This window comes from Streptomyces sp. Tu 3180, assembly GCF_009852415.1.
In the GTDB taxonomy this organism is placed as follows: Bacteria; Actinomycetota; Actinomycetes; order Streptomycetales; family Streptomycetaceae; genus Streptomyces.
Genome location: NZ_WOXS01000002.1, coordinates 4362284 through 4477626, shown reverse-complemented (window position 1 = coordinate 4477626; position 115343 = coordinate 4362284). Strand labels below are relative to the sequence as shown.

Here is a 115343-nt window from a genome sequence, read left to right as displayed (position 1 = left end):
ACGTGGAAGGCGATCCGCTGCGCGCTCTTGGGACCGACGCCGGGCAGCCGCCCGAGCTCGTCGATGAGGTCCTGGACCACGCCTTCGTACAACGGACTGCCGTCCTTCCTGGTGTTCCTTCAGTACGTACGGTAGAGGGCCGGGGCCCGTCTTAGAAAGGCAGGCCGGGGATACCGCCGCCGCCCAGTCCCTGGGCGAGCGGGCCGAGCTTCTGCTGCTGGAGGGTCTGGGCGTTCTCGTTGGCCGCCTGGACCGCCGCGACGATCAGGTCCGCGAGGGTCTCGGTGTCCTCCGGGTCCACCGCCTTCGGGTCGATCTTCAGGGCCCGCAGTTCGCCGGACCCGGTCACGGTGGCCCTCACCAGACCGCCGCCCGCCTGGCCGTCGACCTCCGTGCGGGCCAGTTCCTCCTGGGCCTTGGCCAGGTCCTGCTGCATCTTCTGGGCCTGCTGGAGCAGCTGCTGCATGTTGGGCTGGCCACCACCGGGGATCACGATTCAGCTCCTTGGTCGGTCGATCCGTCGGTCCGCCGGTCCATCGGTCCGCGGCCCGCCGGTCCGGGTTTTTGCCGTTCGGCACGAGCCTACGTGGTCGGGGCGGCCGACGCCCCGACACTCTTTCGAGTGAGGGCCCCGCGCGCCCTATACCTGATCAAGACCTTCTTCCGGGCGGCAAAAGGCGCGAACCCCCGGCGTCGCCACCCATTGGGCGGTAGGAAGGGTCCGGCGCGCGGACACGCGCCGTCACGGTTCATTCACACCATGTGGCCGACCGGGGGCCGGCCGGGGATCAGTCGGGGTCAGCAGGGGTCAGTAGGGAGTACCGGGTGGGTCAGCCGGAGATGCAGCCCGAGGGTCGGCCTCAGGACGGGCGGGGCGAGGGGGCGGCCGGGCTGCGGCCGGGCGAGCCGGGCGGGCGGGTGTTCCCGCTCGGGGACTGGGGGGAGCCGGCGGCCCGGCTGGACGAGCTGTACCGGTGGGTGGAGCGCGGGGCCCTGGACACGGCCGCCTGGTACCTCGCGGACCGGGTGTGGAAGCGGCGGTGCGCACGGGCCCTGCGCACCGGGGCGGCGGTGGGGGCGGTGACCGGGGCCGCCCTGCCGCTGCTCGATCTGACCGGGGCGGCGGAGGGGTCCGCGCCCTGGGGGTACGTGGCGCTGCTGCTCGGGGTGGCCTGTGTGGCCGGGGACCGGTTCTTCGGGATGACGTCCGGCTGGATGCGGGACGTGGCGACGGCCCAGGCCGTGCAACGGCGCCTGCAGGCCCTCCAGTTCGACTGGGCCTCGGAGTGCGTCCGCGAGGTGCTGGGTCCGACGGAGGGCACGGCGAGCGAGGCGGCCGAGCGGTGCCTGTCGGTGCTGCGGCGGTTCTCGGAGGACGTGGCGGAGCTGGTGCGGGTCGAGACGGCCGACTGGATGGTGGAGTTCCGCACCGGGGGCGCGCCGCTGGGCGTCCAGGCGGCGGTGGCGGGTGCGGGGCGTCCGGAGGGGGCTCTCCCGCACGGCCGCCTCCCCTCCCCTCCGGGACCGGCCCGCCCGAACATGCCGCGGCAGCGTCCGCCCGAGCCGAGGTGAGGCGCCCGCCGGGTCAGGGGGCGGTCCTCGCGCACAGCTCCAGGCCCTTCGGGCTCCAGCACGGCAGGTGGCCGTGGGTGCGGACCACGTCCTGGCCGCTGCCGCGGGTCAGATACGTCAGGAAGCTCGACACCAGTGAGTCCGCCGGGGGCCGCCCGTAGGTGTAGGCGTACTCGATCTCCCGGTACGGGTAGGCGCTCGTCCCGTCCTCGATGGCGTCGACGGACGCGGTCTCGCCGTCGAGGTCCAGCAGGCGCACCCCCTTCGCGCGGGTGGCACGGCTGTGCTCGGTGTAGCCGATCGCGCCGGGGACGTCGGCGACGGTGTCCAGCACCAGTTCCGTCGAGTTCAGTTCGCAGCGGATGACGGGCGCCGTCGGGTCGTCCTTGTGCACGCAGTCGACCGAGGAGTGGGCGATCTCGCCGCGGCCCAGCACCCGGCGCTGGAGCACCTGTCTGGTCCCCGAGTTGGCGTCCCGGCTGACGAGGCGGACCGGCAGGTCCGCGCCGCCGAGCTCGCTCCAGTTCGTGATCTCGCCGCGGTACAGCCGCCGCACGTCCGCCGTCGACAGGTCCCGCACCCCCGCCTTCTCGTTCACCACGAGCGCGAACACCGACACCGCCACCCGGTTCTCGCGCAGCTCGGGCAGTCCGCCCGGCTTCGGGCCGTCCGACAGGGCCACCACCGGCGGCGAACCCCGCTCCGCCCCCGCCCCCGCCGTCACCAGGGTGCGGACGCCCGCCGTCGATCCGTGCGTCCGCACCTCGATGTCGACCTCGTCGTCCGCGCACTCCCGCTCGTACTTGTCCGCCACCTCGTGCAGGACGGGTTCGAAGGCGGTGGAGCCGGTGAGCGTGAGGGTGCCCCCCTCGCAGCCCATGGGGGCGGGGTCCTCGTCCTGGGCCACGACGACCACCGCCAGGGCGACCACGCACAGCGTGAGCGTGATGGTGATCAGCCGGGCGGCCCGGCTGAACAGCGGGGCCTTCTCGTCCGGGGTGGCGCTGCGGTTGCGGTGGACGTCGCCGTCCTTCAGGTCTCCGCCGACCTGGATGTCGTCGCCCACCCGGCCGCCGGAGAGCAGCACCAGCAGTTTGTAGTAGGCGCCCCGGTTCAGCGGGACGCGGGGGATGCTCAGGGTGCTGCCCTGGTAGCCGAAGCCGAGCCGCTCGGTGAAGTTGTCGAGGATGTGGCTCGTCTCCGCGGGCTGGGTGACCGCGACCCCGAGGACGGTGCGCCGGCCGAACTCCACGGTCAGCCCGTGGATCCCCGGACTCTCGTAGTCGTCGCGGGCGATGCTCTGCGAGCCGTCGTTCTCGATGCGCAGCAGCACCATGCTGGCGTGGTTCATCCCCGTCTCCGTGGTGAACCAGCCCACCCGGCGGTTCGTGCGGGGCGACCGCCCGTCGTCGCCGATCGGCGTGTCCAGCTGCACGCGGTAGCCGATGCGCTTGCGGCGCGGCACCCTGCGCTCGTACCAGACCATCACCGCCGAGGCGACGATACCGAGGATCGCCGTCGCCACGGCCACCAGGTTCTCCGCGCTCAGCAACTCCATCGCGCCGCCCCCGCCGCTGTCCGCCCGCTGTCCGCCCGTTCGGCCGGGTGGCCACCGTACGGGCGTGCGAAGGGGTGCGCGGCGTTCGTCCGCCGAAGTTCACCGGCGTTCGCCGAACGTTCAACCGCCTTGGCGGGAGGGCGACTTGGCGCGCGGGTCAGTCCCGCGTGTAGGTGAGCTGTTCGCCGCTGCCGGTGGTCACGCGTCGCAGGGAGCCGTCGGGGAGCAGGATGATCTCGGTGGCGGCGCCCGGGGTGCAGGCGCTGCGCGGCCGGCCGACCGTCACGGAGGACGGACCGATCTCCAGCCGGTCGCCGGGGACGGCGGAGAGCCTGGCCTCGAAGACGCAGTGGTAGGTGCCGTTCCCGGTGGGGCCGTCGGCGACGAGGGACATGACCGTGTCGCCCACCTCGCCCTGCTGGACGGTCAGCCGGCGGCTGTGCTCCCCGCTCGCGTTGTCGATGGTGGTGGACCAGCTGCCCAGGTACGCCGTCGGGACCGCCCCGCCGGCCGGCGGCGGGGTGCTCGACTGCTCCGTGCCGGTCGGCTGCCCCGTGTCGGGGGTGGCGGGGCCGGTGGTCGGGGGCGCGCTGCCGGTCGGCGCCGGCGTGGTGGGGCCGCCGTCGGCGCGGTCGCCGGCGGCGCCGCCGCTCATCAGGGCGTACACCGTGCCGCCCGCGGCGAGCGCGACGACCAGCGCGATCACCACGAGCAGCGCGGTGGAACGGCCGTCCCGCCGCGGTTCGGGCGCCGGTCCGTACGGCGGGACCGGGCCGAAGGGCGGCGGCCCGTACGGCGGGGTGTGACCGGCGCCGTGACCGTTGTGGGGGTAGCCGTACGCGGGGGGCTGGGGATGCTGCTGGGGGTGCCCGTACCCGGCCGGGGTGCCCGGGGCCGGGCTCGGGGGCGGGGCGGGGGTGTTCTGCCCGGCCACCAGGGTGGGGAGGCGGTCGAGCGGGGGGCTGCCGCCCGGTGTGCCCGGCGGGGGCGGGGCGGGGGCTCCGGGGGGTGCCGCGGCGGGCGGCGGGGCGGAGTCGTCGGCGGCGGGGGCGTGTTCGGGGGTGGCGGCGGGGGCGGGACCGGCCGGTTCGGACGGCGCCGGCAGCGCGGGGAGGACGGCGGGGGCGGCCGGGGTCTGCCGCGCCGCCCCGTCGGGCGCGGGCCGCGGCAGGGTCTCCGGGTCCTCCGCGTCCAGCAGCCGCACCGCGTGCCGGCCGAGTTGGGCGACCAGGGCGCCCGGCAGCCAGGGGTCGCGGGAGCGGCCGTCGGCGACGGTGTCCTGCGCGCCGGTGCGCTGCAGCACCTGGTCGAGCGTGGGCCGCGCGGCGGGGTCCTTCTTCAGGCAGTCGCGCACCAGTCCGGCGAGGCCCTCGGGGACGCGCTCCAGGTCGGGTTCCTCCTGGGCGATGCGGAACATCAGCGCGTGCACCCCGCTGTCGGCGGTGCCGAAGGGCAGCGCGCCGGTGGCGGCGTAGGCGAGCACCGAGCCGAGGCAGAAGACGTCGCAGGCGGAGGTGACGCGGTCACCGCGGACCTGCTCGGGCGCCATGAAGCCGGGCGAGCCGACGAGCGCGCCGGTGCGGGTGAGCCCGCCGTCGGTCACGGTCTGCAGCGCCCGCGCGATCCCGAAGTCGATGACGCGGGGCCCGTCGATGGTGACCAGCACATTGGACGGCTTGAGGTCGCGGTGGACGATGCCGGCCGCGTGGATGTCCTTCAGGGCGTGCGCGAGACCGGCGGCGAGGACGCGGACCGAGCGCTCGGGCAGCGCGCCGTGGTCGCGCCCGACCACCTGCTGGAGACTGGGCCCGGCCACGTACCCGGTGGCGACCCAGGGCACGGGCGCCTCGGTGTCCGCGTCCAGCACCGGCGCCGTCCAGTCGCCTCCGACCTGCCGGGCGGCCCGCACCTCCTGGCGGAAGCGCGCCCGGAACTCCTCCTGCCGGGCCAGTTCCTCGCGCACCAGCTTCACGGCGACGGTGCGTCCCCGGTCGGAACGGGCGAGGTAGACGTGTCCCATGCCGCCGGACCCGAGCCGCGCGAGCAGCCGGTACGCGCCGATGCGCTGGGGATCCCCCGGCCCGAGCTTCTCCATCGTTGCGCCGCCTTCCCCCCACAGTGAGCAACGGATCGAGGATAGTGCGGGGCGGCCACGCGGTGACCTGGGCTTCGTCTACGGTTCCGTAACAGGCGGGCCGAGTTCGTCGAGCACCCGGGAGAGGCGCTCCAGCGCCTGGACCGCCCGGGCGAGTTCGGCCTCCCCGTACGCCCGGGCCAGCCGCTCGGCGAAGGCGGCGTGGCCGGGGTCGATGCGGCTGATCGCCGCGCGGCCCTCCTCGGTCGGCGCGAGGAGCTTGGCGCGGCGGTGGGCCGGGTTGGGCCGGTACTCGGCGAGGCCGCGCTCCACCAGCAGGTCGGCGATGCGCTGCACGCTCTGCCGGGTGATGCCCATGGTCCGCGCGATGCCGGAGACGGGCAGGGGCCCGGGCAGGACCGCGCCGAGCACCTGCCACCGGGCGGCGGTGAGCCCGGCGGGCCGGGCCAGTTCCTCGGCGGCCGCGAGGAACTGGCCGTTGAGCCGGAAGACCCCGAGCGCGCCGCGGCTGAGCAGGTCCTGCCGCTCCCGGCTCACCGGGCCAGGGCCTTCTCGAGCTCGGCGTACGCCTCCGCGTCCGAGTCGTGGAACAGCCGGTACCAGGCGTCGACGACGCCCTCGTCGTAGGCGCCGAGCAGCCGGAAGACCTCGCGGGCGAAGGCGACGGGCTCGGTCGGCCCGGCGGTGACGAGGCGGCCGTCGGTGACGGCGTCGGCCTCGGCGTACCGCCCGGCGCCCGCGTATCCGGTCGCGGCGAGGTAGGGCGCGGCGGCGCCGGTGTGCGCCCGCTCGTCGAGCAGCCCCTCGCGGGCGAGGCCGGCGACGGCCCCGCAGATCGCGGCGACGGGCACCCCGGAGTCGAGGAAGGCCCGGGCGGCGCGGGCGAAGGGCGCGAGCGCGTCCCCCGCGTCCCAGAGGTCGGCCCCGGGGAGGATCAGCAGCGCGCTGTCCTCGGGCCGCAGCCCGTCGAGCGCGAGGTCGGGCAGGACGCGCAGTCCGCCGATGCTGGTCACGGGCTCCCCGGTGGGGGCGACGGTGCGGACCTCGTACCCGGCGCGCGCGAGGTGTGCGGTGGCGTGACCGGTCTCCCAGTCGGCGAAGGTGTCGTAGACGGCGAGATGGACGGGCTTGCGGGTGCTGCGGGTCATGACCGCTCCCTGGATCGCACACCAACAGATGACAGCATGCTGACATGAATGCAGCATGCTGTCAATGGATCGGGGCCCGCCCCTGTCGACAATCTGTCGCGGAAAGCGGCCGGCCGCAGACAGGCCGCCGATGTCGCGCGCCCGCCGCCGGGACCTACCCTCGGGCGCATGACCCCTCAGCCGAACCCCGAGGTCGGGGCCGCCGTGAAGGCCGCCGACCGTGCGCACGTCTTCCACTCCTGGTCCGCGCAGGAGCTCATCGACCCGCTCGCCGTCGCCGGGGCGCAGGGGTCGTACTTCTGGGACTACGACGGCCGGCGCTACCTCGACTTCACCAGCGGCCTCGTCTACACGAACATCGGCTACCAGCACCCGAAGGTCGTCGCCGCGATCCAGGAGCAGGCGGCGCGGATGACGACGTTCGCGCCCGCGTTCGCCGTCGAGGCGCGCTCGGAGGCGGCCCGGCTGATCGCCGAGCGGACGCCGGGCGACCTGGACAAGATCTTCTTCACCAACGGCGGCGCCGACGCCGTGGAGCACGCCGTGCGCATGGCCCGGCTGCACACCGGGCGGCCCAAGGTGCTCTCCGCCTACCGCTCCTACCACGGCGGCACCCAGCAGGCCGTGAACCTCACCGGCGACCCGCGCCGCTGGGCCTCCGACAGCGGCACCGCGGGCGTCGTCCACTTCTGGGCGCCCTTCCTGTACCGCTCCCGCTTCTACGCCGAGACCGAGGAGCAGGAGTGCGCGCGGGCGCTCGAGCACCTGGAGACGACGATCGCCTTCGAGGGACCGTCGACGGTCGCCGCGGTCATCCTGGAGACCATCCCGGGCACCGCGGGCATCATGACGCCGCCGGCCGGTTACCTGGCGGGCGTGCGGGAGCTGTGCGACAAGTACGGGATCGTCTTCGTGCTCGACGAGGTCATGGCCGGGTTCGGGCGGACCGGAGAGTGGTTCGCGGCGGACCTGTACGACGTGGTGCCCGACCTGATGACCTTCGCCAAGGGCGTGAACTCCGGGTACGTGCCGCTGGGCGGCGTGGCCATCTCGGGTGCGATCGCCGAGACCTTCGCCCGGCGGCCGTACCCCGGCGGACTGACCTACTCCGGGCACCCGCTGGCCTGCGCCGCCGCCGTCGCGACGATCGGCGTGATGGACCAGGAGGGCGTCGTCGAGAACGCGGCGCGGCTCGGCGCGTCCGTCGTCGGCCCCGGGCTGCGGGAGCTGGCCGAGCGGCACCCCTGCGTCGGGGACGTGCGCGGGGTCGGCATGTTCTGGGCGCTGGAGCTGGTGCGCGACCGGGAGACCCGGGAGCCGCTGGTGCCGTACAACGCGACCGGCGAGGCGAACGCCCCGATGGCCGCGTTCGCCGCCGCCGCGAAGGAGGGCGGGGTGTGGCCCTTCGTGAACATGAACCGGACGCACGTGGTGCCGCCGTGCAACGCGAGCGAGGCCGAGCTGAAGGAGGGGCTGGCGGTGCTGGACGCGGCGCTGTCGGTGGCGGACGGTTACGTGGAGTGACCGACCGGGAGCCGGTGTGAGGGGCGGCCGGGGCGGGCGCGGGACGGCGTCCGCCCCGGCCGCCCGCTCGAACACGCCGTGTCCCACCCGACCGCGTAAGGTGGCGTGCTCGTAAGACGTGTGCGCAAGACGTACGCGCATGCGTGCACGCCGTTCGAACGCGACGAGGGAGACGCCCGACCATGCCCGGCAGCAGCGGCAGTGGGGCCGTGACCCGCAGCACCCTGCGGCAGCAGATCGCCGACGCGCTCCGTGACGAGGTGCTGGCCGGGCGGCTCCAGCCGGGGCAGGAGTTCACCGTCAAGGAGATCGCCGAGCAGTACGGGGTGTCCGCGACCCCGGTCCGGGAGGCGCTGGTCGACCTGTCTGCGCAGGGGCTGCTCGACGCGGACCAGCATCGCGGCTTCCGGGTGCACGAGCACTCCGTCGAGGACTTCCGCGGGATGATCGAGGCCCGCAGCCTGGTGACCGACGCGATGTTCCACGCGCTGGTCGACGGCCGGCCGGCGCACCTCCGGCCGGACGACCCCGGGACCGCCGCCGTCCTCGCCGGGGTCCGGCGGCGCGGCGAGGAGGCGCAGCGTGCGGCCCTCGCCGGGGACCTGACCGTCCTGATCGGCTACGACCTGCGCTTCTGGCGCGAACTCGGGTCCGTCTTCGGCAACCCGTACCTCACCGACTTCCTCCACCGGCTCCGCGTCCAGACGTGGGTGTGCATGGTGCAGCGGCTGCGGCGGCTGCCCGACCTGCGGGGCCGGCTGTGGGCCGGGCACACCGCTCTGGTCGACGCCCTGTCGCGCCGCGACACCGATTCCGCCCGCGCGATCGTCGAGTCGTACAACGCGCACGGGCTCGCGCTCATCGAGCGCACGAGCGCCGAGTGAGCCGGCCGGGGACCCGGGACCGGCGTCGTCCGTGCCGGTATGGGTAAGGGACCTGCACGGGGGGAGCCACCCTCGCGCCGCGTCGATACGCTTCCCTGACCACCGTGCTGTGTGAGGAGCCCTCTTTGGCCTGTGACCTGTGGCTGGTACCGCTCGTCGACGTGTTGTGCCACACGCCCGACAATCCCTTCGCCGAGGAACTCGCGCAGTACAACACGGTGCTCGCCGAGGCGGGGCTGCCGCCGGTGCCGGTGTACCAGTACATGCCCGGACTGTCCGGAGAGGTCGCCCCGGTCGCGGGTTTCGACTACGACGCGCTGCACTTCCTGCGGCGCGCGTACCTGCTCCAGGTGTGCGGGCTGCCGGTCACGCCGGTGGACGAACTCGGCGGTGACTACGAGCAGTTGCTGGAGATGTTCGAGTCGACGGCCCAGCAGTCCCACCTGGTGTGGCACTACGACCACGCGGGCGCCTACGTCCCCGTCGACTTCCCGCACCCCCTCTCCAACGACGCCCTCCTCGAGGGCGGCGGCCCGCTCGGCTCCTCCCACGCCCTGCTGCGGGAGCTGGAGTTCGTCGCCCCGTCCATCGGCATCGACCCGGCGAACCCCCCGGCGGCCCCCGAACCCCCGCTCGGGCCGACCGAGCTGGAGGAGCCGGCCGTCCCCGCCCCGTACGATCCCAGTCCCTTCGCCCGCGAGCGCCACGTCTGGCTGGGCCTGCACGCGGCGGCGACGAGGAGCCTGGCGCAGGGGTCGATGATCGTGTTCAGCTGACGGCGGGGGCCGGCCCGGCCGGGAGAGTCCCTTCCGCAGGCCCTCCGTGTTCATGACGGGGCCCATCCCGGCCTCGGCGTTCCTGTGGGCGAGGAACGGCTCACCCACCGGGGCACCTCCGAGCCGTCCCGCACGGGGAGGACCGGCGGCACCGCCCGCCGGCCGCCCGGCGGACCGAAGCAGGCCGCCTCCGGCCGCAGCCGGTCGGGGATCCCCTCGAGAGGGCGCCGGGGGACGCGCACGGAGCGGAACGGCCGCTCCACGGGGCGGAGCCGGCCCGCGGCCGTCCCCGTCCCCCGTGCCGGCCCCGTGACGCCCCGCCGGCGTCGGCTCACCGCCGCACCGCGGGGTCCCCGGCGGCGGCGAGGAGGGCCCGCGCCTCCTCGCGGGCGCGGCCGACGGGGTCCGCGAAGACGTTCAGGCCGTACGCGACGAGCGCCCCTTCGTGCAGCAGCATCAGCGCCCGGCCCAGCCGGTGGGCCCCGTCCGGGGCGACGTCCCCGGCGAGGCGGGTGAACAGGGCGAGCATCCACTGCTTCTGCCCGGCGATGACCGGGCGGGCCGGATGGGACGGATCGCCGATCTCGGCGTGGGCGTTGATCATGCCGCACCCCTTGGAGCCGTTCTCCTGCGCCCACGCGCGCGAGGCGTCGAAGACGGCCAGGACGCGCGCCGCCCCCGGCCGCGCGGCGTCGAGGTACGGGGCGAGGAAGGCCCGCCAGCGTTCGTCGCGGGCCGCGAGGTACTCCACGACGATCTGCTCCTTGGAGCCGAACCGGTCGTAGAGGGTCTTCTTCGTCACCCCGGCCTCGGCGGCGATCAGGTCCACCCCCACGGCGTGGATGCCGCGCTCGTAGAACAGCCTCCCGGCGGCCTCCAGGACGCGCCGTGCGGCAGGCGTCAGCGTGATCCGTCGGGGTTCCTCGGCAGTGCCCATGCCCCCAAGGTATACCGATCTGTATAGCGGGTACTGGGTAAACCGACCTGTTTACTCGGGGGACGACCGGAGGGGACGGCATGAACCTCCTGCTCTCGACCGCCTTCGTGCTCTGCTGGAGCTCCGGGTTCATCGGGGCCAAGCTCGGCGCGGACAGCGCGTCCGCGGTCACGGTCCTGATGTGGCGGTTCCTGCCCCTGGCCGTCGTCCTGGTGGCCGTCGCCGCCTTCTCCCGGGCGTCGTGGCGGGGCCTCGGGGCCCGGGACGTGGCCCGGCAGGCCGTGATCGGCGCGCTGTCGCAGAGCGGCTACCTGCTCACCGTCTACCACGCGATCCAGCTCGGGGTCTCCAGCGGCACCACGGCCCTGATCGACGGCGTCCAGCCGCTCGTCGCCGGAGCCCTCGCCGGACCGCTGCTGCGCCAGTACGTCTCGCGCCGGCAGTGGCTCGGCCTGTGCCTGGGGGTGAGCGGCGTCGCCCTCGTCACCCTGGCCGACGCCGCGGCCGGCACCGGTGCGGCCTGGTGGGCCTACCTCGTCCCCTTCCTCGGCATGCTCTCCCTGGTGGCGGCCACGTTCCTGGAGGGCCGCTCCCGCGTGCGGGTCGCGCCCGTGGTGTCGCTGACCGTCCACTGCGCCACCAGCGCCGTCGTCTTCACGGCGCTCGCGGTGGGCACCGGAGCCGCCGAGCCGCCCGCCGGACCCTCCTTCTGGGTCGCGATCACCTGGCTCGTGGTCCTGCCGACCTTCGGCGGGTACGGGCTGTACTGGCTCATCCTGCGGCGTTCCGGAGTCACCGAGGTCAACACGCTCATGTTCCTCATGGCCCCGGTCACGGCGGTCTGGGGAGCCCTCATGTTCGGCGAGCCGTTCGGTCCGCAGACCGCCCTCGGCCTGGCCGTCGGCCTCGCGGCGGTCGTCGTCGTCCACCGCGGGGGCGCCCGTCGCGCGCCGCGGGGCGCCTCGCGCTGAGGGGAGGGCCGGGGGAAGCCGGGGGAAGCCGGGGAAAAGGGGGACGGCCGGGCGGATCCACCGCGCCGGCCGTCCCCCTTCCGCTCTCCGGGCCTACGGGCCTACGGGCCTACGGGCCTACGGGAAGGCTCGCTCAGAGGAACGAGTTGATCTCGATCGTCTCGTCCCGGCCCGGGCCCACGCCGATCGCGGAGATCGGGGCGCCGGACATCTCCTCCAGGGCCTTGACGTACGCCTGGGCGTTCTTCGGCAGGTCGGAGAAGGACTTCGCCTTGCTGATGTCCTCGGACCAGCCCGGCAGCATCTCGTAGACCGGCTTCGCGTGGTGGAAGTCCGTCTGCGAGTACGGCAGCTCCTCGACGCGCTTGCCGTCGATCTCGTACGCCACGCAGACCGGGATCTGCTCCCAGCCCGTGAGCACGTCGAGCTTGGTGAGGAAGAAGTCGGTCAGGCCGTTCACCCGGGTCGCGTAGCGGGCGATGACCGCGTCGAACCAGCCGCAGCGGCGGTCACGGCCGGTGGTGACGCCGCGCTCGCCGCCGATGCGGCGCAGCGCCTCGCCGTCCTCGTCGAAGAGCTCCGTCGGGAACGGACCGGCGCCCACGCGGGTCGTGTACGCCTTCAGGATGCCGATGACGCGGCTGATCTTCGTCGGGCCCACGCCGGCGCCCGTGCAGGCGCCGCCCGCGGTCGGGTTCGACGAGGTCACGAAGGGGTACGTGCCGTGGTCGATGTCCAGCAGCGTGCCCTGGCCGCCCTCGAAGAGGACCACCTTGTCCTGCTCCAGCGCCTGGTTCAGGACCAGCACGGTGTCGGCGACGTACGGGGCGAGCTTGTCCGCGTAGCCCAGCAGCTCCTCGACCACCTGCTCCACGGCGATCGCGCGCCGGTTGTAGAGCTTGGTCAGGATCTGGTTCTTGACGTCGAGGGCCGCCTCGACCTTCTGGGTCAGGATCGACTCGTCGTACAGGTCCTGGACGCGGATGCCGACGCGGTTGATCTTGTCGGCGTAGGTCGGGCCGATGCCCCGGCCCGTGGTCCCGATCTTGCGCTTGCCGAGGAAGCGCTCGGTCACCTTGTCCACCGTCACGTTGTACGGCGTGATGATGTGCGCGTTGCCGCTGATCAGGAGCTTGGACGTGTCGACGCCGCGCTCGTTGAGCCCGCTCAGCTCGGAGAGCAGGACCGAGGGGTCGACGACGACGCCGTTGCCGATGACCGGCGTGCAGCCGGGGGACAGGATTCCGGAAGGGAGCAGGTGGAGGGCGTACTTCTGGTCGCCCACGACTACCGTGTGGCCGGCGTTGTTGCCGCCCTGGTAGCGCACCACATAGTCGACGGAACCACCGAGCAGGTCCGTCGCCTTTCCCTTGCCTTCGTCACCCCACTGAGCACCGAGCAGCACAAGTGCGGGCACGCGCGTACACCCCTTCCGGGCGGGGCATGTCCAAGGTCAGGGGCGTACGCGGAGGATCACCGCCGCGTGCACCGCGACCACCGTTGGCCGCCAACCGTCGGACCGGATGCCCCGGAATAGACGAAGCCCCTGGCGCAATAGCGCAAGGGGCTCTTGCACAAAGATGCTACCCGAGGAAGCGAGGCATGGCCGAGGTGGCGACTTCCGCGACGTCCGATCAGCTCCTGGTGGTCATCGATCCGGTCGCCCGTCGCAGGGACGGCGAGTCCGTGCGCATCGCGAAGGACGTGCTCAGCGCGGGTGCGCCGACGAAGCTGTGCCTGCCGGACGGGCCGGAGGAGTTCGCCCGGGCACTGGCCCGGCGCGGGTCGCGGCGGCCGGTGGTGATCGGGGACGACCGCGCCCTGGTGCGGGCGGTCGCGCTGCTGCACCGCCGGCGGGAACTGGCCGATTGTGTCCTGTCGCTCGTGCCGGTCGGGGGCGCGCTGAACCTCGCCCGGTCGCTGGGGGTGCCGATGGGGGCGGTGGCCGCGGCGCGGGCCGTGCTGGACGGGGCCGAGCGGCGGATGGACCTGCTGGTGGACGACAGCGACGGCGTGGTGCTCGGCGCGGTGCGGATCCCGCCCCTCGGCACGGCCCCGGTGCGGGAGACCGTGGCGGGGCGTCCCTGGCTGCGCACGTGCCGCTCCCTCGTGCGGACCCTGGTGCCGCCCCGGCCGTCCGGGGCCGTCTCCGCTCCCGAGTCGGGGCCCGCGCGGCTGCGGGTGGAGGTCGACGGGAAGACGCTCGTCGACCTGCACCAGCCGGTGCGGGCCGTGTCGGTCGTCCCCGGTGCCTTCGGGGCGGCCCGGGTCGAGGTGCGGCCGGCGTCGGTGGGCGCGGAGGCGTCCCCCCTGGTGGCCGAGGGCCGCGCGGTGACCGTGTCGGGCGCGCACTTCCGGTACCGGGCGGACGCGGTGGTGTCGGGGCCGGTGCGGACGCGGACGTGGACGGTGCAGGAGGCGGCGCTGGGGCTGGTGCTGCCGGACCGGTGAGCGGGGAGGCCGGAGACGCCAAAGACACCGGAGACGCCGGGGCGGGCGGCCCGGTCGCCCCGCGAGGCCGGGGACCGAGCGGGAGGGGCGGGCCGGACGAGACGGACGGACCGGGCCGGGCGGTCCGCGCCGGCCGGCGGCCCGCGGCGCCCCGTGGCCGCCCGACGGCGTCAGTCCCGCCCGAACCGCTCCGCCCGGTACGCCCGCCAGCGCTCCATCATCGCCTCGACCTCCTTCTCGACGAACTCGAAGAAGGCCAGCGTCTCCGCCAGCCGGCGGCCCGCCGGGGTGTCCGCGCCCAGGTTGGTGACGCCCTCGCGCAGGGCGTCCTCCCAGCGCCGGATGACGGCCTCGCGGTTGGTGAGGGCCTCGTACCACTGGTCGCCGTGCACCCGGTACCGCTCCCGGCGCGAGCCGGGCTCCCGCTCGCGCGAGACCATGTGCTGCTGCGCCAGGTAGCGCACCGCACCGGAGACCGCGGCCGGTGAGACCTTGAGCTGTTCGCCCAGCTCGGCGGAGGTCAGCACGCCCGTGTCGGACGCGAGCAGGGCGCCGAAGACGCGCGCGGGCATCCGCGGCAGCCCGGCCTCCACCAGTTGCGCCGCGAAGTGCTCCACGAACCGCGAGACCGCCTCCGGGTCCCGGACCGCCCCGGCCGGTTCCGCCATCGCCCGATCATCTCCCCTGCTCAGACAGCTCCCGTCAGTCTAGCCACCGATTCATACGCTTCCTTAACTTCACAAATTTCTGAAAGAAGCGTACGTTCCAAAACATGACCAAGGCCATCAGCGTCTCCGGACTCCACAAGTCGTTCGGCCGCACGCACGCGCTCGCCGGTCTCGACCTGAGCGTCGAGTCCGGCGAGGTCCACGGCTTCCTCGGACCCAACGGTTCCGGGAAGTCCACCACCCTGCGCGTCCTGCTCGGCCTGCTGCGCGCCGACTCCGGAGCAGCCCGGGTGCTCGGCCGGGACCCGTGGACGGACGCGGTGGAGATCCACCGGCGCATCGCCTACGTCCCCGGCGACGTGACCCTGTGGCGCAACCTCTCCGGGGGCGAGGTCATCGACCTGTACGGACGTCTGCGCGGGGGCCTGGACCCGCACCGCCGCGCCGAGCTGATCGAGCGGTTCGAGCTGGACCCGGCGAAGAAGGGGCGGACGTACTCCAAGGGCAACCGGCAGAAGGTCGCCCTGGTCGCCGCGTTCGCCTCCGACGTGGACCTGCTGATCCTGGACGAACCGACGTCCGGCCTCGACCCGCTGATGGAGGAGGTCTTCCGGCGCTGCGTCGCCGAGGAGCGGGAGCGCGGGCGGACGGTGCTGCTGTCCTCGCACATCCTCAGCGAGGTGGAGGAGCTGTGCGACCGGGTCAGCATCATCCGCAAGGGGCGGACCGTGGAGAGCGGTTCGCTCGCCGAGCTGCGCCATCTGACCCGCACGAGCGTGAGCGCCGAGCTCGCCGGCCCGCCGAACGGGCTCGCCGGACTGCCCGGCGTGCACGACCTCGACGTACAGGGGCGGCGCGTACGGCTCCAGGTCGACACCGACAAGCTGGACGCGGTGCTGCGCTCGCTGAGCGAGTCGGGCGTGCGGTCGCTGACGTCGACCCCGCCGACGCTGGAGGAGCTCTTCCTGCGGCACTACCGGGACGGGGCCGCCGACAGCGGGGTGACCGTCCGATGAGCGCCGCGGCCTTCACCGCACGGCCCGCGGGCTCACACGAACTCGCGGGCACGGGAACCCTGCTGCGTTTCGCGCTGCGCCGGGACCGGGTGATGATCCCGGTCTGGGTCGCGGTGAACGCCCTCATGGTGCTGTCCATGCCGAGCACGCTGAAGGGCCTGTACGGCACCGCGGCCGAACGCGCCGGCCTGGTCGGGCAGATGGCCACCAACCCCTCGCTGCGCGCGATGGTCGGCCCGGTCTTCGGCGACTCCCTCGGCGCGCTGACCGCCTGGCGGGTCGGGGTGTACGCGGGGGCGCTGGCCGCCGTGACCGGCCTGCTCGTCGTCGTACGGCACACCAGGGACGAGGAGGAGAGCGGGCGCCAGGAACTGGTGGCCTCCGGGGCGGTGGGCCGCAGGGCCTCGCTGACGGCGGCCCTGCTCGCGGCGGCCGTCGCGAACGGGGTCCTGGCGCTGCTGGTGACGGCCGGACTGGCCGGGCAGGGAACGGCGGGCGCGCTCGCGTTCGGACTGGGCACCGCGGGCGCCGGCATGGTCTTCGCCACCATGGCGGCGATCGTGGCGCAGCTGACGGAGAGCGCGCGGCTCGCGCGGGGGCTGACGGCGGCGGTGCTCGGGGCGGCGTTCGTGCTGCGGGCGGCCGGCGACTCGGCGACGGACGGCGGCTCGTCGCCGCTGACCTGGGCGTCGCCGCTGGGCTGGCTGACGAACCTGCGGCCGTTCGCCGGTGAACGGTGGTGGGTGCTGGGGCTGTTCGCGGGGGCGGCGCTGGTCCAGGGGGCGGTGGCGTACGCGCTCGCCGGGCGCCGGGACCTCGGCATGAGCCTCCTGCCGAGCCGGCCGGGACCGGCCGCCGGGCGGACGGGGAGTGCGGGGGCGCTGGCCTGGCGGTTGCAGCGGGGCGGTGTGCTCGGCTGGAGCATCGGGTTCCTGCTCGCGGGACTGGTCTACGGCGGGATGGCGCAGGGGGCGGCCGACCTGGTCGGGGACAACGAGGGCGCCCGGGAGGTCTTCCGGCGGATGGGCGGGCAGTCCGGACTGACGGACGCGTTCCTCGCGGCGATGGTGGGGATCCTCGGCCTGGTGGCCGCCCTGTACGTCGTGGCGTCGGTGCTGCGGCTGCACGGCGAGGAGACCTCGGGGCGGGCCGAGCCGGTGCTCGCGGGGGCGGTCGGACGGCTGCGGTGGGCGGCCGGGCACCTGGTGGTGGCGTTCGGCGGGGCGGTGCTGCTGATGCTGCTCGCGGGGGCGGGGCTCGCCCTCGGTCACGGCGAGCGGGCGGGCCCGATCCTGGGCGCGTGTCTGGTGCAGGTCCCGGCGGTGTGGGTGATCGGCGGCGTCGCGGTCCTGCTGTACGGACTGGCGCCCCGGGCGGCGACGGGCGCGTGGGGCGTGGCCGGCGCGGTGCTGCTGATCGGCTGGGTCGGCCCGGCGCTGGACGTACCGCGGGCGGTGCTGGATCTGTCGCCCTTCGGGCACCTGCCGAAGCTGCCGGGCGGGGGGATGGAGTGGCCCCCGGTGCTGGTCCTCACGGCCCTCGCGGCGGCCCTGGTGGCGACGGGGCTGGCCGGGCTGCGGCGCCGGGACATGACGACGTGACGGGGGGCCTCGGTCCATGTACGGCTTGAGTTCCCCGGGGTCGAACGCGATGCCGGCGGGGTCGGGAAGCACGGCCTTCCCGCCCGGCCTGCGCTTCCGGACGCCGCGGTGGCCGGCCTTCGGGTCCGGGTCACCGTGCACGAGAACCGGCGGACGGGCGCGGTCGATCAGCAGGTGGACGGGGATCCCGGCTTCGGCGTGGGCCTGGGGTCTCTCCGCACCGGCGGTCTCGTCCTCTCGCTCGGCGAACTCGGCGATCCGCTCGAACATGCCCACCGACCACCGGGATGACGCGCGTTCCGCCGTAACCGTCGTGGTGCCCCCTCCGCAGGCGGACACCCGCTCGGCGAGCCGTGCGCGTCCATCGCCGGAAGCCGGCCGGTGATCAACGAACGGGTGGTCACCCCACCTCCACGGCCAGCCCCTCCAGCCCCCGGATGACGAAGTTCGGCTTCCTCCTCGGCTCCTCCGCGAGCCGCAGCGTCGGGGCCTTCTCCAGCAGGGCCGTCATCGAGGCCGCCAGTTCGATGCGGGCCAGCGGCGCGCCGATGCAGTAGTGGATGCCGGCGCTGAAGGAGATGTGCGGGTTGTCGGCGCGGGTCAGGTCCAGGCGGGACGGGTCGGTGAAGACCGCCGGGTCGTGGTTGGCGGAGCCGAAGAGCATCGCGATCTCCGCGCCCCTCGGGATCACCCGGCCGTCGATCTCGATCTCGTCGAGCACCCAGCGCTCGAAGAGCTGGAGCGGGGTGTCGTAGCGCATCAGCTCCTCCACGGCGGAGGGGACCAGGGAGTGGTCCGCGCGCAGGGCGGCGAGCTGGTCGGGGTGGCGGAACAGCGCCCACCAGCCGTTCACCGTGGAGTTCACGGTGGCCTCGTGGCCCGCGTTCAGCAGCAGGACGCAGGTGGAGATCATCTCCTGCTCGGTGAGCCGGTCGTCGTCCTCGTCGTGGGCGGCGATCAGGCCCGAGATCAGGTCGTCGCCGGGGTTCTTGCGGCGCTCGGCGATCAGCTCGCGCAGGTAGTCCGAGAACTCGGCCGACGCCCGGACCGCCTTCGCCGCCGCCTCCTGCGGCGGGTTCAGCTCGTACATCCCGCAGATGTCCGCCGACCAGGGGCGCAGCGGGGCCCGGTCGGACTCCGGGATGCCGAGCATCTCGGCGATCACCGCGACCGGCAGTGGCTCGGCCACGTCCTTGAGCAGGTCGCCGCCGCCCGCCTCGGCCAGCGCGGACACCAGGTCCTCCGCGAGCCCCCGGACGTACGGCCCGAGGCGCTCCACCGTGCGCGGGGTGAACGCCTTCGACACCAGGCGCCGGATCCGGGTGTGGTCCGGCGGCTCCAGGTCGAGCATGCCGTGGTCGTTGAGGGTGTGGAACGGGTCGTGCTCCGGCGGCGGGGCCGTCCGGCCGAACTCCTCGTGGCTGAAGCGGTGCAGGTACGTCCGGCCCAGGCGCCGGTCGCGCAGCAGCGCCGAGACGTCGGCGTGGTGCGGGACCAGCCACTGGTTCGTCGGCTCGAAGAAGTGCACCCGGCCCCGTTCCCGCAGCTCGGCGTAGGCGGGGTACGGGTCGGCGAGGAACGCCGGGTCCCACGGGTCGAACGCGAGGTCGGTGCGGGCTGCCATGGACGGACGGTAGCCCGGCACCCGGCCCGCTGACCAGGGTCAGCCGGGGGTCACCAGCCGCGCCTCGTACGCGAACACCGCCGCCTGGGTGCGGTCGCGCAGGCCCAGCTTCACCAGGATGCGGCTCACGTGCGTCTTGATCGTCGACTCGGCGACCACCAGCCGCCCGGCGATCTCCGCGTTCGACAGGCCCTGCGCGATCAGCACCAGCACCTCCGTCTCCCGCTCGGTGAGGTCGCCGTACGCCGCCTGCGCGGAGGGCATCAGGCGCGGCGCCTCGGACAGCTTGGAGAACTCGGTGATCAGCCGCCTGGTCACCGACGGGGCGAGCAGCGCCTCACCGGCCGCGACGACCCGCACCCCGTCGGCGAGCTGACGGGCCGAGGCGTCCTTGAGCAGGAAGCCGGAGGCCCCGGCGCGCAGCGCCTGGTACACGTACTCGTCGAGGTCGAAGGTGGTCAGCACCAGCACCTTCGCCGCGCCGTCGGCGGCGACGATCTCCCGCGTCGCCTCGATGCCGTTCAGCTCGGGCATGCGGATGTCCATCAGGACGACGTCGGGGGCGAGCGCGCGGACCCGCTCGACCGCCTCCCGGCCGTTGACGGCCTCGCCGACGACCTCGATGTCCGGCATCGCGTTGAGCAGGACCGAGAAGCCCTCGCGCACCATCATCTGGTCGTCCGCGATCAGCACGCGGATCGTCATGCCCCCGCCTCGATTCCCTCGTGTCCCTCGTTCCCGTCGCTCACCGCGGCGACCGGCAGGAACACCGCGACCTCGTAGCCGCCGTCGGCGGTCGGGCCGGCCGTCATCTCGCCGTTCAGCATGGTGACCCGCTCGCGCATGCCGGTGATGCCGTGTCCGGCGCCGGGCGAGGGTTTCACGAGTCCCGGCTCGGGGGCCGGGCCGTTGACCACGCGCAGGCCGAGCCCGCCGAGCACGTACCCGATCTCGACCCGGGCGCTCGCGCCGGGCGCGTGCCGCAGGCTGTTGCTCAGCGCCTCCTGCACGATCCGGTACGCCGACAGCTCCACGCCGGGCGGCAGCTCGCGCACCGCGCCGGTCGTCACCTTCTCCACCTCCAGCCCGGCGCCGCGCACGTTGACCAGCAGGGCGTCCAGGTCGGCGAGGGTCGGCTGCGGGGCGTCCGGGGCCTCGTAGTCCTCGGCGCGGACCACGCCGAGGATCCGGCGCAGCTCGGTGAGGGCGGCCACCGCGTTCTCCCGGATGGTGGCGAAGGCGCGCTCCAGCTCCGGCGGCGGGTTCTCCACCCGGTAGGGGGCGGCCTCGGCCTGGATGGCGACGACCGACATGTGGTGGGCGACCACGTCGTGCAGCTCGCGGGCGATGGTGGTGCGCTCCTCCAGCAGGGTGCGCCGGGACCGCTCGTGCGCGGTGACCGTCTGCTGGGCGGTCACCTCCTGCTGGGCGGTGTGGCGGACGTGCCAGAGGGAGACCGCGAGCAGGGCGAGGGCGGACGTCACCATCATGGGGCCGCTGTTGGTGTAGTAGTACGACCCGCCGAACGCGACGTCGGAGAGGAAGGCGTACACGGCGGTCAGCACCCACATCCAGGCGGCGGTGCGGGGCCGGGTGCGCAGCGCCACGACGACCAGCACCGCCAGGTGGCAGACGAACGCGCCGGGCATCCACGGCCAGTCGCCCTGGCCGCTCTTGACCAGCGCGACCACCGGGGTCACCGCGAGGGACAGCCAGAACGCGCCGACCGGCCGGACCAGCGTGGTGAGCACCGGGAGCGCGCACAGCAGGCCGATCAGCAGGGCCGGCACGTCCCCGCCGGGCAGGCCGCTCGACAGCGATCCGGCCATCAGGGCGAGCAGCGCGACCGCCCCCACCACCGCGTGCGGGAGGTGTGCCGCGGCCGACCGCGTCCGGCCGGGCAGCCGGCGGACGAACGGGCCGTCCGTGCGCCGGGGCGGCAGCGGGCGGTAGGCGAAGGCGTCGTGGAACAGGTCCTGGCGCAGCCCGCGCAGGGCGTTCCGGGCCAGCCGGTACTCCGGGCTGCGGGCCCCGTCCCCGCTCCCGTCCCCGCGCGGGGCGGCCGGGGGATACTGGTGAGTCGTCTCGGTCACGCCCACACGGTAGGCCGACCGGGTGGTCGCGGTCGTCCCCGCCGAGACGGGTTCCCGGGCGTCCGTCTCAGGTACTACGCGGGCCCCGCCGGGTCGCCTCCCGGTCCCCGGGGGGGGGACGGATCCCGGTCCCCGGGGGGAGGGATCAGTACCCGGAGGGACGGACCAGTCCCGACTCGTACGCGAACACCGCCGCCTGGGTGCGGTCGCGCAGGCCCAGCTTCACCAGGATCCGGCCGACGTGCGTCTTCACGGTCTGCTCGGCCACCACCAGCCGCGCCGCGATCTCCGCGTTGGACAGGCCCCGCGCGATCAGCGCGAGCACCTCCGTCTCGCGCTCGGTGAGACTGCCCACGCGTTCCTTCAGCGGGGTGCGGGGCGACGGGTCCAGCCGGGAGAACTCGGCGATCAGCCGCCGGGTGATCCCGGGCGCGAGCAGCGCGTCCCCGGCGGCCACCACCCGGACCGCCTCGGCGAGCTGATCGGCCGACGCGTCCTTCAGCAGGAAGCCGGAGGCCCCGGCGCGCAGCGCCTCGTACACGTACTCGTCGAGGTCGAAGGTGGTCAGCACCAGCACCCGGACGTGCGGGGTGGCGGCGGTGATGCGGCGGGTGGCCTCGATGCCGTCCAGTTCGGGCATGCGGATGTCCATCAGGACGACGTCCGGGGCGAGTCCGGCGACCTGCGCGACCGCGTCGAGTCCGTCCACCGCCTGGCCGACCACCTCGATGCCGGGCTGCATGTCGAGCAGCACGGTGAAGCCCTGCCGGACCATCTGCTGGTCGTCGGCGATCAGTACGCGGATCATGCGGTGGCGTCCTCGTCGTCCTGGTGGTGCGGGGCGGGGTGGGGGACGGGACCGGCGGCGGTCCCGGTGCGGGAGCCGACCGGGAGGCGGGCGCAGACCCGGTAGCCGCCGCCGGCCCAGGGGCCGGCGGTGAGGCCGCCGCCGAGCATCGCGGCCCGTTCCCGCATGCCGAGCAGCCCGTGCCCGGCGCCGTGGGAGGGAGGTGCCTCGCGTTCGGGCCGGGTGTTGGCCACCTCCACCCGCAGCTCGTGCGGGTGGTAGGCGAGGGTGACGTGGGCGGTGGCGCCGGGGGCGTGGCGCAGCACGTTGCTCAGCGCCTCCTGCACGATCCGGTACGCCGACAGCTCCACGCCGGGCGGCAGGGGACGCCGTTCGCCGGTGATCTCGGTGGTCACGGTCAGTCCGGCGGCCCGGGTGTTCTCCACCAGTGCCCGGAGCCGGTCCAGGGTGGGCTGGGGCGTGTGCGGGGCGGTGCCGGAACCGCCCCCGTGCCCGTCGGCGACGGCGTCGGGGTGCTCGGAGCGCAGGACGTCCAGCACGCGGCGCAGTTCGGTCAGCGCCTCGACGGCGTTCTGGCGGATGCCGGCCAGGTTCTCCTTGAGTTCGTCCGTCGGGTCCCGCACCAGGTGCGGGGCGACCTGGGCCTGGATGGAGATCACCGACATGTGGTGGGCGACCACGTCGTGCAGCTCCCGCGCGATGCGGCTGCGTTCCTCCAGCAGCGTGCGCCGGGCCCGCTCCTCGGCGGTGAGCGTGGTCTGCCGGCCGAGTTCGGCGCGGGCCTCGCGACGGCCGCGCAGGGCACTGCCGAGGACGACGACGGCGGCGAACAGGACGACGGCGGTCTGGCCGGTGGACGAGTGGTTCCACGTGCCCCACAGGCCCTGGAGGACATAGGTGAGCAGGGCCGTCACGGCCAGCGCCCCGGCGGAGACGCGGGTGGGCACGCGCAGGGCGAGCAGCAGCAGCACGAACAGGTGGGCCGCGATCCCCCAGGTGGTCCAGGGCCACGGGAAACCGTCGATCTGGCCGGCCGTCAGCATGCGGCGCAGCAGGACGGCGCCCGCCAGCGTGGCGGCGACCGACGACCACAGCGCCAGAACCGGGCGCCGCAGCGCGAGGACGACCGCACCGCTCTGTCCGGCAGCGACCATCGCGGAGTGGCCGTGGCCGAGCTTCCCGTCCCCCTGGAGCTGGTCCAGGTCGCCGAGGAGGATGCCGAACGCGGCCAGGCACACGATCCCGTGCGGCACCCAGCGCAGCCACTCGGACGGGGGCAGCGGGTCCGCGCGGGCCGTCAACAAGTCGTCCCGCAGCACCCGCGGCCACCGCCGGACGAGTCCCTCCCCCTGGTCCGCCACGCGGTTCAGCCTAGACATGCCGTACGCCCTCCGTCGTCCCCCGGTCCGCCGGCCGGTGCGCCCGCACCACCCGGGACCGCCGTCCGCGCCGTCCGCCGCCCCGCTCCCGGGACCGGAAGGCCGCCCGGCACACCGCGAGGGCGAGGGCGAGCACCGGCAGCCAGGCCAGCCGGGCGGCGACCCAGCCGAGGTCGTCGGGGAGGGTGTGCAGGCCGGGGAGGCGGCCGGCGGGCAGACCGGTGGCGGTGGTCGCCATGAGGGCCGTCTGGTGCCAGAGGAAGACCGTCATCGCGGAGAGGTTGACCAGCGCCACCGCCGCCCACGCGACCGGCCGGCGCATCGCGCCCCGCAGCCGCTCCCGCAGCAGCAGCGCGAGCCCGCACTGGGCGAGGCCGAAGGTGACGGCGGCCAGCGTCGGCGGGTTGAGGTTGGAGACGTCGGCCCCCGGGACGCCGACCATCGACGCCGGGTAGCCGGCCCAGGCGACGAGCGCGGCCGTGGCGGCCGTACCGGAGACCAGGAGGATCCAGCCCGACCTGCGGCGTTCCAGCTCGCCGCGCGTCCAGGCCGCGCCCAGGGCGTACGGCACCAGCCAGCCGGCCGCCAGGTTCAGCCAGCCGAGCCGGTCGGGGGCGCCGAGACCGAAGCGGAGCAGGTCGACGTGGAGGACGACGGCGAGCGGCCACAGCGGGTGGAGCCGGGTGAGGAGCGGGGTCGCGGCGGTGAGGGCGGCGAAGACCAGCAGGAACCACAGCGGCGACAGGGCCAGCTTCACCAGCGTGCGGACGGTGGCGTACTCGGTGCCGGAGAGCAGCAGCGCGGCCGTGACGGCCGTCCACAGGGTGAGGACGGCGACGACCGGCCCGAACAGCCGGGCGAGCCGGCCGTGCAGCCAGCGGTGGTACGGGATGCCGCGGGCGCGGGACGAGGCGTACCCGCGGGTCGCCACATGGCCGCCGACCAGGAAGAACACGGCGAGGGTCTGGAACACCCAGGACACGGGTGCCAGCCACGGCATGTGCTGGAGCGGGCTGGCCGTGCGCAGGGTGCGGCCGTCCGCGACGAGGGCGGTGACCAGCCAGTGGCCGAGGACGACCCCGAGGACGGCGCCGGCGCGCAGGGCGTCCACGGCGCGGTCGCGGTGGTCCGGGGTGGCCGCGTCGACGCGGGCGGCGGCGCCGCGCACCGCGGCTCCGAGGCGGTTCACGAGGTCACCGCCCGGGTCTCGCCGAGGACGATCCGGGTGAGGTTGGCCAGGGAGGCGGAGCCGGGGGCGAAGTAGTCGCTGTGGCCGCCGTCGCCGGCCGCGAAGACCCGGGCGCCGAAGGCCGGGGAGACGGGGTCGGTGCCGAAGCCGACGGTGGTGCCGAGGATGCCGGCGCTGAGGTGCGGGACGTGCTCCACCCAGTCGTCGGCGCCCCGGGCGGCCCAGATCCGGGCCCGGGTGCGCAGGGCGGCGGCGGTGCCGGCGCCGGTGCCGGGGCTGCCGAGGAGGACGATGTCGTCGACGTCGAGACCGCCGGCGGCCCGGGCGCACACGACGGAGCCGTAGGAGTGGCAGAGCAGGGAGACGTAGACCCCCTCCCCCGCGACGGCGCGCACGTCGCGGACGGCGTCCCGCAGCCCGGGGGCGGCTTCCTCCGCCCGGTCGGTGGTGGCGACGGCGGTGCTGACGGTGCCGGGGGTCTCGTAGCCGAGCCAGGCCACGACCGCGGCACGCGTACCGAGCCGTTCGTGCAGCGCGAGGGCGGCGGCGCGGAACCGGCCGTAGGTGTCGAGTCCGGTGTCGGAGCCGGGGACCAGGACGGCGACGCGGTCGGCGCGGGCGAGGTCGCCGAGGACCTCGGTGACCCGGCCGGGGCCGCGGCCGTCGAAGGCCAGCAGGTGCCGGGAGGGGTCGGCCAGCGCGCGGTCGGCCGCCGCCCGCCGCCGGTCCCCGTGGGCGGCGGCCGTCCGGGCCGCCTCCCCGGCGTTGGCCCGGTGCGCCGCGTAGACCGCGTCGAGGGTGGCCGCGGTCGGCGGGGCGAGCACAGCCGGTGCCGGGGCGGGGGTGCGCGGCCGGGCCGCCCCGGCCACGGGCACGGCCACGGCCGAGGCGACGAGCACGGCGAGCACGGTGCGCCACCACCGGCTCACCGGTCGTCGGCCCGCCCGCCGCCGGTCCGCCCGCCGCGGGCCCGCCCGCCGTCCCGCGGGGCGTTCCGCCACCGCCGTCGGCGGGGCGCCGGCCACCGGAGCGGTCCGGTGCCCGTCCCCTCCACCCGTCGTCCGACGCCGTTCCGCCGGACCGGCCTCACCGGTGGACGCCGGAACGCCGGCCGCGCCCCCGTCGCGCCCCGCCGTCCCCGTCCCCGTCCCCGTCCCGAGTCGCAGTCCCATGGCCGTCCCGCCTCCCCCTCCGCCCGGTCACCGGGCTTTCCGGAAAGGGAAGTTACGGAGCGTCGTGGGTAGCCCGCGTCCCGCCGGGGGACTCATCTGCGGGGTAGCTCTCAGGTACTACGGGCTGACCGGGGCGGCCCCGGGGAGGCGCGAGGAGGCCCGAGGAGACTCAGGGGGCCCGGAAAGGGGCGTCACCAGGCGAGTTGGGCGATCTCCTCCGCCACCACCGCGCAGGCGTCCGCCGCCGGGTCGATCAGCGGGAAGTGGCCGACGTCCTCCAGCAGCGTCAGCCCCACCACCTCGCCGGCCTTCGCCGCCGCGTCCGCGTACGCCTCGGCCACCGGCAGCGGGACGTCGACGTCGGTGCGGCCCTGGACGAGGGTGGTGGCGATACCGGTGGGCAGCAGCAGGGCGGGGTCGGCGTACGGCCGGCGCTCGGCGAACCCGTCGTCACCGCCCAGCAGCTGGCGGGCCGCGCCACCGCACACGTCCAGCTTGTCGGCGACCGCGAGGTCGGCGATCGGGGCGAGGGCGACCACGCCCCGCAGGGGCGCGGGACGGTCCGTGCGCCAGGGGGCGTCGGCGGGCAGGAGGTGCCGGGCGGCGGCCCACAGCGCCAGGTGGCCGCCGGCGGAGTGGCCGGTGACCACCGTGCGGCGCGGGTCGGCCTGCGGAAGGTGGAGCCGGACCAGCTCGGGCAGGGCGTCCAGCGCGGCGGCGACGTCGTCGAAGGTGTCGGGCCAGCGCCCCGCGACCGGGCCGCCGCCCGCCTCCCCCGTGCCGCGCCGGTACTCGACGCTGGCCACGGCGAAGCCCCGGCGGGCCAGGAACGCGGCGAACGGGCTGATGTGGCGCCGGTCGTAGGGGGCGCGCCAGGAGCCGCCGTGCAGGACGACGACCACGGGCGCGGGTCCGCCGGGACCGCCCGTGCCGCGCGGGACGTAGAAGTCGATCAGCTGGTCCGGGTCGTCGCCGTAGGCCGCGGTCGCGTCGGGGTCGACCGGCGGGTGGGAGAAGGCCGACTCCTCCTCGGCGGCGGCCCGGGCGGCTGCGACGTCGTCCGTCATGCTCCAACCTCTCAGCGATGAAACGTACTTGGCGGACCAGAGAAGAATTCGGCCGTTGGCCGGGACGGTATCAGGACGATGATCGGCGTGGACATGGGGACATCACGCTCGGTGAACACCCCCGCCGGCGTCCCGGCCCGTGCCGCGTTGAACGCGGCGCGGGCCGGGACGCACGTCACCGGTCCGGCGACGGGACCTCAGTCCCCGGGTCGCGCCAGGACCTCCGCCAGCACCCGTGCCGCACGCTCCACGTCCGCGAATCCGACGTACAGCGGGGTGAAGCCGAAGCGGAGCACATCCGGGTGGCGGAAGTCGCCGACCACCCCGCGCTCGATCAGCCGTCCCATCACGTCCCCGGCGTCCGGGCAGCGCAGGGCGACCTGGCTGCCCCGCTCCGCGTGCGCGCGGGGGGTCAGGCACTCGACCCGGCCCTCGGGGACGTACTCCTCGACGCACTCCAGGAAGAAGTCCGTCAGCGCGAGGGACTTGGAGCGCACCGCGTCGATCGTCACGCCGTCCCAGACCTCCAGCGCCGCCTCCAGGGCGAGCATGGAGAGGATGTCCGGGGTGCCGACCCGCCCGCGCACCGCGCCCGCCGCCGGCTCGTAGTCCGGGCGCATGCCGAAGGGCTCGACGTGGGAGTTCCAGCCGGGCAGCGGGGAGTCGAAGCGGCCCTGGAGGTCCGCGCGCACGTAGAGGAACGCCGGTGAACCGGGGCCGCCGTTCAGGTACTTGTAGGTGCAGCCGACCGCCAGGTCCACGCCGTGCGCGTCCAGCCCGACCGGCAGCGCGCCCACGCTGTGGCACAGGTCCCAGACGACGTACGCCCCCGCCGCGTGCACGGCCGCCGTGAGCGACGGCAGGTCGTGCAGCCGGCCGGTGCGGTAGTCGACGTGGTTGAGCAGCACCGCCGCCGTACGGTCGCCGAGCGCGCCCGTGACCTCGGACGGGGGGACCGGGCGCAGGGTGCAGCCGGTCATCCGGGCCGCCGAGGCGGCGATGTAGCCGTCGGTGGGGAACGTGGTCGCGTCGACCACGATCTCGTCCCGCCCGGAGTCGGTCAGCCGGGCCAGCCGCACCGCCCCCACCAGTGCCTTGAAGACGTTGACGCTGGTCGAGTCGCCGACCACGACCTGCCCGGCCGCCGCGCCGGCCAGCCGGGCGATCCGGTCGCCGATCCGCTCCGGCGCCGTCCACCAGCCGCCCTCGGTCCAGGACCGGATGCGCAGCTCGCCCCACTGCCGGCGGACCACGTCCTCGACCCGGCCGGGGACGGCGGCGGGCAGGGCGCCCAGCGAGTTGCCGTCCAGGTACACCGCGCCGTCGGGGTCGTCGAGCACGAACTCCGCCCGCTTGGCGGCCAGTTCGTCGTCCCGGTCCAGCTTCTGCGCCTTCGCCGCCTGCTCAGACATGGGACCTCGCCGTCCACAGCTCGGGGAACACGCTCTTCTGCGCCCGCTTCTCCAGCCAGGCCACCCCGGCGGAGCCGCCCGTGCCGGCCTTGGCGCCCATCGCGCGGCGGGTGGCGACCAGGTGGTCGTTGCGCCAGCGCCAGACCAGCTCGGCGACATCGGTCAGCGCCTCGCCCAGACGGGCGACCTCGTCCCGCCCGTCACCCGAGTAGACGGCCGTCCAGACCGCCTCCACCTCCGGCGACGGCTCGTACCGCCGCGACACGTCGCGCCGCAGGACGTCCTCCGGGACGGCGTGACCGCGCCGCGCGAGGAACCGCAGCACCTCGTCGTACAGGCTCGGCTCGTGCAGCGCCTTCTCCAGCTCGGCGTACACCCGCGGTGTGCCCCGGTGCGGGACCAGCATGGACGCGGACTTGTCGCCGAGCAGGAACTCCAGGCGCCGGTACATCGCCGACTGGAAGCCGGATCCCTCGCCGAGGGCGCCGCGGTAGGCGTTGAACTGCGCGGGGGTGAGCTGGCCGAGCGGCTTCCAGGAGGCGTTCAGCGCCTCCAGTTCCCGCACGGAGCGCTTCAGCGCGTCGATCGCGGTCGGCACGTCGTCCTCCCGCAGCGCCTTCGCCGCGGTCTCCCACTCGTGGACGATGACGGTGAACCACAGCTCCATCACCTGGGTGGTGACCAGGAAGACCATCTCTCCGGGATCGTCGGAGAGGGTGTGCTGGAGGTGGGTGAGGACGTCGGCCCTGACGTAGTCCTCGTAAGGGGTCGTGCCCTCGAAGTCGAGATGCGGGGTCTCCGGCTCGTGAGCCTCGTGGGACATCGCTGTCTCCTGATATGTACTCCGGGTAGCGGTCCGCCCCTGCCGTTACCGGCACGGGGGCCCCGGTCCCCACGGTGCATCCTGCGCAATCGTCCCGACCGCCGCAAGGCCCGCCTGGTCACAGGCGGGCCCCGGCACCCCTCGCGGCTCAGCCCAGGACCTGGGCCGCCGTCGGCGAGGAGTCCTTCAGGAACTGGGTGCAGCGCTCGTACTCCTCCTGCTCGCCGATCGCCTGCGCGGCGCGGGCGAGGGCGTGCAGGGCGCGCAGGAAGCCGCGGTTGGGCTCGTGCTCCCAGGGCACCGGGCCGTGGCCCTTCCAGCCGTTGCGGCGCAGCGCGTCCAGTCCGCGGTGGTAGCCCGTACGGGCGTACGCGTACGACTCCACCACGCTGCCGCGCTCGAACGCCTCGTCGGCCAGCCGGGCCCAGGCCAGCGAGGAGGTCGGGTACCGGGCCGCCGCGTCGGCGGGCGAGGCGCCCGAGGCGAGCAGCTCGCGCGGCCCGGGGTCGTCGGGGAGGTGGGTCGGGGGCGGGCCCCCGAGGAGGTTCTCGTGAATGGACATGGGTCCAGTCTCCTCCATCAGGGCCGCCCCTCGCCGGGCGGCCGCGGCACCCCGCTCCCGCGCTCCAGCGGGGGCACCGCCACGCTGCCGTGCGTGCGGCACTCGGGGCGGCGGCAGTCCGGTGCCGGGCGGCGCACGGCCGCGAAGGCGAGGGCCGCGCCCGCCACCAGCACCCCGGCGCACAGGACCATCGCCCGGCGGAACGCGTCGTCGAAGGCGTCCGGCAGCCGGTACGCCTCCGGGCCCATCCCGGCGAGCAGCGGCAGCGCGGCCACCGCCACCAGGCCGGCGGCACGGGCGGCGGCGTTGTTGACGCCGCTGGCCAGACCCGCCCGCGCGGTGTCGACGGAGGCGAGGACGGTCGCGGTCAGCGGGGCCACCAGGGTGACCATGCCGAGGCCGAGCACCAGCAGCGCGGGCAGCACGTCGGCGGCGTAGGAGGCGCCGGGCCCGACCCGCAGCATCAGCAGCATCCCGGCGGCGCACAGCAGCGGTCCGGCGGTGAGCGGGATGCGCGGGCCGATGCGGTCGCCGAGTTCGCCCGACCGGGCGGAGAGCAGCAGCATCAGGGCGGTCGTGGGCAGCAGGGCCGTGCCGGCGGCGAGGGCGGACCAGCCGACGACGACCTGGAGCTGGAGCGCGGCGAGGAAGAAGAAGCCGCCGAAGGCCGCGTACACGCACAGGGTGACCAGGTTGACCGCCGTGAACTGGCGGGAGGCGAAGACGTCCGGCGGCATCATCGGGTCCGGGCGGCTGCGCTCGACATGCACGAAGGCGACGGCGGCGGCGAGACCGGCCGCCCCGGTGACGGCGGCGACGAGGGCGTCCTCCCCGGCCCCGGTCAGCGCGTACGTCACCAGGGCGAGGGCGAGCGCGCCGAGCGCGGCGCCGAGGACGTCGAAGCGGCCGTGCGCGCCCCCGCCGGCGGACTCGGGCACGTGCCGCACGGCGACCGGGGCGCACAGCAGGGCGAGGGGCACGTTGAGCAGGAACACCCAGCGCCAGCCCGGCCCGTCCACCAGCCAGCCGCCGAGGAAGGGCCCGACCGCCGCGCCGATGCCGCCGAAGCCGGACCACAGGCCCACCGCGCGGCCCCGGTCGTCGGGGTGGAAGGAGGCCTGGATGAGGGCGAGCGAGCCGGGGGTGAGCAGCGCGCCGCCGACGCCCTGGAGCGCGCGGGCGGCGATCAGCACGCCGGCGTCCGGGGCGAGCCCGCACAGCAGGGAGGCCGCGGCGAACCACAGCACCCCGACGACGAACACCCTCCGCCGCCCGAACCGGTCCCCCAGCGCCCCGCCCAGCAGGATCAGCCCGGCCAGCGTGACCATGTACGCGTTGACGGTCCACTGCAGGGCCGCGAGGCCGGCGTCGAGATCGCGCCCGATGCGCGGAAGGGCCACGTTGACGACCGTCGAGTCCAGCAGGACCATGCCGGAGCCGAGCACCGTGGTGAGCAGGATCCACTTGCCCTGCGGTGAGGCCAGCCGGACGTCGGGCATGGGGGGAGCATACGGAAACGCGGGGAGCCCGGCACCGCGACGGGTGCCGGGCTCCTCGTCGCCCGCGGACGGCCCGCGCCGCCCGCGAGCGCCTTACTTGATCCGGGTGCCCGTGGAGCGCAGGTGGCGGCAGGCCTCGACGACGCGGGCGGACATCGACGCCTCGGCCAGCTTGCCCCAGGTGCGCGGGTCGTAGGTCTTCTTGTTGCCGACCTCGCCGTCGACCTTCAGGACGCCGTCGTAGTTCCTGAACATGTGGTCGGCGACCGGGCGGGTGAAGGCGTACTGGGTGTCGGTGTCGATGTTCATCTTCACGACGCCGTTCTCCAGCGCGGTGAGGATCTCCTCCTCGGTGGAGCCGGAGCCGCCGTGGAAGACGAAGTCGAACGGCTGGGAGCCGGCCGGCTTGCCGTACTTGGCGGCGACGCCCTCGTTGAGCTCCTTCAGCAGCTCGGGACGCAGGACGACGTTGCCCGGCTTGTACACGCCGTGCACGTTGCCGAAGGACGCGGCCAGCAGGTAGCGGCCCTTGTCGCCGAGGCCGAGGGCCTCGGCGGTGCGGACCGCGTCGTCGACCGTGGTGTACAGGGAGTCGTTGATCTCGTGCGAGACGCCGTCCTCCTCGCCGCCGGTCGGGGTGATCTCGACCTCGAGGATGATCTTCGCGGCGCGGGCCCGCTCGAGGAGCTCCTGGGCGATGGCCAGGTTGTCGGCCAGGGTCTCCGCGGAGCCGTCCCACATGTGGGACTGGAACAGCGGGTTGCGGCCGGCCTTGACGCGCTCCTCGGAGACCGCGAGCAGCGGACGGACGTAGCCGTCGAGCTTGTCCTTCGGGCAGTGGTCCGTGTGCAGGGCGATGTTGACGTCGTACTTCTCGGCGACGATGTGCGCGAACTCGGCCAGGGCGACCGCGCCCGTCACCATGTCCTTGTTGTGCTGGCCGCCCAGGAACTCGGCACCGCCCGTCGAGATCTGGACGATGCCGTCGCTCTCCGCCTCGGCGAAGCCGCGCAGTGCCGCGTGCAGGGTCTGGGACGAGGTGACGTTGATGGCCGGGTAGGCGAACTTCTCCGCCTTCGCCCGGTCCAGCATCTCGTTGTAGACCTCGGGAGTTGCGATGGGCATCTGTCCGCTCCTTAGCGTTGCGGGTTGGCGTGCTGCGTGCTGTCGGCCCTGACCTGGAACCTTGGAAGCGACGTCATTGTCGGCCTTATCTTCCCAGACTTGTCCGGCTGGTCGACTGCGCAGGTCAAGTCGTTATGTCGGGTGTTGCCGGGCCGGTGCGCGCGGGAGCGTCAGTCGAGACCGAGCTCGTCCTTGGAGTACGCGAACAGGTACGGCACCCCGGCGCCCTCCCGGATCTTCTCGGCGGCACCGGTGGCCCGGTCGACGATGGTCGCGACGGCCACGACCTCGGCGCCCGCCTCGCGCACGGCCTCGACGGCGGTGAGCGGGGAGCCGCCGGTGGTGGAGGTGTCCTCGACGACCAGCACCCGGCGGCCCTCGATGGCCGGGCCCTCGACGCGCCGCTGGAGCCCGTGCGCCTTGGCGGCCTTGCGGACCACGAAGGCGTCGAGCCTGCGGCCGCGCGCGGCGGCGGCGTGCAGCATGGCGGCGGCCACCGGGTCGGCGCCCATGGTCAGGCCGCCGACCGCGTCGAAGTCCAGCTCCTCGGTCAGGTCCAGCAGCACCTGGCCGACCAGCGGGGCGGCCTCGCCGTCGAGGGTGATGCGGCGCAGGTCGACGTAGTAGTCGGCCTCCAGACCGGAGGAGAGGGTCACCTTGCCGTGCACCACGGCCTTGTCCTTGATCTGCTGCAGCAGCGCGCCGCGTACGTCACTCATGGCAGCCAGCTTAGAGGCGGGTCCAGGTCCAGGTCGTCGAGGCCTCCAGCGGTTCCAGCGGGGTGACCAGGCGCGGGTGGGTGTTCAGGCCGTCGGGCGGGCCGGTCTGCGGCTCCACGCACACGGCCTCGCGCTGCTCGTCGTAGACCACGACCCACTCCTCGCGGCTGGTCACCCTCAGCTCCAGCTGCCCCGGCCAGGTGAGGGTGACGTCGACGCCGCCGGGCATGCCGAAGCAGTCGTCCCAGGGGCCCGGCTTCGGGCCGGTCCGGTGGCCGGTGGGCAGGTGGTCCTCGCCGCGCTCCTCCTGCCAGGCGGGCGCGAAGTCCAGGCGCACGTCCGCGCCGCCGAGGGTGCGGTTGAACCACGGGTGCCAGCCGATCTGGGCCGGGAAGGACGACTCGTAGGTCTCCACGCTCATGGTCAGCGTCAGGGAGTCCGCGGTGAGCGCGATCTGCTGGGTGACCCGTCCCGAGTAGGGCCACGGCTCCGTGAGGTCGTACGTGAGCACGGCCTCGTCGGCGCTCGTGCGGGCGGTGCGCCAGGCGGCGTCGCGGGCGGTGCCGTGGATGGCGTGCGGCGGCGCGTTGAGCGGCATGCGGTGCACGGTGGCGCCGTCCCGGAACCGGCCTTCGCGGATCCGTCCGCACCAGGGCACCATCGGGAAGCAGCCGTAGCGCTCCCCCTGCCGCAGCAGTTCGACGCCCCCGAGCCGCAGCCCCCCGACCCGGCCGCCGTTGCCCGGCAGGACGGTCGCCTCCGCGTCGCCCGCGGTCAGCGTGATGTCTTCGTTACTCACATGACGACCCTACTGGGGTGATCAAGGGGGCCCGGGTGCGCCGGCCGGACGGCCCGCGCCGCCGGGTGCGCCCGCGTCGCCCGGTCACCGGGTGCGCCCGGTCGCTCAGTGCCTCCTGCGCAGTGCCCTGACCACGACGACGGCCGAGGCCACCGCGAACGCCGCCGCCGGGGCCGCCCAGCGCAGGGGGCTGCGGGGCGAGACGGTCTGGGGGGCCGGGACGGGGGCGTACCGGCCGCGCGGCGGGGCGTGGTCCACCTCCTCGGCGCTGCGGCCGATCATCGTCCGCCGGGCGTGGGCCGCCTCGGCGACGGAGTCGCCCTCCTCCCCGGCGGCGGGGCCGGGGGCGGGCGGGGGGACCTCCGTGCCGAAGACGGAGGGGAGGTCCGGGGCGGGCTCCTCGGCGGGCTCGGCGGGTTCCGCCGGCCGGGGCGCGGGGGGCGGGGCGTCGTCCGCGTCCGGGGTGGTCTCGAAGTCGTCGGTGGCCCGTGGTTCGAAGTCCCCCGCCGCCAGGAGCTCCGGCGACTCCGGGCCGGGGGCCGCGCCGGCCGGTTCCGGGGCCGCGCCGTCGGGTGCGTCCGTCCCCCGATCCGCCGCCACCGTGCCCAGGTTCCCCGCGAAACGGTCCCACAGGCGGGAGACCGCCGAGGCCACCGCGTCCGCCGGGAGGTCCGTGATCCGGCCGTCGGCCGTCGCCGTGCCGTCGACGGTGAGGACGGTGCCGCCCTCCGCCTCCCGCAGGCGCAGCCGCAGCGCCAGCTTCACCGAGCCGGTGCCGCGGGTCTCCGCCGCGTCGCCCTCGACGGCGTAGGAACCGTCGTCCCGCCCGGACACCCGCAGGGCGCCCCGGTAGGTGACGGAGTGGCCGCCGACGCGGATCTTCAGCCGGCCGGCGACGGGGTCGGGGGCACCGGCGTCGTGCTGGAGCCCGGGCACCGCCCGGGCGACCCTCGCGGGGTCGTCCAGCACCTCCCTGAGCCGCTCCACCTCGACCGGAACGAACACCTCGTGCTCCATGGTTGCGGAGCCTACCCAGGCGGCGCCGGGCTGTACCCCCGTCGGCGCGAAGTCGCGGCGCGTCGGTGCCCGGGGCGGCAGGGGCTCAGCGGGCGTACCGGGGGTGCACCAGCGTGGACGGCGGCAGGCCGGGCACGCGGGTGCGCGCGGCGGCCCGGGCGTCCGCCGCGAGGGAGGCGTCGGTGAGCGTGCGCGGACGCGGCCCGGACGGGTCGAGGCGCAGTTCGGGGTCCGTGCGGGCGGCCAGGACGAAGCCCCAGTCGCGGTGGGCGCGGCCGGTGTCCGCGGGGATGCGGCCGGGACCGGCGGCGGCGTCGGCGAGCCGGCCGCGCGTGCGGTACGGGGCGGTGCGGAAACCGGCCGCGCGCACGGTCGTCTCCACCGTCCAGAAGTCGTGGGGGCGGGACGCCACCGGGCCGCCGTGCACCACGAGCCGCCCGCCGGGTTTCAGGACGCGCCGGGCCAGGCCGTAGAACTCCTGCGAGTACAGCTTGGTGCTGGTGGTGACCCCGGGGTGCGGCAGGTCCGAGACGACCACGTCGTACGCCGCCGGGGGCGCCCCGCGCAGCCAGTCGAAGGCGTCCTCGGCGCTCACGCGCACGCGGGGGTCGTCGAGGGCGTGCCCGTTCAGCGCGGACAGCGCCGGGTCGCGTCGGGCCAGCCGCACCACGCCCGCGTCGACCCCGACGACGTCGACCCGGTGCGCGCCGGGATGGCGCAGCACCTCGCGGGCGGCCAGCCCGTCGCCGCCGCCGAGGACGAGCACGCGGGCGTGCGGCCCGGCCATCGCGGGGTGCACCAGGGCCTCGTGGTACCGCGGCGCGTCCCGGCCGCTGATCCGCAGCCGCCCGTCGAGGTACAGGTCCAGCGGCCGGCCGTCCCGGCCGCCGGTGAGCACCACCTCCTGGACGCCGGTCTGCAGCGCCACCCGCACGTCCGGGCCGTACAGGGCGTGCCGGGCGGCGTGTTCGAAGTCGTCGACGAGGACGGCGGCCGAGGCGAGGACGGTGAGCACGCAGGTGTTGGTGACCACCAGCAGCAGACGGGCGCGGCGGGTGAGGTCCTGCCGGAAGAGGCCGAGCACCAGCGCGCCGCCGACGGCGGCGTTGACGGCGCCGGTGATCAGCGCGCCGGTCAGCTGGCCGAGGAACGGCAGGAGGAGGAAGGGGAAGGCGAGGCCGCCGACGAGCGCGCCGACGTAGTCCGCGGCGAACAGGTCGGCCACCGCACCGCCCGCGTCCTGCCGGCGGATCCGCTGGATCAGCTCCATCAGCAGCGGGACCTCGGCGCCGATCAGCAGTCCGGTGGCGAGGGAGAAGGCGACCAGCAGGACGCGCGGGCCGCTCGCCCAGGCGCCGCCCCAGTCGCCGGTCCAGGCGAAGACGGCGTACAGGGCCATCGCGCTGCACCCGCCGACGAGGGCGAGCACGGCCTCGACGGCGCCGAACCCGGCCGCCGCGTGCCGGCACAGCCGTTTCGCGGCCAGGGATCCGACGCCCATCGCGAAGACCATCACGGACAGCACGACGGACGCCTGGGTGACCGAGTCGCCCATCAGGTACGTCGCCAGCGCGACCAGTTCGAGCTCGTACACGAGTCCGCAGGCCGCGCAGACGAACACGCCCGCGAGGACCAGGAACCGCCCGGTGCCCTGCCGCACGGGCAGCCGCACGGGGCCGCCGCCGGGGCCGCACGGCCCGTCCCCGGACTGCGCGGATCCGGGCGGGGCGGGGGCCTGCGGTTCGATCACCCTGCGACGTTACGTCACGCCTCCGGTGCGCATCGTCACCCACACGTGTGGTGTTTGTTTACGCTCGCCCCATGCCGGTACGGGCGACGGATCCGCCGGGACACGCGACCGCGGGCTCCGCGCACCGGTCCCTCACCGCTCCGCTCCCCCGCGCGTCCCCACCTTCGTCCGGGTCGCCACCAGCTGACCGTCCTGCGGGTAGGCGTGCCAGGTCCGCCAGTGGACCTGGCCCTCGTGGTGCTGGGCGAGCATCGCGGTGAACGCGTGCGGACTGCCGGGGAAGACCCCGGCGAGGCCCTGCGGATGGTCGGAGACCAGCGCGAGCAACTCCTGCGCACGGCCCGCGAAGGAGCCCGGGGAGAGGATCTCCACCCGGGCGGCGAACTCGTACTCCCAGTCGTTCACCCGCTTGGCCACGCCCAGCGGAAGGGGCGTGCTGCTGCCCGGAATGCACGCCACCGTCTCCGAGCACAGGCCGCGCTCCTCCTCCAGCAGCACCTGGTGGGACGCGCCGAGGAGCCTCAACTGGAGCTTCGCGCCGGTCAGTTCGAGGTCGAGGGTGGCCAGCGCGGGAAGCGGCTCGCGCCCCAGGGCCCAGGCGAGGTCGGCCGCACGGGTGTCGGTGTAGGCGGTGTTCAGGGTCGTGAGCATGGATCGGCTCCGCAAGCGCACAAGGAGAGGGAGATGTGGGTCCGTACGCCCCGGCCGCACCGGGGGGTGCGGCCCGTCAGCCCGGTCCGCCGGAGGAAGGATCCGCAGGGATTCCGAGGGCTGCGTCGGTGTTTGAGAGGGAATCATGAACGGTGGCGCCGCCACAGCGTTTTTACCCAACTTCGTGGGCTTTCCATCCCGTAGGGGACTCCCCAGCTCAACTGTTCAATCCGGCGTGCGCCCCGTGGTGACGGCGGGCGCCCGTCCGCCGCACCGGCCCTCCCGCCCGCCCGGGACCGGACCGCCGCCCGTCACCCGTCCCCCCGTTGCCCGCCGCGGGTCGCTCCCGCCCCCGCCCGCCGGCCGCCGCCCTCCGCCCGCCGCCCGCCGCCCGCCGCCGCCCGGCAACGCAGCGGGGCCCGCCCCAGGTGCGGACCCCGCTGCCGCGGACGCGTCGTCCCCGCAGTGCGGGCGAGCTGCCCCGTGTCAGCTGCCTCCGCCGCATCCGCCGCCCCCGCAGGACGACCCGCCTCCGCAGGACGAGCCACCTCCGCAGGACGAGCCGCCGGAGCCGCTGTCGGACGACGAGCCGCAGGACGCGGTGACGGCTCCGCCGCCCGCCCACCAGCTGCTGTCGCTGCCGCCGCCGCTGCCGCCGCTGTCACCGCCGTCGCGACGGCTCCTGGACGATCCGGCGCGGCCGCCGGCCGTCCGGGTGCGGACCGCCGCCCGGCTCGCGGCCCTGCGGGCCGCGGTCACGACCAGCGCGACGAACAGTGCGAAGACCAGAGTCACGACGATGCCGACGACCATGGCGTCGCCCTCCCTTCCATCCCCCGTGATCCCCCGAAGCAGCCCCCCGTGGGTGCCTCGCTCACGTGCGTGACCGGGAGATGCCCACCGCCCGCGCGGCCCAAAGCAGAGTTGAGGAAGTCCAGAGCTTCGGCGCAGGATGGCCGTCATGACCTCCAGCCCGCGCCCCCTGCTGAACCGCCGGCTCGCCGAGTTCGGGACGACGATCTTCGCCGAGATGTCCGCCCTGGCCCTGCGGACGGGCTCCATCAACCTGGGCCAGGGGTTCCCCGACACCGACGGCCCCGAGGAGGTCAGGGAGGCGGCCGTGCGGGCCCTGCGCGACGGCCGCGGCAACCAGTACCCGCCGGGCCCGGGCGTCCCCGAGCTGCGCACCGCCGTCGCCGCGCACCAGTGGCGCCGCTACGGCCTGTCCCTCGACCCCGACACCGAGGTCCTGGTCACCGCCGGCGCCACCGAGGCGATCGCCGCCGCCCTGCTCGCCCTGGTGGAGCCCGGCGACGAGGTGGTCGCCCTCGAGCCGTACTACGACTCCTACGCCGCCTGCATCGCCATGGCGGGCGGCCGGCGCGTCCCCGTCACCCTGCGCCCGCGGGAGGGCCGCTTCCGGCTCGACCTGGACGAACTGCGCGACGCCGTCACCGACCGCACCCGCCTGCTGCTGGTCAACACCCCGCACAACCCGACCGGCACCGTCCTGACCCGCGAGGAGCTGGCGGCGATCGCCGCGCTGGCCGTGGAGCGCGACCTGCTGGTGGTCACCGACGAGGTGTACGAGCACCTGGTCTTCGACGGGGCCGAGCACGTGCCGCTGGCGACCTTCCCGGGGATGCGCGAGCGGACCGTGACCATCTCGAGCGCGGGGAAGACCTTCTCCTTCACCGGCTGGAAGGTCGGCTGGGTGACGGCCGCGCCGGAGCTGGTGACGGCGGTCCGCTCGGCCAAGCAGTTCCTGACGTACGTCTCCGCGGGCCCGTTCCAGTACGCGGTCGCCGAGGCCCTCGCGCTGCCCGAGGCGTACTTCACCGGCCTGCGGGACGACCTGCGGGCCAAGCGGGACGTCCTGGCGGCGGGCCTGGAGGAGGCGGGCCTCACCGTCTACCGGCCCTCCGGCACGTACTTCGTCACCGCCGACATCCGGCCCCTGGGCGAGAGCGACGGCGTCGCCTTCTGCCGCGCCCTGCCCGAGCGCGCGGGGGTCGTCGCCATCCCCACGGCGGTCTTCTACGACCACCGGGAGGCGGGCGCCCCCTTCGTGCGGTTCGCGTTCTGCAAGCAGCGGCCGGTCCTGGAGGAGGCGGCACGGCGCCTGAAGGGCCTGGGGGCCCGCTGAGCGCGGGTGGCGGTGCTTCTCACGGGCAGGGGGAGCGCCCGCGTCGCGGGGGGCTCCGCGGAAGGAACCCGTCGGGCGACGACGGGTTGTGGGCGGGTCCGGTCTCCCGTGCCGGTGATGTCCGACCACCCGCCGGAGGAAGAACGCGAGGCGGTGGACCTCGTCCCGATGCGGTGAACGGTCCAGCCGCACGCCTTCAGGCCTTCCGCGACGCGACGTCCGAGATTGCGGTCGAGGAAGAACTCGGGCGGCAAGGCGCACCACGGCCCGGCACAGCTCATCGACCTGCTCGGGCGTCATGTCGAAGTCGTAGGCGATGTCCTCGACGTTCTCCCCGGTCTGCCGGAGGTCCGTGATGGCCTTGACCGCGACACGGTTGGCGGCCACGACGGGCCTCCCGTGACCGCACCTCGGATCGATCACGACGGGGACGGGTTCCGGGTACTGGCTGAGCCGCAGGCTGGAGGGGGAAGTCGTCGCCGGGCTCCCGGTCCAGGTGGCGGAGGTGGTCGGAGACCACCTCGCGGATGGGGGCCTGACCGTCCCGGGCCCTGCGGAGGTCCCCCAGCCCGTGCTCGACGAAGATGTCCACGCCGTCCGTCGCGATCCGCTTCGAGACGAGGCCGTAGGGGGTGTCGAAGGCGTCCCGTACGGCGGCGGCCGCTTCCCTGATCTCGCTCATCCGCAGCCCCGGGTGCGCAGGGAACGGAGGACGTGCGCCTAGGCCACCGCGATGAACGGCACCGGGGGCTGCCCCTTGCGCAACGGCTCCCCCTGGTGGACCAGCGGCGCCCCGGCGGCCCTGCTCCTCAGCCACGAGATGAGCGTCGACTGCGGAATCTGGAGGTGAGGGGCTGTTTCCGCAGGAGTCAGAAGTCCGTCCCTGAACCGGTCGGCCATGCTCCGCCTCCTGCATCCGGGTCCGCTGCCGGATTTCGCACCGTCGCACATCGAGCCTCCCGTCCGGTGACCGGTCGCACACCCGCCCGTCGGCTCAGCAGGCCGCACGGACAAGACCCCCGGCGAGACGGCCCCGGCAGTCCCGACAGGGCCCGGGTTCCGGTGCGCGGAAGGCGCGCTCGCAACCGTCACAGGTCTGGAAGGGCGGTACGGCCGGGTGGCCGGAACCCGGCGGGAACGGGGTCGGGGGCGGTGCGGGCAGGGGCGTCTCCCGGAGGCGGAAGGCGAGGATGCCCGCCGGACGGGTCAGGAGGCGTTCGGGAAGTCGGGTCGTGATCTCCGTGATGATCCGGGAGGGGGCGACACCGGCCGCCAGCCACGCGGTGACGGCCGGTGCCAGACGCACGGCCTCCCGCTCGGACAGGACGAGACGCGGATCGACGCGGCGGAGGGAGGCCAGGACGGTGACCGCCTGCGGGTCCGCGTCGGAGAGTGACGCCGGCTCCTGCGGCCGGTCCGCGGCGGGAGCGGGCGCCGCTTCCGTGACGGCCGCCGGAGAGGACGTGGCGCGCTCGGCCGCGGGCGGCTTCCGGGGCGGGGACGGCTTCGGCGGTCCAGGGGCCCGTCCGGGCCCGGGTGGAGGGTGCCGCCGGGGACGTCGTGGAAGTACGTCCGGGTGCGGATCCGCCCCGAGGGCAGGCGCTCGCGGCGGCGCTCCAGGTACCCGGCGGCCTCCAGCTCCCTGAGCGCCCGCGAGATCAGGATCTCGCCCTCGGTGAAGTGCGCGCACAGGGCGGCGATGGTCACGGGGGTGCCGGTGGGCAGCGGGAGGATGTAGACCGCGACGCCGACCGCGACCGCGCTGCCGCGCCGCTGGGCGAGGGCGTTGGAGATCACGGTGAAGTCGGCGGTGAGCCGGGTGCGGACGTGGATCACCCCGGAGGTCGGAGCTCCGGCGTCGGCGCGCAGGCGCGCGTTAGACTGCGGGTCAGCCATCGGGAAGGTGCTTCTTCCTGATCGGTCAGGCCCTCGTTCGGGATTGCCGTCCCGGCCGGGGGCCGTATCTGTTTGCGGTTGTCGCGGCGAACGTAACCGTCCGTGTCCCGCCCCCGCAAGCCGGTCACCCGGACGGGTGACGCGGTCGGGGAGGGTGGGTGGGCGGGTGGTTCTTTCTCCCGGTCCTTCGGGGGGTCAGTGGCTGACCGGCCCGTCGCGGACAGGGGCCCGGTCGGCCCGGAAGACGGCCGGTGACCGGGCCCCGGCCGACTCGGGAACGGCGGTGCCCGGTCCTCGGCTCGCCCGTGGAGGAGGCCCGGGAGGCGGTTTCGAAGCACAGCACCGGGCCGTGCGGGGCCTCGCTGTCACGCACGGGGACGACGCCTCGGCAGGAATCCGCCGGTCGGTGGCGTAGCCGTCGCGCACCGCGACCCCGTACACCGACCGGTCCACGAAGCCACCGAGGACGACGTCCCGGTCACGTGGTGCCGCTGCGGGAGCCGACCGGCCGAAGGCTGCGATGACGCAGGTGCCGCGCCCGCCGCTGCGGGGCGGGCGACGTCATGGGAGAGCCCGGCCCCCGCAGCCGACCGCGGTGCGGCCGGTGTCCGGGCCGGGCTCCTCCCGCGAGCGGCGCGTACCCGCCGGTACCCGTCGCGTCGCCGCGTTCGGCGGTGGCCGCCGGGGGACGGCTACTCCTCGTCGTCCTCGGGCTTGTCCGCCTCGTTGATCTCCTTCTCCAGGCCGAGCTGCTCGACGAGCCACTTGTCGAACTCGATGGCGGCCCGCACCCAGCTGACCGTCGACGAGACGAAGTGCTCCAGGCTGACGCCCATGCCGATCAGCATCTGGGCCTCACCGATGAGACGGACGGTGCCGTCGTCATGGGTGTGGGTGTAGACCTTGGGCCACAGGGTGCGCCGGTTCCAGTCGTCGACGGACTCGAGCAGCTGCGGCTTCTCGTCGATCTGGTGCGGCCGGTCGTAGAACGTCCGCACGGAGAAGATCTGCTGGTCACCCTCCCCACGGAACATGAAGTAGGTGCGGAACTGCTCCCACGGCGCCGCGAGGTCACCCTCGTCGTCGACGACGTACTTGAGCTCCATCTGGTCGAGGAGCTGCTTCACGAGGTCCTGATCCGGGACGACGGGGCCCGCCGGTCCTTGGGGCTGCGGCTCGGGCTGGCCCCCGAAGTTCGGAATCGAGGACGGGTCGATGCTCACCGTGATTTTCCCTTCGTACGGATCCCGCCATCCTCCCCCATGCGGGGAGGGGGGTGGCAAGCCCCGACGGGCCTGTCAGCCCTGGGCTGACTCGATCCGGTCAATCTGCGGGTACCCGTCGGAGGGCGGGCCCACCGTCCTCGCGGGACGGCGGGCCCGGGACCCGGATCCGGTGACTCAGAGCGACTTCGCGGCCGCCGGTCCCACCAGCAGGTCCTCGCCGAAGCGGTCCACGCGGACCGTGTCGCCGTCCTTGATCTCGCCGGAGAGGATCTCCTTGGCGAGCCGGTCGCCGATGGCCGTCTGGACCAGGCGGCGCAGCGGGCGGGCGCCGTAGGCCGGGTCCAGGCCCTCCTCCGCCAGCCAGGCCAGGGCCTCGTCGGTGATCTCCAGGGTGAGCCGGCGCTCGGCGAGCCGCTTGGCGAGGCGGTCGATCTGGAGCTTCGCGATGCGCTCCAGCTCGGGCTTGGTCAGCGCGGAGAAGACCACCAGGTCGTCGAGGCGGTTGAGGAACTCCGGCTTGAAGGAGGACCGCACCACCTCCAGCACCTGCTCCTTCTTCTCCGCCTCGGTGGTCAACGGGTCGACCAGGTACTGGCTGCCCAGGTTGGAGGTGAGGATCAGGATGGTGTTGCGGAAGTCGACCGTGCGGCCCTGGCCGTCGGTGAGCCGGCCGTCGTCCAGCACCTGGAGCAGGATGTCGAAGACCTCGGGGTGGGCCTTCTCCACCTCGTCCAGGAGCACCACGCTGTACGGCCGCCGCCGCACCGCCTCGGTGAGCTGGCCGCCCTCCTCGTAGCCGACGTAGCCGGGGGGCGCGCCGACCAGGCGGGCGACCGAGTGCTTCTCGCCGTACTCGCTCATGTCGATGCGGACCATGGCCCGCTCGTCGTCGAAGAGGAAGTCGGCGAGCGCCTTGGCGAGTTCGGTCTTGCCGACGCCGGTCGGGCCGAGGAAGAGGAAGGAGCCGGTCGGGCGGTCCGGGTCGGCGATGCCGGCCCGCGAGCGCCGTACCGCGTCGGAGACGGCCCGCACGGCCTCGGTCTGGCCGATCAGCCGCTTGCCGAGCTCGTCCTCCATGCGCAGCAGCTTCTGCGTCTCGCCCTCCAGCAGGCGGCCGGCGGGGATGCCGGTCCAGGAGGCGACGACGTCCGCGATGTCGTCGGCGCCGACCTCCTCCTTGACCATGGTGTCCCGGGCGACCTCCTCCTCGGCCTCGGAGGCGGCCTCCAGGTCGCGCTCCAGGGCCGGGATCTCGCCGTAGAGGAGCTTGGAGGCGGTGTCGAAGTCGCCGTCACGCTGGGCGCGTTCGGCCTGGCCGCGCAGGCCGTCGAGCTTCTCCTTGAGCTCACCGACGCGGTTGAGGGACTGCTTCTCCTTCTCCCAGCGGGCGTTCAGGCCGCGCAGTTCCTCCTCCTTGTCGGCGAGGTCGCGGCGCAGCTTGTCCAGGCGCTCGCGCGAGGCGGCGTCGGTCTCCTTGTCGAGGGCCAGCTCCTCCATCCTCAACCGGTCGACGGCGCGCTGGAGTTCGTCGATCTCGACGGGCGAGGAGTCGATCTCCATGCGGAGCCGGGAGGCCGCCTCGTCGACCAGGTCGATGGCCTTGTCGGGCAGGAAGCGGGAGGTGATGTAGCGGTCGGAGAGGGTGGCCGCCGCCACCAGCGCGCTGTCGGCGATCTGGACCTTGTGGTGGGCCTCGTAGCGGCCCTTGAGCCCGCGCAGGATGGCGATGGAGTCCTCGACGGTCGGCTCGGCGACCAGCACCTGCTGGAAGCGCCGCTCCAGCGCCGGGTCCTTCTCGATCCGCTCGCGGTACTCGTCGAGGGTGGTGGCGCCGACCATGCGCAGCTCGCCGCGGGCGAGCATCGGCTTCAGCATGTTGCCGGCGTCCATCGCCGAGTCGCCGCCGGCGCCCGCGCCGACGACCGTGTGCAGCTCGTCGATGAAGGTGATGACCTGCCCGTCGGAGGCCTTGATCTCGGCGAGGACGGTCTTCAGCCGCTCCTCGAACTCGCCGCGGTACTTGGCCCCGGCGACCATCGCGCCCAGGTCGAGCGCGACGAGCCGCTTGTCCTTCAGCGACTCGGGCACGTCGCCCTTGACGATCCGCTGGGCGAGCCCCTCGACGACGGCGGTCTTGCCGACGCCGGGCTCGCCGATGAGGACGGGGTTGTTCTTGGTGCGGCGGCTCAGCACCTGCACGACCCGCCGGATCTCCTGGTCCCGTCCGATGACGGGGTCGAGCCCGCCCTCGCGGGCGGCGGCGGTGAGGTCGGTGCCGAACTTCTCCAGGGCCTTGTACTGGCCCTCGGGGTCGGCGGTGGTCACCCGGCGTGCTCCTCTCGCCTTCTGGAAGGCGTCCTGCAGCTTCTTCGCGGTGGCGCCCTGCCGGGACAGTACCTCGCCGGCCGCTCCGCCCTTGGCGGCGATGCCGATGAGGAGGTGCTCGGTGGAGAGGTACTCGTCGCCCAGGTCGCGGGCGCGGGACTGGGCGTCCGCGACGACCGCGAGCAGCTCGCGGTTGGGCTGGGGCGGCGCGACGGTGGACCCGGTCACGCTCGGCAGTCCGCCGAGGACGCGCTCGGCTCCGGAGCGCACGGCCGCCTGGTCGGCGTCGACCGCGGCGAGCAGGTCCGTGATGTTCTCGTTGTCCTGGCCCTGGAGCAGGGCCAGCAGCAGGTGCGCGGGGGTGAGGTCGGGGTGCCCGTCGGTCACGGCCCGGTTGCCGGCGGCGGCCAGCGCGTCCCGGCTCCGGTTGGTCAGCTCGGCGTCCACGTTCGCGTTCTCCTCCTTGCGGCGACCCTTCAGCGCCTTTCGTGGCTGACTCTGTCAGCGTACACAAACTTGAGTCTATTCCACTCAAGGCGAAGGCAGGAGGAAGGGAGCGGCCGAGTTCCGCGGAACGGTCGCCGCACACCCGGCGGAGGGCCATTACCGGCCATCACGCGATCGGGCCGATACCCGGACATGTGCGGGAAAACTGCAGCGGCGTCACCGTGTTCAGGTCACGGTGACGCCGCTGCGGGGGGAAGCACCTGCGCGATCTGTTACGACGGGGGAATCGCGTCAGGCACTGCGGGGGGTGGCCGAGACGGTCCGGGGCACGGGGGAGTCGGACTCCACCTGCCGATGGTCCCGCTGGTCGAGGTTCACAAAGATCATTCCGTACCGGATGGCGCACCGTACGGGCTGCGGCGCCCCCCTGGGCCGCCGCAGGCAACGGAACGCCCGTACGTCTCCGTCCTCGTCCCGCGTGACGACGACCGGCTCACCGAACACGGTCACCATCAGCGAGTCCCCGTTGTGGGGAATGGCGGTGACCAGGTCGATGAAGTGCCATCCGGACCGGTAGGCGGTGGCCATCTCACGGCGGAAGGATCGGTCGTCGGGTGGAGTGGTCACGTCAGCTCCCGGCTCCGTCCGCCCCAGGGACGGGCCACTGGGTGTTGTCGGTGCCCGCGGCGTTCGCGCCCACCGAGGGCCACTGGGTGTTGTCGGTGCCCGCGGTGTCCGCGGCCACCGCCGGCCACTGCGTGTTCGCCCGGACGACGTCCTCCTCGTCGGAGAAGCCGCTCATCGCGCCGAGGGCCACAACGGTGGAGAAGGCGGCGACAAGCACCGAGCGAAGCATTTTGTTGCGCATAGTCGGCTTCGTCCTCACTTGAAGGTCCCCTTTTCCCCCGTCGAGTACGACGATGGCTCATTCAGGCACGTCATGGCCACACAATCGGTGCATCATGTTCCTGCATGTTCAGGACCCTGGGGGGTGGAGATTTGGGTACTCATCGGACTAAGGGCGCACATCCCCACCCGATCACCGAACTCTGCGAGGAAGGCAGTCGTCTCTATACCACAGCGCTGCGCGCCGGGCGCGTCGCGCGCGCGGACACCGGAACCGCTCCCTGTCTCCTCGAACTGGCCCTCCTGCACCCGGATCCGGACGATCCGACCTGGCTGCGTCCCGTGCCGCCGGCGGTCGCGCTGGCACAGCGCCTCCAGCCCATCGAGCAGGAGATCACCGAGCACCGGCGCCTGTCCGTGCAACTCGCCGACGCCTTCGAACCGTTCCTGGCGCTGGGCGTGCAGACCGCGGCCACCAGCGACTCCATCACCGTGCTGGAGGGCGGTGAGCGGATCAACGCGGCGCTCAACATCGCGACCGCCCAGTGCCAGACGGAGCTCCTGACGGTCCAGCCCAGCGACCGGGTCTCCGAGCGGAGCCTCCTGCGGAGCCTCGAGCGCGACAAGCCGCTGATCGAACGTGGTGTGAAGGTCCGGAGCCTCTACCAGCACACCGCCCGCTACAACCCGGAGAAGCTGTCCTACGTCGCCCGGCTCTCCGACGGGAAGGTGGAGTACCGCACGATCGACGAGCTGGTGGAACGGCTGATCATCTGCGACGAGGCCGTCGCGTTCATCCCCGCGCGCGACGACCACCAGGTCGCCCTCGAACTGCGCCACCCCGGGCTCGTGCGCTACCTCGTCAAGGTCTTCGAGTACCTGTGGGACCGCGCGGTCCCGATGAGCGCCGGCGCGCCGTACGGAGCCGCCTCCGACGGCATCACCGAGATCCAGCACTCCATCGCCAAGCTCCTGGTCGAGGGGCACGTCGACGAGGCCATAGCGCGCCGGCTGGGCATGAACGTGCGCACCTGCCGCGCCCACATAGCCAAACTCGCCTCCGCCCTCGGCAGCGGCAGCCGCGCCCAGCTGGGGTACCTCATCGCGCAGTCGGGGATCCTCGAGCAGAACCCGTGAGCCGGGAACCGGGGCCCGGCCCGGCCGCCTCACCGGGCGCTCGGGGACTCCCGGCCGGGAAGGGCGACCGCCGACCGGCGCGCGCCGTCCAGGCCGGCCTGCGCGATGCGGACGCCCAGCTGGGTGCGGCTGGCCGCGCCCAGCGTCTCCGACAGCCGGGCGATGTGCGCGCGGCAGGTGCGCACGCTGATGCCCAGCCGCTCCGCGATCACCGCGTCCTGGTGGCCCTCGGCCAGCAGCGCCGCGATGGACTGCTCGCGGTGCGAGATGCCCTCGATGCCGGTGTCGGGCAGCGGGGCGGTCAGCGGGATGGCGAGCCGCCACAGGCGCTCGAAGACCGTGCCCAGGTACTCCACCAGCGCCGGGTGCCGCAGCTCCAGCGCCATCGTGCGCTCGGCGTTGGCGGGGATGAAGGCGACCGTGCGGTCGAACAGGATCAGCCGCTCGATCACCTCGTCCAGGGTGCGCGCCTCCACCGCGTCGCCCATCAGCTCCAGGTAGGTGAGCAGCCCCTGGCCGTGCCGGGCCACGTGCGTGTACAGGTCCCGCATCCGCACCCCGCGGCCGCGCAGCTCCGTCGCCCGGTGCAGGCCCTCCGACAGCTCCGCCTCGCGCCGGATGCCACCGGGCTGGACGGTGAGCACCTCGGTGGTGCAGGCCCGCGTCGCCTCGTCCATCGCCGCCTGGATCCGCGCCAGCCCGTCCAGCACCCGGATCGCCGGGCCCTCCGCCGCCGAGGGGGTCGAGGGCATCTGGCGGCCCAGACCGGCGTACCACTCGAAGGCGGCGACGGCCGAGCCGACCCGGCGCTGGCTCGCGCTGATCTCGTCGTACATGCCGCGCAGCAGCCGGGTCATGACCTCCTGCGGGGCGGTCGGGACCAGCCAGTCCATGTCGTCGGGGTCCGGGTGCAGCAGGGCCAGTTCCATCAGGCAGGGCACCGGCTCCGCGTCCCGGCGCGGCACGCGTCCGCGCCGTACGGCCCGGGAATACACCCGATCCCCGGCCTCGCACAGTCGGTCAGCACCGTGTGGATGCTCGTCCGTCCCGTGCCCGGCCATCGCCCGTCCCACCCCCGGTTGAGCCACTTTCCGCAGCGCAACTATGCGCGGCCGAAACCGGCTCCGCAACACGGGTCCTCCCGGTGCGACCGCCGGAAACCACCGGTGTGTCCGGCTATTTCCGCGCCCCGGGTCGTGATGTCGCGACAAACCTGCGGAGGGGGTGGCCGGATACCGACGGCCGGCGGCGCGCGCCGCCGGCCGGGGACCGGCGGCGCGGGAGGGACGACCCGGGAGAGGCGGTCCGGGGGCTACTTCAGGCCGAGTTCGGCGCACGCCGCCTTGTACTTGGCGGTGCAGATGTCCGGCACCTCGTAGATCCCGTCGGCGATGACGGTGTCCTGGATGTTCTCCTGCGTCAGCGCGACCACGGGCACGAGCTGCGCCGGGATGTCCTTGTGCGTGGGGCTGTCCACCCGGTCGCGGGTCAGCGAGTCGAACTGGATGTCCCGGCCCTGGACCTTCGCCACGGCCATCTCCGCGGCGCTCTCGGCCTCTTCCGGGTAGGACTTGTACACGCTCATGTACTGCTCGCCGGCGATGATCCGCTGCACCGCCGCGAGTTCCGCGTCCTGACCGGTGATCGGGGGCAGCTCGGTGACACCGGCGGCCTTGAGCGCCTGGACGATGCCGCCCGCCATGCCGTCGTTGGCGGAGTAGACCGCGGCGATGTTCCCCGCGCCGATCGCGTTGATCGCCTCGGTCATGTTGGCCTGGGCGTTCTCCGGCTTCCAGTCCTTGGTGTCGTAGGACCTGGCGATCGTCACCTTGCCCTTGAGCTCGGAGAGCGCACCCGCCTTGAACTGCTTGGCGTTCGGGTCGGTCGGCGAGCCGTTCATCATCACGATCTTGTCGGTGATGCTGGCGCCGCCCCCGAAGGACTCCAGCAGGGTGCGGCCCTGGACCTCGCCGACCAGCTCGTTGTCGAAGGAGATGTACGCGTCGATCGGGCCCTCGGCCAGCCGGTCGTAGGCGATGACCGGGATGCCCGCGTCCTTGGCCTTCTGCACGCCGTCCGCGATGGCGTGCGCGTCGACCGCGTCCAGCACGATGACGTCGACCTCGCTGTCGATCATCTGCTGCAGCTGGCTCGCCTGCTTGTCGGCGTCCGCCTCGGCGTTGGCGTACTCGACCTTGCCCCGGTCCTGGGTGAGGGACTCCACCTTCTTCTTGAAGATGGGGTAGTCGAACGTCTCGTACCGGGTGTTGGCCTTCTCCGGGAGCAGCAGCCCGACGGTGATGTCGTCCCCCTTGGTCGGGCTCGCGTCGTCGCTGCTCCCCGTCGCGTTGAGCACGCCGCATCCGGCGAGCATGACGGACATCGATGTGGCGGCCACGGATATGGCGATACGACGCATGCGAGGGCTCACTTCAGGTGCGTTCCGGACGTGGGCACAACTTTGTGGCCCATGTGACTGAAAAGCCAACGCTTCCAGTACCACTTCAGTCAAGAGCGACCACTTAACGAGATGGACACATCACAATGCGCCGAACTCGTGGAGGACGCGCGGACGACCGGCGGGGATCTGCCGGACCCTCCCGCATACACCCCTCACAGACATGGGCGCGCACACCGCGAGGGGCCCGGGAGTTCGGTGAACTCCCGGGCCCCTCGCGGTACTTCGCTTCCGCGTCAGTCCGCCTGCTGCTGCCGCTTCGGCCGCCACACCACCAGCGCGCTGGTCTGCTGCACCTCCTGGTACGGCACCAGGTCGCGGCGGTACGAGGCGTGCACCGCCGCCTCGCGCTGCCGCATCGCCGCCGCCGCGCCGTCGAGGGCGTCCTCCAGTTCGGCCACGCGGGCCTGGAGGGCGGCGACCTGGTTCTCCAGTTCGATGATGCGCTTGATCCCGGCCAGGTTGATGCCCTCGTCCTGCGACAGCTGCTGCACCTGGCGGAGCAGTTCGATGTCGCGGGCCGAGTAGCGGCGGCCCCGGCCGGCGGTGCGGTCCGGCGACACGAGCCCCAGACGGTCGTACTGGCGCAGTGTCTGCGGGTGCAGGCCGGAGAGCTGGGCCGCCACCGAAATGACGTAGACCGGGGTGTCCTGGGTCAGTTCGTACGGGTTGCGTCGACGGCCGTCCATCTGCAATCAAGCTCCCTTCGCGGCCTGGAACAGCTCCGCCCGCGGGTCCTCGCCCGCGGTGGCCTCGCGATACGCCTCCAGCGCGTCACGAGCCTTCCCCGACAGGTCCTTGGGAACACTCACCTCGACGGTGACCAGCAGATCCCCGCGGGTGCCGTCCTTGCGGACCGCGCCCTTGCCCCGCGCCCGCATGGTGCGGCCGTTGGGCGTGCCCGGCGGCAGCTTCAGCGTGACCGGGGGACCGCCGAGCGTCGGGACCCGGACCTCGCCGCCGAGGGCCGCCTCGGGGTAGGTGACGGGGACGGTGACGGTGAGGTTGTCGCCCTTGCGGCCGAACACCGGGTGGGTGCCCACGTGCACGACGACGTACAGGTCGCCCGCCGGGCCGCCCCGCTCGCCCGGTGCGCCCTTGCCCCGCAGCCGGATCCGCTGGCCGTCGCTGACGCCCGCGGGGATGCGCACCTGCATCGTCCGCGAGGACTTGGCCCGGCCGCTGCCCTTGCAGACGTCGCAGGGGTCCTCCGCGATCAGACCGCGGCCCTTGCAGTCGGGGCAGGGGTCGGTGAGCGAGAAGCCGCCGCCGGAGCCCCGCGCCACCTGCCCGGTGCCGACGCAGGTCGGGCACACGCGTGGTGTGCCGTTCTTGTCGCCGGTGCCCGAACAGGCCTTGCAGGCCGCCTGCGAGGACATCCGCAGCGGGACGGTCGCGCCCTCGATCGCCTCGGTGAAGCTGAGGGTGACCTCGGACTCGATGTCCTGGCCGCGCCTGGGCTGGGTACGCGTGGTGCCCGCGCCGCCGCGGTTGAACAGGCCCCCGAAGACGTCACCGAGACCGCCGCCGAAGCCGCCGGCCGCGCCCTGGCCGCCGGCCTGACCCCCGAAGAGGTCGCTCAGGTCGAAGTTGAAGGAGCCGCCGCCCGCGCCCGGCCCCGGGCGGAAACCGCCGTTGCCGAAGAGCGCGCGGGCCTCGTCGTACTCCTTGCGCTTCTTGGGGTCGCCGAGGACGTCGTTCGCCTCGGAGATCTCCTTGAACCGCTCCTCCGCCTTGGCGTTGCCCTTGTTGGCGTCCGGGTGGTACTCGCGGGCGAGCTTCCGGTACGCCTTCTTGATCTCGGCCTCGGTGGCGTCCTTGGGGACGCCGAGGACCTTGTAGTAGTCCTTCTCGATGAAGTCCTTGGTGCTCATCCCCGACGTCCCTCCTTCCCTGCGTCAGCTATTACGTCAGCCCTCCTCCGGGCCACCGTTCTCCTTGTTCTCCGCCGGTTCCGCCGTCGCCTCGGTGTTCTCCTCGGCCGGCTTGACCGTCTGCGCGCCGGGCTGCGGTTCGGCCACGGCCACCCGCGCGGGGCGGATGGTGCGCTCGCCGATGCGGTACCCGGGCTGCAGGATCGCCACGCACGTCGTCTCGGTGACGTCCGGGGCGTAGGAGTGCATCAGGGCCTCGTGGATCGTCGGGTCGAAGGGCTCGCCCTCCTTGCCGAACTGCTGCAGGCCCATCTTCGCCACGGTCGTCTCCAGCGACTCGGCGACGGACTTGAACCCGCCGACCAGTTCGCCGTGTTCCCGCGCGCGGCCGATGTCGTCGAGCACGGGCAGGAGCTCGGTCAGGAGGTTCGCGACGGCGATCTCCTTGACCGCGACCCGGTCGCGCTCGACCCGCCGGCGGTAGTTCTGGAACTCGGCCTGGAGGCGCTGGAGGTCTCCCGTGCGCTCACCGAGCGCCGTGCGTGCCTGGTCCAGCTGGGCCACCAGGGCCGCGTTCTGGTCCGTGTCCCCGGCCGGGGCCGCCGCCTCCTCCGCGGAGGGGGTGGGGGCGGCCGCCGGCTCGGCGTCGTCGGAAGGGGCGCCGGAGGGGACGTCGGGCTGCTGCGACTGCTCGTCGAAGCCCGGGGTCTCCTCGGTCACGCCGCACCGTCCTTGCGGTCCTCGTCGACGATCTCGGCGTCGACGACGTCGTCGTCGGCCTTGGCCTCGCCGGCACCGGCGGAGGCGCCACCGGCCGCCTGGGCACCCTGGGCGTCGGCGTACATGGCCTGGCCCAGCTTCTGGGAGACGGCCGCGACCTTCTCCGTGGCGGTGCGGATCTCGGCGGTGTCCTCGCCCTTGAGCTTCTCCTTCAGCTCGGCGACGGCGGCCTCGACCTCGGTCTTGATCTCACCGGGGACCTTGTCCGCGTTGTCGCTGAGGAACTTCTCGGTCTGGTAGACGAGCTGCTCGCCCTGGTTGCGGGTCTCGGCGGCCTCGCGGCGCTTGTGGTCCTCCTCCGCGTAGCGCTCGGCCTCCTCGCGCATGCGGTCGACCTCGTCCTTCGGCAGCGAGGAGCCGCCGGTGACGGTCATCTTCTGCTCCTTGCCCGTGCCCAGGTCCTTCGCGGTCACGTGCATGATGCCGTTGGCGTCGATGTCGAAGGAGACCTCGATCTGCGGGACGCCGCGCGGCGCCGGCGGCAGACCGGTCAGCTCGAACATGCCGAGCTTCTTGTTGTACGCCGCGATCTCGCGCTCGCCCTGGTAGACCTGGATCTGCACCGACGGCTGGTTGTCCTCGGCCGTGGTGAAGATCTCCGAGCGCTTGGTCGGGATCGTGGTGTTGCGCTCGATCAGCTTGGTCATGATGCCGCCCTTGGTCTCGATGCCGAGGGACAGCGGGGTGACGTCGAGCAGCAGGACGTCCTTGACCTCGCCCTTGAGGACACCGGCCTGGAGCGAGGCGCCGATGGCGACGACCTCGTCCGGGTTCACGCCCTTGTTGGCCTCCTTGCCGCCGGTCAGCTCCTTGACGAGCTCGGCGACGGCGGGCATGCGGGTGGAACCGCCGACCAGGACGACGTGGTCGATCTCGTTGACGGAGATGCCGGCGTCCTTGATGACGTTGTGGAACGGCGTCTTGCAGCGCTCCAGCAGGTCCGCGGTCAGCTGCTGGAACTGGGCACGGGTGAGCTTCTCGTCGAGGTGCAGGGGGCCCTCGGCGGAGGCGGTGATGTAGGGGAGGTTGATCGAGGTCTCGGTGGACGAGGACAGCTCGATCTTCGCCTTCTCGGCGGCCTCGCGCAGACGCTGCAGCGCCATCTTGTCCTTGGACAGGTCCACGCCGTGCCCGGACTGGAACTGCTTGACCAGGTAGTCGACGACGCGCTGGTCCCAGTCGTCACCACCGAGGTGGTTGTCACCGTTGGTGGCCTTCACCTCGACGACACCGTCGCCGATCTCCAGCAGGGAGACGTCGAAGGTACCGCCACCGAGGTCGAAGACGAGGATGGTCTGGTCGTCCTTGTCGAGGCCGTACGCCAGGGCGGCGGCCGTCGGCTCGTTGACGATGCGCAGCACGTTCAGACCGGCGATCTCACCGGCCTCCTTGGTGGCCTGGCGCTCGGCGTCGTTGAAGTACGCCGGGACGGTGATGACCGCGTCGGTCACCTTCTCGCCCAGGTAGGCCTCGGCGTCCCGCTTCAGCTTCTGCAGCACGAAGGCGCTGATCTGCTGCGGGTTGAAGGGCTTCCCGTCGAGCTCGATCTTCCAGTCGGTGCCCATGTGACGCTTGACCGACCGGATGGTCCTGTCGACGTTGGTCACGGCCTGGCGCTTGGCCACCTCGCCGACCAGCACCTCACCGTTCTTGGCGAAGGCGACGACGGAAGGCGTGGTCCTGGCGCCCTCGGCGTTGGTGATGACGGTGGGCTCGCCGCCCTCCAGAACGCTGACGACGGAGTTAGTCGTGCCCAGGTCGATGCCGACCGCACGTGCCATTTCGATTCCTCCAGCTGACTTGAGTGGAACGGACTCAAGCATGCCCGACGTCCGGCGCAGGGTCAACAGAGCTGAGTCGACTTGACTCAACTCTTATCCGCTCCTTACACGCAACCGCTCGCTGACCTGCGGGGACGCGGTGGAAGATCGTTGACGAGGCGGCAGAACGGGGGTGACGGGAACCCGCACCAGCGCCAGGACGGCCACCGCGGCCGCCGCCACCACCCACAGCACCACACCCCCGGACGCCCATCCGGTGTGCGCGCACACCCCGGCGAGTACCCCGCCCAGCGCACCGACGCCCAGCAGGAGGGTCACCGCGCGCGGGGCGAGCCCGAGCCGCCGCAGCCGGTGCCCGAGGTGGTCCGGCCCGCCGCACACCAGGGGCCGCCGGGCCGGCCACCGCGCGAGGAACACGAGCACGACGTCGGCGCACGCCACGGCGGTCAGCGCGAACAGCACCCCGGCGCTCGCGCCCGCCCCGTGCCCGGCCCGCACGAACACCGCCGCCGAGGCGAGCACGAACCCCGTGAACAGCGCACCGCACCAGCCGAGGGCGACCCGCGCGGGATGCCAGTTGTGGACGAGGAACCCGGCCTGCGCGGCGGCCAGCACGCCCAGCAGCACCGCGATCCCGTCCATCAGCCCGGCCGCCGCGCAGGCCGCCGTCCCGAACGCGGTCACCACCCCCACCGTGCCGGCCAGCCCGTCCGCGTGGTCGAGCCCCCGGAAGGCGGCGGCGAGGCCCACGACCCACCCCACGGCGAGCAGCCCGCCCGGCACCCCGGTCTCCTCGTACGGCACCACCAGCGCCGCCGCCACGGCCGTGCCGGCGAGCGGGATCCACCACCGCAGCCGCCACACGTCCGCGGCCAGCCCGAGCGCGCCGACGCAGGCCCCGGCGGCGAGCAGCGCCCCGACCCCGGTGCCGAGCGGGGCGGCGCCCGTCGCGTCCCCGGCGGCCGCGACCAGGCAGGTCGCCAGCGCGACGGCCGCTCCCCCGGACAGCGGAACCGCCCGCCGGCGTCTGCGGTCCAGGACGCCGAGGCGCAGGGCGGGCGACCGGAGCAGTTGCGCGAGCAGGGCGGCGAGGAGCAGGGCGATGGCGGTGGCGACGATCCCGTAGAGCACGGATATAAGTTAGGAGCGTATGTACTGATTGAGCGCGAATAACACGATCGCGCCCCAGGTGCCATCCGGGCATCACCCGGGTGGCGCCGGGGCGCCTTCTCAGGCAACCCTCAGCGACTCAGATCACCCCGTGCCCGGCTACAGTGCGGCCGAGGATGGGGGTACTCTCGAACAGACTGCATAAGTTACCGCTTAGTAATCTCGGGGAAGCCGTACGGGAGCCCCGACGAAACCCCTCGCAGGCCCGAGGAGCCCCGAAATGCAACTCGCCGCGATCATCGTGTCGATGGTCCTGATGGCAGTCGGCGTCGCCCTGTTCGGCCGTGCCATCCTGCAGATCTTCCGCTTCATGACACTCGGCCAGCCGATCCCGGCCGGATCGCGGACCAACGACCCCGTGCTGCGCACCATCACCGTGGCCAGGGAGTTCCTCGGCCACACCCGGATGAACCGCTGGGGCGTGGTCGGCGTCGCTCACTGGTTCGTGGCGATCGGCTTCTACACACTGCTCCTGACGATCGTCAACGCCATCGGCCAGCTGTTCCAGGCCGACTGGGTGCTGCCGGTCATCGGCGACTGGGCGCCGTACAACGTCTTCGTCGAGTTCATCGGCACCATGACGGTCCTCGGCATCCTGACGCTGATCGTCATCCGGCAGCTGTCCCGGCCGGGCAGGCCGGGCCGCAAGTCCCGCTTCGCGGGCTCCAACACCGGCCAGGCCTACTTCGTCGAGACCGTCATCCTCGTCGTGGGCGTCTGCATCTTCATGCTGCACGCGCTCGAGGGCGCGCAGCACCACGTGGACGGCTACGAGGCGTCCTTCTTCATCTCCTACCCGGTGGTGTCGTGGCTGGAGGGCATGGACGTCTCCACGCTCCAGAACCTCACCTACTTCTTCGCCGGCCTGAAGATCGCGGCCTCCTTCATCTGGATGATCACGGTCGCCCTGAAGACCGACATGGGCATCGCCTGGCACCGCTTCCTGGGCTTCCCGAACATCTGGTTCAAGCGCAATGCCAACGGCGACACCTCGCTGGGCGCCCTGCTGCCGATGACGTCCGGCGGCAAGCCGATCGACTTCACCGACCCCGGTGACGACGACGTCTTCGGCGTCTCCCAGGTCGAGCACTTCTCCTGGAAGGGCCTGCTCGACTTCTCCACCTGCACCGAGTGCGGCCGCTGCCAGTCGCAGTGCCCCGCCTGGAACACCGGCAAGCCGCTCTCCCCCAAGCTGCTGATCATGTCCCTGAGGGACCACGCCCACGCCAAGGCCCCCTACCTGCTGGCCGGCGGCGGCAAGACCGTGGAGGGCGAGGAGAAGGCGTCCGAGGAGCAGCTCAAGGACGTTCCCGCCGCCGCCCTCGCCGAGGCCGAGCGCCCGCTGGTCGGCACGCTCGAGGAGAACGGCGTCATCGACCCGGACGTGCTGTGGTCCTGCACCACCTGCGGCGCCTGCGTCGAGCAGTGCCCCGTCGACATCGAGCACGTCGACCACATCGTCGACATGCGCCGCTACCAGGTCATGATCGAGTCCGCGTTCCCGTCCGAGGCGGGCACGATGCTCAAGAACCTGGAGAAGAAGGGCAACCCCTGGGGCCTGGCCAAGAAGCAGCGCCTGGAGTGGACCAAGGAGGTCGACTTCGAGGTCCCGGTCGTCGGCAAGGACGTCGAGGACCTGTCCGAGGTCGAGTACCTGTACTGGGTCGGCTGCGCCGGCGCCCTCGAGGACCGCGCCAAGAAGACCACCAAGGCCTTCGCCGAACTCCTCCACATCGCGGGCGTCAAGTTCGCGATCATGGGCGGCGACGAGAAGTGCACCGGTGACTCCGCCCGCCGCCTCGGCAACGAGCCCCTGTTCCAGGAGCTCGGCATGGAGAACGTCATGTCCCTCAACGCCGCCTTCGGCGAGGAGATGGACGACGACGGCAAGGTGACGGAGGAGTCCCGCAAGCCGAAGTCGGCGAAGAAGATCGTCGCCACCTGCCCGCACTGCCTCAACACCCTCGGCAACGAGTACCCGCAGCTCGGCGGCGACTACGAGGTCATCCACCACACCCAGCTGCTCCAGCACCTGGTGGACGAGGGCAAGCTGATCCCGGTCACCCCGGTCGAGGGCATCATCACCTACCACGACCCGTGCTACCTGGGCCGCCACAACAAGATCTACACGCCCCCGCGCGAGATCATCGGCAAGGTCCCGGGCCTGCGCAACGAGGAGATGCACCGGCACAAGGAGCGCGGCTTCTGCTGCGGCGCCGGCGGCGCCCGGATGTGGATGGAGGAGCGGATCGGCAAGCGCATCAACAACGAGCGCGTCGACGAGGCCCTCTCCCTCAACCCGGACATCGTCTCCACCGCCTGCCCGTTCTGCCTGGTCATGCTGACCGACTCGGTCAACGGCAAGAAGAACGAAGGCAAGGCCAAGGAGTCCGTCCAGGTCGTCGACGTCGCCCAGCTGCTGCTGGAGTCCGTCAAGACCCCGGCCGACCCGGCGGGCGACGAGGAGAGCGAGAGCACTCCGGAACCGGAGCCGGTGAAGTAACGCGACACCCGCGCGGCACGCCGCCGGAGGGGCCGTCCGAACGGGCGGCCCCTTCGTCATGTTCACGTACAACCCTCCGGCCCCCTCACGGGTCTCCTGTGCGGTGATCACCCGGCGAACCCGGGACCGACACAGGACGAACACGGGTGATCCACCGCATCGGCACGGGACGCCGCAGCCGGCGGCCGTCCCGCACACGGCAGGAGACCCATGCACAAGAAGACCGGCACCATCCTGGCGGCCGCCACCGCGGCCGCGCTCACCGGCGGCCTGCTCGTCGCCGCGGCCGGCCCCGTGGCCGCCGCCCCGGGCACCGACGGCGACTTCGACGGCGACGGCCACGACGACCTGGTCGTCGGCGCGCCGGGCGAGGACCTGGACGGGATCAAGGACGCCGGCATGGTCTCCGTGATCCACGGCTTCGAGGGCGGCCTCTCCGAGACCGGTACCCAGGCCCTGGAGCAGGGCACCCCGGGCGTCCCCGGCAACAGCGAGGAGAACGACGGCTTCGGCGGCGAGGTCCTCCTCTCCGACGTCACCGGCGACGGCAGGGCCGACCTGACCGTCGGCGTGCCGTGGGAGAACTCCGCCAACGGCTACGCCGTCGTCTTCGAGTCCGACGGCTCGAGGATCGGCACCGCCGGCCGCGGGATCGGCCTGACCGACGCCGGCCTGTCCTCGGAGGGCTACCCGCTGTTCGGCTTCCACGTCAACGGCTGACCCCCTCCGGCCGCGCGAACGGAGCGCGGGCCGGGACCGGCCGGTGGCCGGTCCCGGCCCGCGACGCGCGAAGATCCCCCGCGCCCCGCGCCCACCGTCCCCACGGTCCGGTGCGGACCGTGATCGGGGGCCGGACCACCGCACGGACCGATCCCCCCGGCCGGCCGGACGCGGCGACCGGACGGACACCCGCCCCGCGCCCACCACGCCCCACGTCGCCTGCGCCACCGCCCGCGTCACCGGTCGAGAGACCGGCACCCCACCCCTGAACGCCCCGGCACGCCCACCGCGTCCGGCCCCCGCAGGAGAACCCCGCATGCACCAGCGCCCCGCGCACCTCGCCCTGGCCGCCGCCACCGCCATCGCCCTGACCGGCGGCCTGCTCACCCTGTCGGCGCCGTCGGCCGCCGCCGCCCCCTCCGGCCTGGCCGGCGACTTCAACGGCGACGGCTACCGCGACGTCGCCGTCGGCGCGTCGAGCGCCGACGTGGGCTCCGTGCCGCACGCCGGCGCCGTCGTCGTGCTGTACGGCTCGTCGTCCGGGGTGTCGGCGTCCCGCAGGACCGTCGTCACCCAGAACTCCACCGGCGTCCCCGGCACCGCCGAGGAGGGCGACCGCTTCGGCCAGAGCCTCGCCGCCGGCGACCTCGACGGCGACGGCTACTCGGACCTCGTCGTCGGCGCCCAGTACGAGGCCATCGGCGACCGCGACGGCGTCGGCTCGGTCACCGTCCTGTGGGGCGGCAGGTCCGGCCTGTCCGGCGGCGCCGTCCTGCCCCAGCCGTCGACCCTCGCCGAGTGGGGCGGCTACGGCTCCGGCGCTGCGGTCGGAGACTTCGACGACGACGGCGACGCGGACGTGACGGTCACCGGTCAGGACCGCACCCGCCTGTACCGGGGCCCCTTCACCCGCACCGGCGCCCCGGTGAGCCACAGCAGCCTCCCCCTCGGCTCCACGTACGAGGTGATCGCGGGCGACCTGAACCGCGACGGCGCCGCCGAACGCGTCTACCCCTTCAACGTCGACGGCGACCCCGGCGGCGAGATCAGCTACCACCGCTGGACCGGCACCAAGTTCGCGGAGACCGACCTGCCCGCGGCCGACGGCGCCCAGGGCACCGTCGGCGACGTCAACGGCGACGGCTACGGCGACCTGGTCCTCGGCGAGCACGAGGACCCCCGCGCCGCCAAGCCCGGCGGCCACAAGGGCGGCCAGATCACCGTCTGGTACGGCGGCCCCACCGGCCCCGACCCGGCGCAGACGCCCACCGTGATCCACCAGGACACGGCGGGCGTGCCCGGCGGCGGCGAGGCCGGCGACCTGTTCGGCTCCGCGCTGAGCGCGGGCGACGTCAACGGCGACGGCTATGCCGACGTCGCGGTCGGCGCCTTCGGCGAGGACCTGGGCACCAAGAAGGACACCGGCACGGTGACCGTCCTGTTCGGCTCGGCCTCCGGGCTGACCGGCAAGGGCGCCAAGCAGTACTCGCAGGACACCGCGGGCGTGCCCGGCAGCAACGAGACCGACGACGCCTTCGGCCAGGCGGTCCGCCTGGCCGACCTCGACAAGAACGGCAAGGCCGAACTCGTCGTCGGCTCCGGCTACGAGAACGGCTACGGCGCCGTCACCGTCCTGCGCGGCACCGCCTCCGGGCCGGCCACCTCCGGCGCCACGTTCCTGTCCGCCCGCGACGTCTCCCTCAAGGGCAACGCCTCCTTCGCCTGGGCCTTCGCCCAGTGACACCCCCTCGCCCCCCGCACAGCACCACGAGGTTCCCCGTGCGCCTGCGCACCGCCGCGACCGCACTCGTCGCGGCCACCCTGACCCCGTTCGTCCTCACCGTGCCCGCCGCGCACGCCGCCACGGCCGCCGCCCCGTACGACTTCAACGGCGACGGCCGCGCCGACCTGGCGATCGGCGCGCCCGGCGCCACCGTCGCCGGCAAGGCCAAGGCGGGCGCCGTGTCCGTCGTCCACAGCGGCACCGGCGGCCCCAAGACCTCGACCAGGACCCTCCTCACCCAGAACACCGCCGGCATCCCCGGCAGCGCCGAGGCCGACGACGCGTTCGGCACCTCCGTGACCTCCGCCGACCTCGACCGCGACGGCTACGCCGACCTGGTCGTCGGCACCCCCGGCGAGGACACCAGTGACGACACCAACGACGGCGTCGCCACCATCGTCTGGGGATCCGCCTCCGGCCTGTCCGGCGCCCGCACGGTGCACAACTTCGCCCACTCCAGCCACGACCGCTACGGCCTGTCCCTCGCCGCGGGCGACTTCGACGCCGACGGCCACCCGGACATCGCCGTCGGCGCCACCGGCTCGACGCTGCTCACCGTCGTTCCCGGCCCCATCACCCGGTCCGGCGCGTGGCCCGCCGGCGGTTCGTCGCACGGACTGTCCGGTTACACCGGCTCCCACGGCGTCCCGCACCTCTCCTCCGGAGACGTCACCGGGGAGGGCTTCGACTCGCTCGTCGTCCACGGCCGGTGGAGCGGCGGCGACACCGCCACCCAGCTGGCGGACGCCCGGGTCGACAACTTCGGCGACTGGATGGATTACCTGCCCCCCGGTCAGGTCTCCGCCGTCGGCGACATCGACGGCGACGGCCACGCGGACATCGCCGTCGGCAACGACCGGGAGCCCTCCGCCGACGCCTACGGCGCACTCGGCGGCCGGGTCACCATCGTCTACGGCGGCCCCGAGGGCCGCGACGGGAACCGCCCCGAGGTCGTCCTCACCCAGGACACCGCCGGCGTCCCCGGCGCGTCGGAGGCCGGCGACCGCTTCGGCAGCGGCCTCGCCCTGGGCGACGTCGACGGCGACGGGTACGCCGACCTGGCCGTGGGCGCCGCGGGCGAGAACGGCGGGGCCGGCTCGGTCACCGTCCTGTACGGCTCGGCCTCGGGCCTCACCACGAAGGGCTCCGCGTCCTTCACCCAGAGCACCGCGGGCGTGCCCGGCACCTCGGAGCAGGGCGACCTCTTCGGCACCCGCGTCGTCCTCACCGACCACACCGGCGACCACCGCGCCGACCTGTCCCTGTCCGCGCCGGGCGAGAACTCCGGCGACGGCTCGGTCTGGTCCCTGCGCGGCACGGCGACCGGCCCCACGACCACGGGCGCGACCAGCTTCGGCCCGGCGGCGACGGGCGTGTCCACCACGGGCAGCCCGCGCTTCGGCACGGCCCTCGGCGGCTGACCGCCCTCACCCCACCGACCCACCGGAGGACCACCCCATGACCCCGACGCCCCCGGCGCCCCGCCGCACGGCCCGGCTCCGCCTCACCGCCGTGGCGGCCGCCGCCGCGCTGACCGGCGGCCTGCTCGCCCTGGCGGCCCCGCCGGCCGCCGCCGCCCCCTCCGGCCCGGCCGCCGACTTCAACGGCGACGGCTACCGCGACGTCGCCGTCGCCGCCCCCCTCGCCAAGATCGACGGCAAGTCCGGCGCCGGATACGTCGCCGTCGTCTACGGCACCGCGGGCGGTCTGAAGACCTCCGGGCGCCAGATCATCAGCCAGGCCACCACCGGCATCCCCGGCGTCCCCGAGTCGGGCGACTACTTCGGCGACCGCCTCACCACCGGCGACCTGGACGGCGACGGCTACACGGACCTCGTCGTGGGCGTGCACGCCGAGCGCGTCGGCTCCACCGACGAGCACGGCGCCCTCACCGTGATCTGGGGCGGCGCGAGCGGCCTGAAGACCGCCACCGACCTCGCCTCCCCGCTGCCCGAGCACCGCAACGAGCTGGGCTGGTCCGTGGCCGCCGGCGACTTCGACGGCGACGGCGACACCGACCTGGCCGCCGCCAACCTCGCCCTGCCCGAGCTGAACGTCTTCGAGGGCCCCTTCACCCGCACCGGCCGGGCCACCGGGCTCGTCGGCATCGACACCTACGAGCAGACCGGCATCAACACCGACCGCCTCGTCGCCGGCGACGTCACCGGCGACGGCGCGAGCGACCTGCTGGTCATGGGCGGGGAGGAGATCACCGACGGCTACCGCACCCGCAGCGTCCTCTACCGGGGCTCGGCCACCGGCCTCGAGCCCGGCAGCAAGCTCGCGGGCGGCTACGCGGCCGTCATCGCCGACGTCGACAAGGACGGCTACGGCGACGTCGTCACCGGCAACTTCATGGAGAAGTCCACCGACGAGCCGAACGGCGGCCACGGCGGCGCGGTCACCGTCACCTACGGCGCGTCCGGCGGCCTGAGCACCCGCACCCCGGTCCGCATCACCCAGGACACCACCAACGTCCCGGGCACCGCCGAGACCGGCGACCGCTTCGGCTGGAGCCTGTCGGCCGGCGACACCGACGGCGACGGCTACGCCGACATCGCGGTCGGCGCCGAGAGCGAGACCGTCGGCTCGGCCAGGTGGGCGGGCTCCGTCACCGTGCTGCGCGGCTCCGCGTCCGGGCTGACCGGCACCGGCGCCAAGTCGTTCACCCAGAACACCTCGGGCGTGCCCGGCACCGCCGAGACCGAGGACCACTTCGGCTCCGCCGTCCACCTCACGGACGCCGACGGCAACGGCCGGGCGGAGCTGGTGGCGAGCGCGCCGGCCGAGAACGCCGGGGCCGGCTCCGTCTGGCTGCTGAAGTCCGCCACGTCCGGCATCACCGCCACCGGCGCCACGTCCTTCGGCGCCGGCACGCTGGGCGCCCCCTCGGGCCTCGCCGCCCTCGGCGACGTCCTGGCGGGCTGACCCCGGCTCCTCCGTCCTCCGTAGGACGGCCCCCACCGGAGCCCCTACGGAGGACGGACGCCCGGGCTGACGGCCCCTTAGGGGATGTCACAGCTCGGCCGCAAAGCCGGGCCCGAACGCCGGGGCCCGGCACACGAACGCCCGGGACCAGGTACGTTCGAGGACGTGGCTGGATTCAGGATCGGACGCGGCCGGGACAACAACGGCGCTCCTCACGCGCGACCGCAACACCCCCCGTACGGACAGCAGACGCCGCAGGGGCCGTCGTACGGCTACCCGCAGGCGCCTCAGCCGTACCCGCAGCAGCCGTCGTACGGCAACGGCGGCGGCCCATGGCCGCACGCGGACGGCGGGCACGGCGGACCCGGGGGACACGGCGCCGGTTACGGCGGTCACGGCGAACCCGAGTACTTCGGCGACGGCGCGCACCCGCACGGCGCCCAGGGCCCGCACGACCCGTACGCGGCCAACAACCCGGGCCACACCCAGGCGTTCTCGATCGGCGAGGACCCCTACCACCAGGGCGAGACCTACCGCGCCGGCTCCGCCCCGTCCCCCGGCCCGGTCGGCCCCCGCCTGCGCTGGAAGGAACTGCTCAAGGGCATCGTCCTGTCCCCCGCCCAGACGTTCCTCCGGATGCGCGACTACACGATGTGGGGCCCCGCCCTCGTCGTCACCTTCCTCTACGGCCTGCTCGCCGTCTTCGGCTTCGACACGGCCCGCGAGGACGCGATCAGCGCCACGCTGTCGAACGCCGTGCCGATCGTCCTGACGACGGCCGTCGCGATGGTGCTCAGCGCCTTCGTCCTGGGCGTGGTCACCCACACCCTGGCCCGTCAGCTCGGCGGCGACGGCGCCTGGCAGCCCACGGTCGCCCTGTCCATGCTGATCATGTCCATCACGGACGCGCCCCGCCTGGTGTTCGCCATGTTCGCGGGCGGCGACGCCACCTTCGTCCAGCTCCTCGGCTGGGCCACCTGGGTGGCGGCCGGCGCCCTGCTCACCGTGATGGTCAGCCGCTCCCACGACCTCCCCTGGCCGAAGGCCCTGGGCGCGTCGGCGATCCAGCTGGTCGCACTGCTGTCGATCGTGAAGCTCGGCACGTTCTGACCCGCGCCACCCGCTCGAGGACGGGGGCTCCCGGACGGGAGCCCCCGTCCCGTCGTTCCACGCGCCGCCGCGGGCGCCGGGCACCCGCCCCCGGCCGACGGGCCGCGCGCGGCCGGACGGACCGGTCCCTACCGCGCGTCGCCGGCGTCCACCAGGCGTGACGGCGTACCGGTGGGCGTGCCGGTGCGGTCGGTCTCGTCCTGTACGAGCAGGGACAGCAGGGAGGCCACGGAGAGTCCCGCTTCCGCGGGGTGGCGCAGCACCTTGCCCGGCTCGATGCGGTAGGTGTTCGTGCGTCCGTCGCGGGTGTGGGAGAGGTAGCCGTCCCGCTCCAGATCGGTGATGATCCGCTGGACGGCACGCTCCGTGAGCCGGCAGCGGGCGGCGATGTCACGGATCCGGACGTTCGGGTTGTCGGCGATGGCCGCCAGGACGCGCGCGTGGTTGGTGATGAACGTCCATCCGGTGTGGGATTCGGGCACTCCGACCATGCCCAGCATTTTAGCGGCCCCCCATTGCCGGAACCGAGATACATGACATACTTTTCACGTAACGGCTGACATGATCCCGCGGGAAGGTCACAGGAGGGACCCGAGGGTGTTCTTGGACGGATCCGCCGGGCCGGAGTGCACGGACGGCAGCGAGGGGAGCGGCGCCCGGCCGCCCGACGGGGCCGGCGCACAGGCGAGGAAGGAGGTTGCGGTGATCCAGTACGAATGGCGCGGCGCCTGGGTCGTCGCCGCACAGGGTTCCTACGACATGCAGTCGATCAAGCCCCTGGCGGACGCGCTGACCACCGCCGCCAAGGAGCACCCGAAGGTCGTCCTGGACGCCTCCGGCATCACCTTCGCGGACTCGTCCCTCCTCAACCTGCTGGCCCTCACCCACCGGGAGGCCGCCCTGCGCGTGGCCGCGCCGGCACGGCAGCTCCAGCGGGTCCTCGAGCTCACCGGGATGGACACCGTCCTGGAGGTACGGGACACGCTGGAGGAAGCCGCCGCCTAGGGTGCCGTCCCGGACCGCCTCCGCGTACGGGACGGCCTCCCTCAGAGGGCTTCCGTGTTCGGCCTGGCCGCTTCCCCCGCCCCGTGCACTGGGGGCAGGACGCTCCACGGGAAGTTGATCCAGTCGTCGGTCCGCTTCCAGACGTACTCGCACTTCACCAGTGACTGCGTCTTCTCGTAGACCACGGCGCTGCGCACCTCGGCGACGGCGTCGAGGCAGAAGTCGCGCACGAGCTTGAGCGTCTTGCCGGTGTCGGCGACGTCGTCCGCGATCAGCACCTTCTTGTCGGTGAAGTCGATGGCGTTGGGCACCGGCGCGAGCATGACCGGCATCTCGAGCGTGGTCCCCACCCCCGTGTAGAACTCGACGTTCACCAGGTGGATGTTCTTGCAGTCGAGCGCGTAGGCGAGCCCGCCGGCGACGAAGACACCGCCGCGCGCGATGCTCAGCACCACGTCCGGCCGGTACCCGTCGTCGGCGATGGCCTGCGCGAGCTCGCGCACGGCCACCCCGAACTGCTCGTAGGTCAGGTTCTCCCGCGCCCCGCTCACGCCGCTCACACCTGCGTCCGGTGGAAGTTGAGGTAGGACCGCGAGGCGGTGGGCCCGCGCTGCCCCTGGTACCGGGATCCGTACCGCTCGCTGCCGTACGGGGACTCGGCGGGCGAGCTGAGCCGGAACATGCACAGCTGGCCGATCTTCATGCCGGGCCACAGCTTGATCGGCAGGGTCGCGAGATTGCTGAGCTCGAGGGTCACGTGCCCGGAGAAGCCGGGGTCGATGAACCCGGCGGTGGAGTGGGTGACGAGTCCGAGCCGCCCCAGCGAGCTCTTTCCCTCCAGCCGCGACGCGAGGTCGTCGGGCAGCGTGATGACCTCGTACGTACTGGCCAGCACGAACTCGCCCGGGTGCAGGATGAACGGTTCGTCCCCCTCCGGCTCCACGAGCCGGGTCAGGTCCGCCTGCTCGACGGACGGGTCGATGTGGGGGTACCGGTGATTCTCGAACACCCGGAAGTAGCGGTCGAGACGTACGTCGATGCTGGACGGCTGCACCATGGATGCGTCGTAGGGATCGATCCGCACCCGCCCGGCGTCGATCTCGGCCCGGATGTCCTTGTCTGAGAGAAGCACGCCCCGAGGATACGCAAGGCGCGCGGACCGGCCACAATCGCCGTCCCGCGCGCCCACGTCCTCAGTCTCTCCCGGTCTCCCGTGCCCCTCGCTACTGCTTCTGGAGGGTCACCGGCACGACACTGCGGAGCCGCGCACAGCGCGGGCACCGCAGAAGCCGGCCGGGGCCGAGTCGCTCGGCCTGCTGCATCGGGAACGAGGCGGCGGTGAACACGTGCCCATCGGCACAGCGGACGACGGTGCGCTCCATCAAGTCCAAGAGTCCCTTCCCCAAGAGCCGCGTCTGGCTTGCTGCCCTGACGACAAAAGCCACATTACGGGATCAAAGGAACGTCTCTCCAGGCGGCACCCCGCACCCGCCCGGCGCCTCTCCCACCCCTCCACCGTACGCCCCAACTTCTGCCCCCGCAGCCGCATCCATCCCCTGAAACAGCGTCAGGCCCCCGGGCCTGAACACCGGGGGCCTGACATGAGGTAGAGTGAGCGAGCGTCCGGACACCGACCAGCGGATCGGGGTCCCGGCGACTTACGCGGGTGTAGTTTAATGGTAGAACATCAGCTTCCCAAGCTGAGAGCGCGAGTTCGATTCTCGTCACCCGCTCCACGAAGAAGGCCCAGGTCAGAGACCCGGGCCTTTTTGCTGTCCGCGGTGATCACTCGCCGCGTGCCAGATCCGTGCCAGAACGCTCCTCGGCAGCCTTCCGGGCAGCGGCGGCCCGAGCCCTCCGGACGGTCGCGTCGAGGCCGGCGGCAACCTCTTCCTGACGCTCGTCGTCGGAGTGCTGGTAGATCAGCGCGGCCTTCTCGGAGGACTGCCCGGCGCGGACCATCGTGTCCTTGAGGGTGGCGCCCGACCGGGTGGAGAGCGTGTGCCCGGTGTGCCGGAGGTCGTAGAACCGGAAGCCCTCGGGCATGCCGACGACCTCCCGCGCCCGCCGCCACTTCCGCCCGAAGGTGCTGCGCCGGAAGGGTGCCCCCTTCTCCCCCACGAAGACCAACCCGTCCGGCCCCGGCTCGGCGTACGACTCCAGGTGCCACCGGAGCTCCCGGCGGAGGAACGCGGGAAGAATCACAGTCCGGGTCCCGGCCTCCGACTTGGTCCCGCCTTGGACGCGCCGCCCGTTCATCCGCTCCGGCTCGGCGAGGCGGATCCGGACGCGGAGGGTGTCGACGTCGACGTCCCGGCGACGGAGGCCGGCCAGCTCTTCCGGTCGCATCGGCCCGTAGGCGCCGAGGTACACCATGAGTCGCCACCGCATCCCCACGGCATTGGCGAGGGCGTCGACCTGGGCGACGGTGGCAATGCGCCGCTCGGCCGCCTTCTCCTTGCCGGCGCCCTTGATCCGGCACGGGTTGCGTGGGATCAGCTCGTCGTCGACGGCCGTTTCCATGATGGCCTTCAGGAGCCGGTACGCCTTCGCGGTGATCGTCTTGGCGCCCGTAATCCGCAGCCGTTCGGCCCGCCACTCACGGACGCGGGGTGCGGTGATCTCGTCCAGGTCCAGGTCTGCGAAGGCGGTCAGGTGCTTGTCGAGGAGGTAGCGGTAGAGGTCCCGGGTCAGCGGAGCCAACTCGCGCTCCTCCACCCACTTGTCGGCGTAGGCCCGGAAGCCCACCGCGCCCGCCTCAGGATCCCTCCACTCGCCGCGGCGGATCTCGGTCTGCTTCTCGGCGAGCCAGTCATCCGCATCGGCCATCGTCTCGAAGGTGAAGGGAGCCGGGCGCATCACGCCATCCGGGCCGGGATAGCGGGCCTGGTACCGACCGGAAGGCAGCCGCCTGATCGCACCGAAACGGCGGCGCCTGCCCCTGCTGTTGGCCATCAGGCAGCCCTCCCGTACCGAGCACGGGGCCGCCGACGCGGCTCCACCGTGTGGGACGTGATGAACTCCTCCACCGCACTCGCCGGGATGCGGACGTGTCGGCCGATCTTCACGTACCGGATGCGCCGCTCCTCGATGAGCCGCCGGGGGAAGCGGACAGAGGTGCCGAGCAGCTCGGCGACCTGGTCCACGGGCAGGTAGCGGTCGTTCATGCGGTCGGCTCTCCTTCCGTTCCGGGAGCGGGTTCGAGGGTGGCGGCGAGCCAGCTCTCAGCGCCGGAGAGGCCGGTTCCGGCGAAGACCCAGTGCGCGAGGACGAGAGTCGTTTCCTGGCCGGTGTCGACGGCCGGAGCGGCTTGGGCGCGGCGCCATTCAGCGCGGGCGTCGCGGAGGGCGCCGAGGGTGGTGGAGTAGCGGCGGGATTTGGTGGAGAAGTGGCCGCGGAAGCCGAGCATGTGGGCCCAGGCCCGCAGGCGGAGGTCTGCCAGCTCGGGGCGTGCGCCCAGGGTCCAGGCGGTGCGGATCATGCGTCGGGCATGGTCGGTGATCCTCGCTTGTGCCAGTTCGGCGAGGAAGCGGATCGGCCGGTCGAGGGTGCCCGTCGCCGTCTCGGCGCCCTTGGTGGCGTACTTGGCGACGTACGCCGCTACGGCCCGCTCGGTCAGGTTTTGGTCGTCGTCGAAGTCGGCAGAGCGGATCGGGCGGACGTCGAGCTGTCGGCCGAAGACGAAGGTGTGCGGCCGGCCGTCGATCTCCGGGCCGTCGACGCGGACGGCAGCAGCGGCGGCGCGGATGGCGTCGGTCAGCAGCTCGGCCGTTGCCCAGGCCGGGGGCGCGGTCTCGCCGCCGTCGGGGCCGTCGAGGCGGATGATCGCGTGGAAGTGGACGGCGCCACGCTTCTGGTATTCGGCCACCTTGGCGAAGGAGACCCGGGCATGGTCCCGGAAGGCCCGCTGGGTGAGGCCGGCTCGCTTGGCGACCTCCCGGCGGAGGTAGATCGAGAAGCGTTGCCAGAGGGCCCCGGCGTGCGCATTCCACAGCACGGCCGCTTCGTAGTCGTACGTGTCCGGGTCGAGGGGCGTGCCCAGGGCCGGGTCCTGGTCGTCGTGGCGGATGCCGCAGCGGCAGGGGCGATCACCGGAGGGGCGGTTGTGGACAGGGCCGAAGCCGGGGGCGGTGAAGGTGGCGAAGACGCGCGGGTGGGTGGCGACCCGTTCGGGGGTGCCCTTGCCGCCGCGGAGTCCGGCGGTGATCAGGTGGTAGGTGTCGCGGCGGTAGGTCTCGGCGCAGGCCACGCACCGGGTGGCGCGGCGGTTGTTGCAGCGGACGAGGAGCTGGCCGGCCGGGAGGGCGGAGGAGTCCAGGTGGTGCAGGACGCGGCCGATCTCCCCGGTCGTCCGGTCCACCGCGTATTCGGTGCGGTGGCCGTCGAGGCGTACCGGGCGGGTGCAGCCGCCCAGGCCGGACAGTTGGCGGCCCAGCTCGGGCAGGGTGCCGAGGGAGGCCAGCATGGAGAGTTCCGCCAGCGGGGGCGGAGTCTGCCGGGTGATGATGGGAGTTCCTTTCGGCTGTCGTGACGGTTCGGAAGGGACGGCCCCGGGGCGGCGGGATGCTTGGCGGCTTGTTGCCGCCCCGGCGGCCGGTCAGTGCTTGTGTGCGCCGTTGACGAGCGAGCGCAGGACCACGGCGGCGATGGCCACGGACACGGCCGAGACGGCGACCGCCGCCAGGAGCGCGGTGAGCACGACCCCGACGACGACCACGGCGGCGACCGCGCCGGCACCGATGCCCACGTACGGAGCGACCGGACGACCGGCCGAGGGAACCGGAGCCTGCGTCTGCTGATGCGTGACGGTGGTCGTCGGCGGAGTCGGGACGTCGGGCAGCTTGGGACGGAACACGGCGGATCTCCTTGTCACTCGTGGGTGCCGTTGACGACGTCGACCCCGGAGCGGGTGCCGGACTCGATGGCGGGGGCGAGGAAGGTGTGCGAGAGCCAGAAGCCGAAGAGCGCGATCACGACGGCGACCCAGAGCCGGACGCCGAGGAACTTGATCACGGCCCAGGCGATGACGCCCAGGACGAAGACGAGCGGCAGCGAGACGGTCACGGAAGCTCCCTCAGCGGACGGCGCAGCGGTGGGTACGGGCGGCCAGCTCGGCGGCGGCACGGCTGTCGTAGTCCGTGGCGAAGCCGCAGCGCGGAGCCGTGCAGGCGGCGGTGTGCTTCTCGCGGCCGCGGCCGTCGTAGTAGGTGGCGACCTGCACGGGGCCGATGCGGACGACGCGGCGGAAGCGGCGGTTGGCGGTCATCAGGCGGTCTCCTTCGGGTCTTCGCCGGTGAAGTCGGTGACGTGCTCGGCCAGCCAGCGCAAGATCTCGTCGCCCTCGTACGCATTGGCGGCGAGGATCACGGGCTCGGCGATGAGCACGGCTTCGGTGAGGCGGTTCTGTCGGGTCAGCTCGGCGGCGCGCTTCAGCGCGCGGAGCGTGGACGGGCGCACGGGGGAAAGTCCTCCGGGTCAGGTCAGGCGGGCGGAGATGGCTTCGGCCAACGGCAGCGGGACGCCGAGCCGGGCGCGAAGGGTCGGGGTGTCGATGGGTGTTCCGGTCCGGGCGCGGTGTTCGTCGGCGACCTTGCGCGCGAGCGTGACGAGCGCCGTCGGGACCGGGGGCGTGGAGGGCGGAGCCGGTTCCGACTCCGCAGCGGGCAACTCAGGTGCAGACGCAGGCGCTTCAGGCGCGATGGGTTTCGGGGCCGCCTCGCGTCCCCCCGTCGAGGCGTCCGCGGCCGCTCCGTGGGCGAGCAGCGTTCCGCCCAGGAAGGCGATCGCGGGCCATCCGGCGACGAGGATGCGCAGCCAGTCCGGAACGTCGTCGAGGTCGAGGAGTCCGGCCGTGGCGACGTTGGCGCCGAGCGAGGCGGTCAGGGCGACGAGGAACCAGCACCACCCGGCCGTTTTCGCCTCGCCGGAGCGCAGCCGCCGCCAGGCCGCGACCAACAGCAGGTCGACGGAGACCGGGTAGGCCCAGGCCTTCCAACCGTCCTGTCCGGCGGCCAGCGCCAGGTCGTGCAGGTGGGCGAAGGACAGCGCGGCGGCGATCAGCGCTTGGACGAGTACGGCGTCGATGCGGACGGACAGGGCACGCACGGCGCAGCTCCTTCCGGTTCCAGGCATGGAGGGGGTAGGGACGTGGCACGGAACGGCCGTGCCGGCCATGGGTGGGTGCGCTTACTCGGTGACCGGGCGGGCCGTGGCCACGGGCCCGGACGCCTCCACCGGCATCGGCGGGACGTACGGCCGGAAGGGGTCGAGCGCCGGTACGTCAGGGGCGAGGTCCGCCGTGGCGCGGCAGGTGGCCGCAGCGTCGGCGAGGGAGAGGTAGGGGGTGCGGATGCGGGACCAGCCGCCGGAGGTGTCGCCGACGACGGCCAGGCCGGGCAGCTCGGCGGCGATGGCACAGGCCGCGAAAACGGCCTCAGGGGCGATGTCGCCGAGCGCCATCTTCGCCGAGGCTTCGTCGTTCACACGGTGGCAGACGCGGCCGGTGAGCTGAGCGCGGAGCATGGTCGCGCCCTTGCCCAGTTCGGAGCCGAAGCGCTGTCCGCAGACTTCGAGATAGATGCCGGCGGCCCGGCCGAGTTGGGCGAGCCGGATGAGCTGGGTGACCATCTCGTCCCGCCGCTCCTCCTCCTTCCGCGTGGCGACGAGGAAGAGTTCGGCCACCTCGTCGATAAACAGCACGATCGAGGCGGGGCGTTCGTCCTCCGGAAGTCCCCAGACGTCCGAGGTGATCAACTCTTCCGGAGTGCCGGGCGCGATGCCTTGCCGGGCCTTGATCAGGTCGTACCGGTCCTCCATTTCCTTCACGAGCGCGGGAAGCAGCTCGGCCGCCTGGTCCGGTTCGGTCGCCAGGGCGGAGAGTCGAGGTGCGAAGGGTGCCAGCTCGACCCCGCGCTTGCAGTCGATACCGACCAGGGCCACCGGCTGGGCAGCGAGCCCGGTCAGCAGGTTCCGCAGGTACATGGACTTGCCCGAGAGCGTGGCCCCGAGCACCAGCTCATGCGGCACGGCCCGGTAGTCCCGCACGAACGCGGTCGCGTCCTCCCCTAACGCCACCGGGATCCGAAGCGGTCCGCCGTCCAGCCGCCGGGGCATCCGCACCTTCCGCAGCACGTCGAAGCCGACGAGCCGCAGTTCGACGACGCCCGGCTTGACGTCCCGCACGTGGACGGCGTGGACGCCCCAGGCGTGTCGGAGGCGTTCGGCGGAGGCCGCCACGTCAGCCGGCTCCTGCCCCGGAGCCAGCCGCAGCCGCATGCGCAGGCCGGTCGTGGTGGGACGGATGACGCCCCGGCGAGGAGGCACCGGCCTGACCTCACGGCGGGTGGCCGCCCGGACAGCCAGCGCCCGCCACCGGGACGGCTCGACGGTCAGGCCGCAGGCATCCATGGTCGAGGAGTACGAGGCCAGCAGCCGGACCACCGAGAGCGGCAGCCCGACCGTGGACCAGTACGCCGCCGGGTGGGCGTGCCGGGCGTAGGCAGCACCGCCTACCGCAGCGAGCGAACCGCCCAGCTCGGCCCACGTCACCAGATCCGTCACGGCGGTCAGCCCGCCTGAGCCATCGAGAAGGCACCCGGAGCGACAGCGGTCGCCCGGTAGGCGATGCCGTGCCGCTCCCGGCCGTTGAAGACGCTCTGCCAAGGCCGTGCCACCAGACCCGGAAGCGAGACCGGAGCGCCGACCGTCAGGCCCTCGGTCACGCCGCTTTCCGGGACGGTGACCTGGATCAGCGACGACTCGCCCTCGTCGATGTAGACGACGCCGACGGTCATCAGCGCCTCACCGGTCACCGCATCCTTGGCGATCTCACCGGTCTGCCGGTCGCGCACCTTCGGCGCCGGAGCCTCGGTCAGCAGGATCGTGGCGGTCGAGGCGTCAACGCGGATCACACGCACAGGAATTGCTCCTTCTGAGAGTCGATCAACCTGCCAGCCTGACAGGTTGACTTAGCAAGTCCGAAGCTAGGGATGCCAGGTTGACTTGTCAAGTTGCTATCGCGGGAGTCTCGCCCGAGGTGGGGGTCAGTTCAGACGGTAGGTGTCTTCGAGTTCCTGCCGGTCAGCAGGCAGGAGCACATCGGAGACCTGCAAGGATCGGCCGGAGGCGTCACACGCGACCACCAGGACGCTCAGCACGGGAACGCCGTCCGGCAGATCCAGCAGCTCGGCTTCACCCGCCTCGGGCAGACGAGCCGACACACGCTCGACCACGTGGTCGAAGCGAACTTTCTTCCGCGCTTCGAGGTGTTCGCGGGGACTTCCACTCAAGGGCTCTCCGGACCCCAGCTCAGTATCTTCAATCAGGCCGGCGGGGAAGTACGACGAGACCAGCTCGACAGCTTCGCCGTCCTCCTCGACCAGAAAGCGACGCATGAGGACTTCGGCCCGCTTCGGCAGACCGAGCGCCGAGGCAACCCGGGCCGGGACAGGCACGCGCCCGACTTCGACCAGGCGACCCGCGCCCTGCGACTCGTCGCGCTCCAGCGCCTCACGCCCCCGCCGGTCCTTCTGCTCGACGACTTCCGGGCGACCGCGGACGATCGTGCCGTAGCCCTGCCGGGACTCAAGCCAGCCGTCCCGCTTCAACAGTTCCAGCGCTCGGACGACGGTCGGGCGGGACATCCCGAACGCCTGCACCAGCTGGTTCTCACTCGGTACGCGGGTGCCGGGCGCGTACGTGCCGTCCTCGATGCGCCGCTGAAGCGTCTGCGCGAGGCGCACGTACTTCGGTGGCTCCACTTCATACGCCATGAACGCCGCCCGTCGAGATTGGCCAAGTCAACTGGTCAACCAGCCTAGCGACACTTTCACACCGGCAGTAGGAGAGGTGAGCTATCCCATCACGCCGGCCAGGCATCAGTGACCATGAAGGAAACGACCGTTCCGCCGAAGCAGCTGGGCCCGGAGCGCCAGGAGTCGGCGATGGAGTCGACCAGGAGCAGCCCCCGCCCGTGGGCGTCATCCGCCTCCGGGTGCCGCAGCTGCACACTCGCCGGGAACCCCGGGTTGTGCACGTCGACGCGGAGTGAGGTTCCCTCGCGGTACCACTCGACCCGCACCACCCACGAGTCATCCGACCTCCCGTAGCGGATGGCGTTGGTCACCAGCTCCGAGATCATCAGCACGCAATCGTCGATCGAGCAGGATGGGTTGTACGGAGCGATGAACTTCCGAAACCAGCGCCGGGCGCGGGGGACGGACTCCGGCTCCGGATGCAAGGTCATCGCTCCGAGCCGCGGTGAGTCCTCACAGGGGTGACGGTCGATCGTGTAGGCCATGCGTGCTCACTCCTTGCCGCTGCCGTCGCAGTCGAGGCAGCGCCGCTTCGACGTGGCACGGCTGCGGTCGTTGGCCGTGGAGAGCGCCAGCACCGTTCGGGAGCCGACGCGCTTCCATCCACGCCCCCGACACCCCCGGCAAGCTAACCGCGCGTCCTGTACCGGCCGCCGACTCGTCACGTCGTGCCCCCTTCTCCTCCAAGTGGCCTTAGCCACTTCCTGGATAGTGGCATTAGCCACTTTGAAGGTGCAAGCGGTTCGCCGGAACTGGCGAGTCGTCGTCAGGTGAGCGGGTAGCCCTGTTCGAACGCCCAGCGGTGCGGCGGGTAGGTGGCTTCGGCGAACTCCAGAGGGCGGTCCTGGAGGTCGAAGACGACGTGATGGACGATGAGGACCGCGGACCCCGGCTCCAACCTCAGGTCGGCCGCTTCCTCGTCCGTGGCGGCCCGGGCACACATACGGTCCTCGGCATAGCTGCCTTGACGCCCCGTCATCCGCTCGACGTACATGAGCGTCCCTTCCTGGATCCGCCCAGGATCCGTGAGCTTAGGCGCCCGCTGGCCGACGTCCGCAGCGAACCACGAAGTGGACAGGTTGATCGGACCGGCCTGGTTGTTCGTCACCCGCCGGCGGTGCACGGCTCGGCGATCCTTCACCAGCCCCAAGGCTTCGGCGACGTAGTCCGGAGCCTCCAGCCAACCGGCCGAGGTGATCACCGCGTACTCTCCGGGCGTGTAGATCTTCCCGGTCTGCCGGGCGCGCCCGTACAACTCCCTTGCCCGTCGGTTCACTTCAAGGCTGCGCACGTACGTCCCCGAGCCCTGGCGCTTCTCGACCAGGCCCTGATGGCTCAGCGCCTCCAACGACCGCGCGGCCGTGGGCCGGGACACCTTCCAGTCCGCGGCGAGCTGCCGTTCCGAGGGAACCTCGTCCCCCGGCCGCAGGTCACCACGAAGGATCTGGTCACGGATGTAGTGGGCGATCTGGAGATACTTCGGCTGAGCCTCTTCAATCTGCGGCATCTCCCCTCCCTTCCTCGTCCAAGTGGCTATGGCCTTTAGCCACTATAGGGTGAGTGGCCAACCCTCGAACCCGTAGTCTGGCCGCATGACGCGGTTGATCGTCGCAGCAGGAGGAGGGGGCGACGCAGTCGCCGCCGCAATGCTTCACGCCGCCCTCTACGGCGACGAGGACCAGGCGGTGATCCTCACGTACGCCTGGGACCGCCTCCTGATCGACCCACTCCCGGGACCGCGGGGAGCCGACAGCTTCACGGGACTCGAGCCCCTCACTCGGTCCGTCTGGTCGGTACCTGCCGAGGCCCAGCCGATCGCCCCGGCAGGCTCCACACTCCCCCGACTCGCGGCAGAGCTCCCGCACACGCTGGCGCTGCTCGACCCTCACCACGGCGCTGAGGGCATCACCCGCCAACTCGAAGAGCTGGTATCCCACCTGGCGCCGGCATCGATCGATCTGCTCGACGTCGGCGGCGACATCCTCGCCCAGGGCGACGAACCCACCCTCAAGAGCCCACTCGCCGACGCCCTCACCCTCGCCGCCTGCTGCCAGGTCAACGCCCCGATCCGACTCCTGGTCGCAGGCCCCGGGCTGGACGGCGAGATCTCCCCCGACGACCTGCGCCCCCTGTTCGGCGCCCTCGTCCACACCTTCACGGCTGAGGACGTGGACGCGATCGGCAGCATCCTGGAGTGGCACCCCTCAGAGGCGACCGCCATGCTCGCCGCAACAGCCCGAGGAGCCCGCGGCATCTGCGAGGTGCGCGACGCCCGCCTTCCCGTCTCCCTGACCGATGAAGGACCTACGGTCCACGAGGTCGACCTGGACGACGCGGTCAGCCGCAACAACCTGGCCCGCGCCATCATGACGACCGCCGCTCTGGACGAGGCCGAGGCGTACAGCCGCGAGATCTGCGGGTTCTCGGAGATCGACTACGAGCGCAACAAGGCAGCGTGGCTCACTGAGCGGCCGCCGACAAAGCTGGATCCCGACGACGTCCTGTCTCGGCTCGACCAGTTCCAGAGTGAGGTCCGCGCCCGCGGAGTCACCCACACGACGTTTCGCCACCTCACCGAGGCCTTGAACCTCAGTGGCTCCCAGCGCGACGAGCTGCGCCGGCTCCTCCTCCACAGCCGACCGGACCAGTACGACGCCCCGCTGTGGAACATCGGAGCATGAGCGCGTTCGCAAGCGACCCAGGCCTGAACGAAGTCCGGGACGCAGCAGGCCACGGCACAGAAGTCGACGTAGCCGTCCACCTTCACGATGGCACGGTCAGGCTCTCGCTCCTCTGGACACAAGAGATCCTGCTGAACGCCGACGACGCCGACCAGGTGGCCCAGGCACTCCAACGCGCCGCAGGACAAGCACGCAGGATCACCGCAGCCAAGCGGTCAGACGGGCCAACCGAAGCCTGAATCCCACTGAGTTACAACCTTCTTCACGGGTTCAAGGGCGGCTCCGCCGCCCAAGGCGGCGTCGCGCGGCCGTCGCCCCGGGCCTGCGCTCCTGTCTCCGCCCCGCTCCAGCCCGGACCGCCGGCCGCGCGCCACTGCGGCTAAGGGCTTGATGGGATGAACCCGAGCTGATCTGGCAACTGACTGCCAGAACAGATGCCTCCGGCGGGGGCGCTCAGGCTCCGGGATGACCGGGGCCAGTCGTGCCGCTGCCAGTCGGTTCGTGGTGCAGGTGGGGAGCTGTCATCCCGTCTGCCGTCGCCCCAGGCAAGCCATAGCAGACCAGGCTGCTGGGGCCCAGGTCGTTCGTGCAGCAGGGCACTCCACCTGAGCCCCCCAGCAGCCTGCCCCACTATTACTCCGTGTGGGTCGACGGCAGACGGGATGACAGCAGGGGCTTGCTGTGGCTGACACCGCTTGATTCTCCGCCTCGAAGAAGGTGAATCACCGCATGGTTGCGCGCTGCTCCGAATCTGTACCTCCCAGGAGCACAAGCGCTACTAGGGTTATCTCGCGTGCCAGGCACGGAAGTGAACGTGCGTCATCAGCGTGACGTGACCGGGACGGGGTGGGCAGCTGTGAAAACAACGCTACTTGAGGTGCATCAGATGCGGTCAGCTCTGACGCAGGCGTACCAAGGACTCATCGATGAAAGCGACCTACAGCGGAACTCCAGCCAGGAGCGAGAACGCGCTTTTCTGTCGCGGGCAGTGGCAGCCACAGCAATCCGTCGAGCAACGGGGTGGGAGCCGGCGCGCTGCGCAGAGGCCGTCATCGATGGAAGTGACGACAACGGAATCGATGCTGTGGCGGTCGTAGACGGTTCCCAGGTTTGGTTGGTGCAGGCAAAGTGGAGCGAGAAGGGAACGGCAGGGTTCCATACCGATGCTGCCCGCGCCTTTATCGATGGACTACGCTTGCTGGAGGATAGGAAGTTCAGCGCATTCAATAAGAAGCTGCAGCCATTCACGGCTGTCCTCGACTCGGCGTTGGGTGACCCTAACCTCAAGATTAACTTGGTCATCGCCCTCGTCGGCAACGATCCACTCAGCTCTCACGCCAGGGCGATCCTTGACCGTGCTGGCGATGATCACCACGGCCACGGGCCGATGCTTAGCTACAGCCTACTGACAACCGTCGAACTGCTGCAGCAGCTACGCGAAGATCGAAAGCCCGATCCGGTAGACTTCACACTCCGAATGCTGAAATGGCTTAAACGAGATCTGCCGTTCCCGTCATATCAGGGAAGCTTGTGGGCGCGGGATGTGGCCGACATGTACGAAAGGCACGGCGCTCGACTCTTCTCGAAAAACATCCGGCAGTCGCTGGGGCTCACCCGTATTAACGTCGGCATCGAGAAGACGCTGACAGAGGAGCCGGAGAACTTTTGGTATTTCAATAACGGCATCACCATCCTGTGTGACAAAGTTGAGCCCTTCTACCCGGGGCGTCGGCATCCCGACCACCCCGTAGACTTGAAGCTGACGCACGCCACTGTCGTGAATGGCGCACAAACAGTTACGTCCATCCATAGGGCCTTGCAGCAGGAACCGGAGGCGGTGACAGAGGCCGATGTGGTGGTGAGAGTGATCGCCCTGGGCGAAGACTACGCCGGATTCGCCTCTCGGATTGCCGAAACCACAAACACGCAGAATGATGTTTACCGTCGAGATTTTATCTCCCTCGATGAGCGGCAGGCCACAATCCGCGAGGATTTCGACCTGACCCTCGGAAAAACCTACGCATATAAGCGCGGTGAGATAGATCCCACCGCGGACTCCGGGTGCTCGGTGGTGCAAGCAGCCGTAGCCCTCGCATGCGCCTACAGGACACCGGAGCTTGCTGTACGCGCTAAGCGGGATACCGAACTACTCTGGGAGCCGGGCGCCCAGGGAGCGTATCAACGCCTTTTCGGGGAAATTCCGAGTGCCCTTCGCATCTGGCGATGTGTGCAAATTCAGCGAGAGACTGGAAAAATCCTCGACGCGCTGCGCAGTCGCCTACAGGGTCGCACGCACGCCATTGTCCAGCGCGGCGATATGTTGATCACACACCTGGTATTTCAGTTGCTTGATCTGGCGGAAATTGACGAATTGTCATTTTCAGTCGAATCGAGACTTACGGCCATACCCGCCTTGACCGAGGCCATCGCGCCTTCGCTGGTACATCGAGTGAACCTCAGCTACGGCCCTACCTCATTTCCCATGAGCATCTTTACGGATGAGGTGCGCTGCAGAGAGCTCGCCCAGATGGTGACGGAGGACGTACGCAGTGGAGCCGCCGCGCCAGAACTCTCCTATGAGCTTGCGCAATCGACACGACCGAAACTGCGTCGAAAGCCTGCCACGGTACCAACTCTTGTCAGCGCTCACGTGATCAAGGATGGAACACCGCTGACTTATGTTCCCAGCAACGCCCCCGAGAAGCTGGCGACCAGGGAGTGGCTTGCGGCGGACGAGCGTAGATCTCAGGCACGTTGGCAGAACCACCGAACGGCACCACTTATCTGGTCATACGACGGTCTCGCCTATTCGGTCAGCGGACTCGTCATCCGTATTTGGGGACTTGCGGGTTGGGCAGAAGCGCCAGCTGCAGTTCAGGGTCCAACGCGATGGCAAGTCGACGGTGATCAAACGCTCTACGAGCTGGCGCAGGCGTGGCTGGCAGTTCACGAGGGGGAAGAATAGCCGAGGTCCCCTTTCGCCCTCCTGGAGCGGGTGTACTCCTTCCTCCGCTAGCGGCTTGCTCAGAGTGGCAGCGAGTGCATAGTGCCCTGCCAGCTCTGCGGCCTATTCATGGACTGGCGGGGCGACGGAGGGCGTCTCTAGGCCCCTGCCCTCGCAATACGTGTGGGACTCACGGGGCCTCCGAAGCCGTGTGCCACTCCTCTCGCCGCGGAAGGAGTGGCTGGCAACACTCGACAACGTGGCTGAGGCCGGTGGGGCTGCAGCGAGACACACGCGCGCCTGGTCGGTCGACGCACCCGCCGTCGTGGCTGGCTGTCGTCGGCTGAGGTTCGTGCCACAACCGTGCCAGATGCAGGGGGCAGCCACGGTCAACACCGGTGCCTCATGGGCGAGTACCCGCCCGCTACCTCGCCCGGTGAAGCCGCAGCTCAGGAGGGAGATCACCCAGCCTCTCTCCTAGAGCGGGTGTCGCAGGTTCGAATCCTGCCGGGGGCACCAGCGCAAAGGCCCCGATCGCCACGGTGGCCACCGACGCGGGGGTAATCCGACGGCTCGCACCGTGCCATTCGGCTAGGCCCGTGAGTCCCGGACCCCAGCGGATCTTCGCTGCTCTCAGTCCCATCGGAGCTACGCAGTGCGGCAAAGTGCTTGACGTGCTGACTCTTCGGCAAGCAACCTGAATCGCTGATGAGGCGTGGGCGAACCCCTCGCCACCGTCCCAGCACGGCCGCCAGCCGCCGACAGGAGCACAGTGACCGCTCTGCACGCCCAGCAGCTCGAACACGCCCTCGATGAGCAGTTCACTGGGATCGTCCCCGTTGAGGATCTGTCCAAGTTTGAGCAGCGAATCCAGCGGAACTCATTTCTCTCCCGCTCCCTGGCTGCCCTGGCGATCCGCGAGTTCACCGGCTATCCGCTGCAGCGTTGCGCCGAGTTCGTCATCGACTCGTTCAGCGACCAGGGCATCGACGCCGTGGCGGTGGATCTCGCCTCAGAAGAGCCCCAGGTCTGGGTGGTACAGGCGAAGTGGAGTAGCGACGGCACAGCCACCTTCTCTAAGAACGCTGCCCTCGACCTGAAGAATGGTCTGGAATTACTGATCGCTCGGGAGTACCAGTGCTTCAACGCTAAGCTGACGCCGCTCATCCCCGATCTGGAACGGGCACTCAGCAATCCGCGGGTACAGATCACCCTGCTGCCAGCCTGGGCAGGGACCCAGCCGATGGGGGCCGAGGCCAAGGAGGTGCTCGACCGGTTCTGCGCGGAGTACGAGGACTCGCTGCGCCTGCGCCCCCTGCGACTGCCGGACTTCATCCGCATCCTGCGCTCCGGAATCGCCGAACCCCAGATCAAGCTGAAGGCGTCGGCCTCGGCTGTCGATGTCAGTCCGATCAAGGATCCCATCCTGGCGTACCACGGAACGATAGGAGGCGCGGAGGTCGCCCGCTGGTACGAGGACAACCACCACCGACTCTTCCAGCGGAATATCCGCAATCCGCTCGGTGTCACCGCGGTAAATCGCACCCTTGTGGAGACCCTTCGCAGAAGGCCCGAGTACTTCTGGTACTTCAACAACGGGATCACGGTGCTATGCGACAAGGTGATCATGGGCCCTCGGGGGACCTGGAAATGGAGGGAGCGAGCATTGTCAACGGCGCTCAGACGGTCGCCTCCGTCCACGAGGCGTACCAGCAAACCCCGGATGTCGCCACACGCGCACGAATCGGCGTCCGCATCATCTCCTTGACGGACTGCCCGGAGGGCTTCGACCACGACGTCACCCGAACGACCAACACCCAGAACAGGGTGGAGCCCCAGGACTTCATCGCCCTGGAGAAGGTGCAGCAGCAGCTCCGCGACGACTTTCTGCTTCGGCTGCGGAAGACCTACGTCCTGCGCCGGGGCGAGGAGCCACCGCAGTCGAAGGAGGACGGTTGCACCCTCAGGGAGGCCGCAACCGCGCTCGCCTGTGCCCACGCCTCTCCGGAACTGTCCTTCCAAGCCAACGTGGACATCGATCTTCTCTGGGATCCGAAGCAGCACCACCGGCTATTTCCGCTCCACCGCACCGACGCGGTGAAGACCTGGCGCACCATCCTGGTGCTCCGGGAGGTTGAGCGGCAGATCGACGTACAACGCCCGCAGTGGGAGGGGCGCGCCGGCACACTCGCCGACCTTGGGCGACTGCTCATCGCCCACGTGACCTTCCAGTGCCTGCCCCGAGGCTGGCAGGAGATTTCCGAATCAGATTGGCCGACGGTACCGGCGTGCGTCGCCGAGCTCGTGGACGCCGCTGTAGCCACGCTGATCCACTGGATCGACACGGGTTACGGACCCAAGAGTCAGGTGAGCAGCATCTTCCGCAATGCTGAGCGATATTCGGACGTCGCTGGTTCAGCGCTGGTGACCCTGCAGGGGGACAATCAACCTCCGCCCCTCTCATCGGAGTACCGCGCGTCCGAGCGTGAACGGCACGCGCGGCAAGCCAACGCTGTCACCGTGATTTTCGAGAACAACGCGCTGGAGGAAGGGACGCTCGTCGAGTTCCGCCCAGTCCCGGGCCGCGAACAGCAGCAGCTCACCCCCTGGCTCACGGCCGATGCACGCCGGGCTCGTGCGACCTGGACCCGGCAGCGCCGCAACTGCCTGGTATGGGCGGTGGACGGTGTCGCATACTCGCCGACCGGTCTGGCCCAGAAGATGCTCGTGGAGGCCGGTTACCAGAGCAAACCGCTTCAGGGCACGCGGCGCTGGTTCGTTCCGCAGCGCGGTTCTCTAGTGGACATCGCCGACCGGTTGCGCCAGGAAGCAGAAGAAGAGGAAGAATGAGCTTGTTGCCTAACCTCGCAGGACACGAAGCCAGCTGAGAGTGTCCGAACTGGCAGACGAGGCAACGAAGGCCCAGGGCGGTCCGGGCCTTCCCGTATTCGTCAGTCAACGAGATAGTGGGCTTCGATATAGGCGACGGTGGAATCGTACGGCTCCCCCACCGGCTTCAGGGCGTACCGCCGGAAGACCTGGGCGGTGGCGCGGCGGACGCCTCGGTTGCGGGCATCGGCGTTGTCCCATGACCGGGCGAGGGTGTGGGTGACCACCTGGTCGATCTCCTCGGCCAGGTTCCTCTCCGTGACCGTGAGGCCGGATGGCGCGTGGTCATGGATGATCCGCGACAGAACGCCCACGTGGTCGTCATCCAGCACGACGACGGCTTCGTCGGGGTGCTTTTCGGCGTCCACGATGGCGCGGGCGACCCGGAGTGCTTCGGACAGGAACTCGAGGGCGTCCTGGGCGTTCTGGATGATCCGGTCCCGCAGTTGCTTGATCCGCTCCGCGAGGGCGGTGTACTTCGCGGAGCCCGGGTCGACGCCCTTGTCGAGGGCGGCCTTGATGTGGTCCAGGATCTCCGCCGCGGACGGCGGCTTCTTGTCCTCGCCGTCGTCCTTGTCGGGCTTGGGGCGGACGAGGGCCAGCAGCTCCTTGAGTATGGCGATGCCCTGGGCGTCCAGGACGAGGGGTTCTTCTTGGGAGGCGACCACGGAGAAGGAGTGGACGTGGGCGTTGATGATCTCCAGGACCATCGGTCCCAGCTCGGCCAGCCGTTCCTTGCGCTCCTCGTCGGAGGACTTCTTGAACAGGGTCGTGTACACGGACCCGAACAGGGCGAAGCCGTCCCGGTACTTGGCGATCCGCTTGTCGGTGTTGATCAGCGGGTACAGGCGGGCCAGGAGCCGGTAGTCCTTGGTGAACACCTCGGCGGCGCCAGGGTTGGCGTCCAGGAAGACGTTGATGGCTCGCACGGATTCGTATCCGTGGACCGTGAGGTCCAGGCCGTCCACGTCCGCGAGGAGGTCTTCGATGCGGGCGAAGGTGGTGCGGAACTCGGCGACCAGCTCGGACAGGTCGGTGACGAACCCGCCGCCCTTGCCGGCCCCCTTTGCGGTGGGGTCGGCGACGGCCCGCTGGACCTCTTCGGCCAGGCCGATGTAGTCCACGACCGCGCCGGAGGTCTTCACGAACCCGGTCGGGGACACCCAGGTGCGGTTCGGGCGGGTGATCGTTTGGAACAAGGTGTGGGCCTTCAGCGGCTTGTCCAGGTAGAGGACGCCCTCGTTGGGGGCGTCGAACCCGGTCATCAGCTTCGCGGTCACCACCAGGAAGCACAGCGGGTCGTCCGGGGTGAGGAACCGCCGCTTCTGCTCCTCCTCCTCGGCCTCCGAGAGCCGGAACGGCCGCATGGCCAGGTCTTCGTCCTTGGAGTCCGAGACGGAGATGTTCACCTCGGCGGTGATCCGGTCATGCTTCCCGACCTCGGCGAGCACCTGTGACGCCTCGAAGCCGGCCAGCAGCTCATTGATCTCGTCCGTGTACGCCACGGCCAGCTCACGGTTGAAGGCGACGACCTGGGCCTTGAGGCCGTTGCGGTAGGCGCCGGCCAGGTAGTGGTCCACGATGTGCTGGCACACCGCGTGGATGCGGTCGGGATTGGCAAACACCGAGGTGAGGCGCCCGAACTTGCGGGACAGAACCTCGCGGTCGGGGTCGTCGAGGTCGAAGTCGTCGGCGAACTGGTCGAACTCGGCCTGCAACGCCTGGTCGTCTATCTCGAAGGCGACCGGATGCGGGTCCAGCATCACCGGGACGGTCGCCTCGTCCAGCAGGGACCGGGACACCGAGTACCGGTGCAGCACCCGGCCCGGGTCACTCTCCTCGCCGAAGAGGGCGAAGGTGTCGGTGGCGAGGTTGCGGACGGGGGTGCCGGTCATGCCGAAGAACTTCGCGTGCGGCAACGCTGCGCGCATCTGCCCGGCCAGGGACTTCGACCGGGCGGACTGGGTGCGGTGTGCCTCGTCGACCAGCACGATGATGTTGTCCCGGGTCGACAGGTTCTTGCCGGCGTCGGCGAACTTGTGGACGGTCGTGGAGATGACGCCGCGCACGTCGTCGGCCAGCAGCGCCCGCAGCTCGGCGCTGGTGGCGGGCTGGTGGAAGTGGGCGTCCCCCATCGCGGAGGTGAACACCCCGGAGGTCTGCCGGACGAGCTGGGTCCGATCCGAGAGCAGGATGATCGTGGGCGACTCGGTGCGGGTGTCGGCCAGCAGCAGCGAGGCGGCGAACACCATCAGCAGCGTCTTCCCGGACCCTTGGTGGTGCCATATCAGGCCCTTCGACCCGCCCTCCAGGACCCGCTCGTGGATCAGGTGCGCGGCCTCCATCTGCGGGTAGCGGGGCAGGTACTTCTTGTCCACCCCGCCCCCAGAGGTGTCGAACAGGGCGAAATTGGCCAGCATGTCCAGGATCGTGGCCGGGTCCAGCAGCAGCTCGACGGAGCGTTGCACGTCGGCCTGCCCGGACAGGTTCTCGTCGTCGGCGGTGGACCGGAACGGCTGCCACAGGTTCGTGGGCGCCCCGGCGGCACCGAACCGCAGCTTCAGCCCGTCGGAGGCGACGGCGAAGACGTTGGGGGTGAAGAACCACGGGTACTCGGTGACGTACACGTCGTTGATCTCGCGGGCGGCATCCGCCCACCCGGACTTCGCGGTCGGTGACTTCACCTCGACCACGACCAGGGGCAGGCCGTTGACCCAGTACACGAGGTCGAACCGGCGGGAGGTCTTGCCGGGGACGGTGATGGTCACCTCGTCCGACACGACGAGGGTGTTGGCGGTCGGGTGCTCGAAGTCGATGACCTTCAGGGCGTGCCACACGCCGTCGGCGTCCCGGAACTCCTTACGCCCGCGCAGCAGGCGCAGCACCTGCTCGTTGGCCCGCACCAGCCCACCTTCGACGGCGTTGACCGTGGCGACGATCTCCTCGACCACCGCGTCCACGTCGAACCCATCGATCACCCCAGGATTGAGCCGGACGATGGCGTCCCGCAGCTGGCCGACGACCACCGTCTGCGTCGTCTCGCGCGGTAACGACCTGCCCGCCGTGAAGCCCCATCCCATCGGGAGGGACCACTGGATCACCAGGTTCTGGAACTCACGCTCCCGAATACCCTTCGCCACGGCTCAGACCCCCAGCTCGGCAGACTCGATGTCGATGGTGCGGTCCAGCAGCCCCGACAGCAGCCCCGCCCGGACTTCACGGAGACGGGCGGCCTCCGCGCGGACCGCCCCCAACGCGGACTCCATCGCGCCAAGTTCCGCCGCCATCTCGCGTTGGCGGTCGAGCGACGGTAGGCGCACGGCCATGCCCTTCGCCCGCTTGGCGCTGATGTGCTTGATGTTGGTGCCACCCGCGACGTCAAGGAAGGCCCTGGACTCATAGGCCCACATGCTCCAGTGGAAGACAAACTCAGGGATGCAGACCCCTTCCCGCGCCCGAAGACGGAGCAGGGTCATCTGGGTGCAGACGGGCCCTGGCAGCTCGTCCCGCCACATGGCGGGCATCCCGACCGCATTCGCGCTTGCGCTGCCCTCGGACACCACGACGTCGCCGTACTGGAGGCCGAACTTCTTGCGCTCCGCCGGGTCGTAGTTCATCTCGAGCACGTCGGACAGGTCGAGCGTCCCGTAGCCGACGTTCGCAGAGCGGAGGTAGGGCGTCATGTACGGGCCGGTCGCCCTGTCGGGTGTCCGGCGCACGCCGGTGGAGAAGTCGAAGGCGTACTCGGCCCTCACGGCTTCAACCGAGCCGTCGGTGATGAGGTCAGCTCGTCGGCGACGCAAAACCGCTGCCAGCGCCCCCGCCTCCGCGTCGAGTGCGGTGATCTGGTCGTCGACCGCGCCGATCACCTCGACGATCCGCTCCTGTGTCGGCAGCGGAGGCAAAGCGAACGGGATGGCACGGAACGAAGCGTCGGAGATGGTCTTGCGGCGCAAGACCGTTCCCGAGGCACGGTTCTGCATCTCGTCCCAGAACACTGGCGTCTGGAAGTACAGCTCCAGGAACTCCGGGAGAGCTCTCTGGTCCACCTCATAGGTGATGAACACACCGGAGACATGGGTGCCGTCATGCTCCGCCCGCGCGACGCCTGCAGGGGCCTCGAACGCCGTGATCGTGCGGAGCACGACGTCGTTCTCTCGCACTGTGTTCAGCGTCGTGTATTTCGAGACACCGCCGACGAATGGCTCCTTCTCACCGAGGCCGCGCCCGTACATCTGGACACTGACTGCGGGGTAGGTGACGCCATCCTCCACGGCCACCTTGCGGCGCACACGGGTTAGGAGGTCACCGAGGGGAATCTGCTGCCAGTCACTCATCGAAGCCCTCGATCCCTGCGGCGGAGAGGAGATCGAGCATGCGCTGCTCGGTCTTCTGGCGCTCTGCTCGGGCGAGGTTGTAGGCGTCGATGAGGGTGCCGAGGTCTTCCTGCTCGGCGGCGGCCTGCTTGATGTAGCGGCCGATGTTGAGGTCGTACCCGTTCGCCACGATCTCCGTGGTGGGGACGAACCGCGCGGAGAGGCCGCCCTCTCCGTCGGGGTCTACCGGGTTGCCGTCGGCGAAGCTCGAGTGGTAGGCGGTCACGACGTCGGCGATGTCGGCGTCAGTGAGGATGTTGCGATTCTTGGCCTTGGTGAACCGCTTTGAGGCGTCGATGAACAGCACCCCGTTCTTGCGCTCGTCGGTCTTGGTACCGGGGGCGCGGAACACGAGGATGCAGGTCGGGATCGTCGTGTTGTAGAAGAGGTTTGCGGGCAGGCCGATCACGGCTTCCAGAAGGTCGTCGTCCAGAACGCGCTGACGGATCGAACCCTCCTGGCCGCTGCGGAAGAGGACACCGTGAGGCAGGACGACGCCGGCGCGCCCCTTCTTCGGGTCCATGCTGGCGATCATGTGCTGCACGAACGCCCAGTCCGCCGAGGACTGCGGCGCGACACCGCCGATGGCGCGCGGGTCGTTGGTCCAGGGCTTCCACTTCAGGGAGTAGGGCGGGTTGGCGACGATCACGTCGAACTGTGCGACGGAGCCGTCCGGCTTCTTGAAGCGCGGGTCTTTCAGGGTGTCGCCGACCTCGACCTGGAACTGGGTGAGGTTGTGCATGAAGAGGTTCATGCGGGCCACACCGGCGGTGTCCGGTACGGCCTCCTGCCCGTACAGGCTGAGCGTGTAGCCACGCCCGCCGCGGGCCTTCAGGAGGTTTGCGGAGGCGATGAGCATGCCGCCCGACCCGCAGGTGGGGTCGTACACCGACTCGAAGCTCTTGGGGTCCAGGACCTCGACTATCAGCTCGACGACCTCGCGAGGGGTGAAGAACTGGCCGGCGCGGGTGCCGGACCCGTCGGAGAACCGCTTCAGCAGGTACTCGTACGCCCCACCGAGCACGTCGTGGGACATGTTGCCCTCGTGCATCTTTGGGGTGCGGTCCATCGCCTGCATGACCGCCGCCAACACCTCCCCCGACAGCACCTCTTCGGAGGTCCAAGTCATGGACCCGAACAGGCGGGAGAACTTGTCAGGATTGGCCGTCTCGATGGCCTGCAGGGAGGCGCGGACCCGCTGGCCGAGACCGGGCTGGGTGATGGTGGCGAGGATGGACGACCAAGAGGCGCGACGCTCGGCGACGGTGCCGGGATGGATGAACGGGATCTCGAACGACTGGTAGTCGCGATACTCGATCTCGCGAGCTTCCTCGGCAGAGAGGTCGTCCAGGCCCTCGTTGTCGGCCAGGAACTCCTGGTGGTGGTGCTCCCAGGTGTCCGACAGGTACTTCCAGAACATCAGCGGGAAGACGACCGAGGAGTACTGCGCTTCAGGCATCGCCACGCGCAACTCGTCAGCGGCGTCCCACAACCGGTTCTCGATCTCCTGCTGGGTCACTGCCATCAGTCGGGGGTGTCCTTGCTCGTCAAAAGGTGGCGACCCGAAGGCCTACTGTTCCTGTCGTCAGCCTATTTCGGACGCACTAGGCACGTACACACCGGAGACGTTCTATCGGGCGCCTACATGCGAGGGCCTCGTACGGCCTATACAGACGACTCGCCAACGATAACCGTCCACAGGACCACGAAATCTGGCAAACAGCCCAACCGAGCGACAGGGTCAGCGGCTTGCCGACGCTTCCACGACGGTTGGCTTGCTGCCCCCTTCGATGACAGCGCTGACAACGGCGGCGGACGGCAGCACAGACGATCCGACCGCCCACCACAGCGGGCCCGCATCTTCTAAGCCGGTCCTACGGTGCGGTGACATGTGGGCGCCCGTGCAGGACGCATGCCGGGCGGGTTGGCGGCCCCGCCCGTTCACACGCGGGGCCACCGCGCTACAGAGCAGGCTCGACGGCCGGCGGCAGCCGCCCGCGCGTGCCGCAGCTCCCTAGGCAGCCGCTCTGGCGATCCATGCCACATAACCAATAATCACGACGAAATCCACATTGCGGGATAAAGGGTCGTTCGCCTGCGACGACACCACCCGAACCGCCACCATGGAGTCCGTTATATACAGTTTTGTCATGATTCACTGACTACGTTGAGGTTGAGGAAAGTGAAAGTTACATTTTCAGCAGAGTCGGAAAACGCGAAAATTTTGTTCCGGGCGACGAAAATTAGGAGTGGCAAAGTCATTGCGGCCCTCATGCTCTTGTTGTTGGGCGGGGTGCCACTCATTGCAGCGCTCAGCAATGACGAACCGCCGCAACGGCCGGCCCCCGTCTCGGGCCCAGTCGATCCTCAGCGGCCCTGAGGGGTGACCGTCGGTGAAGACTGCGTGCAGTCGGTCGAGGTGTCACATGCCGAGGCAGACCGCTGCTGAGTGTCTAACTGCGTCACAACGCCGACCGACAACGGCGAACGAGCCCGGACGCGTACGGACGATCGACGCAGGTGAGGAGCTCGCGTCATTAGGTGCGCTGCATGACCACCGACACACCGGCCTGTCGCGAGTGCGGCCAACCCATGCGGTCCGGCGGCCTGGTTGTCTCCAAGCGGGAGGACGATGGCCGGCGGACCTGCCGGACACTGTGGAGGTGTGCCGGTCGACATGCCTGGTGGCGTTGGCTCGACCGACCGGAGGAGCCGTTGGAGCCCTGCCCGATGCCCCACATGTTCCGCTGACATCCAACGCTGACTCAACGACCACGGACGGCGGCGGCACACGGCACCCGCGCACGGCAGTGGTGCACGAGGCGAACCCCGACCAGGCCGAGGGCAGATCGAACTCCTAAAGCGGTGGTCACCAGCGCGGTGGCGGGAGAGTCCAGACGACCGCCCGTGCCAGACGCGTGCCAGATCGTGCGGGGAACCACGGGGAACACCGGGGAACAAGATGCTGGCCCACCAGGGCCCAGCGCTTCTCCATCGCCGGTCAGCCCGGCCACCGCCCGCAAGTAACCCAAGCTTCCCAAGCTGAGAGCGCGAGTTCGATTCTCGTCACCCGCTCCACGCAAAACCCCCAGGTCAGTGACCCGGGGGTTCTTTGTTGTCCAGACCGGTCAGCGGGTGCCGCCCCACAACCGCACCATTAGCTCGCCGATGATTCCTCCTTGTGGTGCGCACGGTCGCCGTTGTGGTGCTTCGCACGCTCGGCGCGTACGAGGTCGTCCAGCACGGCGGCGCCCTCGCGAGCCCGACGCCACGTCCGCCCGAAGGTCGTGCGCCGGAAGGCCGCGCCCTTTCCCCCACGAGGACCAGCCCGTCCGGGCCCTTCTCGGGGAACCGGTCGGGGTGCCGCCTCACCTCTTTGCGGAGGAAGGCCGGGAGGACGACGCGAGCATCCGCGTCCCACGTGGTCGGCCCGGGGCCCGCCTGCCGTCGGTCCGCTCCGGTTCGGCGGCCCGCACGCGGATCACGAGGGTGCCGGCGTCGACGTCCCGGCGGCGGAGGCCGGCCGGTTCCTCCGGCCGCACCGGGCCGTAGGCGCCGAGCGAGGAGGACGCATCCGTGGGCCTCGCGTCCCTCACGGCCTGCCGCGGGTCGGCGGTCAGGGCGGGAGCCGGTGTTCCGGTGGCGTGTGGTCGCGGGTGTGGAAAGCCTGCGGGTCGTGCCGGTCCTCTCGCGCGGAACGGCCGTGTCAAGGCATCTCAGGGCGCTGGGAAGCCGGGCAGCCTCTCGGTGGTCGGCTTGTGACCATGGAACGGGCGCTTCTCCCCCGCGCCTTGATCATCGCCCAGCGTGCTGATCGGTTGGTCGGCATGACTGAACTCGGCCTCGTCGCCTGGCCGCCTGCCCCGATCAGGACCGAGCGGCTCGTGCTCCGTGAGCCCGGGGCCCGGGACCGCGAGGCGTTCATCGAGCTGCACGCCTCGCCGGAGGTGCACGCCCACCTCGGCGGCCCCCGGCTGCGTGACGAGCTCGAGCGCGAGATGCCCGAGGTGCCCGGGCGGCGGCCCGGGAGTTTCGTCGTTGCTCTCGACGGGGCGATGATCGGCCAGATCCTGCTCAGGAGGGCGACGGAGCATCGTCGCCCGGCTGCCGTGGGGAAGGCGGATCTCGGCTACCTGTTCCTGCCGAGGGCATGGGGACGCGGATACGCCGCCGAGGCGTGCGCGGCGGCACTCGGCTGGTTCGACGGCGTCCTTCCCGGCGAACCGGTGGTGCTCACCACCCAGACCGCCAACGTCCGCTCGATGCGCCTCGCGGCAAGGCTGGGGTTCACCGAGGTGGAGCGGTTCCGGGCCTGGGACGCCGAGCAGTGGCTCGGCCTGCGGTCCCCGGACAAGCCGTCCGCCTGAGCCCGCGCTCGCCGGCAGGGGAGCGGTGGTGGCCGCCGGGAGCGGGCCGGGGTGAGCGGCGGGCCGGTCGGGCGTGCGGTTCGGTGTGCCGGTGTCGGGTGGCCGGGAGACGTCGGCTCGGGGAGCCTCGGGAAAAGTGCTGGATCGTCGGGTGCGTCTGCCTCACAGTGGCGCCATGAGCGATCACTCCGAAGTGCCCGTCGCGCCCGTCGGGGTCTTTGAACCCCCTTACTACGTCGCCGTCTTCACCACGGTGCGGTCCCAGGACCAGAGCGGCTACAGCGAGACCAACGCACGCATGGAAGAGCTGGTGAAGGAGGTCCCCGGATACCTGGGGGCGGACCACGCGCAGACTCCCGGTGGGCTGTCCATCACCGTCGGGTACTTCCGCGACGCCGACGCCCTGACGGAGTGGCGGAGCAACGCCGAGCACCGCGCGGCGCAGGAGCGCGGGCGAGCCCAGTGGTATCAGAGCTACACGCTGCATGTGGCGAAGGTGGAGCGGAGCCACGGGTTCGAGCGGGAGCAGGTCCCGCGGAGCCCGGCGGCAGACTGACCGGCCGGGGTCGCCCCGGCGACCGTCGTCCCGCCACGAGCTCGCGTCGAACGGGTCGGTGTGCTCCTCGCGCGCCCGACCGGGCGGGAGGGGGCGGGGGGTGACGGTTTGTCACAGGCGTCGCGAGCGGGACGCTCTCCGGTCGAACGTGCCGGCCGGAGGCCGTCCGTCTGCCGTCCGGACGTCGTGGGACGGAAGGCCGCGGCCCTGTCGGTCGTCGTCGACGGCGTCTCGGGGATGCCCTCGAGGAGGTGCTCGCGGCTGTTCCGCCTCCGGTCCGGTGGCTGGGTTACGGTCGCGGTGTGGCAGGCGAGGTGGATGTGCGGTGGCTGCTGGTGTCGGTGACGACGGCCGGTGCGGTGCCGTCGTTGCGGATGCAGGTGTGGCGGAAGCTGAGAGGGCTGGGGGCGCTGTATCTGCAGCAGTCGGTGTGTCTGCTGCCGGACCGGCCCGCGGTCGCCGCCGCGGTGGCGGAACTGGGCGAGCGGGTGCGGTCCGACGGCGGTCGGATGCGGGTGGTGCGCGTCGAGGTCGTCGACGAGGGCGAGCGGTCGGAGCTCGCCGGGGAGATGAGCGCCGCGGTCGACCGGGAGTACGCGGAGGTGCTGGAGCGGCTGCCGTCGTTCTTCGCCGAGCTGGAGACGGAGTCCCGGCGCGGGCGAGCGGTCTTCGCGGAGGTGGAGGAGTCGGAGGCGGACCTGGAGCGGTTCCGCTCGTGGGTGGCGAAGATCGCGTCGCGGGACTACTTCGGCGCTCCGCAGGGCGAGCGGGTGCGGGCCGGGCTGAGGCGGGCCGGTGAGGCCCTGGCCGGGTTCGAGCGGGAGGCGCTGGCCGGGGAGGACGCGGAGGGCCCGGGCGCGTCCTGACAGACCGCGGCCAGGGACGTCGTGCACGCGCCGGCCCGGACCGGCGGGCCGGGGAGGACCCGCCCGAGGGCCGTGTGCGGCTACTTCCGCCGGTCGGCGGCGGGGAGACCGGCGAGGCGTCGTACGGCGTCCAGTCCGCCGGCGGTGCCGGGCCAGTGCCGGGTGAGGGCGTCGGTTCCGGCCCGGCGGACGACGGCGCGCAGGACGAGGGCGACGGCGATGGCGTCGTCGGCGTGGCCGAGGACCGGGATGAAGTCGGGGACCAGGTCGACGGGCAGGGCCAGGTAGCCGGCCAGGGTCCAGAGCAGGGCACGGGTGGAGCGGGGCAGGGTGCGGTCGCGGGCGAGGCGGGCGACCAGGCGGAGCAGGTCGGGCAGGAGGCGGGCGGCCTCGGTGAGCAGGTTGCCCTTGGGACGGGCGAGGGCGAGGACGGCCAGGAGGATCAGCCAGCACACCAGAAGGCCCGCGGCGACGCCGATCAGGATCTGCCCCGTCTGGTTCACCGTTGCCGCTCCTCCGTCGCCGCTCGACCGGGCCTCGAGCCCGCCCCGGTGCAATGTTACGGGTGTAACATCCCGGGTGTCCCGTGCGGGCGTCGGCGCCTCACGGGGTGCCTCGGAGGACCGGACGAAGGCCGGCCCCTTGGCCGGGACGTTTCCCCGGGGACCGGGCCGCGCCGTAGCGGTCGGGGCCGGTGACCGGCGAGGATCCCGTCGTGGCCACCGGCGAGGACCTGGCCGCCGCGCGTACGACGCGCTCGATGCCCCTGGCGTTCGGTGCCGGGTCGGCCCTCGGCGTGCTGGGCGGAACGATCGGCCTGGGCGGCGCGGAGTTCCGGCTGCCGCTGCTGATCGGCCTGTTCGGGTTCGCCGCGCTCCCGGCCGTCATCCTCAACAAGGCGATGAGCCTGGTCGTGGTCCTGGTCGCGCTGCCCGCCCGCCGGGCGGCGGTTCCGGCGGGCGAGGTGGCCGGGCACTGGCCCGTCGCGGCCAACCTGCTGGCCGGCAGCCTGCTCGGGGCGTGGGCCGTGCGCATGCGCAGCTCCACCCTCCACGAGGTGCTCGCGGCACTGATGGTGCTCATGGCCGCCGTCCTGCTGGTCACGCACGGCACCGCCCTGGGGACGCTCGCGTTCCCGTCGTGGGCACAGGTGCCGAGCGGAGTCGTGGCGGGCTTCGGCATCGGAGTCGTCGCGGCGATCATGGGCGTGGCCGGAGGCGAGCCGCTGATCCCCACGATCGTGTTGCTGTTCGCGGTCGACGTCAGGACGGCCGGGAGCCTGTCCCTGCTCGTGTCGCTGCCGACCATGCTGGTGGCCTTCGCCCGCTACAGCCGGGACGGCGGTTTCGCGGTGCTGGGCGCCAGCCTCCGCTTCACCGCCGTCATGGCCGCGGGCTCGGCCGCCGGTGCGGTGCTGGGCGGTCCGTCGCCGGGCATGTTCCCGGCCTCGGTGCTGATTCCCGTGCTGGCCGTGGTCCTGCTCGTCTCGGCGGTCAGGCTCGCCCGGCACGGCTGAGCCCGCCGGAGCGGGCCCGTGCCGCGACCGCACCGGACCGTGCGGGGGATCCGGTCCGGTGCGGCGGTGCCGGCGTCCGGTGCGGCGTCTCCCTCGGTGCCGGGGAGCCCGCCCGTGCCCGACGGGCCCTGGCGGTGCCGGTGCCGGTCGGGCCGCCCGGTTCAGGCCGACGCGTCGAGGGCGGAGAGGATGTCGGCCGGTTCGGCGCGGGTGGTGTAGTCGGTGTCGACGAAGGCCCAGCGGATCACGCCGTCCCGGTCGATGACGTAGGTGGCGGGCAGCGGGAGGGTGCGCGGGTGGCCGTCGTTGACGCGCTGGAGGTCGAAGCCGAGCTTGTCGTAGACGGCGGCGAGGTCGTCGGGGAGGTCGAAGGCGAGGCCGTACTGCTTGGCGGTGTCGGAGCCGATGTCGCTGAGGACGTCGAAGGCGAGGCCGTGCTTCTCGGTCAGGGACAGGGACTCGTCGGGGATCTGCGGGGAGACGGCCACCAGGCGGGCGCCGCGTGCGGTGATGGCGTCGTGGTGCTGCTGGAGGGAGCGCAGGGCGATGTTGCAGTACGGGCACCAGGCACCGCGGTAGAAGGTCAGGACGACCGGGCCGTCAGCGAGCAGGTCGTCCAGGGACAGGATCCGCCCGGTCGCGGAGGGGAGGCTGAAGCGCGGGGCGTTGTCGCCCGCGGTCAGGGCGCGCTCGGCCTGGCCGGAGTCGGCGAGTTCCCGGCCGGCCCGCTGCATGACGGACCGGACCTCGGGGGGATCTGCTGCCGGCGGGCTTCGTAGAAGGCGCGCAGTTCGGCGTTGAGGGTGGTCATGGTGCTCGTTCCTCCTGGCTGGCGACGGGGGCGGGACCGGACGCGGCGAAGGGTCCGGGCGGCACCCGCGGGCAAATCTTGAAACGACCGTTCCAAGATAAGGGCACGCGTGGTCCCGCGCCAGCCGCACAAGGGTGTCGACGTGTCAGAAACTGCCGAACGGACGGTGGTCGGCCAGGGCGAGGGCCCGGATGAAGGCGCCGAGACGGACCGCACGGCGGGCGAGGAAACGGTGGAGGCGGGGGGACTGCGACCCGTACGCGGACGCCCAGAGGGCTGGTATGTGATTCATGGGGGCATGGTCGCGGCGCACGGCGCCCACGGGGCGGATCGTGGACGAAGCTGGACGCCTTCGCACCGGTGGGCGAGCTGTCCCGCTCTGTCGTCCGCCGGCACCTTTGCGGCGTGCCGGACGGGGAGTATCTTGGAATCCTTATTTCAAGATGGTGGGGTGAACCATGCCGGACATCAAGCACTTCGATCCGGACGCCGTCCTGGAGACCGTGGTGCGGCTGTTCTGGCGGCAGGGCGTGGCCTCGACCGGGATCCAGGACGTGGTGAGCGCGACCGGGATCAACCGCTCCAGCCTGTACGCCACGTTCGGCGGCAAGCAGGAGCTCTACCTCGCCGCGCTGCGCCGCTACCTGGAGCAGCGGTCCCAGCCGGTGTTCCGGCGCCTGGCCGGGGACGGGCGGGGCCTGCCCGCGATCTCCGAGTTCTTCGCCGGCCTGATCGAGGCCCGCTGCTCGGGCGAGCACGCCCGCTGGGGCTGCATGGTCTCCAACGCTCACGCCGGGGCCGAGAACAGCGATCCGGAGGTGCGCGCCGTCCTGGACCAGCACCACCGCGAGCTGCGCGAGGCGATGCACGCGGCACTCGTCACCGCCGGCCACGAGGGGCAGCTCGCCCCCGGCACCGACCCCGGCGCGTCCGCGGACCTGCTGGCCCTGCTCGCCTACGGCGTCAACCTGCGCTCGCGCGCCGGTGCGGACGCCGCGACGCTGCACGGGACGGTGACCGCCGCCCTGGACTCGATCGGCGTCCGGGCGGCGGCGTAGGCGTACGTGGAGCCGGGTCTCACCTGGGACCGGGTACGGGCGAGGCACCCGGGCGGGGAGCGGGAGCCGCCTCCGCCGTGTAGTCCTCCGGCTTGGTCCGGTCGACGCCCTCGGGGGCCTTGGCGGCCCTCAGGACGAAGGTCAGGACGACCGTGACCAGGACGTTGATGACGAAGGCGGTGAGGCCGATGTAGCCGATCTCGCCGATGCCGGGAATCTCCTTCGAGGAGCCGCCGAAGTGCTTCTGCGTCGGGGAGGCGACGCCGTACGCGGCGACCGTGCCGTAGAGCATGCCGACCGCCCAGCCCGCGAGCAGCGCCCAGCGGTGGAACCAGCGGGTGAACAGGCCGCCGACCAGGGCCGGGAAGGTCTGCAGGATCCAGATGCCGCCCAGCAGCTGGAAGTTGATGGCGACGGTCTTGTCCATGGTCAGGACGAAGGCGAGCGCGCCCACCTTCACCAGCAGGGAGACGATCTTGGAGACCTTGGTCTCCTGGGCCGGTGTGGCGTCCGGCCTGATGAAGTCCTTGTAGATGTTGCGGGTGAACAGGTTCGCCGCCGCGATGGACATGATGGCCGCGGGGACGAGGGCGCCGATGCCGATCGCCGCGAAGGCGACGCCCGCGAACCAGTCGGGGAACATGTCCTCGAACAGCTGCGGGATCGCCAGCTGGCCGTTCCGCACCTTCACGCCCGCCGCGATCGCCATGAAGCCCAGCAGCGCCAGCAGACCCAGCATCAGGGTGTAGAGGGGCATCACCGTCGTACTGCGGCGGATCACCTCGCGGCTGCGCGAGGACAGCGTCGCCGTGATGGAGTGCGGGTACATGAACATGGCCATCGCGGAGCCGAGCGCCAGGGTCGCGTACGTCCACTGCGCTTCGGGGGCGCTGATCAGCGCGCCGCGCGGCTCTCCGGTCGCGGGGTCGGTCCGGCCGTACGCCTCGCTCGCCGAGGCGAAGATCTCGCCGAAGCCGCCCAGCCTGATCGGGATGTGGACGATCGCCACGACGATGACCACGTAGATCAGCGTGTCCTTGACGAAGGCGATCACGGCGGGGGCGCGCAGCCCCGAGGAGTAGGTGTACGCCGCCAGCACGCCGAAGGCGATCAGCAGCGGCAGGTCCTTGACGAACCAGTTGGTGTCCTCGCCGCCGCCGACGCCCATCACGTCCAGCACGGCCTGGATGCCGACCAGCTGGAGCGCGATGTACGGCATCGTCGCCAGGATGCCGGTGAAGGCCACGGCCAGCGACAGCCCCTTCGAGCCGAACCGGCCGCGGACGAAGTCCGCCGTGGTGACGTACCCGTGCCGGTGGCACACGGACCACAGCCTGGGCAGGAAGGTGAAGATCAGGGGGTAGACGAGGATCGTGTACGGCACCGCGAAGAAACCGGCCGCGCCCGCCGCGTAGACCGCCGCCGGGACCGCCACGAACGTGTAGGCCGTGTAGACGTCGCCGCCGAGCAGGAACCAGGTGATCCAGGTGCCGAACGACCGGCCGCCCAGGCCCCATTCGTCGAGGCTGTGCTCGTTCTCGGCCCTGCGCCAGCGCGAGGCGAGGAAGCCCATGACCGTGACGGCCAGGAAGAAGAAGAGGAAGACGGCGAGGGCGACGCCGTTCACGCCGTTGGGCATGACTGCTCCCGTGCGGGGACGTGGGACTCGGAGCGGGTGATGACGTGCGGGCCGGCCGGGCGCTCGCGCGTCCGGCCGGCCGGTGGGTCAGGCGTGAACGGGCTCCGCCTCGGGCGAGGCCGGTCCGGGAGCGGCCTCGGGTTCGCGTGCCGGAGGGGACATCCGCTGTTCGAGCCGCTCGGGCAGCGCCCAGCGGTACAGCGGCATGGCGCCGGCGGTGGTGATGACCGCGACGAGGACCAGCATGGAGAAGACCTCCTTGGTGATCATCCCCTGGGCGAGGCCGATGTTGATGAAGATGAGGATCATCAGGCCGCGGGCGTTCATCAGGCCGCCGGTCGCCCAGGACTCGCGCCAGGAGAAGCCGACGCCGCGCATGGCGAGCGCGCAGCCCGCGTACTTGCCGAAGAAGCCCGCCGCCAGGATCAGCAGGAGCGGGCCGACCATGGCCCATCCGGTGATGCCGCCGAGTTCGGTGTTGAGGCCGGAGAAGGCGAAGAAGATCGGCAGGAGCAGGACGCAGACGACGTCCATCATGCGGCTGTGCAGGGCCGCGCGGAAGGCGGGGTTGCGCGGCATGGCGAGTCCGGCGATGAAGCCGCCGAAGACGGAGTAGATGCCGATGTAGTCGGTGAACAGTCCGGCCAGCAGGACGATGCCCACGATGACGTACATCTGGTCGAAGCCGAAGTGGCCGGTGCGCTCGACCCGGTCACCCAGCGGGCGCAGCAGCCGGGCCACGACGGTCAGCATGACCAGGGCGAACAGGGCGGTGAAGCCGATCATGCGCAGGACGTGCATGGCTCCGGCCCCGGTGTGCATGGCCGACAGCACGGCGAGGAAGCACCAGGCCGCGGCGTCGTCGATGGAGGCGCCCAGGAGGGTCATCCGGCCGAGGCGGGAGTTCTCCAGGCGGCGCTCGTAGAGGATGCGGGCCAGCATCGGGAAGGCCGTGATCGACAGGGCGCCGCCGATGAAGAGCGCGAACTGGAAGGAGCTGACGTCGGGCCGGGACAGCTTGTCGTGGAGGAGGTAGGCGGCGCCGACGCCGAGCAGGAGGGAGGGGACGATGCCGGAGACGGCCAGGACGACGGCGTTCCTGGTGTCCTTCTTGCCTCCGCCGCCCCCGTGGTCGAGGCCGGCGCCGACCAGGAACATGAAGACGGTCAGGCCGATGGTGCTCAGGACGTAGAGGATGGGCTTCACCTCGGGGCTGAAGATCTCCTTCTGCACCGTCGGGAAGAGGGCGCCGAACAGGGTGGGGCCGAGCAGGACGCCGGCGACCATCTCGCCCAGCACGCGCGGCTGCTTCACCAGGAGGGCGAGACGGCCGCAGACCGCCGAGGCGGCCAGGATGACCACGATCGCGGGCAGGACCTGCAGGACGAGTTCGAGGTTCTTGTCCGTGGTGGCGGCCAGATGGGTCAGGTGTGGCACGACAACTCCCGTGGGGGTCAGGAAGGTGCGGGGACGGAGGGCTGGTGGGGGTCCTCGGCGGCCGGGCGGCCGCGCCCGGGGCGGCTCGGGGGGAGTCCGAGGACGGCGGGCCAGCGCGCGTCGTCGGGGGCGACGACGAGGAAGCGGGCGTACCAGCTGTCGAAGAAGGACAGGACGAACATCGGGAGCAGGGTCCAGATCGCCACCTGCTCCAGCGGCCCGTTGCCGGTGAGCGCGGCGATGATGACCACCACGAAGACGTTCGGGTAGGTCATGGCGGTGTAGTCGTCGAGCGTCTGGACGTGGCGTCGGCGCTTGAGCAGCACGGCGACGAGTCGCAGGCCGACGGCGATGCCCACGGCGGTCGGCGCGTAGGTGGCGAAGCCGTCCAGGTCGAGCTCGAGGCAGACCAGCACGATGAACGCGGTCAGCAGCAGCACCGCCACGTACCCGTTGCGCTCGCCGTACTTGGCCGTACGGATGGGGGAGCGCTCCCGCAGGCGCTTGACCAGGAGGTAGGCCGCCGTGACCACGCCGGTCGAGGTGGCGGCGCTGATGGCGACGGCCGGGGCGACGCCCTCGCGCAGGGTCAGGGCGAGGACGGCCGAGAACGAGACGGCCGCGGCCAGCGAGGAGAGCAGCACCTGCGCGAACGTCGGCATGATCATTCCGCCGAGGCAGCGGCTGACGGTCATCGCCACCACCGAGCCGGGGGTGGCGAGGAACACCGCGGCGATCGCCGCCGTGCTCGTGCTGCCCGCGTCCCACCAGCGCACCAGTGCCGCGAAGGCGACCGGCAGGACGAGGTAGCGCAGGGCGACGGAGCGGAGCGTGCCGCGGTCGGTCACGAACGCCCGCGCGTTCTCCAGCTCGATGCGGCACATGGTGATGACGCTGGCCAGCACCAGGAGCAGGAGCAGCAGGTACGGCGAGGCGGAGAGCCGCAGTCCCGCCACGTTGGCGAGCAGGCCCGCCGCCAGGCCCGCGCAGAGGACCACGGGATGGTTGACGACGATCCAGTCGTAGACCATGTTCATGGTCTTGTTCTCGTTCTCGACGTACCTGTGGATCCGGTCGCCCTGCAGCATCTGGGAGTTGGGCAGGCGCAGGTCGTAGGACTCGTCGGCGGGCCTGTCCAGGACGAACCGGCAGATCAGCTCGACGACGTACTTGTGCGAGACCACGCAGACCACTTCGCCCCGGCGCAGCGCGGGCAGCAGTTCCTCCTGGTAGAAGGCGTGGACGCGGTCCTTGAACCGCTGGAACGTCTCGCCGCCGCGCAGGGTCGGGCTGTCGGCGTTCATGGCCCGCTCGTACTCGGCGATGCCGTGGCGGCGCTGGAGGATGGACTTGCTCTCCAGCGTGTAGCTGCCGAAGTCGCGCTCCATCAGGCGCTCGTCGACCACGACGTCGGGGCCGCCCGGATCCGGGGTGTCGATGCCGAAGACGATGTCGGCGGTCTCGTACGCGCGGGTCAGCGGGGAGACGTAGATGCGGTCGAAGTGCCGGCCGCGGTGGCCCCGGGCGACCTTCTCGGCCTGGATGCGGCCGAGGAGGGTCAGCGGGGCGTCGCGCTGGCCCGCGATGCGGTGGACGGAATTGCAGGTCGATTCGCCGTGCCGGACCAGGAACAGGCGGCTGAGCAGTTCCTGCTCTTCGCTGTCTGCCATCACTCGCCCTTCTTCGGGGCGTGCCTGACCTGCTCGCCGTAGCTGGAGTCCCAGCCCGCCAGCCTGGTGATGTCGCACAGGTTGTGGACGGCGTGCTTCTCCACCAGCGTGGACAGCAGGGAGACGGTCCGCCGGGCCTGCTGTGCGGTGAGGTCGAACTCGCGGGCCAGGGCGGCGCCGAAGTCCGCCAGGTCGTCGTCGAGGATGCCGCGGTACTTGCGGCGCTCGGTGCGGTCCTGGGCCCGCAGGTAGTTGAGGGCGTTGGGGTAGGCGCTCTCGCGGGCGTAGCGCTGCAGACGCTCCCGCAGGCGGGTGGCCTGTGCCTCCTCGGTGGCGAGGTCGGCGGCGATCCAGTCGCTGCTGCGGATCAGGCAGTGGTGGATGCCGTCGGGGATGTCCATCTGCTCCTCGTCGCTCGCGGACCTGAGGCGGCGCAGCACCTCCGTCGCCGTGTCGAAGCACTGGTTGCGCAGGGTGCCGATGCTGAACACGAACGCGCCCAGCCGGCCGCGGCGGGTGGTCTCGTCGCCCTGGCGCATCGGGCCGACGCCGAACAGGCCCGGTGTCACCCCGCCGTCGGCGGCGATCAGCTGTCCGTGCGCACCGACCTCGATGCCCCGGTGGGTCCTGGTCTGCGGCCGCGCGTATCCGTGCCCGTTGACCAGGCTGTTCCACAGGGGGTGGTCGGGGCGCTCGTAATCGGTGTTGTTGCCCAGGCAGTTGACGACCCGGTCGACCACGATGTCCGGCCGGTCGGCGAAGACGACCCGGATCCTCGTGCCGTCCTCGACGGGGCGCATGTCCTGGATGCCGGCGGCCATCACGCTGACGGTCTTCGGGGCGCCGTTGAACTCGCGCATCCGGTCGCGCACGACACCGCCGATCTCCCGCACGGTGCTGGTGCGGCTGGTGACGATCAGGCTCTTGTACCTGTCGAGCAGCATCCGCACGTCGCGCGCGTCCATGCGGGAGACCAGCTCGATGACGTACGGCTCCCACGCCTTCATGACGCGCTCGGGGAAGACGGCGTCGAGCGCGCTGCCCGGCTCCACACCGTGCTCGTCCCGCAGGTGCGCGTACTCCGCCCTGACCCCTTCCACCACCACCTCGGGGGTGAGCCGCTCGGCGTCGAGGAAGGGCGGGCGGCGGGCCTGCCAGATGTCGTGCTCGTGGTCGGCCGGGTAGGTGCCGTGCAGGTGGCCGCCGCGTGAGCAGATCAGGATCTGCCCCCGGTGGCCGGCGTGCACGAGGGAGATCACCGTGTCGAAGGCCGACAGCGCGGAGCCCGTGACGAGGACGGTCTCCTCGGGGCCGACCGCCCGGAACCGCTCCTGGGCGCCGGGGGCGTAGGGGTCGGCGATGAAGCGGTCGGAGTCCTTGATGCGGTGGTAGAAGGGCGCCTGGACCGGCGAGAGGTGACCGGTCGCGAGGATCACCTGGTCCGACGGCAGGTCGTGCACGTCGCCCTGCGGCCCGGCGTCGGCGTACCTGACGACGTAGCCGCCGTCCCGGCCGCGTACGTCGATGACCTCACCGGTCAGCTCGCGCAGCGTCACGCCGGTGGAGGCGTCGGCGGCCGCGCCGCGCAGCCGCTCGGCCAGGTACTGCCGGAAGATCCGCCGCGGCACGACGCAGGCCACGCCGAAGGTGTGGTACTGCCACCTCCGCGGCCACTCGGAGCGGTCCGCCTCCTCGTTGGCCCATTCCAGGAAGTCCTCCGGGCGCTCGCGGCGCAGGGTGATGCGGCCGGCCTGGATGTTGAGCATGTGCTCCCAGTTGGTGGACGCCCGGCCGAAGGCGATACCGCCGTAGCGGTAGCCCTCCTCCCGCTCCATCAGGCATATCTCCAGGGGCGTGTCGGCGAAGTGGAGCAGCCGGATGGCGGTGAGGGTGCCGGAGAAGCCCGCGCCGACGATCGTGACGCGTCGTGTGCCGGGAGCCGCACCGGTCACGGGGGCGTGCCGCATCCCGCTCGCGTGCGTCGCCGTGTCCGCCGTGCCGCGGTTCCGGCCGCTGCCGTCCTGCGTGGTGCTGTGCCGCATCGTGCTGTCCTGCATCGTGCTGTGCTGCGTTTCCACGGTCTTGTCTCCTTCGGTGCCTTCGGTGGGGGAAGAGTCGGCGCCACCCGTCGGTGAGGCGGACCGTCACGGCGTCAGGGATCGAGTGGGGGACGATGCAGCCCCGCTCGGCCTCGAGCAGGGGCTCGGGGACCAGGCCCCGGAGGGCGGCGGGCGCGCGGACCCGCACGGTGATCTCGGAGGAGGGGACACACCGGTTCCGGGCATGGCGGTGCACGGACTCCTTTCCTGGAACGGGGCCCGGCGGGGCGGCCGGGGGCGCCGGTGAGCGGGAACGGGCCTCAGCATCAGGACGGAACAACGGCTTCCGGACGGATCGTGGATGATCCTGGACGCGCTCCGTGTCCGAGGCTCGACAGATGGAAACCAGTTGACAGGTACAGCACCACGTCATCTAACTTGAAACGACCGTTCCAAGTTTGTCGTGGCCCAGGTGTCCCATGGGGGAGGATGTTCGTGCCGCAGGTACTGGATCCGGGAAAAGCCCGCACGATGGACGAATTCATCGCGGAACTGAGACTGCTGAAAGCGTGGGCGGGCAACCCGTCGATCACCGAGATCACGCGGCGCATCCACCGGGAATGGCAGCGGGCGGGACGCCCGCGCGGCGAATGGCCGGCCCGCTCGACGGTGGGCAACTGTCTGCAGGTGGGCCGCCGCCGCCCCAACTCCGACCTGCTCATGGCCGTGGTCCAGGCCCTCGTCGGCGCCGACGAGGCCGTCCTCTCCGTGTGGCGGCAGTCGCTCCGGGCCGTGCTCGGCGAGGCCGAGGCCGCCGCGCGGGTCAGCGCCTACGACCGGCTGCCCGCGGGCCCTTCCGTGTTCGTCGGCAGGACCGGCCCGGTGGCCCGGGCGCGGGCCCTGCTGACCTCCGGCCGCGCCGCGACGGCGACGCTGGCGCTGGAGGGCATGGCGGGCGCGGGCAAGACGTCACTGGCCCTGCACGTCGCCCACCGGCTGCTCGCCGGGGAACGCACCGACGTGCCCGTCCTGTTCGCGAACCTGCGCGGCTCGGCCCCGCAGGGCCCGCCCGCCGACCCGGCCGCCGTGCTGGAGACCTTCCTCCGCCTGCTCGGCACGACCGGCGACCGCGTCCCGTACGACCTCGACGCACGCGCGGCCCTCTACCGCCAGCTGCTGGCGGGGACCGGCGCGCTGGTCGTCCTGGACGACGCGGCGGACGCGGAACAGCTGCGGCCGCTGCTGCCCGGGACCCCGGGGTGCCGCACGGTGATCACCGGTCGGCGGGCCCTGGACGGCCTCGGCGAGGCCACCCGTTTACCGGTGCCGCTCCTCGACCCGGACGACTCCGTGGAACTGCTGCGGGTGACGGCGGGCGCCGACCGCGTCGCCCCGGACCTCCCGGCCGTCCGGCAGATCGCGGACCTGCTGGGCCACCTCCCGCTGGCGCTGTCCGTCATCGGCCGCCACATGCGGGACCACCCCGCCTGGACGCTCGGCGACTACTACCGCGAGCCCCTGGTCACCCTGGCCCTGGAGGACGGCGTACGGACCGCGCTGTTCGCCTCCGACGCACGGCTGCCGAAGGACGCGCGGCAGCTGCTGCGGCTGCTGGCCCTCCATCCGGTGCAGGAGATCGACGCCACCGCTGCTGCCGCGCTCCTGGGCGAACCGCCCGCCGCGGCCGAGCACCACCTCGCCGCCCTGACGGCGGCACACCTGCTCGAGCGGACCGCGCCGGACCGCTTCCGGCTCCACCCCCTCGTCCACGCCTACGCGGAAGAACGCGTCTGCATCGACGAGCCGGCGAGCCGTATCGGACAGGCCCTGGGCCGTCTGCTGGAACACGGCCGCAGTCGCGATGCCGCCGTACGGCCGGAGACCCGGATGCTCCGCGGGTTCCGTCTGCCCCTGCCCCGCCGGCCCTCCGAAGCGGACGGGGAGACCGGGCTGCAGCAACTGCGGGCGGGGCGGGTGCTGGCCGCCTGACGGGTCCCGCCTCCGGCATCCGCTCCCGGCCCGGTCCGCCGGGGTGCCGCGGGACGGACCCCGCCCGCGGACCGCTGCCCGGGTTCCCCCGCCGGGGCGTGGGGTGCAAGCTGGAGGGGAGGCCGCCTCGTCACCCCGGGCGCGGGCTCACGACACGCGGTCTCGCCACACCGAGTGAGCCCCCGGGCTCGGCGGGAGGGAAGCGAGATGACCGATCACGTCACCACCGGTACGCGCTGGCACCTGGTCGGTGACTGGTTCGACGTGTGCAAGTGCGCCATACCGTGCCCCTGTACGTTCGCCCAGCCCCCGACCTACGGCGACTGCGAGGGCGTGCTGGTCTGGCACATCCGGGAGGGCAGCTTCGGCGACGTGCGGCTCGACGGTCTCAACGTCCTGATGCTCGGCTCCTTCGTCGGCAACCCCTGGACCGGCACGCACACCGACCCGTACGCCGCGGTCTTCCTCGACGAACGGGCCGACGAGCGGCAGCGCGAAGCGCTCGGGGCCGTCTTCGGCGGTACGGCGGGCGGGTGGCCCGCGCGGTTCGGGGAGATGTTCCACCCCGAGATGCGCGGCACGGACTTCGCCCCCGTCCACGTCGAGATCGACGAGGACCTCGCCACCTGGCGGGCCGAGGTTCCCGGCCGGGTCACGGCCACCGCCGAGGCGCTCACCGGCCCGACGACGCCGGACGGCGCACGCGTCCAGGTCCACAACGCCCCGGGCGCCGAGGTGGGACCGGGCCAGGTCGCCACCTGGGGACGGGCCGTCGTCGACCGCGCCGACGCGTTCGGCTTCTCCTGGGAGCGCTCGGGGAAGTCGAGCAAGCACTTCCCGTTCGACTGGAGCGGTCCCGACTAGCGGGGACGCGTGCCCCAAGGGCGTTCCGCGGGTCCTGCCGTCCGGACCCGCGGGGCCCGTCGGCCGGTCCGCGGGTGTCCCGGGACCGCCCGGGCACGGCCCCGGTCCCCGGGGTTCGCCCGGGCGCGGCCCCGGTCCGCCGGGGTCCGCCCGGTGAACCGCACGGTCCTCGGGGCCGGGCGGGTCACCCACCGCCCATCGCCGGCATCGGCGCCCGCAGCCCCGGCAGCAGCCAGTCCTGGAACGGCGCGAGCACGGCGAACACGAGGAACGCGACGCCCACGCACCGGGCGAGCAGCGGACCGCGGGACCACAGCTTCTCCACGAAGACCACCCCGGCCAGCCCGGCCATCGCCGCCACGTTCATCACGCCGAGCGGGATCAGGACGACCATCAGTCCCGCGCAGCAGCCGACGCAGTAGGCGCCGTGGTGGACGCCCACCCTGAGGTCGCGGGCCGGCCGCCGGAACCCGGCGTAGCGCACCAGGTGGCCCAGAGGGTCGCGGCAGTGCCGCAGGCAGACGTTCTTGAGGGGGCCGAGCTGGTACAGGCCCGCGAGCAGGAAGGCCACGGCGCCGATCCAGCGTCCGGCGGCGGGACGGTCGTCCACCAGGCCGCCGGTGAGGGCCAGGGCCGCGTGGGCGAGCAGGCCGAAGGCGGTCCACACCAGCAGGTACCCGCCCACGAACTCGACGGTGCGCGCGGTCCGCGTCCAGCCGGAGGACCGCCGGCCGATCCCGCGCACCCACGTGAGGGCCACCGGCGCCATGGACGGCAGCATCATGGCCGCCGTCATCGTCACCCACATCAGCAGGAACAGGGGCAGCGACCTCCCCGTCGCGCCGGGCCCGATCCCCATGTCCCGGGCCTGCCCGACCGTCAGCACCCAGGCGGGCACCGCGATCAGGACGATCAGGAACCAGGCGGCGGCGAGCTCCCGGGCCGGCAGCAGGCCTCCGCCCGCTCCGGTCGGCGCGGGGGACCGGGCGGGTGCGAGGGGGGAGGTCCGGCTGTGACGCATCGGCGTGCGCTCCTGTGCTGGTTCCAGGACAGCACGCGCCCGCCCGCGGTGCGAGCGGTACCGCCCGGGAGCCGGCGCCCCGGGCCGCTCGCGTAGTCTCCTCCGCGCAGCAGGCGGGACGGCCGAGGGGGACGTGTGAACAGGCGGGGCATGCTGGGGCGCGGCGTGCGGGTCGGTCTGCTGATGGCCTGCGCCCCGAGCGTCCCGTGGGCCGCTCTCGCCGTGGTCGTGGCCCTGGTGGAATTCCTCAGGGGAGGGGACACACGGCTCGCCGCACACAACGTGCGGTCCGGCGGGCTTCTCCTCGGGGGAAGCCTGCTGGCCGGTGTGCTGATGGGCCTGGTCCTCGTCGGGGGACTGGCTCTGGTGTCGCGCGCCGTCACCCGCGCGTGGGCGCCGGCCCTCGCGGGGGCGCTGCTCGGAGCGCTGGTCTTCCCCGCCGAGTTCCTGGTCGTCGCGGCAGCCACGGGCGGGGCCCCCGCGCAGCTGGGGACGACCTTCCTGGCCTGGCCGGTGATGACGGTGGTGGCGGCCGCGCACAGCGCGGACGTCGCGGGCCGCACCCGCACGCGGAGATGGCTCTGGGCTCCGGTACCGCTACGGAGGCCGGGGCGGGCCGGCACCCCGTCACCGGGAGGCCGGTGACGGCCGGATCCCGGCGCCGGTCCCGCCCGCGCGGCGGCCGGTGACGATCGGCTCGAGGGCCGTGGGCGGGACGGGCGGGCGGGAGGGAGGGGCCCGTGGTGAGGGCCGGACGGCCCCGTGCCTCCCGGGGGAAGGGGGAGGGGACGGAGGGCACGCCGGCCACCACGGCCACGGCCGGACCGCCGGGCACCCGGGCGGCTCCCCGGTCCCGCCCGGGCGGTGCGCGGCAGGCCGCCCGGTGCGGCGGGGGTCAGGTCAGTTCGGGTTGCGGTTCCGGCCGGCGCACCGGTGCGGCCCCCGGTTCCCACAGCGCGGTGGTCCGTACGTAGCCGAGGACCACCGAGGCCGTCACCAGCACGAGCAGCGGTCCGTACAGCCACGGACGCTCGGCCATCTCCGACGGCAGGAAGCGGTAGGACACCAGGAGCGCGGCGAAGACCGTCGCGCCGTGAACGACCAGCCGGACCCCCGACCGGTCCCAGCCGCGGTCGGACGCGCGCAGCGCCGCCTCGATCGTGAGCGTGAACACCACGCCGGCCAGGAGGTCGGCGCCGTAGTGGTAGCCGAACCCCAGCGTCGCGGCGAGCGTGGCGATCAGCCAGAACGTGCCCGCGAACCGCAGGACGCGCGGGCCCTTCCGGGTGTGGATGAAGATCGCGGTGGCCCACGCCGTGTGCAGGCTGGGCATGCAGTTCCGCGGGGTGATCCCGTCGAACGGCATGGGGTGCGGGGGAACGAGGGGGGGTGGCGTGTGCGGCCACAGGTCGGCCACCGCCCAGGGTTCGCTGGGCGGCATGTCCTCCGCCCACAGGCTGACCGCCGCCCAGTGCTCGGTGCCGGTGCCGTAGGCGAAGATCGGGCCGACCACCGGGTAGATCATGTAGAAGGCCGGCCCGAGGAGGCCGATCACCAGGAAGGTGCGCACCAGGTGGTGGCCCGGGAAGCGGCCCTCGACCGCCACACGGCGCAGCTGGTACAGCGCGACGACGACCGCGGCCACCGCGAGCTGGCCGTAGACGAAGTCGAGGAAGTTGAAGCCGACGGGACCGGTGGCCGTGACCACCCGGCCCACCAGCCACGACGGGTTGCCCAGCGCGTGGTCGGCGGTCGCCACGTACTGGTCGAGCACCACCGGGCGGGTCTTCGAGGTGATGAACAGCCAGGTGTCACCGGTCTTGCGGCCGGCCACCAGCAGCAGGGCCAGCCCGACGCCCTTCAGCAGCAGGACGCGCTCCCGGCCGGTGCGGCGGGTGACGGCGATGACCGCGCAGGCCAGGACCACCCACAACGCGCCGTTGCCGAAGGGGTGGCCGCCGTCCGTCCCGGCTCCGACCGCCCACCGGACCACCAGGAAGGCGAGGTCGACACCGACCGCCGCCCCCACCGCGACGAGCCGTTGCCGCCAGGTGAGGACCACCGTCATCAACGCCATGGCGGCGTACAGCAGTCCGCCCGACTTGGGGGCGAACACCACCTCCCGCACCTGGTTGGTGATCGGACCGGGGACGCCGTGGTGCCGCGCGGCGAACTCCAGCGCGACGAGGAACCCGAGGGTCGTGACGGCCGCCGCGGCCCAGAGTCCCGCCCGTGCTCGGCGCCACCCGGAGAACGCCGTTCTCCGGCTCGTTCGCGAAAGGTCCTGCGGTGGTATGTGTCTCAATTCTTGGCCGCTTTGCTAGATGTTGGTCATGTCAGGGCGGGTTTCGCTCGTCACCTTCCGGCCGGAACCGGCTTCCCCCCTCACGAGGGGCAGCCCGTCACAGCAAGACGGAAGGACCACGGTCCGGGTTCCGGGAAGTCCGTCGTCGCCCCGCACGCCGGCCGCCGGCCCCGGTGCGGGACGTCGTCCTGGAACCCCCCGCCCGCCACACCGGTGACGGCCCGGCCGCCGCCGGCTCCCGTGCCGTCGGCCGCCCGCACCCCGGCGGGCCACCCCGGGACGGCTCCGCCCCCGCTCCCGCGTGAGGGTGTTCTCCGCCGGGTCGCCCCCCCGTGACGCGGCGGTGCCCCCACGCCCAGGCCGAGGGAAGCACAGCGAATCTGCGCAGGTCAATAGCCGTGCAAGCACGCGGGCGGCCCCGGACCGGCCGGTCCGGGGCCGCCCTGCCGTCAGCGGGTCTGCGCCCACACCGCCAGCAGACCCACCACGGCCGTGCCCGCCCCGTAGCAGGCACCCCTGAGGAACTGGTCGGCCGCGACGCGCCGGCGTCGCGAGATCCACCGCGCGGCGTCACACGTCGCCCGGCCGCAGCGCGCCCCCGTGGTGGACAGCCGTCGTCCGACGACCCTCCACCGGCCCGGTGACGTCGCTTTCTCCGTGGGGCACCCTGACCGGGCGCACCGTACTTTCATGGCGGTTGCACCTGCCTTCCTCGGTGTCGTGGTTCCTCCGGGCGGCCGGGCGTGCCCGCCCGGGCCGCACCGGTCCAAGTGGCCGCGATCGGCGTTCCGTCGGGGTCGCGCGGGAGGGCGGGGGTCACCGCCCGGCGAGGGCCGGGAACGGGTGGGCGGCCTGTGCGGGGCGGAGCAGCCGGAAGGTGACCCGGCCGTCGGCGTCGACCCGGGCCCCGTGCACGGCGGGTTCGGGCAGGCTGTTGTAGTGGAAGGGCGTGGAGAAGTAGTAGGCGCCGGTGTCCGGGACGACGACGAGGTCGCCGACGTCGAGGAGGGGCAGCGCACGGTCGCGTGCCAGCAGGTCGCCGGCGAAGCAGCACGGGCCCGCGACGTCCTGCGGCACGGGCCGGCCGTGCTTGGCCCGGCCGTGGGCGTCGTGGGCCTCGATCCGCAGGGGCCACGCGTCGGGGGCGAACACCGTCCGCGTGGCGACCTGCGCGCCGGCGTGGGTGATCGCTATGGGACGCCCGCCGACGGTCTTGGTGTACTCGACGTACGCGGCGGTGAACCCGTTCTTGGCCAGCACGGAGCGGCCGAACTCGGTGACGACCTCGTACGCGCCCGAGAACAGGGCCGGGGCGTGCTCGCGCAGGTGGTCCACGTAGGTGTCGAAGCCCGGCGTCGTCTCGTCGCTGTCGAAGTTGACCGGCAGTCCTCCCCCGATGTCGATGCCGGTGACCTGCCGGCGCCCGAGGTGGGAGTTGACCTCCTCGGCGAACTCCACCGCCTTCGCGATGCCGCGGGCGATCAGGTCCAGGGGGCAGCCCTGCGAGCCGACGTGCGTGTGCACCCAGGTGAGCCAGGGACGGTCCCGGTACGCCTGGAGCAGGCGTCGCCGGTTGCCCTCGTCCTCCAGGGGGATGCCGAACTTCGAGGTCGCGGTGGCCGTGCTCATGGCGGTGATCGAGCCGGCGCCGACCTGGGGGTTGACGCGCACGCCGATCCGCGAGCCGGAGGAGCGGGCCGCCAGGAGCTCGTCCAGCCGGGAGAGTTCCTGGAAGCTGTCCGCGTTCACCGCGATCCCCAGGTCCAGGGCCCGGGCCAGCTCGGCCCGGGTCTTGGCCGGGGAGTCGAACACGATGTGCGCGGGCTCGAAGCCCGCCTCCAGCGCCTGGGCGAGCTCGCCGGCGCTGGCGACCTCGCAGCCCATGCCGTTCAGGCGCAGTTCCTCGAGCACGGGGACCAGGCAGTTCGCCTTGGCCGCGAACGCGTGCAGGACCCGGAGGGAGTCGGGGAACGCGCCGTGCAGGGCCCTGACGGTCTCGTCGACGCCGTCGAGGTCGACGAACCCGGCCAGCACGGCCGTCTCGGGTTCCAGGAGTCCCTGCCGCACGGCCGCCCGCAGAATCCGCTCACGCCGGCCGCGCCTGTCCGAACCACTCATCGTGCACCCTCCCTGAGCCGGGGTCTCACCGCCCACGGCTGCCGTGGGCGGGCCACCAGACTCCCGTCGGAGCGGTGCGGGCGTCTTCGTCGTGAGTTCCGGTGTTCCTCCGCTCGGTTCTCACCGCGGAGCGAAACCGCGGACGCGGCGCGGCCGCCCTCGTGCCCGGGCACGAGGAAGCCGCCCTTCCTTCGTGCCGGCGCACGAGCGCTCACGCCTTCGGGCCACCGCGCTCCAGGAGGCGCAGCTGCAACTGGGCGAGGAGGCGGGCGTCCGGACTGCGGAGGTCGAGCCCGGACACCTCGGTGAGCCGGCTGATCCGGTGCCGCAGGCTGTTCGCGTGCACGCCCAGCGCCCGGGCGGTGTCCGGCACGTGGCCGAAGTGGTCGAGGTACGCCCGCAGGGTCCGCACCATGGTGCCCCCGCCCTGCCCCGCGTCGAACTCCACCAGGCGCGCCACCGGTGTCTCCGGTGCCGGGACCGTCCCCGCCAGCGCGTCCAGCATCTGGTTCAGGGCGATCGTCTCGGCCACCTCGCTCGCGAAGGCGACGGTGCGGTGCTCCCCCGCCGAGAGCAGCGCCCTCAGGGCCAGGTCCGCCGACCGGCGGGACTCGGGCAGGTCCGCCAGGGCCTCGGCCACCGTGCCCAGGCCGATCCTCGTCTCCGGCCCGAACGCGTCGGCCACCTGCCGGGCCAGCGACCTCCCCAGCCGTGCGATCTGGTCGGCGGCCCGCTCCGCGTCCCGGTGCAGCGCGCCCACCAGGACCAGGGCCCCCCGGTCGACCGGCACCACCACCGGCGTCAGGTCGTACGCGCCGCAGCGCACCGCCAGCAGGGCGCACAGCCTGCCGGTCTCCTCCCCCTTGCAGGAGGCTCCGGGGCGCACCGCCAGGACGGCGCAGTGCCCGTGCTCCGGTATCCCGGTGTGTTCGGCCAGCACGCCGGCGGATCCCCGTCCGTCGAGCAGCGCGCGGGCCGCGTCCTCGACCAGCCGGGCGTGCGTGCGGTGCGACCGGTGGTGGAGCAGGTGGGCGGCGGCCGCCCGCGCCGCCGACCGCAGGGTGTCGGAGGCGTGCGGCGGGAGGTCGCCGCCCGCGGCCGCCACCCAGATCGACCCCAGGATCTCTCCGCCCGCCCGGACGGCCACCACCAGGCGCTCCGGGTTCTCCCCGTGCGCCGGCCGGTGGATGACGTCCCCCGAGCCCCACAACGCCCGGAAGAACCCGGTCTCCCGCATGGCGGCCACGCGCCACTCCGGCACCCGGCGGCCGAGGATCGTCAGCCGGCGCAGCTCGTCCACGTCCTCCTTCGTGGACGAGTACGCCAGGACCCGGGACTCCACGTCCTCGATCGTCACCGCGCCGCCGACCAGGACCGCCACCGCGTCGGCCAGCCCGTTCAGGTCGCCCGGCATCACCGCCGCCACGGCGGGGTCGGCGGGGACCCCGGACAGGACCAGACCGGCCCGCAGCGCGCCGACCAGCTCGGTCCAGCCGCACCACGCCGTCCGCAGCAGCACCGCCGTGCCGGCGTCCTCGGCGGCCGCCCGCAGCGCGTCCGGGGGCCGCCCGGACCTGCCCGGCCCGAAGACCACCGCGGCCGCGTCCGCGGCGGCGGCCGCGCGCACGGCGTCGACGGCGGCGGCCGACTGCGGGTCCGTGCCCACGGCCAGCAGCACCTGCCCCCGCGGGAGGACCGGCTCCAGCGGGTCCAGCACCGTGACCCCCTCGACCACGGCCCCCAGGCCGCGCGGGGTCACGTACGGCTCCAGCGCGCCGGCCCCCATGACGGACAGCAGTCCCCCCAGCGTCGGCCCGGCCGCCGCGGCGGCGTCCCCCTGCCCGGCCGTTCCGTCCGGCACCATCCGGCCCCCTCGCGTCGGTGCGTCGTGTGACGGTGAGTGTAGGAGGAGTCACAGGAAGGGCGCGAGGCGCGGGCGGAGGCCGGCCGCGCGCCCCCGCACCGGGCGGCCGCGGTCGCCCCGTCCGCCGCTCCGTGCCCCGCGCGCCCGGCCGGCACCGGGCGCGGCCGGTCAGCCCGCGCAGGGCGGCCCCTGCTCCTCGCTCGACCGGTGCTGGCGGTAGGCGCCGCAGGCGAGCACCGCCTCCGGCCGGTTCCCCGACTGGCGCAGCAGGACGAGGGTCTTGTCGTGGGGCGGGGCGTTGGCGCCGTCGTAGGAGACGTATCCGGTGGCCCCGTCGAAGGCGATGCCCGCGCCGAGGACCAGCAGGACGGACGTGCGGTCGACGGCCGGATCGGCCAGCCCGGCCTGGCGCACCGCGTGCGACAGGACGTGGAAGGCGTCGTACGAGACCGCGGAGTGGCCGTCCTGGCGCCAGGGGTCGGTGCCTTCGGTGGTGGCCTCCACGTAGGCGTCGTACTCGTCCACGAACTGCCGGGTCCGGTCGCTCGCCTCCGGGTCGTCGGCCGGCAGCCGGTGCGCGGAGTAGTACAGGCGCAGCCAGTCCTTGTTGGCGAACGCTCCGGTCTGCGCCACGTTGGTCAGCTCGTTGCCGCCGAGCACCGTCACGTCGCGCGCGGTGCACGTCCCCGCGGTGTCCATGGAGTTGATGAGCGCGGTGAAGTCCTTGGCCCGCGCCGACCAGTACACCACCGAGTCCGGCTCGTCCTCCAGCGCGTCGCACAGCGACCGTGCCAGCAGGGCGGCGTCGGACCGGCTGACCGCACCGCTCAGCGCGGCGGCGCCGAACTCGCCCTCCTGGTTGAAGTCGAACACCTGGTGCGTGCCCTCGAACTCGTCGACGAACCGGCGGGCGAGGCTGTGGCTGTACAGGTCCGCGGAGCTCTCGATCACGATCGCGTGCCGGGCCGGGACGCAGCGGTCCTCGTGGCCGGACTCGGCCACGATGTTCTCCGTGTACGCGAAGTCCGCCTCGATCCTGGCCTCCCGCGAGTTGAACGGCGTGGAGGGCCAGTAGGTCCGTACGGCGGGACCGGTGAGCATCTCGTCGGCGGTCGCGGTGGTGCCGATCGAGGGGATGCCCGCCTCGCCGAGGACCCGCAGGGCCGCCTGGGTCTCGCCACGGCTCTGCGCGAAGCCCAGCACGCCGACGACCCGGTCGGACGCCGGGACGTTCCTCTCGTCCGCCACCTCCGCGGCGAGCTTCCTCGCCTCGCTCTCGGCGTCGCGGAAGGCGACTCCGGCCTCGCGCACGTCCACGCGCAGGGGGATCAGGGAGTCGTCGGCGGCGGCCTCGCGGTTCAGTTTCCGCTGCCACATCGCGATGCCGCGCAGTTCCGGGATCGTCCCGTCGAAGCGCGTCTCGTCGTCGGTCTTCGGCGGGTCGGACACGAAGGCGACGACCGTCCGCACGGTACGGCCCTGCTCGGCGTACCGGTCGACGCGCGCGTTCTGGTCGGCGATGGTCTTCACGGCCGCCTCGTACCAGGCGGTGGCCTGCACCGGCACCGGTTCCGCGGGAGCGGACTCCGCCACGGACCCGGTGCCGCCGAGGCAGTCGCGCGGCGGGGGGAAGAAGACGGGCGGGAGCAGCAGTCCCGCGGCGAGCAGGGCGAGCGCGGCCACCCCGCCGACGATCGTGGCCGGGACCTGCCGGCCGAACCTGAACGTCCTCGGCTCGACGGGCAGGACGCGCACGCCGTGCTCCGCCAGGGCGGCCTCGGAGACGTCGGTCAGGACCGGGGAGGCGTCGGCGGCGGCATGGTCGGCGAGGCGCTTGCCCGCCTCCGGGAACCCGCTCCCGGCCGGGTCGCCCAGCTCCCGCAGCAGGGTGGCGGAGGGCACGCCCACGGCGACGACGAGCGGGCCCGGCGGTCCGGCGGTGGCCTGGGCCCGGCGCAGGGAGCGCAGGAAGCGCTCCGCGGCGCGGGCGCCCGCCTCTCCCTCCGGGGGCAGCTCCACGAACAGGACCGGGCGGCTGGTCCTGCGGCGCCGGCCGGGCAGGATCCGGCCGATCGCGGGCCGGCGCAGGTCCTCCAGCAGGGCGCGCAGGACGAGCCAGTCGAACTCCTGGAGCGCCTCCTCGTGGGCCGGGTCGTCCATGAGCTGGACGGAGCGCTCGGCGGCCACGCGGTCCATCACCCGGAAGAGGTTGTTGCTGCCCTGGGCCACCGGTTGCGCACCGAGCCAGCCCCGCATCACCTTGCGGGAGATGCGGTGGGCCCACCACCACTTCGGGAGCAGCTGGACGAACGACAGCCAGCTGAGGCCGGCCAGGAAGCCGGCGAGCCCGTCGAGGGCCGGGCCCTCCATCCTGGTGAAGGCCAACGGGCCGCCGCGCTGGGCCCGTTGCTCACCGGCGTGGGCCCGCAGCTCCGCCTCCTGGTCCGCGTGGGTCGCCCACTCCTCCGGGTGCGACCTGATGTAGTCCACCAGGT

At 72.3% G+C, this 115343-nt stretch carries 99 protein-coding genes, 1 tRNA gene and 4 pseudogenes (2 of these 104 running past the window's edge); 31 read left to right on the top strand and 73 right to left on the bottom strand.

From position 1 onward, the window contains the following. Positions 1-92, bottom strand: partial view of a recombination mediator RecR gene (recR, locus tag GL259_RS21055; protein WP_159534927.1) — the start only. The gene continues 508 nt to the left of window position 1, outside the view; only the first 92 of its 600 coding nucleotides appear in the window; it begins with the start codon at positions 90-92; the stop codon falls past the left edge of the window. 59 nt (positions 93-151) lie between these two features. Then, complete coding sequence (locus tag GL259_RS21050) at positions 152-493, bottom strand: YbaB/EbfC family nucleoid-associated protein (RefSeq protein ID WP_159534926.1); 342 nt, start codon at positions 491-493, stop codon at positions 152-154. 332 nt (positions 494-825) lie between these two features. Here GL259_RS21050 and GL259_RS21045 point away from each other — a divergent pair, with 332 nt between their 5' ends. Then, positions 826-1572: an SLATT domain-containing protein gene (locus GL259_RS21045; RefSeq protein ID WP_159534925.1), complete on the top strand. Its 747-nt coding sequence runs from the start codon at positions 826-828 to the stop codon at positions 1570-1572. Positions 1573-1585: 13 nt separating this feature from the next. Here the strand turns inward: GL259_RS21045 and GL259_RS21040 are convergent, their stop codons facing one another. The 4 genes from GL259_RS21040 to GL259_RS21025 form a co-directional block, all read right to left on the bottom strand. Beyond that, the gene (locus tag GL259_RS21040; protein ID WP_159534924.1) at positions 1586-3130 is read right to left on the bottom strand and encodes a substrate-binding domain-containing protein; all 1545 of its coding nucleotides are present in this window, start codon (positions 3128-3130) and stop codon (positions 1586-1588) included. Positions 3131-3287: 157 nt separating this feature from the next. After that, positions 3288-5225 carry a serine/threonine-protein kinase gene (locus GL259_RS21035; protein WP_159534923.1) on the bottom strand — a complete coding sequence of 646 codons (1938 nt, stop codon included), beginning with the start codon at positions 5223-5225 and terminating at the stop codon, positions 3288-3290. Positions 5226-5303: 78 nt separating this feature from the next. Then, the gene (locus GL259_RS21030; RefSeq protein WP_159534922.1) at positions 5304-5762 is read right to left on the bottom strand and encodes a MarR family transcriptional regulator; all 459 of its coding nucleotides are present in this window, start codon (positions 5760-5762) and stop codon (positions 5304-5306) included. After that, positions 5759-6373, bottom strand: coding sequence for a DJ-1/PfpI family protein (locus GL259_RS21025; RefSeq protein ID WP_159534921.1), 615 nt, complete (start codon positions 6371-6373; stop codon positions 5759-5761). The genes GL259_RS21030 and GL259_RS21025 overlap by 4 nt, the downstream gene beginning before the upstream one ends. A 168-nt stretch (positions 6374-6541) precedes the next feature. Between GL259_RS21025 and GL259_RS21020 the strand changes: the two genes are divergently transcribed. From GL259_RS21020 to GL259_RS21010, 3 genes are all read left to right on the top strand, one after another. Then, positions 6542-7897, top strand: coding sequence for an aspartate aminotransferase family protein (locus GL259_RS21020; RefSeq protein WP_159534920.1), 1356 nt, complete (start codon positions 6542-6544; stop codon positions 7895-7897). Between the two features lie 182 nt (positions 7898-8079). Then, entirely contained in the window at positions 8080-8781 is a 702-nt protein-coding gene (locus GL259_RS21015) for a GntR family transcriptional regulator (protein WP_159534919.1), read from the top strand. 125 nt (positions 8782-8906) lie between these two features. After that, entirely contained in the window at positions 8907-9557 is a 651-nt protein-coding gene (locus GL259_RS21010; RefSeq protein WP_159534918.1) for a hypothetical protein, read from the top strand. Positions 9558-9888: 331 nt separating this feature from the next. Here GL259_RS21010 and GL259_RS21005 read toward each other — a convergent pair whose 3' ends face one another. After that, a complete protein-coding gene (locus GL259_RS21005) occupies positions 9889-10494 on the bottom strand; it encodes a TetR/AcrR family transcriptional regulator (RefSeq protein WP_159534917.1) in 606 nt (201 codons plus the stop codon). An 80-nt stretch (positions 10495-10574) separates the two neighbouring features. On the opposite strand from GL259_RS21005, the gene GL259_RS21000 reads away from it, so the two are divergent. Beyond that, positions 10575-11465, top strand: a complete 891-nt coding sequence (locus tag GL259_RS21000) for a DMT family transporter (protein ID WP_159534916.1) — start codon at positions 10575-10577, stop codon at positions 11463-11465. Positions 11466-11598: 133 nt separating this feature from the next. On the opposite strand, the gene GL259_RS20995 is transcribed toward GL259_RS21000, so the two are convergent. Continuing rightward, entirely contained in the window at positions 11599-12882 is a 1284-nt protein-coding gene (locus GL259_RS20995) for an adenylosuccinate synthase (protein WP_159534915.1), read from the bottom strand. Positions 12883-13067: 185 nt separating this feature from the next. Here GL259_RS20995 and GL259_RS20990 point away from each other — a divergent pair, with 185 nt between their 5' ends. Beyond that, a complete protein-coding gene (locus GL259_RS20990; protein ID WP_159534914.1) occupies positions 13068-13916 on the top strand; it encodes a diacylglycerol kinase family protein in 849 nt (282 codons plus the stop codon). Positions 13917-14086: 170 nt separating this feature from the next. On the opposite strand, the gene GL259_RS20985 is transcribed toward GL259_RS20990, so the two are convergent. Then, complete coding sequence (locus GL259_RS20985) at positions 14087-14584, bottom strand: MarR family transcriptional regulator (protein ID WP_159534913.1); 498 nt, start codon at positions 14582-14584, stop codon at positions 14087-14089. 104 nt (positions 14585-14688) lie between these two features. Here GL259_RS20985 and GL259_RS20980 point away from each other — a divergent pair, with 104 nt between their 5' ends. Further along, positions 14689-15600, top strand: a complete 912-nt coding sequence (locus GL259_RS20980) for an ABC transporter ATP-binding protein (RefSeq protein WP_159534912.1) — start codon at positions 14689-14691, stop codon at positions 15598-15600. Then, positions 15597-17201: an ABC transporter permease gene (locus tag GL259_RS20975; protein WP_159534911.1), complete on the top strand. Its 1605-nt coding sequence runs from the start codon at positions 15597-15599 to the stop codon at positions 17199-17201. Before GL259_RS20980 ends, GL259_RS20975 begins: the two co-directional genes overlap by 4 nt. Positions 17202-17601: 400 nt before the next feature. Here the strand turns inward: GL259_RS20975 and GL259_RS20970 are convergent, their stop codons facing one another. From GL259_RS20970 to GL259_RS20880, 19 genes are all read right to left on the bottom strand, one after another. After that, positions 17602-18825: a cytochrome P450 gene (locus GL259_RS20970; protein ID WP_159534910.1), complete on the bottom strand. Its 1224-nt coding sequence runs from the start codon at positions 18823-18825 to the stop codon at positions 17602-17604. 39 nt (positions 18826-18864) lie between these two features. Beyond that, the gene (locus GL259_RS20965) at positions 18865-19530 is read right to left on the bottom strand and encodes a response regulator transcription factor (RefSeq protein WP_159534909.1); all 666 of its coding nucleotides are present in this window, start codon (positions 19528-19530) and stop codon (positions 18865-18867) included. Further along, positions 19527-20918 carry a histidine kinase gene (locus tag GL259_RS20960; RefSeq protein WP_243762347.1) on the bottom strand — a complete coding sequence of 464 codons (1392 nt, stop codon included), beginning with the start codon at positions 20916-20918 and terminating at the stop codon, positions 19527-19529. Before GL259_RS20960 ends, GL259_RS20965 begins: the two co-directional genes overlap by 4 nt. 145 nt (positions 20919-21063) lie before the next feature. Beyond that, positions 21064-21726, bottom strand: a complete 663-nt coding sequence (locus GL259_RS20955; RefSeq protein ID WP_159534907.1) for a response regulator transcription factor — start codon at positions 21724-21726, stop codon at positions 21064-21066. After that, entirely contained in the window at positions 21723-23105 is a 1383-nt protein-coding gene (locus tag GL259_RS20950) for a sensor histidine kinase (protein WP_159534906.1), read from the bottom strand. The genes GL259_RS20955 and GL259_RS20950 overlap by 4 nt, the downstream gene beginning before the upstream one ends. After that, complete coding sequence (locus GL259_RS20945) at positions 23098-24294, bottom strand: acyltransferase (RefSeq protein ID WP_159534905.1); 1197 nt, start codon at positions 24292-24294, stop codon at positions 23098-23100. The genes GL259_RS20950 and GL259_RS20945 overlap by 8 nt, the downstream gene beginning before the upstream one ends. Beyond that, positions 24291-25223: an alpha/beta hydrolase gene (locus tag GL259_RS20940; RefSeq protein WP_243762346.1), complete on the bottom strand. Its 933-nt coding sequence runs from the start codon at positions 25221-25223 to the stop codon at positions 24291-24293. Before GL259_RS20940 ends, GL259_RS20945 begins: the two co-directional genes overlap by 4 nt. A 434-nt stretch (positions 25224-25657) precedes the next feature. Next, complete coding sequence (locus GL259_RS20935; RefSeq protein ID WP_159534903.1) at positions 25658-26533, bottom strand: alpha/beta fold hydrolase; 876 nt, start codon at positions 26531-26533, stop codon at positions 25658-25660. A 197-nt stretch (positions 26534-26730) separates the two neighbouring features. Then, a complete protein-coding gene (gene kynU / locus GL259_RS20930) occupies positions 26731-27945 on the bottom strand; it encodes a kynureninase (RefSeq protein ID WP_159534902.1) in 1215 nt (404 codons plus the stop codon). After that, positions 27938-28768, bottom strand: a complete 831-nt coding sequence (locus GL259_RS20925) for a tryptophan 2,3-dioxygenase family protein (RefSeq protein ID WP_159534901.1) — start codon at positions 28766-28768, stop codon at positions 27938-27940. Before GL259_RS20925 ends, kynU begins: the two co-directional genes overlap by 8 nt. Before the next feature lie 148 nt (positions 28769-28916). Beyond that, positions 28917-29330 carry a DUF3151 domain-containing protein gene (locus GL259_RS20920; protein ID WP_159534900.1) on the bottom strand — a complete coding sequence of 138 codons (414 nt, stop codon included), beginning with the start codon at positions 29328-29330 and terminating at the stop codon, positions 28917-28919. Between the two features lie 17 nt (positions 29331-29347). After that, entirely contained in the window at positions 29348-30829 is a 1482-nt protein-coding gene (locus GL259_RS20915) for an MFS transporter (protein ID WP_159534899.1), read from the bottom strand. A 93-nt stretch (positions 30830-30922) separates the two neighbouring features. Next, positions 30923-31954 (bottom strand): class II fructose-bisphosphate aldolase, encoded by a 1032-nt coding sequence (gene fbaA, locus GL259_RS20910; protein ID WP_159534898.1) that lies wholly within the window; start codon positions 31952-31954, stop codon positions 30923-30925. 170 nt (positions 31955-32124) lie between these two features. Continuing rightward, a complete protein-coding gene (pyrE, locus tag GL259_RS20905; protein WP_159534897.1) occupies positions 32125-32673 on the bottom strand; it encodes an orotate phosphoribosyltransferase in 549 nt (182 codons plus the stop codon). A 10-nt stretch (positions 32674-32683) separates the two neighbouring features. Then, positions 32684-33472 carry an aldose 1-epimerase gene (locus GL259_RS20900; RefSeq protein ID WP_159534896.1) on the bottom strand — a complete coding sequence of 263 codons (789 nt, stop codon included), beginning with the start codon at positions 33470-33472 and terminating at the stop codon, positions 32684-32686. Between the two features lie 105 nt (positions 33473-33577). Beyond that, positions 33578-34489, bottom strand: coding sequence for an SRPBCC domain-containing protein (locus tag GL259_RS20895; RefSeq protein ID WP_159534895.1), 912 nt, complete (start codon positions 34487-34489; stop codon positions 33578-33580). An 85-nt stretch (positions 34490-34574) separates the two neighbouring features. Continuing rightward, positions 34575-36239, bottom strand: a complete 1665-nt coding sequence (locus tag GL259_RS20890; RefSeq protein ID WP_159534894.1) for a polyamine aminopropyltransferase — start codon at positions 36237-36239, stop codon at positions 34575-34577. Between the two features lie 132 nt (positions 36240-36371). Then, the gene (locus tag GL259_RS20885) at positions 36372-36890 is read right to left on the bottom strand and encodes a DUF2617 family protein (RefSeq protein WP_166461537.1); all 519 of its coding nucleotides are present in this window, start codon (positions 36888-36890) and stop codon (positions 36372-36374) included. A gap of 486 nt (positions 36891-37376) precedes the next feature. Further along, a complete protein-coding gene (locus GL259_RS20880) occupies positions 37377-37703 on the bottom strand; it encodes a hypothetical protein (RefSeq protein ID WP_159534892.1) in 327 nt (108 codons plus the stop codon). Between the two features lie 139 nt (positions 37704-37842). Between GL259_RS20880 and GL259_RS20875 the strand changes: the two genes are divergently transcribed. Then, positions 37843-39036 (top strand): pyridoxal phosphate-dependent aminotransferase, encoded by a 1194-nt coding sequence (locus GL259_RS20875; RefSeq protein ID WP_159534891.1) that lies wholly within the window; start codon positions 37843-37845, stop codon positions 39034-39036. 288 nt (positions 39037-39324) lie between these two features. On the opposite strand, the pseudogene GL259_RS39350 reads toward GL259_RS20875, so the two are convergent. The 6 genes and pseudogenes from GL259_RS39350 to GL259_RS20835 all read right to left on the bottom strand — a co-directional run. Further along, a pseudogene (locus GL259_RS39350) lies at positions 39325-39459 on the bottom strand (DUF433 domain-containing protein); the annotation flags it as partial. A 571-nt stretch (positions 39460-40030) separates the two neighbouring features. Further along, positions 40031-40932, bottom strand: a pseudogene (locus GL259_RS20860) (hypothetical protein). Between the two features lie 692 nt (positions 40933-41624). Beyond that, positions 41625-42155, bottom strand: coding sequence for a YbjN domain-containing protein (locus GL259_RS20850; RefSeq protein ID WP_159534890.1), 531 nt, complete (start codon positions 42153-42155; stop codon positions 41625-41627). 177 nt (positions 42156-42332) lie between these two features. Next, positions 42333-44930: an ATP-dependent chaperone ClpB gene (clpB, locus tag GL259_RS20845; RefSeq protein WP_159534889.1), complete on the bottom strand. Its 2598-nt coding sequence runs from the start codon at positions 44928-44930 to the stop codon at positions 42333-42335. 291 nt (positions 44931-45221) lie between these two features. After that, a complete protein-coding gene (locus GL259_RS20840; RefSeq protein WP_159534888.1) occupies positions 45222-45557 on the bottom strand; it encodes a hypothetical protein in 336 nt (111 codons plus the stop codon). Between the two features lies 1 nt (position 45558). Beyond that, on the bottom strand, positions 45559-45774 hold the full coding sequence (locus GL259_RS20835; RefSeq protein ID WP_243762345.1) for a hypothetical protein: 216 nt from the start codon (positions 45772-45774) through the stop codon (positions 45559-45561). A gap of 128 nt (positions 45775-45902) precedes the next feature. On the opposite strand from GL259_RS20835, the gene GL259_RS20830 reads away from it, so the two are divergent. Beyond that, complete coding sequence (locus GL259_RS20830; RefSeq protein WP_159534886.1) at positions 45903-46913, top strand: helix-turn-helix transcriptional regulator; 1011 nt, start codon at positions 45903-45905, stop codon at positions 46911-46913. A 29-nt stretch (positions 46914-46942) separates the two neighbouring features. On the opposite strand, the gene GL259_RS20825 is transcribed toward GL259_RS20830, so the two are convergent. The 7 genes from GL259_RS20825 to GL259_RS20795 form a co-directional block, all read right to left on the bottom strand. Further along, complete coding sequence (locus GL259_RS20825; protein ID WP_159534885.1) at positions 46943-47974, bottom strand: helix-turn-helix transcriptional regulator; 1032 nt, start codon at positions 47972-47974, stop codon at positions 46943-46945. A gap of 251 nt (positions 47975-48225) precedes the next feature. Then, on the bottom strand, positions 48226-49332 hold the full coding sequence (locus GL259_RS20820; RefSeq protein ID WP_243762344.1) for a substrate-binding domain-containing protein: 1107 nt from the start codon (positions 49330-49332) through the stop codon (positions 48226-48228). Between the two features lie 275 nt (positions 49333-49607). After that, on the bottom strand, positions 49608-50060 hold the full coding sequence (locus GL259_RS20815; RefSeq protein ID WP_159534883.1) for a helix-turn-helix domain-containing protein: 453 nt from the start codon (positions 50058-50060) through the stop codon (positions 49608-49610). 6 nt (positions 50061-50066) lie between these two features. Next, a complete protein-coding gene (dnaJ, locus tag GL259_RS20810) occupies positions 50067-51245 on the bottom strand; it encodes a molecular chaperone DnaJ (RefSeq protein WP_159534882.1) in 1179 nt (392 codons plus the stop codon). Positions 51246-51281: 36 nt separating this feature from the next. Then, positions 51282-51965, bottom strand: a complete 684-nt coding sequence (grpE, locus tag GL259_RS20805; protein ID WP_159534881.1) for a nucleotide exchange factor GrpE — start codon at positions 51963-51965, stop codon at positions 51282-51284. After that, positions 51962-53806 (bottom strand): molecular chaperone DnaK, encoded by a 1845-nt coding sequence (gene dnaK, locus GL259_RS20800; protein WP_159534880.1) that lies wholly within the window; start codon positions 53804-53806, stop codon positions 51962-51964. Before dnaK ends, grpE begins: the two co-directional genes overlap by 4 nt. Before the next feature lie 93 nt (positions 53807-53899). After that, positions 53900-54937 carry an MraY family glycosyltransferase gene (locus tag GL259_RS20795; RefSeq protein ID WP_159534879.1) on the bottom strand — a complete coding sequence of 346 codons (1038 nt, stop codon included), beginning with the start codon at positions 54935-54937 and terminating at the stop codon, positions 53900-53902. Between the two features lie 259 nt (positions 54938-55196). On the opposite strand from GL259_RS20795, the gene GL259_RS20790 reads away from it, so the two are divergent. The 6 genes from GL259_RS20790 (at position 55197) to GL259_RS20765 (ending at position 64020) form a co-directional block, all read left to right on the top strand. Then, positions 55197-57479 (top strand): (Fe-S)-binding protein, encoded by a 2283-nt coding sequence (locus GL259_RS20790; RefSeq protein WP_159534878.1) that lies wholly within the window; start codon positions 55197-55199, stop codon positions 57477-57479. Positions 57480-57689: 210 nt separating this feature from the next. Beyond that, positions 57690-58199, top strand: a complete 510-nt coding sequence (locus GL259_RS20785; RefSeq protein WP_159534877.1) for an FG-GAP repeat protein — start codon at positions 57690-57692, stop codon at positions 58197-58199. Between the two features lie 316 nt (positions 58200-58515). Then, positions 58516-59940, top strand: a complete 1425-nt coding sequence (locus GL259_RS20780; protein ID WP_159534876.1) for an FG-GAP-like repeat-containing protein — start codon at positions 58516-58518, stop codon at positions 59938-59940. Positions 59941-59978: 38 nt separating this feature from the next. After that, positions 59979-61403: a VCBS repeat-containing protein gene (locus GL259_RS20775; RefSeq protein ID WP_243762343.1), complete on the top strand. Its 1425-nt coding sequence runs from the start codon at positions 59979-59981 to the stop codon at positions 61401-61403. A gap of 37 nt (positions 61404-61440) precedes the next feature. Beyond that, a complete protein-coding gene (locus tag GL259_RS20770) occupies positions 61441-62910 on the top strand; it encodes an FG-GAP and VCBS repeat-containing protein (protein ID WP_159534875.1) in 1470 nt (489 codons plus the stop codon). A gap of 84 nt (positions 62911-62994) precedes the next feature. Continuing rightward, positions 62995-64020 (top strand): Yip1 family protein, encoded by a 1026-nt coding sequence (locus GL259_RS20765; protein WP_159534874.1) that lies wholly within the window; start codon positions 62995-62997, stop codon positions 64018-64020. 128 nt (positions 64021-64148) lie between these two features. Here the strand turns inward: GL259_RS20765 and GL259_RS20760 are convergent, their stop codons facing one another. Further along, the gene (locus GL259_RS20760) at positions 64149-64511 is read right to left on the bottom strand and encodes a helix-turn-helix domain-containing protein (RefSeq protein ID WP_159534873.1); all 363 of its coding nucleotides are present in this window, start codon (positions 64509-64511) and stop codon (positions 64149-64151) included. 211 nt (positions 64512-64722) lie between these two features. Between GL259_RS20760 and GL259_RS20755 the strand changes: the two genes are divergently transcribed. Further along, the gene (locus GL259_RS20755; RefSeq protein WP_243762342.1) at positions 64723-65025 is read left to right on the top strand and encodes an STAS domain-containing protein; all 303 of its coding nucleotides are present in this window, start codon (positions 64723-64725) and stop codon (positions 65023-65025) included. 41 nt (positions 65026-65066) lie between these two features. On the opposite strand, the gene GL259_RS20750 is transcribed toward GL259_RS20755, so the two are convergent. Both GL259_RS20750 and dcd read right to left on the bottom strand, forming a co-directional pair. Beyond that, a complete protein-coding gene (locus GL259_RS20750) occupies positions 65067-65576 on the bottom strand; it encodes a phosphoribosyltransferase (RefSeq protein ID WP_159534871.1) in 510 nt (169 codons plus the stop codon). A 5-nt stretch (positions 65577-65581) separates the two neighbouring features. Then, positions 65582-66157 carry a dCTP deaminase gene (gene dcd / locus GL259_RS20745; RefSeq protein ID WP_159534870.1) on the bottom strand — a complete coding sequence of 192 codons (576 nt, stop codon included), beginning with the start codon at positions 66155-66157 and terminating at the stop codon, positions 65582-65584. A 530-nt stretch (positions 66158-66687) separates the two neighbouring features. On the opposite strand from dcd, the gene GL259_RS20740 reads away from it, so the two are divergent. Further along, positions 66688-66761, top strand: a tRNA-Gly gene (locus GL259_RS20740). A 49-nt stretch (positions 66762-66810) separates the two neighbouring features. Here the strand turns inward: GL259_RS20740 and GL259_RS20735 are convergent. From GL259_RS20735 to GL259_RS20675, 13 genes are all read right to left on the bottom strand, one after another. Continuing rightward, positions 66811-67980 carry a tyrosine-type recombinase/integrase gene (locus tag GL259_RS20735; RefSeq protein ID WP_159534869.1) on the bottom strand — a complete coding sequence of 390 codons (1170 nt, stop codon included), beginning with the start codon at positions 67978-67980 and terminating at the stop codon, positions 66811-66813. Next, positions 67980-68192 carry an excisionase family DNA-binding protein gene (locus tag GL259_RS20730; RefSeq protein ID WP_159534868.1) on the bottom strand — a complete coding sequence of 71 codons (213 nt, stop codon included), beginning with the start codon at positions 68190-68192 and terminating at the stop codon, positions 67980-67982. Before GL259_RS20730 ends, GL259_RS20735 begins: the two co-directional genes overlap by 1 nt. Next, on the bottom strand, positions 68189-69490 hold the full coding sequence (locus tag GL259_RS20725) for a replication initiator (protein ID WP_159534867.1): 1302 nt from the start codon (positions 69488-69490) through the stop codon (positions 68189-68191). Before GL259_RS20725 ends, GL259_RS20730 begins: the two co-directional genes overlap by 4 nt. A gap of 132 nt (positions 69491-69622) precedes the next feature. Next, the gene (locus GL259_RS20720; protein ID WP_159534866.1) at positions 69623-69880 is read right to left on the bottom strand and encodes a SpdD protein; all 258 of its coding nucleotides are present in this window, start codon (positions 69878-69880) and stop codon (positions 69623-69625) included. 14 nt (positions 69881-69894) lie between these two features. After that, positions 69895-70089: a hypothetical protein gene (locus GL259_RS20715; RefSeq protein ID WP_159534865.1), complete on the bottom strand. Its 195-nt coding sequence runs from the start codon at positions 70087-70089 to the stop codon at positions 69895-69897. Positions 70090-70099: 10 nt separating this feature from the next. Then, positions 70100-70291 carry a mobile element transfer protein gene (locus tag GL259_RS20710; RefSeq protein WP_086680185.1) on the bottom strand — a complete coding sequence of 64 codons (192 nt, stop codon included), beginning with the start codon at positions 70289-70291 and terminating at the stop codon, positions 70100-70102. After that, the gene (locus tag GL259_RS20705) at positions 70291-70482 is read right to left on the bottom strand and encodes a hypothetical protein (RefSeq protein ID WP_159534864.1); all 192 of its coding nucleotides are present in this window, start codon (positions 70480-70482) and stop codon (positions 70291-70293) included. The genes GL259_RS20710 and GL259_RS20705 overlap by 1 nt, the downstream gene beginning before the upstream one ends. Before the next feature lie 18 nt (positions 70483-70500). Next, entirely contained in the window at positions 70501-71130 is a 630-nt protein-coding gene (locus GL259_RS20700) for a DUF2637 domain-containing protein (protein WP_159534863.1), read from the bottom strand. A gap of 81 nt (positions 71131-71211) precedes the next feature. Continuing rightward, complete coding sequence (locus GL259_RS20695; protein WP_159534862.1) at positions 71212-72585, bottom strand: FtsK/SpoIIIE domain-containing protein; 1374 nt, start codon at positions 72583-72585, stop codon at positions 71212-71214. 5 nt (positions 72586-72590) lie between these two features. Further along, entirely contained in the window at positions 72591-72941 is a 351-nt protein-coding gene (locus tag GL259_RS20690) for a hypothetical protein (RefSeq protein WP_086735537.1), read from the bottom strand. Positions 72942-73067: 126 nt separating this feature from the next. After that, positions 73068-73796, bottom strand: a complete 729-nt coding sequence (locus GL259_RS20685; protein WP_159534861.1) for a GntR family transcriptional regulator — start codon at positions 73794-73796, stop codon at positions 73068-73070. Positions 73797-73885: 89 nt separating this feature from the next. Beyond that, positions 73886-74323: an ATP-binding protein gene (locus GL259_RS20680; RefSeq protein ID WP_159534860.1), complete on the bottom strand. Its 438-nt coding sequence runs from the start codon at positions 74321-74323 to the stop codon at positions 73886-73888. A gap of 281 nt (positions 74324-74604) precedes the next feature. Continuing rightward, a complete protein-coding gene (locus GL259_RS20675; RefSeq protein ID WP_159534859.1) occupies positions 74605-75345 on the bottom strand; it encodes a GntR family transcriptional regulator in 741 nt (246 codons plus the stop codon). A gap of 85 nt (positions 75346-75430) precedes the next feature. Between GL259_RS20675 and GL259_RS20670 the strand changes: the two genes are divergently transcribed. The 5 genes from GL259_RS20670 (at position 75431) to GL259_RS20650 (ending at position 82313) form a co-directional block, all read left to right on the top strand. Beyond that, complete coding sequence (locus GL259_RS20670; protein ID WP_159534858.1) at positions 75431-76519, top strand: DUF1152 domain-containing protein; 1089 nt, start codon at positions 75431-75433, stop codon at positions 76517-76519. Continuing rightward, positions 76516-76758 (top strand): hypothetical protein, encoded by a 243-nt coding sequence (locus GL259_RS20665; RefSeq protein ID WP_159534857.1) that lies wholly within the window; start codon positions 76516-76518, stop codon positions 76756-76758. Before GL259_RS20670 ends, GL259_RS20665 begins: the two co-directional genes overlap by 4 nt. Positions 76759-77333: 575 nt before the next feature. Further along, the gene (locus GL259_RS20660; RefSeq protein WP_243762341.1) at positions 77334-79484 is read left to right on the top strand and encodes an AIPR family protein; all 2151 of its coding nucleotides are present in this window, start codon (positions 77334-77336) and stop codon (positions 79482-79484) included. Positions 79485-80235: 751 nt separating this feature from the next. Further along, positions 80236-81231, top strand: a complete 996-nt coding sequence (locus GL259_RS39345) for an AIPR family protein (protein WP_159534856.1) — start codon at positions 80236-80238, stop codon at positions 81229-81231. Beyond that, the gene (locus GL259_RS20650; protein ID WP_159534855.1) at positions 81114-82313 is read left to right on the top strand and encodes an AIPR family protein; all 1200 of its coding nucleotides are present in this window, start codon (positions 81114-81116) and stop codon (positions 82311-82313) included. The genes GL259_RS39345 and GL259_RS20650 overlap by 118 nt, the downstream gene beginning before the upstream one ends. Before the next feature lie 101 nt (positions 82314-82414). Here the strand turns inward: GL259_RS20650 and GL259_RS20645 are convergent, their stop codons facing one another. From GL259_RS20645 to GL259_RS38840, 4 genes and pseudogenes are all read right to left on the bottom strand, one after another. Then, positions 82415-85492, bottom strand: a complete 3078-nt coding sequence (locus GL259_RS20645; RefSeq protein ID WP_159534854.1) for an HsdR family type I site-specific deoxyribonuclease — start codon at positions 85490-85492, stop codon at positions 82415-82417. A gap of 3 nt (positions 85493-85495) precedes the next feature. Beyond that, positions 85496-86689 (bottom strand): restriction endonuclease subunit S, encoded by a 1194-nt coding sequence (locus tag GL259_RS20640; RefSeq protein WP_159534853.1) that lies wholly within the window; start codon positions 86687-86689, stop codon positions 85496-85498. Next, positions 86682-88253, bottom strand: coding sequence for a class I SAM-dependent DNA methyltransferase (locus GL259_RS20635; RefSeq protein WP_159534852.1), 1572 nt, complete (start codon positions 88251-88253; stop codon positions 86682-86684). Before GL259_RS20635 ends, GL259_RS20640 begins: the two co-directional genes overlap by 8 nt. Before the next feature lie 1632 nt (positions 88254-89885). Next, positions 89886-90288: pseudogene (locus GL259_RS38840) on the bottom strand (site-specific integrase); the annotation flags it as partial. A gap of 267 nt (positions 90289-90555) precedes the next feature. On the opposite strand from GL259_RS38840, the gene GL259_RS20630 reads away from it, so the two are divergent. The 3 genes from GL259_RS20630 to GL259_RS20620 all read left to right on the top strand — a co-directional run bounded on the left by GL259_RS20630 (position 90556) and on the right by GL259_RS20620 (position 92517). Further along, positions 90556-91095, top strand: a complete 540-nt coding sequence (locus GL259_RS20630; RefSeq protein ID WP_159534851.1) for a GNAT family N-acetyltransferase — start codon at positions 90556-90558, stop codon at positions 91093-91095. 175 nt (positions 91096-91270) lie between these two features. Then, positions 91271-91651 carry an antibiotic biosynthesis monooxygenase gene (locus tag GL259_RS20625; protein ID WP_159534850.1) on the top strand — a complete coding sequence of 127 codons (381 nt, stop codon included), beginning with the start codon at positions 91271-91273 and terminating at the stop codon, positions 91649-91651. A 302-nt stretch (positions 91652-91953) separates the two neighbouring features. Next, entirely contained in the window at positions 91954-92517 is a 564-nt protein-coding gene (locus GL259_RS20620) for a Chromate resistance protein ChrB (protein WP_159534849.1), read from the top strand. 80 nt (positions 92518-92597) lie between these two features. Here GL259_RS20620 and GL259_RS20615 read toward each other — a convergent pair whose 3' ends face one another. After that, entirely contained in the window at positions 92598-93020 is a 423-nt protein-coding gene (locus GL259_RS20615; RefSeq protein WP_208026500.1) for a DUF1232 domain-containing protein, read from the bottom strand. 212 nt (positions 93021-93232) lie between these two features. Here GL259_RS20615 and GL259_RS20610 point away from each other — a divergent pair, with 212 nt between their 5' ends. Next, positions 93233-94033, top strand: coding sequence for a sulfite exporter TauE/SafE family protein (locus tag GL259_RS20610; protein ID WP_243762340.1), 801 nt, complete (start codon positions 93233-93235; stop codon positions 94031-94033). Between the two features lie 161 nt (positions 94034-94194). Here GL259_RS20610 and GL259_RS20605 read toward each other — a convergent pair. Together GL259_RS20605 and GL259_RS37730 are read right to left on the bottom strand one after the other, a co-directional pair. Continuing rightward, positions 94195-94844, bottom strand: a pseudogene (locus tag GL259_RS20605) (peroxiredoxin-like family protein). A gap of 145 nt (positions 94845-94989) precedes the next feature. Continuing rightward, the gene (locus tag GL259_RS37730) at positions 94990-95136 is read right to left on the bottom strand and encodes a hypothetical protein (protein WP_166461536.1); all 147 of its coding nucleotides are present in this window, start codon (positions 95134-95136) and stop codon (positions 94990-94992) included. 166 nt (positions 95137-95302) lie between these two features. Here GL259_RS37730 and GL259_RS20600 point away from each other — a divergent pair, with 166 nt between their 5' ends. Further along, on the top strand, positions 95303-95902 hold the full coding sequence (locus tag GL259_RS20600; protein WP_159534848.1) for a TetR/AcrR family transcriptional regulator: 600 nt from the start codon (positions 95303-95305) through the stop codon (positions 95900-95902). Between the two features lie 19 nt (positions 95903-95921). On the opposite strand, the gene GL259_RS20595 is transcribed toward GL259_RS20600, so the two are convergent. From GL259_RS20595 to GL259_RS20580, 4 genes are all read right to left on the bottom strand, one after another. Further along, complete coding sequence (locus tag GL259_RS20595; RefSeq protein WP_159534847.1) at positions 95922-97541, bottom strand: sodium:solute symporter family protein; 1620 nt, start codon at positions 97539-97541, stop codon at positions 95922-95924. Between the two features lie 87 nt (positions 97542-97628). Continuing rightward, positions 97629-98978, bottom strand: coding sequence for a cation:proton antiporter (locus tag GL259_RS20590; protein ID WP_159534846.1), 1350 nt, complete (start codon positions 98976-98978; stop codon positions 97629-97631). Between the two features lie 17 nt (positions 98979-98995). Continuing rightward, entirely contained in the window at positions 98996-100648 is a 1653-nt protein-coding gene (locus GL259_RS20585; RefSeq protein WP_159534845.1) for a histidine phosphatase family protein, read from the bottom strand. Further along, positions 100648-102726: an FAD/NAD(P)-binding protein gene (locus tag GL259_RS20580; RefSeq protein ID WP_159534844.1), complete on the bottom strand. Its 2079-nt coding sequence runs from the start codon at positions 102724-102726 to the stop codon at positions 100648-100650. Before GL259_RS20580 ends, GL259_RS20585 begins: the two co-directional genes overlap by 1 nt. Positions 102727-103218: 492 nt before the next feature. Here GL259_RS20580 and GL259_RS20575 point away from each other — a divergent pair, with 492 nt between their 5' ends. Together GL259_RS20575 and GL259_RS20570 are read left to right on the top strand one after the other, a co-directional pair. Beyond that, positions 103219-104676, top strand: a complete 1458-nt coding sequence (locus GL259_RS20575; protein ID WP_159534843.1) for an NB-ARC domain-containing protein — start codon at positions 103219-103221, stop codon at positions 104674-104676. 207 nt (positions 104677-104883) lie between these two features. Continuing rightward, positions 104884-105540, top strand: coding sequence for a DUF1326 domain-containing protein (locus tag GL259_RS20570; RefSeq protein WP_159534842.1), 657 nt, complete (start codon positions 104884-104886; stop codon positions 105538-105540). A 184-nt stretch (positions 105541-105724) separates the two neighbouring features. Here the strand turns inward: GL259_RS20570 and GL259_RS20565 are convergent, their stop codons facing one another. Beyond that, positions 105725-106561 carry a DUF2182 domain-containing protein gene (locus GL259_RS20565; RefSeq protein WP_159534841.1) on the bottom strand — a complete coding sequence of 279 codons (837 nt, stop codon included), beginning with the start codon at positions 106559-106561 and terminating at the stop codon, positions 105725-105727. A 135-nt stretch (positions 106562-106696) separates the two neighbouring features. Between GL259_RS20565 and GL259_RS20560 the strand changes: the two genes are divergently transcribed. Next, positions 106697-107206: a hypothetical protein gene (locus GL259_RS20560; RefSeq protein ID WP_159534840.1), complete on the top strand. Its 510-nt coding sequence runs from the start codon at positions 106697-106699 to the stop codon at positions 107204-107206. Between the two features lie 250 nt (positions 107207-107456). Here the strand turns inward: GL259_RS20560 and GL259_RS20555 are convergent, their stop codons facing one another. The 4 genes from GL259_RS20555 to GL259_RS20540 form a co-directional block, all read right to left on the bottom strand. Next, positions 107457-108866 (bottom strand): DUF5933 domain-containing protein, encoded by a 1410-nt coding sequence (locus tag GL259_RS20555; RefSeq protein ID WP_279578626.1) that lies wholly within the window; start codon positions 108864-108866, stop codon positions 107457-107459. An 816-nt stretch (positions 108867-109682) separates the two neighbouring features. Beyond that, complete coding sequence (locus tag GL259_RS20550) at positions 109683-110984, bottom strand: diaminopimelate decarboxylase (RefSeq protein ID WP_159534839.1); 1302 nt, start codon at positions 110982-110984, stop codon at positions 109683-109685. Positions 110985-111195: 211 nt separating this feature from the next. Next, on the bottom strand, positions 111196-112848 hold the full coding sequence (locus GL259_RS39340) for a helix-turn-helix domain-containing protein (protein WP_159534838.1): 1653 nt from the start codon (positions 112846-112848) through the stop codon (positions 111196-111198). 168 nt (positions 112849-113016) lie between these two features. Then, positions 113017-115343: the 3' portion of an ABC transporter substrate-binding protein gene (locus tag GL259_RS20540; RefSeq protein ID WP_159534837.1), read on the bottom strand. The gene runs 352 nt beyond the window's last position; only the last 2327 of its 2679 coding nucleotides appear in the window; its start codon lies beyond the right edge, outside the window; the stop codon is at positions 113017-113019.

Coding starts and splice junctions, on each gene's coding strand:
- GL259_RS20670 (WP_159534858.1), top strand. CDS start 75,431: ATGACGCGGTTGATCGTCGCAGCAGGAGGAGGGGGCGACGCAGTCGCC.
- GL259_RS20820 (WP_243762344.1), bottom strand. CDS start 49,332: ATGCGTCGTATCGCCATATCCGTGGCCGCCACATCGATGTCCGTCATG.
- GL259_RS20585 (WP_159534845.1), bottom strand. CDS start 100,648: ATGGCAGACAGCGAAGAGCAGGAACTGCTCAGCCGCCTGTTCCTGGTC.
- GL259_RS20935 (WP_159534903.1), bottom strand. CDS start 26,533: ATGACGGACGACGTCGCAGCCGCCCGGGCCGCCGCCGAGGAGGAGTCG.
- GL259_RS20980 (WP_159534912.1), top strand. CDS start 14,689: ATGACCAAGGCCATCAGCGTCTCCGGACTCCACAAGTCGTTCGGCCGC.
- GL259_RS20665 (WP_159534857.1), top strand. CDS start 76,516: ATGAGCGCGTTCGCAAGCGACCCAGGCCTGAACGAAGTCCGGGACGCA.
- GL259_RS20880 (WP_159534892.1), bottom strand. CDS start 37,703: ATGGTCGTCGGCATCGTCGTGACTCTGGTCTTCGCACTGTTCGTCGCG.
- kynU (WP_159534902.1), bottom strand. CDS start 27,945: ATGTCTGAGCAGGCGGCGAAGGCGCAGAAGCTGGACCGGGACGACGAA.
- GL259_RS20975 (WP_159534911.1), top strand. CDS start 15,597: ATGAGCGCCGCGGCCTTCACCGCACGGCCCGCGGGCTCACACGAACTC.
- GL259_RS20825 (WP_159534885.1), bottom strand. CDS start 47,974: ATGGCCGGGCACGGGACGGACGAGCATCCACACGGTGCTGACCGACTG.
- GL259_RS20550 (WP_159534839.1), bottom strand. CDS start 110,984: ATGAGTGGTTCGGACAGGCGCGGCCGGCGTGAGCGGATTCTGCGGGCG.
- GL259_RS21035 (WP_159534923.1), bottom strand. CDS start 5,225: ATGGAGAAGCTCGGGCCGGGGGATCCCCAGCGCATCGGCGCGTACCGG.
- GL259_RS20565 (WP_159534841.1), bottom strand. CDS start 106,561: ATGCGTCACAGCCGGACCTCCCCCCTCGCACCCGCCCGGTCCCCCGCG.
- GL259_RS21000 (WP_159534916.1), top strand. CDS start 10,575: ATGAACCTCCTGCTCTCGACCGCCTTCGTGCTCTGCTGGAGCTCCGGG.
- GL259_RS20885 (WP_166461537.1), bottom strand. CDS start 36,890: ATGCTCACGACCCTGAACACCGCCTACACCGACACCCGTGCGGCCGAC.
- GL259_RS20990 (WP_159534914.1), top strand. CDS start 13,068: ATGGCCGAGGTGGCGACTTCCGCGACGTCCGATCAGCTCCTGGTGGTC.
- GL259_RS20625 (WP_159534850.1), top strand. CDS start 91,271: ATGAGCGATCACTCCGAAGTGCCCGTCGCGCCCGTCGGGGTCTTTGAA.
- GL259_RS20925 (WP_159534901.1), bottom strand. CDS start 28,768: ATGTCCCACGAGGCTCACGAGCCGGAGACCCCGCATCTCGACTTCGAG.
- GL259_RS20970 (WP_159534910.1), bottom strand. CDS start 18,825: ATGGCAGCCCGCACCGACCTCGCGTTCGACCCGTGGGACCCGGCGTTC.
- GL259_RS20950 (WP_159534906.1), bottom strand. CDS start 23,105: ATGTCTAGGCTGAACCGCGTGGCGGACCAGGGGGAGGGACTCGTCCGG.
- GL259_RS21005 (WP_159534917.1), bottom strand. CDS start 10,494: ATGGGCACTGCCGAGGAACCCCGACGGATCACGCTGACGCCTGCCGCA.
- dnaK (WP_159534880.1), bottom strand. CDS start 53,806: ATGGCACGTGCGGTCGGCATCGACCTGGGCACGACTAACTCCGTCGTC.
- GL259_RS20600 (WP_159534848.1), top strand. CDS start 95,303: ATGCCGGACATCAAGCACTTCGATCCGGACGCCGTCCTGGAGACCGTG.
- dnaJ (WP_159534882.1), bottom strand. CDS start 51,245: ATGAGCACCAAGGACTTCATCGAGAAGGACTACTACAAGGTCCTCGGC.
- fbaA (WP_159534898.1), bottom strand. CDS start 31,954: ATGCCCATCGCAACTCCCGAGGTCTACAACGAGATGCTGGACCGGGCG.
- GL259_RS37730 (WP_166461536.1), bottom strand. CDS start 95,136: ATGAATCACATACCAGCCCTCTGGGCGTCCGCGTACGGGTCGCAGTCC.
- GL259_RS21015 (WP_159534919.1), top strand. CDS start 8,080: ATGCCCGGCAGCAGCGGCAGTGGGGCCGTGACCCGCAGCACCCTGCGG.
- GL259_RS20770 (WP_159534875.1), top strand. CDS start 61,441: ATGACCCCGACGCCCCCGGCGCCCCGCCGCACGGCCCGGCTCCGCCTC.
- GL259_RS20630 (WP_159534851.1), top strand. CDS start 90,556: ATGACTGAACTCGGCCTCGTCGCCTGGCCGCCTGCCCCGATCAGGACC.
- GL259_RS20915 (WP_159534899.1), bottom strand. CDS start 30,829: ATGCCCGACGTCCGGCTGGCCTCACCGCAGGGCAAGTGGATCCTGCTC.
- GL259_RS20710 (WP_086680185.1), bottom strand. CDS start 70,291: ATGACCGCCAACCGCCGCTTCCGCCGCGTCGTCCGCATCGGCCCCGTG.
- GL259_RS21020 (WP_159534920.1), top strand. CDS start 6,542: ATGACCCCTCAGCCGAACCCCGAGGTCGGGGCCGCCGTGAAGGCCGCC.
- GL259_RS20640 (WP_159534853.1), bottom strand. CDS start 86,689: ATGAGTGACTGGCAGCAGATTCCCCTCGGTGACCTCCTAACCCGTGTG.
- GL259_RS20965 (WP_159534909.1), bottom strand. CDS start 19,530: ATGACGATCCGCGTGCTGATCGCGGACGACCAGATGATGGTGCGCGAG.
- GL259_RS20685 (WP_159534861.1), bottom strand. CDS start 73,796: ATGGCGTATGAAGTGGAGCCACCGAAGTACGTGCGCCTCGCGCAGACG.
- GL259_RS20675 (WP_159534859.1), bottom strand. CDS start 75,345: ATGCCGCAGATTGAAGAGGCTCAGCCGAAGTATCTCCAGATCGCCCAC.
- pyrE (WP_159534897.1), bottom strand. CDS start 32,673: ATGAGTGACGTACGCGGCGCGCTGCTGCAGCAGATCAAGGACAAGGCC.
- GL259_RS20635 (WP_159534852.1), bottom strand. CDS start 88,253: ATGGCAGTGACCCAGCAGGAGATCGAGAACCGGTTGTGGGACGCCGCT.
- GL259_RS20875 (WP_159534891.1), top strand. CDS start 37,843: ATGGCCGTCATGACCTCCAGCCCGCGCCCCCTGCTGAACCGCCGGCTC.
- GL259_RS20790 (WP_159534878.1), top strand. CDS start 55,197: ATGCAACTCGCCGCGATCATCGTGTCGATGGTCCTGATGGCAGTCGGC.
- GL259_RS20570 (WP_159534842.1), top strand. CDS start 104,884: ATGACCGATCACGTCACCACCGGTACGCGCTGGCACCTGGTCGGTGAC.
- GL259_RS20895 (WP_159534895.1), bottom strand. CDS start 34,489: ATGGAGCACGAGGTGTTCGTTCCGGTCGAGGTGGAGCGGCTCAGGGAG.
- GL259_RS20735 (WP_159534869.1), bottom strand. CDS start 67,980: ATGGCCAACAGCAGGGGCAGGCGCCGCCGTTTCGGTGCGATCAGGCGG.
- GL259_RS21040 (WP_159534924.1), bottom strand. CDS start 3,130: ATGGAGTTGCTGAGCGCGGAGAACCTGGTGGCCGTGGCGACGGCGATC.
- GL259_RS20780 (WP_159534876.1), top strand. CDS start 58,516: ATGCACCAGCGCCCCGCGCACCTCGCCCTGGCCGCCGCCACCGCCATC.
- GL259_RS20725 (WP_159534867.1), bottom strand. CDS start 69,490: ATGCTGGCCTCCCTCGGCACCCTGCCCGAGCTGGGCCGCCAACTGTCC.
- GL259_RS20765 (WP_159534874.1), top strand. CDS start 62,995: ATGTCACAGCTCGGCCGCAAAGCCGGGCCCGAACGCCGGGGCCCGGCA.
- GL259_RS20985 (WP_159534913.1), bottom strand. CDS start 14,584: ATGGCGGAACCGGCCGGGGCGGTCCGGGACCCGGAGGCGGTCTCGCGG.
- GL259_RS20920 (WP_159534900.1), bottom strand. CDS start 29,330: ATGTCCATTCACGAGAACCTCCTCGGGGGCCCGCCCCCGACCCACCTC.
- GL259_RS20955 (WP_159534907.1), bottom strand. CDS start 21,726: ATGATCCGCGTACTGATCGCCGACGACCAGCAGATGGTCCGGCAGGGC.
- GL259_RS20650 (WP_159534855.1), top strand. CDS start 81,114: ATGGAGGGAGCGAGCATTGTCAACGGCGCTCAGACGGTCGCCTCCGTC.
- GL259_RS20595 (WP_159534847.1), bottom strand. CDS start 97,541: ATGCCCAACGGCGTGAACGGCGTCGCCCTCGCCGTCTTCCTCTTCTTC.
- GL259_RS20785 (WP_159534877.1), top strand. CDS start 57,690: ATGCACAAGAAGACCGGCACCATCCTGGCGGCCGCCACCGCGGCCGCG.
- GL259_RS20815 (WP_159534883.1), bottom strand. CDS start 50,060: ATGGACGGCCGTCGACGCAACCCGTACGAACTGACCCAGGACACCCCG.
- GL259_RS20730 (WP_159534868.1), bottom strand. CDS start 68,192: ATGAACGACCGCTACCTGCCCGTGGACCAGGTCGCCGAGCTGCTCGGC.
- GL259_RS20760 (WP_159534873.1), bottom strand. CDS start 64,511: ATGGTCGGAGTGCCCGAATCCCACACCGGATGGACGTTCATCACCAAC.
- GL259_RS39340 (WP_159534838.1), bottom strand. CDS start 112,848: ATGGTGCCGGACGGAACGGCCGGGCAGGGGGACGCCGCCGCGGCGGCC.
- GL259_RS20575 (WP_159534843.1), top strand. CDS start 103,219: ATGGACGAATTCATCGCGGAACTGAGACTGCTGAAAGCGTGGGCGGGC.
- GL259_RS20830 (WP_159534886.1), top strand. CDS start 45,903: ATGTTCAGGACCCTGGGGGGTGGAGATTTGGGTACTCATCGGACTAAG.
- GL259_RS20680 (WP_159534860.1), bottom strand. CDS start 74,323: ATGGCCTACACGATCGACCGTCACCCCTGTGAGGACTCACCGCGGCTC.
- GL259_RS21025 (WP_159534921.1), bottom strand. CDS start 6,373: ATGACCCGCAGCACCCGCAAGCCCGTCCATCTCGCCGTCTACGACACC.